Here is a 115343-nt window from a genome sequence, read left to right as displayed (position 1 = left end):
CGCCGAGACGGTGCTGTCGCCCATCACGGTCACGGAGAACGTCCTGCGCGGCGTCCTGAAGTCGGTTCGCGACTGGGCCCCGTAGGACTACGGCGACGCGAGTCGATCAGACAGCTGCCGGCGATTGGACGCCGCCCATTGCGCTTCGACGGGCTCGATCCGGCTACGCAAACTGTCGTGCAGCAGGGTGCCGCGTTCGCTGAGGAAGACCCGAACCTTACGGCGGTCGAATTGGTCGACCTCCCGGTATGCGAGTGCCTGGACGACCAGCCGGTCGACCACCCGGGTCAGGGTGGGTCCAGGGGTCGGCGTCAGCGCCTGCAGTTCTGCCATCGTGAGTCCGGCGGCGGCGGCCAGGGCGTCGAGTGCCAGCCAGTGGTCGACGCCGAGCCCGGTGTCCTGAAGTTCGGCATCCAGGCAGGCGGTCAGATTGCGGGCTGCGCGAAGCAGCGTGGCGGTGATCGACGTCGTCATGTCGTGCTGGGACACCGTGCTCGCCATGACCAACTCCTACGTGTTGCCCGCTGGGCCGGGTAGCGCAATACTTTCAATTGAAAATGATGATAGCCGGTCCGCGGACGGTGCGGCAAAGGACGTAATGGTCATGAACTCGCAGGCCACCAGCACTGTCGGCGAGGCATGGCGGGTGGCCATGGTGGTGCCCCTGCAGGGTCCGGGCGGCGTTTTCGGGCCGGCATGTGAAGCCGTCAGCGAGCTGGCGGCCCACGACCTCAACGTCGACGGCGGAGTCCTCGGCCGCGAAGTGCAGATCGAGGTGGTCGACGGCGGGGCCGACCCGCACCTGGTCGCCCGGCGCATCGATCAACTCATCACAACGGGCACGATCCACGCAGTCAGCGGATGGCACATCTCCTCCGTACGCAATGCGCTCGCTCCGGTGATCGCAGGCCGGGTGCCCTACGTGTACCCCGCCCTCTACGAAGGCGGCGAGCGTCGCCGCGACATCTATTGCTGCGGCGAGACTCCGGACCGCCAGATCGCGCCGGCGTTGCGCTGGTTGCGGGAGAACGCCGGGGTGCGGCGCTGGTTCATCGTCGGCGACGACTATGTGTGGCCGCGATCGTCGGTGGCCGCGGTCCGGGAGTATGCCCGCGATCTCGGTCTCGACCTCGTCGGGCACCGGTTCGTGGACCTGGGCCGCGCTGACATGTCGGAGGCCGTCAGGGCGGCCATGGCGTCGGAATGCGATGCGGTGTTGATGCTACTGGTGGGGCAGGACGCGGTCGAATTCAACCGCGCCTGCGCCGCCCTCGGTGCCGCCGACGCGTTCCTCCGGTTCAGCCCGTTGATGGACGAGAGCATGTTGCTGGGCAGCGGGGCGGACGGCACCCGAGGATTGTTCGTCGCCGCCTCCTTCTTTTCCTCGCTGGTGGGCGCCAACGCAATGGAGTTGACAGGCCGCTACCACGACCTGCACGGCCCCACCGCGCCACCGCTGAGCGGTATCGCCGAATCCTGTTACGAGGGACTGCAACTGCTGTCCCGGCTGATTCATCGCTCAGGGCAGTTGACCGACATCGCGACGAGCGATCGGGTCTCGTACGACGGTCCGAGGGGCACCGTGCACTACCGGGCGGACGCGACCGTGCAACCGGTGCACCTGGCCGTGGCCGACGGATACGACTTCGATGTGCTCACCACCCTGACCGCATTTTGACAGCCGGTGGTTTAGCCGGCTCGGGTTGACACCGTGCCAACGGGCATTTAATTTCAATTGAAGATATTTCATCTGAATCTTTTTTGAGGTGGCAACCGTGCCCGGCGTCGACGTGGTCCCGGCATCGCCACAGTTGTGTTCCGTCCGTATTCCGTTCGAGCCCTTACCTTTTGAGGAGAACCGCCATGCGCCATGGTGACATTTCGTCGAGCCCGGACACCGTCGGCGTAGCCGTCGTCAACTACAAGATGCCCCGGCTGCACACCAGGGAAGAAGTCCTCGACAACGCCCGCAAGATCGCGGACATGGTCGTGGGAATGAAGTCCGGGCTGCCGGGCATGGATCTCGTGGTGTTCCCCGAGTACTCGACTCAGGGCATCATGTACGACCCCGAGGAGATGTACGCCACCGCGGCTTCCATCCCCGGCGACGAAACCGACATCTTCGCCGCGGCGTGCCGGAAGGCCAAGACGTGGGGCGTCTTCTCCATCACCGGTGAGCGCCACGAAGACCATCCGAACAAGCCGCCGTACAACACCCTCGTCCTCATCGACGACACCGGTGAGATCGTGCAGAAGTACCGAAAGATCCTGCCCTGGTGTCCCATCGAGGGCTGGTACCCCGGAGACACCACCTATGTTTCCCGGGGGCCGAAGGGCATGAAGATCTCGCTGATCATCTGCGACGACGGCAACTACCCGGAAATCTGGCGGGACTGCGCCATGAAGGGTGCCGAGCTGATCGTGCGCTGCCAGGGCTACATGTATCCCGCCAAGGAGCAGCAGGTGCTCATGGCCAAGGCGATGGCGTGGGCGAACAACACCTACGTCGCCGTGGCCAACGCGGCCGGCTTCGACGGGGTGTACTCCTACTTCGGGCACTCGGCCATCGTCGGGTTCGACGGCCGCACCCTGGGCGAGACCGGCGAGGAAGAGTACGGAATCCAGTACGCGCAGCTGTCGCTGTCGGCGATTCGAGACGCCCGCCAGAACGACCAGTCGCAGAACCACCTGTTCAAACTGCTGCACCGCGGCTACTCCGGCGTGCACGCGGCCGGTGACGGCGACAGGGGTGTCGCCGATTGCCCGTTCGAGTTCTACAAGCTGTGGGTGACCGACGCGCAGAAGGCTCAGGAAGTCGTCGAATCGATCACCCGGGACACCGTCGGTGTGGCGGAGTGCCGCGTGGGAAACCTGCCCGTCGAGCGGACCGTCGAGGCGTAAGAGAGCGACGTGCCCTACCTCACCGACATGTTTCACGATCAGAACGCGACGCCGCAGCGCACCAACGACGTCGCCGTGAAATCGGTCGCCGGGTTCGATCCCGATGCCTTCGCCGACCGACTCGGGCAGCGGATACTCGGTCAACCGGAGGCCGTCAGCGCCGTCGCCCGGGCATTGTCGATCGCACATGCCGGTATCGCAGATCCCGGTCGCCCGCTGGCCAGCGTGCTGCTGGTCGGGCCGACCGGGATCGGCAAGACCGAACTGGTCCGCCAGGTCGCCGCCGAGATCCGCACCGGGCCCGACGACCTCTGCCGAATCGACATGGCCGCCCTGGCCCAGGAGCACTACGCCGCGTCGTTCTCCGGGGCACCACCGGGATACGCCGGAAGCAAGGAATCCTTCACCCTGTTCGACAAGAACAAGATCGAAGGCGATCCGTACACACCCGGCATCGTGCTCTTCGACGAGGTCGAGAAAGCGGATCCCACGGTGATCCGTGCGCTGCTGCACGTGCTCGACAGCGGCCAGCTGAGGCTCGCGAACGGGCGCGAACGCATCAGCTTCCGCAACAGTTACGTCTTCATGACGTCCAACCTGGGCTCCAAGGCCGTCGCCACGGCCCAGCGCGCACACCGCTGGTCGTCCCGGTGGCGCCGCCATCCGGCGACCCACATGCACGGTCTGGTGACCGCCGCGGTCGAGGAGTTCTTCGACCCGGAGTTCTTCAACCGGATCGACGAAACCGTCGTCATGGAACCCTTCAGCACCTCGACGGCCCGGCAGGTCACCGCGCGCGAAGTGGAGTTGTTCACCGCGCGGCTGGCCCGCGAATCTGTCGAACTCCGTGTCGACGAAACCGTGGTGCAGTTCTTGCAAGACTGTGGGTTCGACCCGATCTACGGTGCCCGTGGGTTGCGCCGAACCATCCGATCCCATCTCATCGCACCGGCCGCCGAGTGTGTACTCCGCGGCCGCACCACACCGACCGCGCGCATCGTGATCGAGGCGAAGATGATCGACGGATCCGTCGCGGTGACACTGGCCGACCGCGCAGCCTGAGTCGGCTACCCGCTGTTGCGCAGCGCGGTGGCCAACCCACTCATGGTCAAGAGGATGCCGCGCTGCACGAGTTCGGCGTCGTCGCCCGAGCGGTAGCGGCGCAGCAGCTCGACCTGGAGGTGGTTGAGCGGCTCCAGGTACGGGAACCGGTTGAACACCGACCGCGCGAGGGCCGGGTTGTCCGCGAGCAGGTCGTCGTGGCCGGTGATCAGGGCGTGCATCCGGATGGTGCGCTCATGTTCGGCGGCGATCTTGTCGAACACCCGGTGGCGCAGGGCCTCGTCGTCCACGAGCTCCGAATACCGCGCTGCCAGACCGAGATCCGACTTGGCGAGTACCTGCGCCATGTTGGACAGCACGGTCCGGAAGAACGGCCACTTCGCGTACAGGTCCTGCAGCACCTCGAGGCCGCCGTCGGTGTTGTCGATGAACTCCTCGAACGCGGTCCCCGTGCCATACCAGCCGGGCAGCATGACGCGCGACTGGCTCCAGGCCAGCACCCACGGGATGGCCCGCAGATCGGCGATCGAGGTGGTCGGCTTGCGGGACGTCGGGCGACTGCCGATGTTGAGCGCACCGATCTCGCTGACGGGAGTCGAGGCCTTGAAGTACTCGACGAATCCCGGTGTCTCGTGCACCAATTCGCTGTAGGCCCGTTGCGCGCGGGCGGCAAGGTCGTCGAGCACGTCGTAGGCGGGTGCCGCGGCGTCGCCGAGCCCTTCGACGTCGAGCAGCGTCGACTCCAGCGTCGCCGCGAGCAGGGTCTCCAGATTGCGGTGTGCGGCATGCGGTTCGGCGTACTTGGCGGCGATCACCTCACCCTGCTCGGTGATGCGCAGCGAGCCCCGGACCGCACCGGGCGGCTGGGCGAGGATCGCGTCGTAGCTCGGGCCGCCACCGCGGCCGACGGTGCCGCCGCGGCCATGGAACAGGCGTAGCCGGATTCCGGTCTTGCGGGCCGATTCCACGAGATCGAGCTCGGCGCGATAGAGCGCCCAGTTGGCGGCCAGGTAACCGCCGTCCTTGTTGGAGTCGGAGTAGCCGAGCATGACCTCCTGATGGTCGCCCCGGGCGGTGACGATCGATCGATACAGCGGAATGGCAAGGGCCGCTTCCAGAATCGCTGATCCGCGTTGCAGGTCGTCGATGGTCTCGAACAGCGGCACGATGCCGACCGGGCTGTACGGCTCGGGCCCCGCCGCATCGAGCAGGCCGGCCTCTTTGAGCAGTACCCCAGCCTCGAGGAGATCGGATACCGACTGACACATCGAGATGATGTAGTTGGGGACGGCCTCGGGCCCGAAGACCTCGACGGCCCGGGCCGCCGCCGCGACGATGTCCAGTTCCTTGCGCGCCAGTTCGGACAGTTGGGCGTCGCGCCCCACCAACGGCCGGCGCGTGGACAGCTCCGCCACCAGGACGGCGACCCGCTCATCCTCCGGCAGCGACGCGTAGTCAGGGTGCACACCGGCCCAGGCCAGCAGCTCGGCCACCACCTGCTCGTGCACTTCGGAGTTCTGCCGCAGGTCCAGGCCACACAGGTGGAAACCGAAGACGCGCACGGACTCTCGCAACCGGGCCAGCCGGTCGTCGGCCAGCACGCTGGTGCCGCCGGCGCGCAACGACGCGTCGATGACGTCGAGATCGGCCAGCAGCTCGGCCGGCGTGGTGTACGGCGGCAGGCCGAGGTCCAGCTCGTGCTCGGGCTGCCGGTCGAGGATTTCGGCGGCCGTGGCCGTCAGGCGCCCGCGGAGCACGTGCAGCGCCTGGCGGTACGGTTCGTCGGCGTGGGCCGGTTCGGGATGCTGGTCGGCCAGAGCCTGCAGCGCATCGGTGACCCGGACGAGCCGCGCCGACATCGACAATTCATGTTCCAGCGCAAGGAGTTCGGCGAAGTAGCGGTCGAACGCGGTGAAGGCCGCACTGCCGGTGGCCAGGCGCACCACGTCTGCGGTGACGTTGGGGTTGCCGTCGCGGTCACCGCCGATCCACGAACCGGGCCGCAGGATCGGTGTCGCCAGCAGCGGCTCACCCGGCCAGCGGGCCTGCAGCGCGCCGCGTACCTCCGCGTTGACGCGTGGGATGACATCGAAGAACGCGGCCGGGTAGTAACGCAGCCCGGTGGCGATCTCGTCTTGAATCTTCAACCGCGACAAGCGGATCAGCGCGGTCTGCCACAGCGTGAGAATGTGGCGGCGCAGCTCGGTCTCGATGTCGCGGCCGTCACGCGTCACGTTGTGCCCGTGCAACCGCAGCCGCATCAGGTCGGTGATCCGGTTCTGGGTGTCGAAGATGGTGCGCCGGCGGGTTTCGGTGGGGTGGGCGGTGATCACCGGCGAGACCAGCGCACCGCGCAGCGCATCGGCGACCTCCGCCGCGTCCAATCCCCCGGCCTCGTCCAGCTTGCGGTACGTCGCGGCCAGGCTGCTGTCCTGCGGCGGCTCGCCCGCTGCCACGTGCAGAGCGCGCCGCCGTTCCCGGTGGATGTCCTCGGCGACGTTGGCCAGCAGCGCGAAATGGGTGAATGCCCTGATCACCGGGATCGCCTGATGAATGTCGATGCCGGAGAACAGCGCTGCGAGCTCCGCCCTGTCGATCTCGGAACGACGCACCCGGAACGATTCGACGCGCGCCCGTTCCACCAGATCGAAGACGGCTTCACCGTTCTGCTCGCGCACCGTGTCACCGAGAATGGCGCCGAGCAGGCGGATGTCTTCGCGCATCGGTTCGGTGGCCTCGCGGCCCAGTTCGGTGCGCTGAACCGATCCGATCGGCAGCAGTGTGGTGTCGGGAGCGTTGGGAACCTCGGCCATCACTTCAGTATCGACGCCACGCGCCGTTGGCGCAGAGCACGGCGACCGACCCGGTCACGGGGCACCGACGGGGACGATCGGCGTCGACGACGTGGTGGGTGTGGCCGGGGCGCTCGTACGCGGCGTCGTGGCCGATGGTTTCTGCCCGTCGGGCAACACAATTGGGTGCGAATCGCTGCCGTCGCCGTCCCCGCCTGAGTTGTCTGCATCCACATTCGGTGGCCAGTCCACCGATGTCGGCGGCCAGGCCTTCGCCGACGAGCTCCCGCCACCCGGTGGCGCGCAGCCCGATCCGGCGCCGAAGTCTCCCGCGCCGGTGCAGTCGGCCCGAGCGACCGGTGCCAGAACCAAGAACCAGGCCGATGCCGCGACGCCGACCATTCGTACGACGCTCATAGCTGCAGGATGTCCCCGTAGGCGTTCACGCTGTCGTCGTTCTTGTCGGTATCGATGGTCACCGTCGAGAAGAACCGGATCGCCACCGCCCCGCCGCAGGCGTCGACCTTGACGTGGGCGTCGTGCACGGTGATGCCGCCGGAGCGGCCCTTGAGCGTTTTCTTGCCCAGCACCACATTGGTGATCGTGCCCGGCAGCAGGTTCACCGAGACGTTGCCTTCCAGATCGGCATAGGGGCCGATGGCATTCAGCACGTTTCCGCTGAAGCCGGGGTTGATGCCGATGTCGGCGTCGCCGCCGACGCTGGCACCCTCGCTGAGGTCGACCTGGCAGCCGAGCTGCAGACCCACGACCAACGTCCCGGTGTTGACCGCCGACGAGCCGCTGCCATCGATGGTGGCCTCGGCCCGGCCGGTGACGAAACCTTCTCGCGTGAAAGCCGTCGCGGCCATGTTGGGCACCGAGTTGACGGTCATCTGGGTGAGCGAAACCCCCAGGCGCCAACCGTCTTCGGTGTTGACGGCCTGGCGGACGTCGGCCACCGGGAGCGGATCGGCGCCGGCCACACCAGGGGCCGCACCACCGGCCACGCAGAGCAGCACCAGCGCGCCGGAGCCGATACGAAGAACATGCACCACGAGGCGAGATTAAGGGCCGGCGCTATGCGCGCCCTGTCATCGGGATAAGCGCCGGCACAGCACCAGCTGGACGATTCCTGTCAGTAGCTGGGCAAACAGAACCGGCCACGCCCGAGGGGCGTGGCCGGTTCGGAAGTCTGAGGTCAGGCGCCGTACTTGATCTGCAGCGCGATGCCGATGATCGACACCAGCCAGATGCCGGTGATGAAGTAGGTCAGCCGGTCGAGGTTCTTCTCGACCACCGTGGAGCCGGACAGGCTGGACTGCACACCGCCACCGAACAGCGTCGACAGACCGCCACCCTTGGCCCGGTGGAGCAGCACCAGCAACACAACCAACACGCTGGTGATGATCAAAGTGATCTGCAGGGCCAAAATCATGAGCCACAGCTTACCGGGTGGAGTGCCGTGGTCCGGCCACGGTCCGCCGTCGCGTCGCAGCCCGTGCCACAGCCGGTTTGCCAGATTCGCTCAGGAAGTTCGCAGTTCCCGTCCACAACGCCCGGCATCGGCGCACCATGGACTGGTCAACCACTGCTCATCGGGCCTGATTGGAGGCCACCGTGAAAGCGCTCAAGATCGCTTCTGCCGCTTTGCTGTCTGCCGCATTCGCGCTGACGACGCCGGCAATATCGCTCGCCGCTCCCAGCGACGACACCTGGGATATCGAGGCGTACGACAACTGCATGAAGAAGACCGTCCGGAATGCCGATCTGTGCTGCATCGAGTCCGGCGGCATCCCCGGCATGGATCCGGAGACCGGGTGCCACGCGCCACCGGCCAAGGCGGCGGACGCCCCGTTGACCACCACGAGCAGACCACTGCCCGGAGGGATCAACAGGGGCAACCTGCCCACGATGGTGCTGGAGCCCGCGAACTAGCCCGTCAGGGTAGGGGTCTAATTCGCCGTTTCACGGCAGCGGCCCGCCGGCGGCGATCGCCGACAGCGTCGCGAACTGCTCACCGTCGAGTGATGCGCCGCCGACCAGCGCACCGTCGATGTCGGGCTTCGCCACGAGCTCGCCGACGTTCTTGGCATTGACCGAGCCGCCGTAGAGCACGCGTACGGTCGCGGCGATCTCGGGTGACGCCAGCTCGCCCAGGGTCGAGCGGATCGCGGCGCACACCTCCTGCGCGTCGCCGGCACTGGCCACGCGGCCGGTGCCGATGGCCCAGACGGGCTCGTACGCGATGACGACGCGGCTGATCTCGTCCGCGGACAGCCCCGCCAGCGAGCCCGTCAGCTGGCCGGTGCAGTGCTCGACGTGGTTGCCGGCCTCGCGGATGTCGAGTCCCTCGCCGATGCACACGATCGGCGTCAGGCCGTGCTTGAGCGCGGCCTTGGCCTTGGCGGCGACCAGGGCATCGTCCTCGTGGTGGTAGGTCCGGCGCTCGGAATGCCCGACGACGACGAACGTGCAGCCCAACTTGGCCAGGAACGCGCCGCTGATCTCACCGGTGTAGGCGCCGGAGTCGTGCTGGGACACGTCCTGGGCGCCGTAGGTGAGCAGCAGCTTGTCGCCGTCGACCAGGGTCTGCACGCTGCGCAGGTCCGTGAACGGCGGCAGGACGGTGACGTCGACCTTGGCGAAGTACTTGTCGGGCAAGGCGAATGCGATCTTCTGCACCAGGGCGATGGCCTCGAAGTGGTTGAGGTTCATCTTCCAGTTGCCGGCGATGAGCGGCTTACGCGCCATGGTTTACGACCCCAGCACTTCGATGCCCGGGAGGGTCTTGCCCTCGAGGTACTCCAGCGACGCACCGCCGCCGGTCGAGATGTGGGAGAAGCCGTCTTCGGCGAGTTCGAGCTGGCGCACCGCGGCAGCCGAGTCGCCGCCACCGACGACGCTGAACGCGCCCTTGGACGTGGCGGTGATGATGGCCTCGGCGACGCCCCTGGTGCCGTCGGCGAAGGCCGGGAACTCGAAGACGCCCATCGGCCCGTTCCAGAACACGGTCTTGGCGTTGGACAACAGCGCGGTGAAGCGCTTGACCGACTCGGGGCCGATGTCCAGGCCCATCTTGCCGTCCGGGATGCGGTCGGAGGCCACGGTCTCCGGCGCGGCGTCGGCGGCGAACTTGTCGGCCACCACGATGTCGACGGGGAGGTGGATGACGTCGGCGTAGGTGTCCAGCAGTCGCTTACAGGTGTCGATCATCTCCTCCTGCAGCAGCGAGGTACCGACCGAAAGGCCTTGCGCGGCAAGGAAGGTGAAGCACATGCCGCCGCCGATGATGAGGCTGTCGGCCTTGGTGGCGAGGTTCTCGATGACGGCGAGCTTGTCGGACACCTTGGAGCCGCCGAGCACGACGGCGTAGGGCCGCTCGGTCGAGCTGGTCAGCTGCTCGAGCACCTTCACCTCGGCGTCCACCAGCGTGCCGGCGTAGTGCGGCAGGATGTTCGCGACGTCGTACACCGAGGCCTGCTTACGGTGCACCACACCGAAGCCGTCGGAGACGAACGCGCCGGGCGAGCCGTCGGGACCCTCGACCAGAGCCGCCAGCTCACGGGCCAGGGCCGCGCGCTCGGCGTCGTCCTTGCTGGTCTCGCGCGGGTCGAAGCGGATGTTCTCCAGCAGCAGCACGTCGCCGTCGGTCAGACCCTCGGCGCGCGCCAGCGCGTCGGTGCCGACGACGTCACCGGCCAGCTGGACGTGCCGGCCCAGCTTCTCTCCGAGCGCGGCGGCCACCGGCGCGAGCGAGAACTTGGGGTCCGGTCCGCCCTTGGGCCGGCCCAGGTGCGCGGTGATGACGACCTTGGCGCCGGCGTCGGCCAGCGCGGCCAGCGTCGGGACCGAGGCGATGATCCGGCCGGGATCGGTGATGTTGCCGTTCTCGTCGAGCGGGACGTTCAGGTCGGAGCGGACCAGGACGCCCCGCCCCTCTACGCCTTCGGCCAACAGCTCATCGAGGGTCTTGATGCTCATACCTGTCTTTCTCTCACGTGCGTCTACAGCGACTTGCCGACCAGTGCGGCGAGATCTCCGATGCGGTTGGAGTAGCCCCATTCGTTGTCATACCAGGACACGACCTTGGCTTGGTTGTCGATGACCTTGGTCAGTCCCGCATCGAACAGCGAACTGTGCGGGTCGGTGACGATATCGGACGACACGATCGGCGCGTCGTAGTACTTCAAAATCCCCTGCAGCGGACCCTCGGCCGCCGCCTGCATCGCCGCGTTGATGTCCGCCGCACTCGCTGATTTACCCAGCTCAGCGGTCAGATCGGTCACCGACCCCGTGGGCACCGGCACCCGCAACGCATACCCGTCCAACTTGCCCTTGAGCTCGGGCAGCACCAACCCGATGGCCTTGGCCGCCCCCGTCGAGGTGGGCACGATGTTGATCGCCGCCGCCCGCGCCCGCCGCAAATCCTTGTGCGGCCCGTCCTGCAGATTCTGATCCTGCGTATAGGCGTGGATCGTGGTCATCAATCCGCGCACGATCCCGAACTCATCGTTCAACACCTTGGCGATCGGGCCCAGACAATTCGTCGTGCACGACGCATTCGAGATGATGTTCTGACTACCGTCGTACTTGTCATCGTTGACACCCATCACGATCGTGATGTCCTCACCGGTCGCCGGTGCGGAGATGATCACCTTCTTGGCACCGGCCTCCAGGTGGCCGCGGGCCTTGGCGGCGTCGGTGAAAATGCCGGTGGACTCGACCACGATGTCCACGCCCAGATCGCCCCACGGCAGCGCCGCCGGACCGTCCTTGATCGCCAGCGCCTTGATCTTGGTGTCCCCGACGATCAGGGTGTCCCCGTCCGCGCGCACCTCATAGGGCAACCGGCCCAGGATCGAATCGAACTTCAACAGATGCGCCAACGCATCCGTGGAAGTCAAGTCGTTGACCGCGACGATCTCCAGATCGGCGTTCTTCCCCGCTGCCTTTTGCGCATCCAGGGCCCGGAAGAAGTTACGCCCGATACGCCCGAAACCGTTGACGCCGATCCGAATAGTCACTGCTGTGCTCCCTCGCCGGTAATCCTGGACAGGTCATGCGGTGAATCCTCAGCCAGCCTAGTGCTGTGACGAACTCCACGCCGGACTCCGACGCGCGGACAGCTAGGCGTCGTCGAGCAGGTCGGGGGTAACGGCGGACTCGGTGTCCGGGATGCCCTCCAGCTTGGCCTTGCGGTCGGCCATCGACAGCAGGCGCCGAATCCGGCCTGCCACAGCATCTTTCGTCATCGGCGGGTCGGCCAACCGGCCCAGTTCCTCGAGCGACGCCTGCCGGTGTTCGACGCGCAACCGGCCCGCGGCCGACAGGTGGTCGGGCACGGTGTCCCCGAGGATGTCGAGCGCCCGTTCGACCCGCGCCGCGGCCGCGACGGCCGCCCGTGCGGACCGGCGCAGGTTCGCGTCGTCGAAGTTGGCCAGCCGGTTGGCGGTGGCACGCACCTCGCGGCGCATCCGCCGCTCTTCCCAATTGAGCCGGGTGTCCTGGGCGCCCATGCGGGTCAGCAACGCGCCGATCGCCTCGCCGTCGCGCACCACCACGCGGTCGCTGCCGCGGACCTCGCGCGCCTTGGCACTGACCCCGAGCCGGCGGGCCGCACCGACGAGCGCCAGCGCCGCCTCCGGTCCGGGGCAACTGACTTCGAGCGCCGACGACCGCCCGGGCTCGGTCAGCGAACCGTGCGCCAGGAACGCACCGCGCCACGCCGCCTCGGCGTCGCCGACGCTGCCACCGACCACCTGGGCCGGCAGGCCACGCACGGGTCGGCCACGCAGATCGAGCAGCCCGGTCTGCCGCGCCAGCGCCTCACCGTCCTGCGCGACGCGCACCACATACCGGGTGCTCTTGCGGATGCCGCTGGCCGACAGCACGTGTACGACGGCGTTGTAGCCGTACAGGTCGTAGATGTCCTTGCGCAGCCGCCGGGCGATGCTGCCCAGGTCGACCTCGGCCTCGACGACGACGCGTCCGGCCACGATGTGCAGGCCGCCGGCGAACCGCAGCAGCGACGCCACCTCGGCCCGGCGTGCGGTCACCGAGTTGACGACCAGCCGGCTCAGCTCGTCCTTCACTTCCGAAGTCATCGCCACGAATCGTCACCTCTTGGTCCTTCAGGGGCCGGCTGCTGACGGAGTAATCCGTCGGCCGACCGAGCGGCGGGAGTAGATGGCTCGTATGCGGGCCGGGCCGGTGCGCTGCCACCACGACGCACCCGCTCCAGCGCAGCCGCAAGCCGTGCCGGGTCATGTAAAGGTGTACCAGGTCGGGATACGTCAGCAAACTCGACCTGAGCCTCGAGAAACGACGCCGCCCGGCGCAGTTGGTCGCGTTCCCGTTCGCTGGGGACGCTCGCGGCGTCGACGATGATGTCGTGGACCGTCAGGCCCGGGGCGTGCTGCGAGAGCACGTGCACATGACGCTCCGCGGAGAACCCGGCGGTCTCCCCCGGCTCGGCGGCGAGGTTGAGCACCAGGGCCCGGCGTGCCTCGGTCGCCTGCAGCGCGGCCAGCAGCTGGGGCACCAGCACATGCGGGATGACACTGCTGAACCAGGAACCCGGACCGAGCACCACGAGGTCTGCCGACATGATGGCGTCGACGGCCTGCCGGGTCGCCGGCGGATCGCCCGGCAGCAGCCGGACCCGGCGCACCTTGCCCGGTGTGGTGGCGACTGCGACCTGACCGCGGATCACGCGGCTCATCCGCGGATCGGCCTCGAGCCCCGACACGTCGGCCTCGATCTGCAATGCGATGGGGCACATCGGCAGCACGCGGCCCTTGACCCCGAGGATCCGGCCCAGCTCGTCGAGCGCGGCGACCGGGTCGGCCAGCACCTCGTTGAGGCCGGCGAGCAGGAGATTGCCGATCGGGTGACCGGCCAGCGCGCCGCTGCCGTTGAACCGGTGCTGGATGATGGTGGCCCACAGCTGCCCGTGTGGACTGTCGGATGCCAAGGCCGCCAACGCCATTCGCAGATCACCCGGGGGCACGATGTCCAGTTCGGAGCGCAGCCGGCCCGAGGAACCGCCGTCATCGGCGACGGTGACGACAGCGGTGACATGCGGCGTCAGCCGGCGCGCCGCGGACAGCGTCGCGTACAAGCCGTGCCCGCCGCCGAGCGCCACGATGCGTGCGGGAGCCCGATCTTCCGTCATTCGCGCCCCAGATCCCGGTGCAGCACGCGCACGGTCAGGTGGTCACCGCCACGCAGCCGGCCCGCCAGCGCTTCGGCGATCGCGACACTGCGATGCTTGCCGCCGGTGCAGCCGATGGCCACGGTCATGTAGCGCTTCCCCTCCCTGCGATAGCCGTCGATCACAACCCCCAGCAGCCGATGGTAGGTGTCCAGGAACTCGGCGGCGCCCTCTTGTCCCAGCACGTAGTCCCGAACCGCCGGATGCTGCCCGGTATGGGGCCGCAACTCGTCGACCCAATGCGGATTCGGCAGGAACCGGACATCCATCACGGTGTCGGCGTCCATCGGCAGACCATATTTATAGCCGAAACTCTCGACGGTCACGCTCGTGCCGGCGACAGCCTCCCCGCTGAAGGCGCGCTCGATGCTGGCGCGCAACGCCGGCACCGGCAGCGTCGACGTGTCGATGATCAGATCGGCCGTGGCGCGCACCGACTCCAGCAATCTCCGTTCGGCGGCAATGCCTTCCGCGAGCGTCTGGTTGCCCTGCAGCGGGTGACTGCGCCGGTTCTGCTCGTAGCGGCGCACCAGGATGTCGTCGGAGGCCTCCAGGAACAGCACCCGGGGGAAGACGCTGCGGGTCGCCAGTTCCCGGCGCACGAAATCCAGGTCGCCCGTGAAGCCGCGCGAACGGACGTCCATCACCACGGCCAGCTTGGTGATGCGCGAGCCGGCGGCCAGACCCAGCTCGACCATCCGGGTGATCAACTCCGGGGGCAGATTGTCGGCGACGTACCAGCCGAGATCTTCGAGCACCTTGGCGGCGGTGCCGCGGCCGGCACCGGACAGACCCGTGACCAGAACCACGTCGATCTCGCCGGCAGCACCGTCCATCTGATCGTCCGTCACGACTTCGTCCGTCCCCCGTTGCTCATCCGCTGGTGCTGCGCGCTCACTGCTCTGTCCGATCATTGCCGATAACCGTCGGCGCCGCCCCCGGTTCCGGCGGGGAATCGGGCCCCGGGGAATCCGAGCGCAGCGCATCCACGACCGCCTGCGCCGTCGCCGCCCCGATGCCCGGCACCGCCGTCAGCTCCTCGACGCCGGCCTCCTTCAACCGTGCCACCGAACCGAAGTGGGTGACCAACGCCTTGCGCCGGTGCTCACCGAGACCCGGGATCGCGTCGAGCACCGACGCCGTCATCCGCTTCGACCGTTTGCTGCGGTGATAGGTGATGGCGAACCGGTGGGCCTCGTCGCGCACCCGCTGCAACAGATACAGGCCCTCGCTGTTGCGCGGCATGATCAGCGGGTCCGGCTGCTCGGGGACCCACACCTCTTCCAGGCGCTTGGCCAGTCCGATGACCGCCACGTCGGTGACGCCCAGTTCGTCGAGCACCGCGGCCGCCGCGTTCACCTGGGGTGCGCCGCCGTCGACCACGAACAGGTTGGGCGGATAGGCGAAACGCTTTGGCCGCACCGGGGTTTCGGTGGCATCGGTCACGTCGGCGTTCTCCAGCACCTGGGTATCGGCGACGTGGCGCGCGAAGCGCCGGCGGGTGACCTCGGCGATGGACGCGACGTCGTCGGACCGGCCGCCGCCGGCGGCCTCCCGGATGGCGTAGTGCCGGTAGTCGGACTTGCGCGGCAACCCGTCCTCGAACACCACCAGCGAGGCCACCACGTCGGTGCCCTGCACGTGGCTGATGTCGACGCACTCGATGCGCAGCGGCGCGTCGTCCAACTCCAGCGAGTCCTGAATGCTCTGCAGTGCTTCCGATCTGGCGTTGAAGTCGCCGGCCCGCTTGAGCTTGTGCTGCGCCAGCGCGTCCTGCGCGTTGCGCTGCACGGTGTCGGCCAGGGCGCGCTTGTCGCCACGCTGCGCGACGCGCAACTGCACCCGCGACCCCCGCAGGCCCGACAACCAGTCGGCCAGTTCGCCGGCGTTGTCCGGAAGTACCGGCACCAGAACCTCTTTCGGTACCGGGTTGGTGGCCTCGTCGGTCGGTCCGGCGCCGCGCAGTTCGGCCTGATCGCCGTAGAACTGCGTGAGGAACTGGCTCACCAGATAGTCCTCGCCGGACTCCCCCGGCTCGCCCGACTTCTCGATGACCCAGCCGCGCTGACCGCGCACCCGGCCGCCCCGGACGTGGAACACCTGCACGGCGGCTTCCAGGTCGTCGTCGGCGAAGGCCACCACGTCGGCGTCGGTGCCGTCACCGAGCACGACGGCCTGCTTCTCGAGTGCCCGCTTGAGCGCCGAGATGTTGTCGCGCAGCCGCGCGGCGCGCTCGAACTCCAATTCCTCGGCGGCCTCGGTCATCTGCTGTTCCATGTCCCGCGCCAGCCGGTCGGTCTTGCCGGCCAGGAAGTCGCAGAAGTCCTCGACGATCTTGCGGTGCTCGGCGGCGGTCACCCCGCCGACGCACGGCGCCGAGCACTTGTCGATGTAGCCCAACAGGCAGGGCCGCCCGATCTGGTTGTGCCGCTTGAACACTCCGTTCGAACAGGTGCGCGCCGGGAACACCCGCGTGAGCAGATCCAGCGTCTCGCGGATGGCCCAGGCGTGCGAGTACGGACCGAAGTACCGGACGCCCTTGCGGCGCGGACCGCGGTAGACGAACAGCCGCGGGTACTCCTCATTGAGGGTCACCGCCAGCACGGGGTACGACTTGTCGTCGCGGTACCGGATGTTGAAGCGCGGATCGAATTCCTTGATCCAGTTGTATTCCAGCTGCAGCGCTTCGACTTCGGTCGTGACGACCGTCCACTCGACGCTGCCGGCCGTCGTCACCATCTGCCGGGTTCGCGGCGCGAGTGCCGACAGGTCGGCGAAATACGAGTTCAGCCGGCTGCGCAGGCTCTTGGCCTTGCCGACATAGATGACCCGACCGTGCGGATCCCGGAACCGGTACACCCCCGGTTCCAACGGGATGGTTCCCGGCGCAGGCCGGTACGTCGATGGATCAGGCACTGTTACAGGTTAGTTCGACGGGCTGACAGCATCGATGAGCTCGCAGAACGCCGCGGCCTTGGCCACGTAGTTCGCGTACAGGTCATAGCTCGCGGCGCCCGGCGACAGCAGCACGGCCGTCACCCCCGGCACGGCGGCCGCGACCTGCACCGCCGCCTGCAGACTGTCCACCGGGTGCACGCACGCGGGCTGCGCCGCGGCGAAGCGGCGACCGATCGCGGTGCCGTTGGTCGGTCCCTGGATGAGGTGAACGTCACGTGCGCCCGAGAGCAGATAGTCGTCGATCTGGTCGTAGTCGAGCTGACGGTCCATGCCGCCGACGATGAGCGCCACCCGGTCGTCGGGCCGCATCGAGCGCAGCGCGGCGACGACGCTCTCCCCGGTGGTGGCCAGGGTGTCGTCGATCCAGCGCACTCCCCCGGTGCGGCGCACGACCTGCAGCCGGTGCGGCAGCGCCTCGAATGTCGTTACCGCGCCGAGGAATTCGTCCTCGGTGACCGGCCGGCCGAGCACCTCGGCGGCCGCGACGGCCGCCAGTGCGCCGTTGACGACGTTGTGTTCGTAGGCCATGACGTAATCCCCCTCGGGACGCGTCACGTCCGCCGCGTCGACGGTGCGCACCACCGGTGGCGGCGCGATACCCAGTCGCTCGAGAGCCGCCAGCACCTGCGGCGTGGTGATCAGCACCTCGCCGCCGTGGCTGAAGATGTTGGCCTTCGCGCCGTGGTAGGCGTCGATGTCGCCGTGCCAGTCCAGGTGGTCCTCGAAGAGGTTGGTGATCACCGAGATCCGCGGTGACGCAGTCACCAGCGCGCACTGCTGGCTGGACAGCTCGGCGACGACGACGGCGTCCGGCGCCGGCGCCAGGTCCGACAGCGGGGTGCCGATGTTTCCCGCCACCACGGCATCGGCGCCGAGCCGCCGCAGCAGGTGCGACAGGAACGACGCCGTCGTGCTCTTGCCCTTGGTCCCGGTGACGCCGACGGTCTGTGCCGCGTAGCGGTGCAGGTACCAGTCGGCGGCGCTCGACAAGGTGGCGCCTGCGGCGCGCAGCTCGGCGAAAAACGGCTGATGCCAGGGTATCCCGGGGCTGAGGAACACCACGTCACAGTCCGCCAGTCGGGTCAGGTGTTCGGCGCCGCGCCACAGGCTCAGGTTGGCGATGTCGGTCGGCGCGTCCAGGGTGCCGCGGCCGGCGTCGTCGACGGCGTCGATCCGCGCCGCGCCCTCGGCCGCCGCGGTCCGGGCCAGCGACTGGCCCTCCTTGCCGAAGCCCCAGATGCCGACGGCGACACCGGCGAGCTGCGGACGTTGTGACGTCACGGCCGGTCGTCCAGGGCGGCGCGGTAGCGCTCGGGTACGTACTGCACTGCCGGGCTGTCGTCGTGGTCGGCGGCGACGCGCTCCAGATCGGCTCGCGCACTGCGGAACTGCTCGACCAGCGGCAGGCCGGCCCAGGCCTCGTCGTCGAGGATGGTCAGCATCGACTCGGCGGCCTCGTAGTACTCACCGACGCACTCGAACGGCTTGTGCGCGCCGACCCCGAGGATGTCCTCGAACTCGGCCCGGCTGTCGGTGTCCTCGAACAGGTTCCGCCCGAAGATCGCCTCGACCTCGTCGCGGCCCAGCCGCGGCGCCATCAGCACGAAGACGAACTGACACTTCGGGCAATGCCCGCACCACGTGGCGCCGCGGCGGCCGGCATCCAGCGCGAACGGCCGGTTACAGCTGATGAACGCGCGGAAATACTGGGGGCTGGCCGCGAACCGGTCGGCGATCTGCGACTCCGACAGACCCCGCAGCAGCGAGAAGTACCGGTCCGGGTTCAGCCCGTACGCGGCGAGGGTGTCGCGCAACAGCGTCTCGTAGGTGACGCTCTTGGACCACTGGTGGTTGATGTCCTGGCCCATCCACTCGACGTTGCCGACGTTGGACGACCGCTCGTTGGACAGCACCACCGGCCCCAGGCCGTTGGCGTCGGCCACGATCAAGCCGATGATGCTGTTGATCGCCGTCACCGGGATGTGCCCGTTGTACGCGCCCGCGGCGTTGACGTCGATGAGGGTGCGGTCGATGGTCCGCATCACGCGCACGTGCGGCAGCCCGCTGATCTCGACGCACCGGTCGATCGGATCGAACCTGTTGACGTTGAACAACACCGGCCGCAGCGGGGCGAGGGCCTCGATGGTCACCACCGAGTCCTTGCCGCCGCCGACCGGCACCAGCGGCGGCGCGTCGGCGTTCCAGGTATCCGGCTGCTGTTCGCCGATCTCGGCGCGGTCGCCGGTGAGCTCCGGGCTCAACGCGCCCGGCAGATTGTTGCGGTAGGCGTACTCGCCGAGCCCGCCCGCGAGCACCTGACGCAGGTACTCCCGCTCGAAATCGTAAGTCGGGAAAGCGATCTCGATCTGCGGCGGCGCGGCCGCCTTGTAATAACTCAGCGCGCAGGTCAGCGTCAGCAGCCGCAGCAGCCGGTCGTCGGGCCGGCCACCGCCCAGCGTGGCGCCGAAATCGACGGTCTCGGCGAAGCTGACGTCGTCGGCCGCATCGGCCCCGCACATGGTGTAGCGCCCGTGGAACACGCCGTCCTCGATGTCGTAGCCGTCGATGCGGAACGACTTGTAGGACTGTGGGACAAAAGGTTTGGTCACAGCTGCTCCAGGAACGGCGGATAGGAGGAATCAACTCCGGCGGCATGGTCGCCGAGTTGTGCGACGGGGTGCGTGCGGTACTGCGGTGAGATCCACCAGGCGCGCAGCACCTGGCCGGCGGGCACGGCGGCGCGCCGCACGACGGGTCGCACCACACCGCAGGCCTGCAATTGCTCGAGGATCGAGACGGGTTCGGTGTTCTCGACACCCACCAGTGCGGCGCCGATGTCGAGGACCAGCGCGCCGGCCACGGCGGGCGTCACGTCAGAGCCGGGCCCGATACCGTCCACGCAGCCCTGGTCGGCCAACCGGCGCAGCAACAGGTCCACCGTGCCCAGACTGGTGGTCCGGGCCGCCATCCGCAGCCACTGCGCGTCGGTCGCCGCCGGTGGGGTCCAGTCACTGTCGCGCCGGCCGATCCGGACCGGCTCGGGTTCGTACAGCCGCGAGGGTGTGCCCGTCACCGCGCACCGGCCACCGTCGGTGATCGTGACGGTCACGGCCACCAGCTGCCCCTCGAACCGCGCCACAGCGGCACCAAGATCGGCCGGGGACGGCATGATCAGCCCGAAATAGTCCGCGGGTTCGGCGAGGTGGTGCCACAGCCACGCGGTGTCGACGGTCCGGCCCTGGCAGATCGGCACGGTCACCGTCGGGTACGCACCAAGGCGGCCGACCAGTTCGGCGGGTGCGATCGCCACGACGTCCGGCGGCGGCGAAGGCATGCGAAAATCGGTCACTATCAGCAAATTCTATCCCATGGGAGGGAGCACCCAGGTGGGGGTGATCCGGCTCACCGAAGCCGACTGGCGGGTGTTCGCGGCGCTGCGGCTACGCGCGCTGGCCGATTCCGCGGGGACCGACGACGCCGAATACCGCACCGAGATGAGCTTCACCGGGACGCAGTGGCGCCGGCGGCTGCGGGCACACGCCCAGTTCGCCGTGGCTCAGGAGGACCAGCTGGTGGGCCTGATCGCGGCGCATCGGTCCAGTCCGAGCTCGGTGTACCTCTACTCGCTGTGGACCGATCCGGTCGCCCGCGGCCACGGGGTGGCGCGCACGCTGCTGACCGCCGCCATCGACTGGGGCCGCGGCCTCGGCGCGCAGATCGTGACGCTGCGGGTACATCGCGACAACACCGCCGCGCTCGGGGTCTACCGCGCCTTCGGGTTCGTCGCCACCGCCGACCCGGCCGAGGGTTCCCAAAGCTCCGGCCCGGCAGACGAACTCACGATGTCTTTGACGCTGAGCTGAGATCCGGGCGGTATTTCGCGACCAGCTCCCGCAGGCGGTCCATCGCGTCGACGGCCCGGGCCTTGTCGACGGTCTGGATGGCCATGATCGGGACGTACTCATCGTCGGGCAGATCAACCCGGGCCCAGCGCGCGCCCAGAGGGAACGACACCCCGACGATGTCCGACCAGGCAATGGTCTTGTCGCTCAAGACGTTACGGACGACGATGCCGGCCGGTCCGACCCGCAGCCGGGACCGCGTCGGCAGCAGCACCGCACCGGCCAGGATGATGCCGAGCAGCGCCATCGACACCTGGTCTGCGGTCTGGAAGATCACCCCGGTGGCACCGATTTTCAGCAGCGCACCGACCGTGACGTGCACGGCGATGATGACGGCGGCCGCGGCGTAGGCGACGTACTTCACGCGCTGCGGCCGGACCTCGAGGTCCCAGCTGCCGGTTCCCTTCGTCATCGACGCAGGTCGCGCAGCGTGATCGCGGTGGCAAGCGCGGCCGAGGCGGCCTGTTCGCCCTTGTCCTCCGCCGAGCCCGGCAAGCCGGCGCGGTCGATGGCCTGCTCCTCGGTGTTGACCGTCAGCACGCCGTTGGCGACCGGTGTCGACTCGTCGAGCGACACCCGCGTCAAACCCTGCGTGACGGCGTCACATACATAGTCGAAATGCGGCGTGCCACCCCGGATCACCACACCGAGCGCGATCACGGCATCGTGGTTCTTGGCCAATTCCTGTGCCACGACCGGGATTTCGATGGCACCGAGCACGCGGACCACGGTCGGTTCGGCGATACCCGATGCGGTGGCCACCCGGCGGGCGCCGTCGAGCAGCGCGTCACAGATGGTGGTGTGCCAGGTGCTGGCGACGATGGCCAGCTTGATTCCGGACGCGTCGAGCGCCGGCATGTCCGGAACACCGACACCGCTCATTTGCCTTCTCCGTCTGTTGCGTCACCGGCGAAATCGTCGAGGCCGATGAGGTCGTGGCCCATCCGGTCCCGCTTGGTCATCAGGTACCGGATGTTGTCGGCGTTGGGGCCGATGGGCAGCGGCACACGCTCGATGATGTGCAGGCCGTAGCCGTCCAGGCCGACGCGCTTGGCCGGGTTGTTGGTCAGCAGCCGCATGGAGCGGATACCGAGGTCGACCAGGATCTGCGCGCCGATGCCGTAGTCGCGGGCATCGGCGGGCAGGCCGAGCTCTAGGTTGGCGTCGACGGTGTCGGCACCGGCGTCCTGCAGCTGGTAGGCCTGCAGCTTGTGCAGCAGCCCGATGCCGCGGCCTTCATGTCCGCGCATGTACAGCACCACGCCGCGGCCCTCGTTGGCCACCATTTCCATGGCAGCGTCGAGCTGGGGGCCGCAATCGCAGCGCCGCGAGCCGAACACGTCACCGGTGAGGCACTCGGAGTGCACCCGCACCAGCACGTCGTCACCGTTCTCCGGCGAGACGTCGCCGCGCACCAGGGCCACGTGCTCGACGTCCTCGTACATGCTGGTGTAGCCGACGGCCCGGAACTCACCGTGCCGGGTCGGAATCCGGGCTTCGGCGACGCGCTCGATGTGCTTCTCGTGCTTGCGGCGCCACTCGATCAGATCGGCGATCGAGATAAGCGCCAGGTCGTGGTCATCGGCGAAGACACGCAGCTCGTCGGTCTGGGCCATGGAGCCCTCGTCCTTCTGGCTGACGATCTCGCAGATCGCGCCGGCGGGCTGCAGTCCGGCCAGCCGGGCCAGGTCGACAGCGGCCTCGGTGTGACCGGGACGGCGCAGCACGCCACCGTCCTTGGCGCGCAACGGAACTACGTGTCCGGGCTTGGTGAAATCGTCCGCGACGGCATCCGGGTCAGCCAGGGCCTGCATGGTCTTGGCCCGGTCGGAAGCCGAAATACCGGTTCCCACACCCTTTTTCGCATCGACCGTGACGGTGTACGCGGTGCCGTGCTTGTCCTGGTTCACCGCGTACATCGGCAGCAGGCCCAGCTTGTCGCAGATCGCGCCGTCGAGCGGCACACACAGGTAGCCGGAGGTGTAGCGGACCATGAAGGCCACCAGTTCCGGCGTCGCCTTCTCCGCGGCGAAGATCAGATCGCCCTCGTTCTCGCGATCTTCGTCGTCAATGACGACGACAGCCTTGCCCGCCGCGATATCGGCAATCGCCCGCTCGACGGAATCAAGCCTCGTCATCTCCACCACCCTTGCCGTGGCCACATCAGGGCCATGTTGATCACCTACCAGTATGAACCACTGGTACCGGCCGACTTACTCCCGCTCGTCCGCTCAGCGGACGCAGCGTGACCGGGACTACTGCGCCGGGGTGAGCAGCCGCTCGACGTATTTGGCGATGACGTCGACTTCCAGGTTCACGGTGGTCCCCACCGGGGCACGGCCCAGCGTCGTCAGCTGCAACGTGGTTGGAATCAGAGAGATCTCGAACCAGTCGCCCTGCTCGTCACGGCCCAGGCCGGACACCGTCAGCGACACCCCGTCGACGGTGATCGAGCCCTTCTCGACCACATACCGGGCCAGCTGCGGCGGCAGCGCGATGCGCACGACCTCCCAGTGCTCGGACGGTGTGCGCGACAACACAGTGCCGGTGCCGTCCACGTGACCCTGCACGATGTGCCCGCCCAGCCGGCTGTTGAGCGCCGCGGCGCGCTCCAGATTGACCCGGCCGCCGACCTCGACGCCGGCGAGGCTGGACCGGTTCAGGGTCTCGGCCATCACGTCGGCGGAGAACGCGCCGTCGGGCAGCACGTCCACAACCGTCAGACAAACGCCGTTCACCGCGATCGAGTCACCGTGCCCGGCATCAGTGGTGACCAACGGGCCGCGGATGACGAACCGCGCCGCGTCGGCCAGTTGGTCCTTGCTGACGATCTCGCCGAGCTCTTCGACAATGCCGGTGAACATGGACCTCAGCCTAGCCATCGGCGTCCGGCAGGCCGATCGAGGCAACTTGTTAGTCGGGCGCACCTATTACGATGCAGGACATGCAGACGCGCAAACGCTCCGCCATGCTTGTTTCCCTACTCTCCACCGTGATGGCCGGGGTGCTCCTGGTCTCCGGATGCTCGAAGTCCGAGGCCCCGTCGGCGCCGCTGCCGGACGCCGCGGCGCTGCTCAAGCAGTCCGCCGACACCACCCGCGGCCAGCAGAGCGTGCACCTGGTCCTGACCGTCAACGGCAAGATCGCCAAGCTGACGGTCACCAAGCTGACCGGCGACATGACGCTGACCCCGGCCGTCGCCGGCCAGGGCAAGGCCAACCTGTCGGTGGGCGGCATGGGCGTCCAGGACGCGCCGTTCGTCGTCTACGACAACCACCTGTACGCCTCGCTGTCGTCCGGTGGCCCGCTGTCCGACTTCGGCCCCGCCGACGCCATCTACGACATCTCGGCGATCCTGCGCCCGGAGACCGGCCTGGCCAACATCCTGGACAACTTCACCGACGCCAAGGCCGTGGGCCGCGAGGACATCAACGGCGTCAAGACCGTCAAGGTCACCGGCACCGTCAGCGCCGAGGCGGTCAACAAGATCGCCCCGCAGCTGAAGGTCACCACCGCGCTGCCGGGCACCGCCTGGATCGAAGAAGGTGGCAACCACCAGTTGGCGCAGGCGCAGCTGGAGACCAGCCCGGGCAACAACCTGCAGATGACGCTGACGGACTGGGGTAAGCCGGTCACCGTCAACAAGCCCGACGTTCAGTAATGGCCGGGGGTAGCAACCGCCACGTCGCCATAGCCGCAGGCAGTCTCGCGGTCCTGCTCGGCGCGCTCGACACCTATGTCGTCGTGACGATCATGACCGACATGATGAAGGACCCGCCGGACGGGATCGGCATCCCGATCAACAAGATCCAGCAGGTCACGCCCGTGGTCACGTGGTACCTGCTGGGCTACATCGCGGCGATGCCGCTGCTGGGCCGGGCCTCCGACCGGTTCGGCCGCAAGCTCGTGCTCCAGGCGAGCCTCGCGCTGTTCGCGGTCGGCTCGATCGTCACGGCGATTGCCGGCATGTTCGCCCCGGCGAACGAGATGGTCGAGCCGCTGATCCAGCTGATCGTCGGCCGGACCATCCAGGGCGTCGCCAGTGGCGCGCTGCTGCCGGTGACGCTCGCGCTGGCCGCCGATCTGTGGGCCGCGCGCAACCGCGCCGGTGTGCTGGGCGGTATCGGTGCCGCGCAGGAGCTGGGCAGCGTGCTCGGCCCGCTGTACGGCGTCGCCGTGGTGTGGCTGCTGCACGACTGGCGGGATGTCTTCTGGATCAACGTGCCGCTGACCCTCGCGGCCATCGTGATGATCCACTTCAGCCTGCCGTCACGCATCGAGACCGAGAAGCCCGAGAAGATCGACGTCCTGGGCGGCGTGCTGCTCGCCGTCGCCCTGGGATTGGCGACGTGGGGGCTGTACAACCCCAACCCCGACGGCAAGCAGGTGCTCCCGGAAAACGGCCCGCCGTTGCTGATCGCCGCCGCGGTCGTCGCGGTCGCGTTCTTCGTGTGGGAGAAGATGGCCCGCACCAAGCTGATCGATCCGGTGGGCGTGCACTTCCGGCCGTTCCTGGCGGGCCTGGCGTCGTCGCTGTGCGCGGGCGCGGCGCTCATGGTCACGCTGGTGAACGTCGAGTTGTTCAGCCGCGGTGTGCTCGGCATCGACCAGGCGCATGCGATCTTCAAGCTCGCGTGGTTCCTGGGTGCGCTGCCGGTAGGCGCGCTGGTCGGCGGGTGGATCGCCACCCGGATCGGCGACCGGATCGTCGCGTTCGTCGGTCTGCTCATCGCAGCCGCCGCGTATCTGCTGGTCTCGCACTGGGACATGAACGTGCTGGAAGCCACCCACGACCTCGCGATCGTGAAGCTCCCGACACTGCCGACCGATCTGATCATCGCCGGCCTGGGCTTGGGTCTGGTCATCGGACCGCTGACATCGGCGACGCTGCGCGTGGTCCCGACGGCACAGCACGGCATCGCCTCGGCGGCGGTCGTGGTGTCCCGCATGATCGGCATGCTGATCGGTATGGCGGCGCTGTCCGCGTGGGGTCTGTACAAGTTCAACCAGAACCTGGCCGCCCTGCCGCCGGCCAAGGGCGGCAGCCTTGCCGACGCTGCGGAGCAGATCGCCAAGAACGTGAAGACCGCCTACACCATGCAGTACAGCTCGATCTTCCTGATCACCGCGATCGTGTGTGTGGTGGGTGCGCTGGCCGGTCTGCTGATCGCCGGTCGCCACGAGCAGGCCGAGGAGCCGGAGACCGCTCCCGAGGTCGATCCCGCGCCGGTGGCGTAGGCCGTAACGACAACGGAGCCGCAGAGTCGATCGACTCTGCGGCTCCGTTATATCTGGCCTGTTGTCCGGGCTAGCAGCGCTCGATGCCCGGGCGCATCAGCACCACGTTGTCCGGGATGTACGCCGGGGTCGGCGCGGGCGCCGGATCCGGGTGGGACCCGTTCGCGTGGGCCGCGAGGCGTTCCAGCGCGACGTCCACGGCTTCGTCGAACTCTTCGACGACACTCAGCACCGCCCGTAGGGGCCGGCGGAACATCATGTCCCGGATGCCATCTTCACTCGGACGGAAGCTGAGCCAGTCCTGCAGTGCAGTCATGCTCTTATCCTTTGCTCGTGATCACCTTCGCTCTAACGACATCGGTGAGCGCGATATTTCAGCCGGATCCAGATGATCCGGTGTCTGCCCTCAATTTTACGGATGCGAAATCGCGGCCTCCTGCGCGAATGTCGCGGCGTTGATCTCGAAGTGGTAACGATTAGCAAAACTAAAGATGGGCCGCGGTGAGCCCACTCACATTGAGCGTCACGGTGAATCGCACATCTCAGCCACGATCGGGAATCAGTTCAGGCCTTCAGACCCGCCCGTACTCCCGCGCCGAACCGCCGCGCACGGCGCGAAAAGTTCGCTGGAAGCGCCCGAGCAATCAGTTCGGCACGAGACTGAGCCGCACGTCGGCCCCGACGGTCTCGACGCCGTCGAAACGCCAGCGGCGGGCCTGCGAGATGGTCGACACCCCGGCGTCGTCGATCGCCGTGATGGGTCCGCCCAGCAGCGTCGGCGCCAGATACGCCAGAATCCGGTCCACGAGTCCCGCCCGGACGAATGCCCCGGCCAGCGTCGGCCCGCCTTCGAGGATCACATCGGTGCGGTCCGACAGCGCCTGCAGCACCTCGAGCGGATCGTGCGTCCGGATCACCATGGTCCGGGAATCGTCGTTCAGGACGTTGGCCTCCGACGAGATTTCGCGTTCCCCGACCACCACCCGCAGCGGCTGACGGGGCGCCGGGGTGCCGTCGGACAGGCGGGCGGTCAGTGTCGGGTCGTCGGCCAGCACCGTCCCCGTGCCGACGACGATGGCGTCGGCTGCCGCGCGGTGCCGGTGCACGTCGGCCCGGGCGGCGGGGCCCGTGATCCACTGGCTGGTGCCGTCGGCAGCGGCGCTGCGCCCGTCGAGGCTGGCCGCGAACTTCCACGTCACATGGGGTCGGCCGGTGCGCTGACGGTGCAGCCACTCCCGCAGCGGTCCACCGCTGACCTCGTCGGCGAGAACACCCGAGGACACCGTCACACCGGCATCGGTCAGCCGCTGGGCGCCGCCCGCGGCCACCGGATTGGGGTCGGCCACGGCGAACACCACGGCCGCCACCCCGGCGTCCAGCAGTGCGTCCACGCACGGGCCGGTGCGGCCCTGGTGGTTGCACGGCTCGAGCGTCACCACGGCGGTGCCGCCCGCGGCCCGGGTACCGGCCCGCCGCAGCGCCATGACCTCGGCGTGCGCCTCCCCCGGCGGCTGGGTCCCGCCGACACCGGCCACTTCGCCGTCACGGTCCAGGATCACCGCGCCGACCGGAGGGTTCGGGTACGTCGTGCCTTTGACCGCGTCGGCCTGGCCGATGGCCAGCCGCATGGCCGCTTCGATGGCCTCCGGCGTCACAGCACCAGATGCGGTGACGCGGCCGCGGCCTGACGCCGCAGGGATTCCACCGCGGCACCCGGATCCGCCGCGTTGTACACCGCGGAGCCGGCGACGAAGCAGTCCACGCCGGCCGCGGCGGCGGCTTCGATGGTGTCGTCGTTGATGCCGCCGTCGATCTCGACGACCAGGGTGAGCTCACCGGAGTCGACGAGGTTGCGGACCAGCGCCACCTTCGGCAGCACCTCGGCGATGAACTTCTGGCCACCGAAGCCCGGCTCGACCGACATCACCAGCAGGGTGTCGAAGTCACGCAGGATTTCCAGGTAGGGCTCGATCGGGGTGCCGGGCTTGACGCTCAGGCCCGCCTTGGCGCCGGCCGCCCGGATGTCGCGGGCGACGGAGATCGGGTCGTCGGTGGCCTCGGCGTGGAAGGTCACGTTGTAGGCGCCGGCCTCGGCGTACGACGGAGCCCAGCGCTTGGGGTCCTCGATCATCAGATGGCAGTCCATCGGGATGTCGGTGACCTTCAGCAGGCTCTCGACGACCGGCAGACCCAGCGTCAGGTTGGGGACGAAGTGGTTGTCCATGACGTCGACGTGCAGCCAGTCGGCGCCCTCGACCGCCGCGGTCTCGTCGGCGAGCCGGGCGAAGTCGGCCGAAAGGATGGACGGGGCGATCAGTGGTCCTGCCATGGCGGTCAGACTACTTTGAGCGCGGCCGCGAACATCGCATCGGTGCCATGCCGATGTGGCCATAACTGCACATGTGGTCCGGGTCCCAGCCGGTCCGCCGGCGCGAACAGCGGGCGGGTGTCGATCTGTTCGACCGGCTGACGGCGCACCGCGTCGGCGATCACCCCGACGGTCTCGGCCAGGTGCGGCGAACAGGTCGCGTACAGCACCACGCCGCCCGGGCGGGTGAGTTTGATTGCGGCAGCAAGCAATTCGCGCTGCAGCCGGGCGAGGCCGGGCACGTCCGACGGCTGCCGGCGCCACCGCGCCTCGGGCCGGCGACGCAGCGCGCCCAGACCGGTGCACGGGGCGTCGACCAGGACGCGGTCGAAGGATCCGGGCGCCAGGCCAGACTCGCGGCCGTCGACCCGGAGGACCTCGACCCCCATGCCGGCGGTGTTGCGCTCCACCAGATCGGCACGGTGTTCCGTCGGCTCGACGGCGGTCACCGTGGCGCCGCACTGCGCGGCGATGGCCGCCAGCATCGCGGTCTTGCCGCCGGGACCCGAACACAGGTCCAGCCACCGGCTGTCGTTGCCCTCCACCGGCACCTCGGTCAGTGCGCGGGCCACCAGCTGGCTGCCTTCGTCCTGCACCTGCGCCAGGCCGTCGCGGATCGGGTCCAGCTGGCCGGGGTCGCCGCCGGGCAGGTACACCGCGTACGGCGAGAAGTGGCCGACGTCGCCGCCGATCGCCGCGGCCAGCTCCTCGGCACTGATCTCCCCGGGACGGGCCGCGAGGTGCACGACGGGGCGTTCGTCGTCGCTGGTGAGCATCGCGTCGAGTTCCCCCGCGTCGGCGCCGAGGGCGTCGGCGAAGGACTGCGCCACCCACCGCGGGTGCGCGTGGGTGAACGCGGTGTGGCCGATCGGGTCGGCGGCGGCCGACGGCGCGAGCTCGGCGACCCAGGCGGCCTCGTCCTTGCTCGCGATGGCGCGCAGCACGCCGTTGACGAAACCCGCACGCACCGAATCGAATTCGATGCCGGCCTGCTCGACGGTCGTGTCCACCGCGGCGTGGGCGTCGACGCGGGTGCGGAGCAGCTGATAGGCGCCGAGCCGCAGCAGATCCAGCAGAACCGGGTCGATCCGGTCGGTGGGCCGCCCGGCGGCACTCTCGATCACCGCGTCCAGCAGCCCGACGCAGCGGCAGGTGCCGTAGGTCAGTTCGGTGGCGAAGGCCGCGTCGCGGCCGGTGATGTCGCGCTCGCGCAGGATGGCCGGCAGCGCGAGGTTGGCGTAGGCGTCGCGCTGCGATACGGCGCGCAGCACGTCGAACGCGGCGCGGCGGGCCGGATCGAGCGGCTTGCGGCGCGGGCCGCGGGGGGCCTGTGCCCGGGCCGCCGGCTGCCGGTGGCCGCCGGTACGTCCCTGGTTGTTCGGCCGGCCCTGCCGTCCGCCTCGTCCGCTCCGTTCGGTCACCGGGCCACCACACCTTCGTCCAGCCGGGCACCGCGCGCCCAGTCCGCCGCATTCATCAGTTTCTTCCCCGGCGGTTGCACCAGGCCCAGGCGCACCGGAGTGCTGCCGGTGCCGACCAGCACGCCGGATTTCTGCACGCGAATTACGCCGGGCGCCAACGGTTCTGCTTCGACCGGGACCACCGGTCCGAGTTTCACCCGCAGGTGGCCGATCTCGGTCCAGGCACCCGGATTCGGCGTGACCGCGCGGATGCGGCGGTCGACGACGTGCGCGGGCAGCTCCCAGCGCACGCGCGCGTCCTCAACGGTCACCTTGGGTGCGATCGTCACGCCGTCGGTGGGCTGCGGCACCGCGGTCAGCTCGCCGTCCTCGACACCGTCGAGCGTCGTCTCTAGCAGACCGGCGCCGGCGTCGGCCAGGCGGGCCAGCAGGTCGCCCGCGGTGTCGATGGGCCGCACCGCCTCGGTAAGCACGCCGTACACGGGCCCGGAGTCCAGGGCCCGTTCGATCTGGAACGTGGTGGCACCGGTCACCTCGTCGCCCGCGGCGATGGCGGCCTGCACCGGGGCGGCGCCGCGCCACGCCGGCAGCACCGAGAAGTGCAGGTTGATCCAGCCCAGCCGGGGCACCGCCAGCAGCTCGTCGCGCAGCAGCGCACCGTAGGCGACGACGGCGCAGCAGTCGGGGGCCAGCGCGGCGAGTTCGGCGACGAACTCGGGCTCGTTGGGCTTGGCCGGACGCAGCACCGGAATGCCTTCGGCCAGAGCAAGTTCCGCGACGGGAGACGGCGCGGGCTTGCCGCGGCGACCGGAGGCCGCGTCAGGACGGGTCAGCACCGCGACCACCTCGTGGCGGGGCGACGCGATGAGCCGACGCAACGACGGCAGCGCGGGTTCCGGGGTTCCGGCGAAGACGATACGCACGATCCACCAGGCTACTTGTGCAGCGGCCGAACCTACTCATCCGATGTGCAGCGGATCGATCTGCACCCGCACCGGCGTCTGATCGTGGCGGGCGCAGAGCACGCCGGTCGCCCGGCGCAAGGCCGCCGCCAGGACCAGCCCGCGATCACGCGAGACCCGCACCAGCATGCGGTGCACGGGAGCGTCCGGGTCCACTCCGGGCGGACGACGGGCACCGAACGGCAGGTCGACCGGACCCAGCACCTCGGCATCGGGCGGCAGGGCGGCGGCCTCCAGCAGCGCGTCCGCCGCCTCCGGGACGCCGTCGACGGCCGCGAGATGCACCGCGGGGGGCAGCCCGACCTCGGTACGGCCGTCGAGCTCGGACTCCGCGTGCCCGACGGGGTCCCAGCGCACCAGCGCCTGCACCGTCGGGATCGACGATTCGGCCACCACCGCGACGGTGCCCCCGGCCGCGCGGTCGAGCACCATGGCCGCTGCCGACATCCACCGGCGCAGCGTGTCCTCGGCCGCACGCAGATCCTGGCGGCCCAGCAGCGCCCAGCCGTCCAGCAACAGCGCCGCGCCGTAACCGCCGTCGGCCCGCGGTTCGGCGCCCGGGGTCGCCACCACGACGGCGGCGCGCGCGGGCACCTCGGTCACGACGGCGTCCCCGCCGGAGGTGACGACGGGAACGCCCGGGAAGGCCCGGCCCAGCTCCTCGGCGGTGCGCCGGGCCCCGACCACAACCGCGCGTACCGCGTCCGAACCGCACCGGCCGCAGCGCAGCGCGACGTCCTGACGGCCACACCAGCGGCACACCGCGCCGACGGTGTCGCGGTCCGGCAGCGACAGCGGACCGGTGCAGTGGCGGCACCGCGCGATGGTCCGGCATTTACCGCAGGCCAGCGCGGGCACGTAGCCGCGGCGCGGCACCTGGACCAACACGGGCCGGCCGGCACTCAGCGCCGCCCGGGCCGCGCCGAGGGCCATCGACGGCAACCGCGCGGTGCGGGCGGCGGCGTCGCGTTCGTGGGTGTGGGCATCGTCGTCGAGCGCGACGACGCGTGGCGCCCGGGCGCGCACCACGCTGCGGCCCGCCACCAGGTCGTGCGCCCACTTGCTGCGGACCAGGGCCTGCGCCTCGGCAGTGCGCGCGAAGCCGCCGATGATTGCGCCGCAACGCAATTGGTGCGCCCGCAGCATGGCGACCTCGCGGGCGTGCGGATACGGCGCACGCGGTTCGGCGAGCGAGTCGTCGCCGTCGTCCCATACGACGACGAGCCCGAGGTCGGCGACGGGGGCGAACACCGCGCTGCGGGTGCCGATCACGAGCCGGGCCTGACCACGCAGCACCGACAGCCAGCGCCGGTAGCGCTGCGACGGGCCGAGGCCGGCGGACAACGCCACGACCCGGGACTCGTCGACGAGCGTCAGCGCCGCGGCGTGGACGGCGTCGACGTCGCGCTGGTCCGGCACGATCAGCAGTGCCGCGCGGCCGGCGTTGACGACGACAGCCGCCGCCTCGCACAGCCGCCGGGCCCAGTCCTCCCCCGGCAGCGCCTGCCACACCGCGCGCGCGGCCCGGCCCTCGGCAAGCGCTTCGAGGAACTGCTCGCCGCGGCCGTACTGCTGCCAGGCGCCGGCGTCGACGTCGCGCGCAACGAACGGCGGAAGCTCCGGCGGCGGTTGCTTCTCCACGGTGGCATGCCGCGGCGGGATGGCCAGGCGCAGCACATCGGGCCGGCTGCCGGCGTACCGGGCGGCCACCGCCTCGGCGAGGCGCTGCACGTCCGGGGTCAGCACCCGTTCGGCCGAGACCACCCGGTCCAGCCAGCCCAGCTTGCCCGAATGGTCGGTGTCCGAACGCCTTTCGAGGATGAAGGCGTCGACGAGGCGGCCGTTGAACCGGACCTTGGCCCGCACGCCCGGCTGGGCGTCGTCGGACAGGTCGGCCGGCACCAGATAGTCGAACTCGCGGTCCAGATGCGGCACCGACAGCATGGGCAGCACCCGAGCCACGGGCTCGTGCTCGGCCTGCTGTCTGGTGACGGTCACGCAGCCGGTGTAGCAGACGCGGCCGACACCGTCCTGCCGGCGAAGAATCCAGCGGTGATCAGGAGCAACGACGCGGCGTAGGCCCACCAGATCGGGACCGCCAGCGTCTCGTCACCGAGCACGAACTTACTGATGCCGATCATGCCGTCGCTCACCGCGAAGCACAGCGCGCCGAGGGCGGTCCAGCGGGTCGGCAGGTCGGCGAACAGTGCCGTGCACACCATGGCCACCAGCACCGCCATGTACACGGTGACGGGGATGGTCATCTGCTGCGCGACGAGGCTCGGCCAGAACCAGACGATGAGCCCGATGCAGATGACGACCAGGACCGCGGCGCCGGCGGTGGCCGCCGGCGTGCGGCGGGCCAACGGCAGCAGGGCGGCCAGGAAGCACAGGTGCGCGATCAGGAACGAGCCGAGCCCGAAGACGAATCCCATGGGCCAGCCCGGCACGGCCAGCAGGAAGTCACCACCGGCCGAGAACACCAGTGCGGCGACCAGCCAGTTGCGTTCGCGGACGATCGGATGGCTCGCCGCGGCCGCCGCCAGCAGCAGCGCGGGCAGTGCCTTGACCGCGGGCTGCAGGGCGAATTGGCCGATCAGGTCGGCGCCCGACGGCAACCGCAGCGCCGTCGCGATGAGGAAGATGCCATAGCCGGCGGCGATCACGGCGGCCGCCAGCCACAGCCGCCGGCGCGGTGCGTACGGTGAACTCATGTCGGACACTGCGCGTCCCCCGCTCGATCCCATTCTGCAAAAGGTACTGGAAGCGGTTCCGTTCCAATTGACCATGGACGGTGGCGTCGAAGCCGCCCGGGCCCGGTTCCGTGAGCTGCCCCGCAAGGCGGTGTTCCCGGAGGTCCGCGCCGAGGACCGCGTCATCGACGGCGTGCCGGTGCGCGTCTACTGGCCCGCGGACGTCGAACCGTCGGCGCCGGTGGTGCTGTTCTTCCACGGCGGCGGCTGGGTGGTCGGCGATCTGGACACCTACGACGGCACCGCCCGCCTGCACGCCGCCGGTGCCGGCGCCGTGGTGGTGTCGGTGGACTACCGGCTCGCTCCCGAGCACCCCTTCCCCGCCGCCGTCGACGACGTCTGGGCCGTGACGCAGTGGGTGGCCGCCCACGCCGACGAGATCGGCGGTGACCCGAATCGTCTTGCGGTGGCTGGTGATTCGGCCGGCGGCAATCTCGCCGCGGTGGTCGCGCAGCTGGCCCGCGATGCCGGCATCGCGCTGCGCGCCCAGCTGCTGTGGTACCCCGCGACCACCTGGGACACGTCGCTGCCGTCCTTCACCGAGAACGCCGACGCCCCGGTCCTGGGCCGCGACGCCGTCGGCGGTTTCTCGTTGCTGTATGCCACGGGCGTCGACCTGCGGAACCCACCGGCCGCCCTGGTCCCGGCGCGTGCCGAGTCGCTGGCCGGGCTGGCCCCGGCCTACATCGCCGTCGCCGGATACGACCCACTGCGCGACGACGGCATCCGGTACGGCGAGATGCTCACCGCGGCCGGGGTTTCCGTCGAGGTGCACAACGCCGAGACCCTGGTGCACGGCTACCTCGGGTACCACGGCGTGGTGCCGGCGACGACCGAGGCGGCCGACCGCGGAATCGCCGCGCTGAAGGCAGCGTTAGCCTGAGGCATGACATCAGATGTGACGCCGGACACTCGGCCTGGTATCGACCCGATCCTCAAAGCCCTCCTGGACGCCGTGCCACTGGAGTTCACCATCGACGACGGTGTCGAAGTGGCGCGCGCCAAGATCGCCGCGATGCGGCCGCCCGCGGCGATGCTGCCGGACCTGCGGATCGAGAACCGTACGCTCGACTGCGGTGCGGCAGGCCAGATTCCGGTCCGCATCTACTGGCCGCCCATCGACGGCGAGACCCGACCGCTGCCCGTCGTGGTCTTCTATCACGGCGGCGGCTGGGCCATCGGCGACCTGGACACCCATGACCATGTGGCGCGCGCCCACGCCGTCGGCGCCCGCGCCATCGTCGTGTCGGTCGAGTACCGGCTGGCGCCCGAGCACCCGTTCCCGGCCGCCATCGAGGATTCCTGGGCGGCGCTGCAGTGGGTCGGCGCGCATGCCGCCGAACTGGGTGGCGACCCGGCGCGCCTCGCGGTGGCGGGCGACTCGGCCGGCGGCAACATCTCCGCGGTGATGGCGCTGCGGGCGCGTGACGCCGGCGGCCCGAAGCTGGCGTTCCAGCTGCTCTGGTACCCCGTGGTGACGGGTGATGTCACGCTGCCGTCGTTCACCGAGAACGCCGACGCCCCCATGCTCAACAGCAATGTGACGGCGGCCTTCCTGACCTGGTACCTGCCGGGCATGGACCTCAGCGACGCCTCGGCGCTGCCGACCGACCTGGCCCCGGCGAACGCCGAGTCGCTGGCAGGTCTGCCGCCGGCGTACATCGGGACCGCCGAGCACGACCCGCTGCGCGACGACGGCGCCGAGTACGCCAAACTGCTTGCCGCAGCAGGTGTTCCGGTCGAGTTGAGCAACGAGCCGACCATGGTGCACGGGTTCGTCAGCCTCGCCCTGGCTTCGCCGGTGGCGACCGAGGCCACCAACCGTGGACTCGCGGCCCTGAAAGCCGCCCTCTACGCCTGAATTTCCGCAAGTATGGACCCATGACAACGCCTGATGTCCAAACGGTGATCGTCGGCGCCGGGTTCTCCGGGATCGGGGCCGGCATCCTGCTCGACCGGGCCGGGCTCGGTCACTACCGAATCCTCGAAGCCGGCTCCGGCCCCGGCGGCACCTGGTTCTGGAACACCTATCCCGGTGTCGCCGTGGATATTCCGTCGTTCTCCTACCAGTTCTCGTTCGAGCAGAGCGCCGACTGGTCGCGCACCTACGCCAAAGGCCACGAACTCAAGGCCTACGCCGAGCACTGCGTCGACAAGTACGGGCTGCGGGACCGCATCCGGTTCGGCACCGAGGTCACCGGCGCCGAGTACGACGACGACGCCGCCCTGTGGCGCGTGCACACCAGCAGCGGCACCGTCACCGCACGGTTCCTGATCAACGGCAGCGGCGTCCTGACGGTGCCCAAGCCACCGGACATCGACGGCGTCGAGGACTTCGCCGGCATCACGCTGCACACCGCCCGCTGGGACAGCAACATCGACCTGACTGGCAAGCGGGTCGCGATCATCGGCACCGGCGCCTCGGCAGTCCAGGTGATCCCCGAGATCGCCCCGATCGTGGCGCACCTCACGGTGTTTCAGCGCACGCCGATCTGGTGCTTCCCGAAACTCGACCTGCCGCTGCCGGCCCCGGCCCGCTGGGCCATGCGCATTCCCGGCGGCAAGACGCTGCAGCGGCTGGCCAGCCAGGCCTACGTCGAGCTGACCTTCCCGCTGTCGGCGCAGTACTACAGCGTCTTCCCGTTGGCGGACGGCGCGGCCCGGATGGGGCGGTCGTTCCTGCGCCGCGAGGTCCACGACCCGGTGGTGCGTGACAAGCTCACGCCCCGCTACGCGGTCGGCTGCAAACGACCGGGTTTCCACAACAGCTACCTCGCGACGTACAACCGCGAAAACGTCAGCCTGGTAACCGAATCCATCGAGCGCATCACGCCGACCGGGGTACGTACCGCCGACGGACAGGAGCACGAGGTGGACGTGCTGATCCTGGCCACCGGGTTCAAGGTGATGGACGTCGACAGCGTGCCGACGTTCCCCGTCACGGGCGCGGGCGGCCACACCCTCGGCGAGTTCTGGGAGACGCAGCGACTGCAGGCCTATGAGGGCGTCAGCATCCCCGGTTTCCCGAACTTCTTCACCGTCATGGGGCCGTACGGCTACGTGGGTTCGTCGTATTTCGCGCTGATCGAAGCGCAGACGCACCACATCGTGCGGTGTCTGCAGCGCGCGGAAAAGCTTGGCGCGCACCGGGTGGAGGTCTCGCAGGAGGCCAACGACCGCTACTTCGACGAAATGATGCGCAAGCGCCACCGCCAGGTGTTCTGGCAGGACAGTTGCCAGTCGGCCAACAGCTACTACTTCGACAAGAACGGCGACGTGCCGCTACGGCCCGCCACCACCGTGGAGGCCTACGTCCGCAGCCGCCGCTTCGATCTCGACGACTACGAGTTCAGCGCCTGAGTCTCCGGCCGATGCGGATATGAAAGTGATTTGAACCCGGTAACTTTTCCGCATGCGCCGGCATCGGCACGGCTATAGGCGCTGAAACGTCGGTACAGTCGCGAAGGTGACGACCAGGCCGATGCGATGGCGGGCGGCGATCCTGCTGCTCGTCGCGCTGCTGGGCCTCGGGATCGGCACGCAGCTGGGCATCAAGCCCGCTGCCGCGACGCATCCCCATGCGGCCCCCGTCCTCGTGGCACCGGGCCACACGCTGCCGTCGGTGACCGCCGAACATCCACACCTGCGCGACAATTCGATCCCGTCGGCCCCGGATCTGATGATCGGCCTTCCCCGGTCCACCTCCACCCTCCTGGCTCTCGGCCTCGCGCTGGCCGTCTGCGTCGCGATGGTGTGCTGGTGCGCACTGACGCCGGTGACCAGCCGGGGACCGCCCCGTCAGGTGGCGGCGATCCACACCGGCCGGGCGGTCCTGACCCGGCTCTGCATCTCCCGACGCTGATCGGTCAGCGCAGATCGGCCGCGTTTCGTGGCTGGTCGGTGTCTGCTGCCCGATCCCGCTGCCGCGCCGCGGCATGACGCGAAAAGTGATGCACCCATGAACAATTCGACCAATCTCACCCTGCCCAGAAAAACCGCTCGACCGGCTTCGGGTCCGTGCCGGCTGGCCCGCTACGACCGGCCCGGCACCATGGTCGGCGGCACCCCGGTGCTGCGGATCACCGCCCCGTTCACCACCGATGACCGCGGCTTCTGGGCCAAGCTCGAAGGCGTCAACCCCGGCGGCATGAAAGACCGGCCCGCCCTGTACATGGTCGAACGCGGCCGGGCCCGCGGCGACCTGCTGCCCGGCGCCCGGATCGTCGAATCCACGAGCGGCACACTCGGACTCGGCCTGGCCCTGGCCGGCACCGTGTACGGGCACCCGGTCACGCTGGTGACCGATCCGGGCATGGAACCGATGATGCTGCGCATGCTGGCCGCATATGGCGCCGACATCGACCTGGTCACCGAGCCGCACCCGACCGGCGGCTGGCAGCAGGCCCGGCGCGACCGGGTGGCCCAGATCCTGGCCGGCGACCCCACCGCCTGGTACCCCGACCAGTACAACAACCCCGACAACGTCGACGCGTACCGCGATCTCGCCCTCGAATTGCAGTCGCAACTGGGCTCCGTCGACGTCCTGGTGTGCTCGGTCGGCACCGGCGGGCATTCGGCCGGGGTGGCAAAAGTGTTGCGCGAGTTCAATCCGGACCTGTTGCTGATCGGCGTCGACACCATCGGGTCGACGATCTTCGGCCAGCCCGCGCAGAGCCGGCTGATGCGCGGCCTGGGGTCGAGCATCTACCCGGACAACGTCGACTACGACGCGTTCTCGGAGGTGCACTGGGTGGCACCCGCCGAGGCGGTGTGGGCGTGCCGGGCGCTGGCCTCGACCAGCTACGCCAGCAGCGGCTGGAGCGGCGGCGCGGTGGCACTGGTCGCCGGTTGGGCGGCACGCCACCACGACGCGGACACCACGATCGCCGCGATCTTTCCCGATGGGCCGCAACGGTATTTCGACACCATCTACAACGACGACTACTGCCGCCAGCACGGCCTGCTCGGCATCGAGCCACCCGCCGAGCCCGCCGTGATCGCCGACCACACCGAGCGCGTGGTGCATTCGTGGACCCGGTGCACCACGGTGCGCAGGCCCGACGCGGCGGCACTGTGATGCAGGTGCTCACCCAGTTCCGCAGCTTCGGCTGGCCCAGCCGGGTGCTGATGCTCAACCAGTTCGGCATCAACCTCGGCTTCTACATGCTGATGCCGTACCTGGCCGGGTACCTGGCCGGCCCGCTCGGCCTGGCCGGCTGGGCCGTCGGGCTGGTGCTCGGGGTACGGAACTTCTCACAGCAGGGCATGTTCATCGTCGGTGGGACGCTGGCCGACCGGCTCGGCTACAAGCCGCTGATCGTGGCGGGGTGCCTGTTGCGGACAGCCGCATTCGGCTTGCTGGCGGTCGCACAGTCCCTCCCGGTGCTGCTGATCGCCTCGGCGGCAACCGGTTTCGCGGGGGCACTGTTCAACCCGGCGGTGCGGGCCTACCTGGCCGCGGACTCCGGCGACCGGCGGGTGGCGGCGTTCACGGTGTTCAACGTCTTCTATCAGGGCGGCATCCTCGCCGGCCCGCTGGTGGGCCTGGCCCTGATGGCGCTGGACTTCCGGGTGACGGCGGGCATGGCGGCCGTGGTGTTCGCGGTGCTGACCATCGCGCAGCTGTTCGCGCTGCCGAAAGACCACGCCGATCACGCTGCCGCCGAACGGGTCTCGGTCCTGCACGACTGGCGCACCGTGCTCGCCAACCGTCCCTTCCTGTTGTTCGCGGCGTCGATGGTGGGCACCTACGTGGTGACGTTCCAGGTGTACCTGGCGTTGCCGCTGCACGCCGCCGTGCTGTCGCCGCACCACGAATCGGCCATCGTAGCGGCAGTTTTCGCGGTGTCGGGCCTGGTGGCCATCGGCGGCCAGATCCGCATCACGGCCTGGTTCACGGCACGCTACGGCCGCGTCCAGTCGCTGACCATCGGCGTGCTGGTGCTCGCGGCGGCGTTCGTCCCGCTGATCGTGGTGCCCGATGACCGATGGGGTCTGCCGGCCGCGGTGGCGGCGCTGTTGCTGACGGCCGCGCTGCTGGCCGTCGGCTCGGCCGCGGTCTATCCGTTCGAGATGGACACCGTGGTGTCCCTGGCCGGCGAGCGGCTGGTGGCGACGTACTACGGCTTCTACAACACCATCGTCGGCATCGGCATCCTGGTGGGCAATCTCGCCACAGGTGCGCTGATGGAGACGGCGCGTCATGCCGGCCGGCCGGAGCTGATCTGGCTGTCGCTCACGGTGATCAGCCTGCTGGTCGCCGTGGCGCTGTACCGAAGCCGTCGACTGGAGCCACAGCCGGTCGCCTGATCAAACACAAATGCCCCCGCAGTGCGGGGGCATTTGTCTTCGTGACGGGTTTAGACCGAAGCCTGATTGTCTGACTCCTCAACGCGGCTCGTTCCTCGCCGCTTGATCGTCGTCAGACGGAAGCCTTCAGGTCGTCGACCTTGTCCAGCTGCTCCCACGGCAGTTCGATGTCGGTGCGGCCGAAGTGGCCGTAGGCGGCGGTCGGCGCGTAGATCGGGCGCAGCAGGTCCAGGTCGCGGATGATCGCGCCGGGACGCAGGTCGAAGACCGAGGTGATGGCCTTCTCGATGCGGGCCGGGTCGAAGTGCTCGGTGCCGAAGGTCTCGACGAACAGGCCCACCGGGGCGGCCTTGCCGATGGCGTAGGCGACCTGGACCTCGACGCGGTCGGCCAGGCCGGCGGCGACGACGTTCTTGGCCACCCAGCGCATCGCGTACGCCGCGCTGCGGTCCACCTTTGACGGGTCCTTGCCCGAGAAGGCGCCGCCGCCGTGGCGGGCCCAGCCGCCGTAGGTGTCGACGATGATCTTGCGGCCGGTCAGACCGGCGTCACCCATCGGGCCGCCGACGACGAAGTTGCCGGTCGGGTTGACCAGCAGCCGGAAGTCGGAGGTGTCCATGGTGTCGTGGGCCAGGTCGGCCAGCACGGTCTCGACGACGTGGCGGCGGATGTCCGGCGCCAGGGTCTTGTCCAGGTCGACGCCCTCGGCGTGCTGGGTCGACAGCACCACGGTGTCCAGGCGGACCGGGACGTTGTCGCGGTACTCGATGGTGACCTGGGTCTTGCCGTCGGGCCGCAGGTAGTCGACGGTGTTGTTCTTGCGGACCTCGGTGAGGCGCCGCGACAGCCGGTGCGCCAGCGCGATGGGCAGCGGCATCAGCTCGGGGGTGTCGTTGATGGCGTAGCCGAACATCAGGCCCTGGTCGCCGGCGCCCTGGGCGTCCAGCGGGTCGCCGGCACCCTCGACGCGCGCCTCGTGGGCGGTGTCGACGCCCGCGGCGATGTCCGGGGACTGCGCGCCGATGCCGATGTTCACGCCACAGGTGGCGTAGTCGAAGCCCTTGTCGGAGTGGTCGTAACCGATCTGGCGGATCCGGTCCCGGACGATCAGCGGGATGTCGGCAAACGCCTCCTTGGCGCTGGTGGTCACCTCGCCCACGACGTGCACCTGACCCGTGGTCACCAGGGTCTCCACCGCAACCCGCGACTTGGGATCCTGCGCGAGCAGCGCGTCCAGCACCGAATCGCTGATGGCGTCGCAGATCTTGTCCGGATGTCCTTCGGTCACTGACTCGCTGGTAAACAGCCGACCTTCACTCACGTCGCAAATCCCTTCCAAAACTTTAGTCCGCGCATAATATCCACGCCCGGCCAACAACTGTCGTGTACCCCTGCACAGCAAACCCGTCCCGCGGCGCGGTCAGGCGATGTTCATTCGTCCTTGCCGCGCAGGAAAGCCGTGATCGCATCGGCGATGCGACTGGCCATCAAGGTCTTGGACCCGTGCTCCAGCGCCGACTCGGCTCCGTCCGCCGCCAGCAACCAACCGTCGTTGACGTCGACCTCGAAGGCCCTGCCGTTCCCCACCGCATTGACAACCAGCAGGTCACAGCCCTTGCGCTGCAGCTTCGCCCGGGCGTGGAACAGCACGTCGCCGTTGGCGTCGCCGGTCTCGGCGGCGAATCCGACGATGGCGCGCAGGTTCGGCAGCTGACCGTCGGTGCGGGCGCGCACCGCGCCGGCGAGGATGTCGTCGGTCCGGGTCAGTTCGATGACGGGGGCGCCGTCGGTTTCGCCGGGGCCGTGCGTCTTTTTGATCTTGGTGGTCGCTACCTCGGTGGGACGGAAGTCCGCGACCGCGGCGGCCATCACGAGGACGTGCGCGTCGGACACGTACTTGAACACCGCGTCCCGCAGCTGGGCTGCCGAGCTGATGTGCACGACGTCGACGCCCGCCGGGTCGGCCAGGCCGACGGTGTTGCCGGCGATCAGGGTGACCTCGGCGCCGCGCTGGGCCATCACGCGTGCGACGGCGTAGCCCTGCTTGCCGGAGCTGCGGTTGCCGATGAAGCGCACCGGATCGATGGCCTCGCGGGTTCCGCCGGCGGTGACGACGACCTTGACGCCGGCCAGGTCGCGGGGCAGCGCGTCGCCGCGCTCCAGGAGCAGCTGGGCGAACGTGGTGATTTCTTCGGCCTCAGGCAGCCGTCCGGCACCGCTGTCGGCGCCGGTGAGACGCCCGGAGGCCGGGTCCAGCACGACGACGCCCCGACGCCGCAATGTCGCGACGTTGTCGACGGTGGCCGGGTGCATCCACATCTCGGTGTGCATCGCCGGGGCGAACAGCACCGGACAGCGCGCGGTGAGCAGCGTGGCCGTGAGCAGATCGTCGCCGCGCCCCGCCACCGCGCGCGCCATCAGGTCGGCGGTCGCCGGTGCGACCACGACCAGGTCGGCCTGCTGGCCGAACCGGACGTGCGGCACCTCGGAGACGTCCTCGAACACTCCCGTGTGCACGGGATTGCCGGACAGTGCTTCAAACGTGGCGGCGCCGACGAACTTGAGCGCCGACTCGGTCGGCACGACACGGACCGAATGCCCGGCCTCGCTCAGCTGACGAACCAGGGTGCACGCCTTGTAGGCGGCGATACCTCCGGCGACTCCGACGACGATGCGTTTGCGGTCGGCCATGTCCGGCGCCTACGCGGCCTTACTCGCCCTCGGTGTGCTCGAGCAGGTCGCCGTGGATCTCGCGCATGGCGATCGACAGCGGCTTCTCCTGCAGGCCCGGCTCGACCAGCGGGCCGACGTACTCGAGGATGCCGTCACCGAGCTGGTTGTAGTAGTCGTTGATCTGGCGCGCCCGCTTCGCGGCGTAGATGACCAGCGCGTACTTGCTCGACACCCGATCCAGCAGCTCGTCGATCGGCGGGTTGGTGATACCCAGCGGCGTGTCGTAGGCGATGGCGGCGTCGGAGTCGATGCTCTCGACAGTGGTGCTCACGAAGGATTCTCCCGGCGTTCGGTGTGAAGATTGGTGTCGCTATCAGCGATATCTGTGCGGTAAGGCGCAGACCGCTCAGCGGCCCACCAGCAAGGATACCAATTCTGCACAGGCGGATTCCAACTGACTGTTCACAACAGTCACATCGAAACTGTCCTGAGCGGCCAGTTCGGCCCGCGCGGTATCCAGGCGACGGGCCTGCACCTCGGCACTCTCGGTGCCGCGGCCGATGAGCCGGCTCTCCAGCGCCTCCCAGCTGGGTGGCGCGAGGAACACCGTCAGCACCTCGGGCATGGCTTCTTTGACGGCCCGGGCACCGGCCAGATCGACCTCGATGAGGACGGGCCGACCTGCGGCGATGGCTTCCCGCACCGGGCGGGCGGGGGTGCCGGAGCGCTGCAGTCCCCCGTGGATTTCGGCCCATTCGAGCAGCTCGCCGTCATCGATGAGGCGCTGGAACTCGTCGGCCGAGACGAATGTGTAGTCAACACCGTCGACCTCGCCCGGACGCGGTGCACGCGTCGTGGCGGAGACACTGAAATGCAGGTCGGGCACCCGCTCACGCAGGCAGCGCACGACCGTGGATTTGCCCACGGCAGAGGGGCCGGACAGCACAACAACACGGTTCATCGCCGTCCGGCCCCTACTGCTCGTCAGTCTTGCGTCAGATCAGGAAAAGTCGAACTTTTCCAGCAGGGCCTTGCGCTGACGGTCGCCCAGGCCGCGCAGACGGCGGGTCGGAGCGATCTCCAGCTCGGTCATGATCTCCTGAGCCTTGACCTTGCCGACCTTGGGCAGAGCTTCCAGCAGAGCGGAAACCTTCATCTTGCCGAGGACCTCGTCGGTCTCGGCGTCCGTCAGGACCTGCTTGAGGTTGGTGCCGCCGCGCTTGAGCCGGTCTTTCAACTCGGCACGTGCTCGACGTGCGGCAGCAGCCTTCTCCAACGCTGCCGCGCGCTGTTCGTCGGTCAACTGGGGAAGGGCCACGGGGTTCCTCCGATTCTCCGTCAAATAATTTCTGTCACGGCTGGGGTGAACCAGCCAGCGACGACGACCGTACCCACGCTTCCCGACAAGCGCTAACCCCACCCCCCGGGTAACGAAGCTAAAACCCCAGCGTGTAGTGCGAACGGCGGCTCCGGGTGGCCGCGAAGTGCAAGCTCGGCAAGACCCGTTTCGGGGCACCTTCGCCACAGATCTGCCTGCGTATCAAGGGTTTTGAGCACTCAGTGGGATGACCGCCGCGCGGCCGGTACCGCGCCCGGCCGATTTTCGGGCCGCCATCCGGGGTTTGTCAGGAAAATTTTCGCAGGTCACGGCGTGTCGGGCGTGTCGGTGGCGGGCCGAACCGGTCGGTGCACCGCCCGCGCGCCCGGAGGCCGATTTGGGCGGTTGAACCGCCCAAATCGAGGGCTTTTTGCCGGTTGGACGGCCGCTTCAGCACCCTCCGGCGCGGCCGGTGAAACACGGATGAGCGCCACCACGCAGCCTCCGCAAACTCAGGCGCGGCGCGGACAACCGACTCGACCGGCCCGCCACACAACGCCCCGACGGTCGGTTTGCGACGAAACCGTTTCCCGCCCAACGTCTTCCCAGATGGACGCCTTCCCCACAGCCAACGATCAGCGCCGGGTGACCGAACCGTTGCGGCATACACAGCACACACCTAACGACGCCAAAGTGAGCGCACATTAGGCGGTCCTAACTTCAATGGCGAACCCATCACGAGGAGGACTGAGCAGCGATGAACCTCAAACGAGCGTTGACCGCATCCACCCTGGCAGCCGGCATCGGCGTCGCCGGGCTGTTCGGCGTCGGCCTGGCCGGCGCGAACGCCGACCCGGGCTGCCCGCCGAACGCGCCGTGCGGCCAGCACGACAACCGCGGACCGGGTGACAACCGGGGCCCGGGTGACAACCGTGGCCCGGCGGCGCCGGTCGGCCGTGACGACAACTGGCACGACAACCAGGGCCGCGACTGGCAGCACCGCGGCATCGACGACGCTCGCTTCGACCACCAGCCATTCGACTACAACGGCCAGTGGGTGAACCCGGTGTGGGACAACGGCCACAACGCGTGGGGCTTCTGGCTCGGCCCGATCTGGATTCCGCTGTGATCGCCACCCGCTGATCGTGACGACCACGAGACGGCCCGCCACATCCCGTGGTGGGCCGTCTCGTCGTCTTCCAGGCAGCGCGCGAAACCGGCTCCCACGCACGCACAGCAAACACCTAAGTACAGCTAATTGCACGCCCATCGAACCGCCATAGCGTCAGCGGTATGAAGATCAAGCAGGCAGTTACCGCATCCACCCTGGCAGCCGGCATCGGCGCCGCCGGACTGTTCGGCATCGGGCTGGCGACAGCGAGTGCGGACCCGTGGTGCGGGCCGGGCGCACCATGCTGGGGCCACGATGACCACCGCGACGACCGTGGCGGCTGGCAGCGCGGCGTCGACTGGCACCAGGACCGGGACGGCTGGCGCGACGACCGCGGCCGGGACTGGCGTGGCCGCGGCATCGATGACGGCCGGTTCGACCACCAGCCGTTCAGCTACAACGGTCAATGGGTGAACCCGGTGTTCGAGCCGCGATTCAGTGCGTGGGGCTTCTGGCTCGGCCCGATCTGGATTCCGCTGTGACCTGAGGTGCACGGCCGGTACGTTCATGCCGATGGCTGTCGCGTACCGGTTCCTGTGCGTCCTGATCCTGATGTTCGCCACCCTGACGGCGAACATCGCGGCGCCGGCATGGGCCTGCGGTTGCGGTGCCTACATTCCGGACCGCGCCGGCGCCGCCGTCGTCGACGAGCGGGCCCTGATCGCCTGGGATGGCAGCACCGAGGACATCCTGATGTCGTTCGGCGTGCGCGGCGCCTCGGAACGGGCCGCGTGGGTGATGCCCGTGCCGTCGGCCGCGCACGTGACGTTGGGCGACGCGGGAGTGTTCACCGAGCTGGCGCGTATCACCGCGCCCCGGGTCGAATACCGCGACAGCTGGTGGCCCACCTTCGACTGGCTCACCGAGGGTTCACGAGGCGCGCTCGAGAGTGCGGGTGCGCGACCCGGTGGCGTCAGCGTGCTGGGCAATCAGCGGATCGGACCGTTCGACGTCACACGCCTGGCCGGCGACGACCCCGCGGCCCTGGCCGGGTGGCTGACAGCCAAGGGCTTCCCTCACCCCGACGGCCTCGATGCCAACCTGGCCCCGTACGTCGCGGACCGCTGGGAGATCGTCGCGATCCAGCTCGCCCCCGATGCCGCCGGCGCGACATTGTCGGGGAACTTGCAGCCCCTGCGGCTGTCGTTCGCCTCGGACACCGCCGTCTACCCGATGCGGCTGTCCCGGTCGGCGACGGCGCCGCAGCGGGTCGATCTGTACGTGCTGGCCGACCACCGGATGGATCCCCGCGCGGTGCCGGTGCCCGGCAACGCGCCGACGCTGCAGTACGCCGGACGCGTCGACACACCGGCGCTCGCCGAGTATCGGGGCCGCTATCTGACCAGGTGGACCGACTACCTCGATGAGCCGAAGCGCATCGACGGCGACTACACGTTCACGCGTGCGACGACCGATGCCGACTACACACAGGTCATCTACCGGACCCGCAACCACGGCGGCGTCACGGGCATGGCGCTGATCGCCGCCGCACTCGGCGCCGCGGCGCTGGTCGCGGTGCTCTGGTGGCGCCGGCGTCAGGCCAGATAGGCCACAGCGTCGCGGAGCTTCTCCCCCGCGGCCCGCACGGCCGCGACGTCCGGCCCGGCCCGCAGCACCTCACGCGACACCGCCGGCAGCAGGGTGCCCGGCTGAGCGCCGCCGAGACCGGCAAGCGCGTCGGGGCGACCGCCCTGCGCGCCGACGCCGGGCATCAGCACCGGTCCGCCGAGCTGCGACAGATCCGGAACCTCGGACAGCGTGGCGCCGACGACGACACCGACCGAGCCGTCGCCCGCGGCATTCACCGCGGCGACATCGTCGACGATCGTCTGCGCCACGGTGCGCTCGCCCGCCACCGCGCGCTGCACCGACGCACCCTCCGGGTTCGACGTGGCGGCCAGCACGAAAACCCCGCGGCCGTGGACGGCCGCGACATCGAGCAGCGGCTGCAGCGAGCCGAAGCCGAGGTACGGCGACGCCGTCACCGCGTCGGCGGCCAGCGGCGAATCGCCCGCCCACGCCTGCGCGTAGGCGGCCATGGTCGAGCCGATGTCACCGCGCTTGGCGTCGGCCAGCACCAGGACGCCGGCCTCCTGCAGCCGGGCGATGGTGCGTTCCAGCACGACGAAGCCCGCCGAACCGTAGGCCTCGAAGAACGCGACCTGCGGCTTGACGATCGCGAAGCCCGCGAACGCCTCGACGCAGATGTCGCTGAACGCCGCGACACCGTCGGCCGACACCGGCAGACCCCAGGCGCTCAGGAGCTCGGGGTGCGGGTCGATGCCCAGGCACAGCGGACCCCGCTGTGCCATGGCGGCCCGCAACCGCGAGCCGAAGCTCACTTCGCGCCCAACTGGCTGTGCAGCTCCTGCAGCGACCGCACGCCGATGTCGCCGCGGATACCGGCCTCAATGCCCTGCACCGCGGCCGACGCGCCCTGCACCGTCGTCACACACGGGATGCTGGCCGACACCGCGGCCGAGCGAATCTCGTAGCCGTCGATGCGCGGACCCGAGTTGCCGTACGGCGTGTTGATCACCATGTCGACCTCGCCGGCCTTGATGGCGTCGACCGCCGACATCGCCGGACGGTCCGGGCTGGGCTCTTCGAAGTTCTTGCGCACGACCTCGCACGGAATGCCATTGCGGCGCAGCATCTCCGCGGTGCCCTCGGTGGCCAGCACCCGGAAGCCGAGGTCGGCCAGACGCTTGACCGGGAACACCAGCGAGCGCTTGTCGCGGTTGGCCACCGACACGAACACCGTGCCGCCCGAAGGCAGCGAGCCGTAGGCCGCGGTCTGGCTCTTGGCGAACGCGGTACCGAAATCGCTGTCGATACCCATGACCTCGCCGGTCGACTTCATCTCCGGCCCGAGCAGCGAATCCACCTGCGAGCCATCGGCTTTGCGGAACCGGTGGAACGGCAGGACGGCTTCCTTGACCGCGATCGGCGCATTGGGCGCGACGCTGGCGCCGTCGCCCTCGGCGGCCAGGATGCCCTCGGCCCGCAGCTCGGCGATGGTGGCGCCCAGCATGACCCGGGCGCAGGCCTTGGCCAGCGGCACCGCGGTGGCCTTCGACACGAAGGGCACCGTGCGGCTGGCGCGCGGGTTGGCCTCGAGGACGTAGAGCACGTCGTCCTTGAGCGCGTACTGCACGTTGAGCAGACCGACCACGCCGATGCCGTGGGCGATGGCCTCGGTGGCCTTGCGCACGGCCGCGATGTCGGTGCGGCCCAACGTGACCGGCGGCAGCGCACAGGCCGAGTCGCCGGAGTGGATGCCGGCTTCCTCGATGTGCTCCATCACGCCGCCGATGTAGACCTCGGTGCCGTCGCACAACGCGTCGACGTCGATCTCGATGGCGTCTTCCAGGAACCGGTCGACCAGCACGGGGTGTTCGGGCGAGAGCTCAGTGGCGCGCTCGATGTAGCCCTGCAGGGTCTGCTCGTCGTAGACGATCTCCATGCCGCGGCCGCCCAGCACGTACGACGGGCGCACCAGCACCGGGTAGCCGATGTCGGAGGCGATCCGGCGGGCCTGCTCGAAACTCGTTGCGGTGCCGAAGCGCGGAGCCGGCAACCCGGCCGCGCGCAGCACTTCACCGAACTCGCCGCGGTCCTCGGCCAGGTCGATGGCCTTGGGGCTGGTGCCGACGACGGGCACCCCGGCCTTCTCCAGCCGGTCGGCCAGGCCCAGCGGGGTCTGGCCACCGAGCTGCACGATCACGCCGACCACACCCGGGCCGCCGGCGCCGGAGGCCTGCTCGGCGTGGTACACCTCCAGCACGTCCTCGAAGGTGAGCGGCTCGAAGTACAGCCGGTCCGCGGTGTCGTAGTCGGTCGAGACCGTCTCCGGGTTGCAGTTCACCATGACGGTCTCGAAACCGGCCTGGCTCAACGTGGTTGCCGCGTGCACGCAGCTGTAGTCGAACTCGATGCCCTGCCCGATGCGGTTGGGGCCCGAGCCCAGGATCAGCACCTTGGGCTTCTCGGTCTGCGGCGCCACCTCGGTCTCGGCCGCCGGGTCCAGCTCGTAGCTGCTGTAGTGGTACGGCGTCTTGGCGTCGAACTCGGCCGCGCAGGTGTCGACGGTCTTGTACACCGGCCGGATGCCGAGCCGCTCACGCAGCGCGCGCACACCGGCCTCGCCCGCCAATTCCGGCCGCAGCGCGGCGATCTGGCGGTCGGACAGGCCGCTGTGCTTGGCGCGGCGAAGGAGGCGCTCGTTGAGCACGGGCGCGTCGACGAGTTCGCCGCGCAGCGCCACCAGCGTGGCGATCTGGTCGACGAACCACGGGTCCACACCCGAGGCCTCGGCGACGACCTCGACCGAACCACCAAGGCGCAGCGCCTGTTCGATGTCGTACAGCCGGCCGTCGGTCGCGGTCCGCAGTCCGGTGAGCAGTTCGTCGAGCGTCTTGTCGGGATCGGTTCCGGTCCAGAACCCGGCGCGCTTGGTCTCCAGCGACCGCATCACCTTGCCGAGCGCCTCGATGAAGTTGCGGCCCAACGACATCGCCTCACCCACCGACTTCATGGTGGTGGTCAGCGTCTGGTCGGCGCCGGGGAACTTCTCGAACGCGAACCGCGGTGCCTTGACGACGACGTAGTCCAGGGTCGGCTCGAAACAGGCCGGGGTTTCCTTGGTGATGTCGTTGACGATCTCGTCCAGCGTGTAGCCGATGGCCAGCTTCGCGGCGATCTTGGCGATCGGGAAACCCGTTGCCTTGGAGGCCAATGCGCTCGACCGCGATACACGCGGGTTCATCTCGATGACGATGAGGCGGCCGTCGGCCGGGTTGATGGCGAACTGGATGTTGCAGCCACCGGTGTCGACGCCGACCTCGCGCAGGATGGCGATGCCGAGGTCGCGCATGATCTGGTACTCGCGGTCGGTCAGGGTCATGGCCGGCGCGACGGTCACCGAGTCGCCGGTGTGCACGCCCATCGGATCGAAGTTCTCGATCGAGCACACGATCACGACGTTGTCGTGGTGATCGCGCATCAGCTCGAGCTCGTATTCCTTCCAGCCGTAGATCGATTCCTCGATCAGCACGTTGGCGGAAGGCGATGCGGCCAGGCCGTCGCCGGCCATCCGCTCGACGTCCTCGTTGGTGTAGGCCATGCCCGAACCCAGACCGCCCATGGTGAAGGACGGCCGGACCACTACCGGCAGGCCGAGGTCGGCGACGGTCTCGCGGACCTCGTCCATGGTGAAACAGACGCGGCTGCGGGCGGATTCGCCACCGACCTTGGCGACGATGTCCTTGAACTTCTGCCGGTCCTCGCCGCGCTGGATGGCGTCGAAGTCCGCGCCGATCATCTCGACGCCGTACTTCTCGAGGACGCCGTTCTCGTGCAGCGCGACCGCGGTGTTGAGCGCGGTCTGCCCGCCGAGGGTGGCCAGCACCGCGTCGATCTTGTTTCCACGCTCGGCCTGCTGCGCAAAAATCTTCTCGACGAATGCCGGGGTGATGGGCTCGACGTAGGTGTTGTCGGCGTACTCCGGGTCGGTCATGATCGTCGCCGGGTTGGAGTTGATCAGGCTGACCTGCAGCCCCTCGGCGCGCAGCACGCGACAGGCCTGGGTGCCCGAGTAGTCGAACTCGCAGGCCTGGCCGATGACGATCGGGCCGGACCCGATCACCAGGACGTGGTTGAGGTCTGAGCGGCGTGGCATTACTTCTCCCCTGCCATGAGATCGGCGAACTTGTCGAACAGGTACTCGGCGTCGTGCGGACCGGCCGCTGCCTCCGGGTGGTACTGCACCGAGAAGGCGCGCCCGTCGAGCAGCGAAACACCTTCCACCACACCGTCGTTGGCGCAGGTGTGGCTGACCACGGCGCGGCCGAACGGGGTGTCGAACTCTTCCCCGGCCTCGCCTTCCAGTGCGAAGCCGTGGTTCTGCGCGGTGATCGCGATGCGTCCGGTGGCCTGCTCCACCACCGGGATGTTGATACCGCGGTGGCCGAAGGTCATCTTGTAGGTCGAGCGACCGAGCGCACGGCCCAGAATCTGGTTGCCGAAGCAGATGCCGAACAACGGGATTCCGGCCGAGAGCACCTGCTGGGTGAACTCGACCATGTGGTCGGCGGTGGCCGGGTCACCCGGGCCGTTGGACAGGAACACGCCGTCGACCTTGAGGGCGGCGACCTCGTCGAACGTCACCGATGACGGCAGCACATGGCTGCGGATGCCGCGGGCCGCGAAATTGCGCGGGGTGTTGGTCTTGATCCCGAGGTCGATGGCCGCGATCGAGAAGCGCTCCGCACCAACGGGTTCGACGACGTAGCGGTCGCCAGTACTGACCTCGCCGGCCAGGTCGGCACCCAGCATCGACGGCTGGTTGCGGACGCGGTCCACCAGGGTGTCGATGTCGGCCAGGGCCGGGCCGGAGAAGACACCGGCCTTCATCGACCCGAAGTTGCGCAGGTGCCGCACGATGGCGCGGGTGTCGACGCCCGCCACACCGACGATGCCCTGGCGCACCAGTTCGTCGTCCAGGGTGCCGGTGGCGCGCCAGTTGGACGCCCGCGGCGACGGGTCGCGGACGACGTAGCCGGCGACCCAGATCTTGTCGTCGCGGCTCTCGTTGTCCTCGCCGTTCCAGCCGGTGTTGCCGATCTGCGGCGCGGTGGCCACCACGATCTGCCGGTGGTAGCTCGGGTCGGTCAGCGTCTCCTGGTAGCCGGACATGCCGGTGGAGAACACCGCCTCACCCAGTGTCTGGCCCACGGCGCCGAACGGTGTCCCGGTGAACACCCGGCCGTCCTCCAGCACCAGTACGGCGGTCTGGTCACTCGTCACTTACTGTCCTCCTCAACCCATTTGGCCAGTTCGCGACGGTCGTCGCTGCGGAATCCGGTATCGATTTCGGTACCCGACGGCAGCCGCCACCGGATGGCGAGAATCCCGTCGTACGTGAGCACCTTGCCGGCGATGGCCCGCTCGGTGCGGATCGCGGTGATGGATTCGTCGGGAATCCAGATCGGGCTGCCGCCCGTGAGTTGCAGCATGATGCCCTCGGGGTAGCGCGTCAGCACGGCCTTGCTGCGAAACCCGAGTGAGCCCACCGCAATTCGGTCCTGCCAGCTCGGCGCGAACGTGCTGCCGATGTACATGCCCTTGGTGGCCGGCACGATCGCCGGTCCCACGGTGTCGGGCAGCGCGGGCAGCAGGCCGACGGCGCCGGCCTGCCGCTGCACCCGGTGCACCCAGCCCTTGAGCATCTGCCGGATCGCGAAGCCCAGCAGCACCACCACGACGGCGGCCAGCACCAGGTAGGTGATCAGAGTCCCTGTGTTCATGCAGGCGACTGCCCATCCCGCGCGGTCACCTTGCCGCGCAGCATCGTCAGCGTGACGGTGGCGGGCAGCGTCATCGACTCGTACGGCGTGTTGTCCGAGCGGCTGGCCAGGCCGGTGCCCTGCACCGTCCAGGTCGCGTCGGGGTCCACCACGGTCAGGTTGGCGGGTTCGCCGACCGCCAGCGGGCGGCCCTGGTCGGGCAGACCGACGATGGCGGCCGGCGCCTCGCTCATCACACGGGCGACGTCGCGCCAGCTGAGCAGTCCGGGCGCCACCATGGTCTCGACCACCACCGACAGCGCGGTCTGCAGGCCGAGCATGCCGGGACGGGCGTGGGCGAACTCGCACATCTTCTCGTGCTCGGCGTGCGGCGCGTGATCGGTTGCGACGCAGTCGATCACGCCATCGGCCAGCGCCTGGCGCAGCGCCTCGGCGTCACTGGCCTCGCGCAGCGGCGGGTTGACGCGGTTGCGGCCGTCGTAGTCCGCGAGCCGGCTGTCGTCGAGCAGCAGGTGGTGCGGGGTGACCTCGGCGGTGATCGAAATACCCTGCGCCTTGGCCCATTTGATCAGCTCGACGGTGCCCGCGGTGGAGGCGTGGCAGATGTGCACCCGGGCCCCGGCATCGCGGGCCAGGATCGCGTCGCGGGCCACGATAGACTCCTCGGCCGAGCGCGGCCAGCCGGCCAGTCCCAGCCGGGCGGCGTTCGGGCCCTCGTGGGCGACGGCGCCCACGGTCAGGCGCGGCTCCTCGGCGTGCTGCGCGATCAGAACCCCAAGTCCCGCAGCGTATTCCAATGCCCGGCGCATCACCAGCGGGTCATCGACGCAGATGCCGTCGTCGGAGAACATCCGGACCTGCCCGGCACCGGCGGCCATGAGGCCCATCTCGGTGAGCTGCTTACCCTCGAGCCCGACGGTGACGGCGCCGACCGGGTGTACGTCGACCAGGCCGACCTGCTGTCCCCGGTGCCAGACGTGGTCGGTGACCACGACGGTGTCGGCGACCGGATCGGTGTTGGCCATGGCGAACACCGCGGTGTAACCGCCGAGTGCGGCTGCCGCCGAGCCGGTTTCGATGTCCTCGGCGTACTCGCGGCCGGGCTCGCGCAGGTGGGTGTGCAGGTCGACGAAGCCGGGCAGCATGATCTGGCCGGCGGCGTCGATGACCTCGTCAGCGGTCAGGCCGGTACCGATCTCGACGATCTGGCCGTCCGCGATCAACACGTCGACCGGATCACCCTCGCCGTACAGCCGGACCCCGCGAATCAAAACCGTCATGAGATCACCCCCACCCCTTCAGGCCCAGCACCCACGAGAAGCTGGAACAGTACTGCCATGCGAACATGCACCCCATTCGAAACCTGTTGCAGTACAGCTGATTGCGAAGAATCGGCGACCGACGAGGCGATCTCCATGCCGCGCAGCATCGGACCGGGGTGCAGCACCACCGTGTCCTCGCTCAACCCGGCCAGGCGCTTCTCCGACAGCCCGTAGCGCACCGAGTACTCGCGCGCCGACGGGAAGAACGCGCCGTTCATCCGCTCGGCCTGCACCCGCAGCATCAGGACCGCGTCGGCGGCCGGCAGTTCGGCGTCCAGGTCGTGCGAGACCGTCACCGGCCAGTCCCCGACCCCGACCGGCAGCAGCGTCGGCGGCGCCACCAGCACGACCTCGGCGCCCAGCGTCGACAGCAGCGAGACGTTGGAGCGCGCCACCCGGCTGTGCAGGATGTCGCCGACGATCACCACGCGCCGGCCCTCGAGACCGCCCAGGCGCTGGCGGATGGTCAACGCGTCGAGCAGCGCCTGCGTCGGATGCTCGTGGGTGCCGTCACCCGCGTTGATCACCGAGGGCCCGCCGTGTTCGTCGCGGGTCCACGCCGCAAGTTGTTGTGCCGCACCGGAAGCCGGGTGCCGGATGATGAGCGCATCGGCGCCCGCGGCGCGCAGGGTCAGCGCGGTGTCCCGCAGCGACTCCCCCTTGGCGACCGACGAGCCGGAGGCGCTGACGTTGATGACGTCGGCGCTCATCCACTTGCCGGCCACCTCGAACGACACCCGGGTACGGGTGGAGTTCTCGTAGAACATCGTGATGACGGTGCGGCCGCGCAACGTCGGGAGCTTCTTGACGTCGCGGCCCAGCAGCGCCTCGCGGAACTTGTCGGCGTCATCGAGGATGGCCGTCGCCGCATCGCGGCTCAGGTCCGAGGCGGACAGCAGATGCTTCACCTGGTGGGTCCTCCGTAGGGGGCAATCGACACGGACTCGGTCCCGTCTGTTTCGGCGAGCCGCACCTTGACGTTCTCACTGCGCGACGTCGGGACGTTCTTGCCGACGTAGTCGGCGCGGATGGGCAGCTCGCGGTGGCCGCGGTCGACGAGGACGGCCAGCTGCACCATGCGGGGGCGGCCGATGTCACGCAGCGCGTCCAGAGCCGAGCGCACCGAGCGGCCGGAGTACAGCACGTCGTCGACGAGGATCACCGTCGCGTCGTCGATGCCGCCCTCCGGAATCGAGGTCGAAGCCAGTGCCCGCGGCGGTTTGAAGTTCAGGTCGTCGCGGTAGAGCGTGATGTCGAGCGCACCGGCCGGCAGCTCGACACCGGAGAATTCCTTGACCTTCTCGGCGATGCGGGCGGCGAGGGTGACGCCGCGCGTCGGAATGCCGAGCAACACCACGCGCGGGGCGTCGGGCGCGTCGAGCGCGGTCTTTTCGATGATCTGGTGCGCGATGCGCGAGATGGTCCGGCCGACGTCGGCAGCGGACAGCAATTCCCGGTCGGTGGAGTCACCCACGAGACACCGGACCTCCTTCTCCGCCTCTCTGGACGGATCGTTAAAGGACGTCTAACTAGCCGCGTAGCTTAGCAGGCCGCCACGGCGTCACCGTCACGCATGTCATCCTGCGCATCGTCGAGCTCGGTGCCCCGAGTTTCCGGCAACACCAGCGTGCAGACGATGCTGACCAGCACGAAGACGGCGATCAGCAGCCCAACGGCCCAGCTCCCGAGGGCGGCGACGAGCGGCCCGGCGACCAGCGGCGGCAGCGCGCCGCCGACGATCCCGGCGAGATTGAAGGCCATGCCCGCGCCGGTGTAGCGGTATCGGGTGGCGAACGTCTCAGGCAGGAACGCCCCGATGGGCCCGTAGGCGAGCCCGAAGATGCAGAAGATGCCGGCGATCGCCACCGCGAAGGCCACCGGCGACCCGGAGTCGATGAGCGGCATGACGAGGAACGCCCACGGCAGCGCCAGCCCGAAACCGACCAGGATGACGCGGCGCCGCCCGTACCGGTCACACAGCACCGCCGAGATCGCCGAGAACACCATGAGCGACACCCCGGCCAGGACCCCGACCGACAGGATCAGCGTCCGCGGATGGTGGATGCGGGTGCTGGCGTAACTCATCAGGTAGGTGCCGCCGAGGAAGCTCATGGTGAAGATGCCGACCATGCAGCCGGCACCGAGCAGCACCTGCTTGCTCTGCCGGCGCAGCAGCTCTCCGAACGGGGCGCGGGGCACGGTGCCGCGCTTCTGCTCGGCGACGAACACCGGCGTCTCGTCGATGGTCAGCCGCACGTACAGCGCCACGGCCAGCAGCACGGCGCTGAACAGGAACGGCAGCCGCCAGCCCCAGTCCAGGAACACCGGGCTCTTCTCCCCGATCGTCACGTTGGCGATCAGCACCACCAGGTTGCTGACGGCCAGACCCGCGCCGGCGCCCAACTGCGTGAACATGCCGTACATACCGCGTTTTCCGGCCGGGGCGTACTCGGCACTGAGCAGTGCCGAGCCGGCCCACTCCCCGCCGACTGCGAAGCCCTGGAACACCCGCAGCGTCAGCAGGATGATCGGCGCGGCCAGGCCGATCGACGCCGTGCTGGGCACCAGGCCGACACCGACGGTCGACAACCCCATGATGAGCAGCGTCGCGACCAGAGTCTTCTTGCGGCCCAGCCGATCTCCGAAATGGCCGAAGACCGCCGCGCCGATCGGGCGGGCCAGGAACGCGACCGCGAACGTGGCCAGCGACGAGATGGTCGCCATGGCGGGCGGCAGGTTCGGGAAGAACACCTGCGGGAAGATCAGCGCCGCGGCCGTCCCGTAGATGTAGAAGTCGTAGAACTCGATCGCGGTGCCGATGAAACTGGCGAACGCCACCTTGTTCATCGGTGTGCTCGGGGTCGACACGTCAGCAGCCACGTCAGGCAGTATCGCCTACCTTCCCGATGGTTCGGACCGTACCGCGACCATCCCACCCCCACCGGTTAACGTGACGGGGTGAATCTCGACGCGAACACCGAATCGGTCAGCGCGGCGATCGACACCGGCCTGCTGGCCGGCGCGGTCACGCTGGTGTGGCAGGACGGCGCGGTGCGGCAGGTCAACACGCTCGGCCACCGCGACGTGGAAGCCAAGCTGCCGATGGAGCGCGACACCGTCTTCCGTATCGCGTCGATGTCCAAGCCGATCACGGTCGCGGCGGCCATGACGCTGGTCGACGAGGGCCGGCTCGCTCTGACCGACCCCATCGCGAACTGGATTCCCGAACTCGCCAACCCGCGCGTGATGACGAGCCTCGACGGACCCTTGGACCGGTCCGTGCCCGCCCGGCGGCCCATCACCGTCGAGGATCTGATGACCCACCGCGGCGGTCTGGCCTACGGATTCACGGTGCCGCCGCCATTGGGCCGCGCCTACAACAAGCTGCAGTCGCTGCAGGATCCCGACCGCTGGCTGGCAGAGCTGGGACAGCTGCCGCTGGCGCACCAGCCCGGCGACGCGCTGACCTACAGCCAGTCGACCGATGTGCTGGGCTTCCTGCTGTCGCGCGTCGAGGGCAAACCGCTGCCAGATGTGTTGGCGGAGCGCATCTTCAAACCGCTGAACATGGTCGACACCGGTTTTGCGGTGACGCATTCGGGCCGGCGGCGCGCGGCGACCATGTACCAGCTGGCCGCCGACGGGGACGCCCTGCGCCTGCAGCCCGGGAAGATGGGGCCACCGCAGGTGATGCCGCCGACGTTCTGCGCCGGCGGCGGCGGACTCTGGTCGACCGTCGACGACTATCTGACGTTCGCGCGGATGCTGCTGGCCGGCGGCGAGGTCGACGGCGTTCGGCTCCTGTCGGAGGAATCCGTGCGGTCCATGCGGACCGACCGGTTGACCGCCGAGCAGAAGTCGCAGAACTTCCTGGGTGCACCGTTCTGGATCGGCCGCGGCTTCGGGCTGAACCTGTCGCTGGTCACCGACGAGGCCAAGGCGGCGCCGTTCTTCGGTCCCGGCGGCCCCGGAACGTTCAGTTGGCCGGGCGCCTTCGGCACGTGGTGGCAGGCCGACCCGAACCCGAACCTGATCCTGATCTACCTGATCCAGAATCAGCCGGAGCTCAGCGTGGATGCCGCGGCAGCTGTCGCCGGCAATGCCTCGCAGGCCAAACTCCGTTCGGCGCGACCGAAATTCGTGAAGCGGACGTACCAGGCGCTGGGGCTGTAACTAGCCGGCCCGCGCGGCGGTGAGCCGCTGCATGTCGGCCATGCCCTGCTCCTGAGCGTCGTGCATCCAGGCCGGCAGCGGGGCCCGCAGCTCGGGCACCACCTCGTTTTCGAGCAACCCCTGCAGCGTGGCCTGCTTGCTGCTGCGGCCCGCCTGGTTGTCGAGTTCCTGTGCGCCCGAGGGCGATTCGTAGTCGTATAGCTCGTAGTCGATCTTGCGGCTGTGGTCGGCTTCCATGCCGCCGGGCTGCCAGTATGAGTAGCGGCCGAGCTTCGCGTCGGGCGTCCGCACGGCGACGATGTGGCTGGGCGCCGATGTCGGTATCTCGGTGGGCACCGCGCCGCCGCCGAACATCTTCTGCACCGCAGGCGATTTCATCAGCGTCGCCATCTCTTCGACCGACATGTCGTCGGTCGCGTGGGCCACCCACCGGCGGCCCGCTGCACCGGAATCGGCCGCGATGGCGGCGATGTCGCCGCGCGCCTGCAGGTAGGCGTAGCGGCTGTCGGAGCGCCAGCCGTTGCCGCCGGCCGCGATGGTGAGCAGCAGCGGTGCGATGTCGACGCTCGAGGTGAGCTGCCGCCGGCGCTCACCGGGTTTGGGGGTCAGGTGACCGGCCGGGTCGTGGATGTACAGCGGCACCCGGATCGACTCCTCATAGATGGCCGCGCCCTTGCCGCGCAGGCCGTGCGAGCCGGCGTACTCGCCGTGGTCGGACGTGAACACCACGACGGTGTCGCGCTCGATGTCGGGGCGGGACGCGAGGGTGTTCAGGACGCGGCCGATCTGGACGTCCACCTGCTGATGCAGCCACAGGTAGTTGTCGAGGCACCGGGCCCACTGCGCTGCCATGTCGGGACCCGAATACGGCACCGGGCCGGTCATCAGCGGCGACATGAAGTTCATGTAGTCGATCTGCAGCTGCGGCTTGCCCCGCCGCCGCAGGTCGTCGGCGTTCTCGAAGTTGACGGGTGTCCCGGAGAACACCCGCGGAACATCGTCCGGCAGTGGGTTTCTCGGCCACCAACAGATGTCGTGCGGGTTCACCAGCGACACCGTGGTGCACCACGGGCCACTGCCCGCGTGGTCGGCGAACCAGCCGTCGAACTGGTCGGCGATGGTGTGGTCGACCTTGAGCCCCTGGTTCGGGCCACCGTTGGGCGACGGGTACGTGCCGCCGGAGAAACCGTGGGCGTCAAGGCCGTCGGGGGTGGTGTCGGAGATGTGGCCCAGGTGCCACTTCCCCCACCACCAGGTCCGGTAGCCCTGGTCGCGGAGCATGGTGCCCCACGTCGGGAAGCGTGGCGCCAGGGTGGATTCGGTGGGGCCTTCCCCGGTGTACAGGCAACCCGTTTGATGCGAGTAGAGCCCGGTGGTCAGGACGCCGCGCGACGGCGTGCACATGTTGGATGCCGAGTAGTGGGACTCGAAGGACACGCTGCGCTGTCGCAGCCGGTCCAGGTTGGGTAGCAGTTCGCCGAGTTGTCTGGCATCGGGAAACCATTGGGGCGCCCGCATCTGGTCGACGATGATCACCAGGATGTTGGGTCTGCTTGCCGAGTGCTCGCGGCCGCCCCGCGACAGTAGCTGGTAGCCACCGACCCCCGCCGCAGCCGCCCCCGCTACCGCCGCCGTGCCTTTGAGAACTGTGCGCCGGTCGATGTCCGCCATGGGGCCAGCCTAGGGGCGAATGCTGTCAGTGCGCATAGGCTTTCGCCATGGTGCAACCGACCGTGTTGATCAGCGGCGCCGGGGTCGCCGGCCCCGCCTTGACGCATTGGCTGGCACGTAACGGCTACCGGGTGGTGATCGTCGAGGCGGCGCCGAGCATCCGCCCGGGCGGGCAGACGGTCGACCTCCGTGGCGCGGGCCGCGAGGTGGTCACGCGAATGGGTCTGCTGCCTGCGATGACCGAGCGGTGCCTGTTTCAGCGCGGCATCGCCTGGGTGCGCGCCGACGGTACTCGGCGTGCCGAGATGCCGGTCGAGGCGTTCGGCGGCAACGGGATTGTCTCCGCGCTCGAGATTCTGCGCGGTGACCTGACCGATGTGCTCTACCAGGCGACCCGCGACGTGGCCGAATACCGCTTCGGCACGCGGGTTTCCGTGCTCGAGGAAGACGAGTCGGGGGTGCGGGCCACGCTGACCGACGGCTCCGTGGTCGAGGCCGACCTGGTCGTCGGTGCCGACGGTCCGCATTCCGCGGTCCGGCAGTTGGCTTTCGGCCCGGAGGAGCGGTTCATCCGCCGACTCGGCGGATACAACGCCTGGTTCACCGCACCGGACATGATCGGCCTGGACGGCTGGTTCCTGATGTTCCAGGCCGCCGGCGGGCTCAACGCCTCGCTGCGGCCGTCGCACGATGAGTCGACCGCCAAGGCCGGGCTGGCCTTCCGTTCCGGGCCGATCGACTACGACCGCCGCGACATGGATGCGCAGCTGACGCTGCTGGCCGAGCGGTTCCGCGACGCCGGCTGGTACTGCGATGAATTGCTGAGTGCCGCAGCACAATCCGACGATTTCTATTTCGACGATTTTGTGCAGGTTCACATGGACACCTGGTCGGCCGGCCGCGTCACCCTGTGTGGGGATGCCGGGTACTGCGCGTCGCCGCTGTCCGGCATGGGCACCAGCCTGGCGCTGGTCGGGGCGTACGTGCTGGCCGGTGAACTCGGCCCGGCCGCGGCATTCGACGCCGCCCGGGTCCCGGCCGCTCTGCGCCGCTACGAGACGGTCATGCGGCCCTACGTCGACCGGTGTCAGGACCTGCCCGCCGGCCTCGACGGCTACGCGCCGCAGTCCGAACGTGACATCGCCATCGGGGCGGCGGTCATGAAGTGGGTGCGGCGGTGGCCGCTGCGGCCATGGGCCGCGCGCAAATGGTTCTCGACCGCCGAGTCGATCGACCTGCCGGACTATCGGTCGTGAGTCGGGGCGTGCCCGGTCCATTTGATGTAGGCGCGACGGAACTCCCGCGGGTCGGTGAACCCGACCTCGGCGGCGATGGCGTGGATGGGCATCGTGGTCTCACGGACCAGGTATCGCGCGCGTTCACTGCGCACCTTGTCGCGCAACGCGATGAACTGCTGCCCATCGGCGCTGAGGCGCCGCCGCAGGGTGCGTTCTGTGATGTTGAGCCGCTTGGCGACCTGGGCCATGGTCAGTGGATCGCGCACGCTCTCGCGCAGCATCGTCTCGACGGTCTGCACCAGGTCGGTCGGCTGGTCGCCCTGGGTCACCATGTCGCGGCAGGCGGCGACGGCGACCGCGTGCGTCGTCGGATCGGCGCGCGGTAGCCGCTGCGACCACAGCGGGTCCGGGAACGCCAGCCGGTTGGCGTCCGCATTGAACAAGACCGGGCAGCCGAAGAACTCGCGGTACCGCTGCGCGTACACCGGCGGCGGGTAACTGACCTGGACGTACTCCGGCGTCTGCTGCGGCAGCTCGAGCACGGTCCGGACGGTGACGAGCACGCTGCAGAACAGCTCTTCACACAGGAACGGCAGCAGCTCGGGTTCCGGGGAACGCTCGTAGGCGCGCAGCGCGAAGGTGTCGCCGATCAGCTCGGCGCCGACGTCCATCAAGCTACCCGCGCTCTGGTGCAGTTCCAGGCCCACTTGCATTGCCGCGCCGAGGTTTTCGGCCGATCGGATGGCCAATCCGAGCACGCCGAAGGACACGAACATGTCGCGGGCCCCGACGTCGATGCCGAGGCCCCGGTCCGGCATGGCGCGTACCGCATGCCGCAGCACGAGCGCCGCCTGCCGGAACGACACCCGCGTTTCGGGCGAATTGAGCGTCGCGGCCGTCAGGCCGGCCGCGGCCAGCCACCGCTCCGTGGGCAGACCCGCGCGATCGGCGACGTCGACGACGTTGACGAGCACCGACGTCGGGATCAACGCCGCGCTGTGCCTGTCCACCCCACCTCCCACACATGTCCGGATTTCCCCCCATTGTGGTCACCGATGCCCTCGTGCGCACCCATCGACATGCGATTAGCTCCCGATCCATGGTGTGGTCAATGCCGGTCGATCTGTCGAAGCCGCCTTCCGTCGAGGGGTCGTGGGCACGTCCGGAGATCTACTGGCCGGCATTGACCGCCGCCACCGCGCATCTGGAGACGCCGCTCGCGGCGATCGATCTCGCAGCGCTGCACCACAACGCGCACGACCTGCGCCGCCGCGCGGCAGGAACGCCGATCCGGGTGGCGTCCAAATCGGTCCGGTCACGCACGATCCTGGACGCCGTCACGGCGCTCGACGGCTACGCGGGGGTGCTGGCGTTCACATTGCCCGAAGCCCTGTGGCTGGCCGCAGGCGACGGCGAGCACCCACCGCACGACGACGTCGTCGTCGGCTACCCGACGGCCGACCGCGCCGCGATCGCCCGGCTGGCGTCGGCACCGGAGCTGGCGGCGCGGGTGACGCTCATGGTCGACTCCCTCGCCCAGCTCGACCTGGTGGACAGCGTCGCCGCGCCGTCGACGCGTCCGGCACTGCGCGTCTGCCTGGACCTGGACGCCTCGTGGCAGGCGCCGGTGCTCGGCCACGTCGGGGTGCGCCGCTCCCCCGTGCACACCGCGGCGCAGGCCCGCGCCCTTGCCGCTGCGATCGCCGGCCGCCCCGGCTTCACGCTGGTGGGCCTGATGTCCTACGAGGCCCAGATCGCCGGGGTCGGTGACGATGTCCGCGGCCAGGCCGCACGGTCCCAACTGATCCGCTGGATGCAGCGGCGCTCCAAGGATGAACTGCTCGAACGCCGCGGCCTCGCGGTGGCCGCAGTCCGGCAGGTGGCCGACCTCGAGTTCGTCAACGGCGGCGGAACCGGGTCCATGGAATCCACCGCCTCGGATCCGGCGGTCACCGAGATCGCGGCGGGCAGTGGCCTTTTCGGCCCGCACCTGTTCGACACCTACCAGGGCTTCACGCCGGCTCCGGCCGCGGCATTCGCGCTGTCCGTGGTGCGCAAACCCACGCCGCAGATCGCGACAGTGCTGGGCGGCGGCTGGATCGCCTCCGGACCACCGGCCCGGGACCGGGTGCCGCTACCGGTCTGGCCGCCGGGGCTGAGTCTGCTGTCCGCCGAGATGGCCGGCGAAGTGCAGACGCCCGTGACCGGAAAGGCTGCTGCCGCAATGAAAGTCGGTGACCGCGTGTGGTTCCGGCACTGCAAGGCCGGCGAGCTCAGCGAGCACGTCGACGCGTTCGCCATTGTCGATGCCGGCACGACCGTCGGCACGGCACTCACCTACCGAGGCGAAGGGAAGACGTTCCTGTGACCTGGACCAACTGGGGACGCTGCGAGACCGCCAACCCGACGGAAGTCCTGCGGCCCAACACGGTCGAGGCAGTGTGTGACGCCGTCACCCGCGCGACGGCGACCGGCCGGCTGATCAAGGTCGTCGGGTCCGGGCACAGCTTCACCGGCATCGCCGTCGCTCCCGACATCCAGCTGGATCTGGGCGCGCTGACCGGCGTCATCAGCGTCGACCGGGAGCGCAGGCAGGTCACCGTCGGCGGCGGCACTCCGCTGTGGCAACTGACGCAGCTACTGGCGCGGCACGGACTCGCGCTCGAGAACATGGGTGACATCGACCGCCAGACCATCTCGGGCGCCATCTCGACCGGCACCCATGGCACCGGTCTGGCCTTCGGCGGCCTGGCGACCCAGGTCGTCGGGCTGACCCTGGTGTCGGGCACCGGCGAACTGGTCCGCATCGACGAGGAGCAGAGCAGCGAGTTGCTGCCGGCGGCGCGCGTCGGCCTGGGCGCACTGGGCATCATCGTCGAGGTGACGCTGCAGTGCGTCCCGAGCTTCGCGATCCACGCCATCGAACGCGTCGAACCGGTCGACGATGTGGTCGCTACATTCGACGAACGTTGCACGCACACAGACCATTTCGAGTTCTACTGGTTCCCGCACACCGATACCGCGTTCACCAAGGCCAATATCCGGCTGCCCGCCTACACCCCGCTGGAGTCCACCAACCGGGTGTCGCAATGGGTCGAGGAGGAACTGATCGAGAACGGCGTGCTGGGAGCGATCTGCGCCGTCGGCAGCGCGCTGCCGTCCACCGTGCCCACACTGAACCGCACCGTCACCCGGTTCCTGTCCGACCGTGAGCACACCCAGCGCTCCGACCGGGTCTTCACCTCGCCACGAAGGGTGCGGTTCCGCGAGATGGAGTACGCCGTCCCTTACGAGTCGGTGGGCGCCGCATTCGACGAGGTGCGCAGCCTGATCGCCGAACGGGGTTGGCACATCGGCTTTCCCATCGAGGTCCGCGCCGCCGACGACGACGAGAACTGGCTGTCCACCGCGTACGGCCGCCGCAGCGCGTACATCGCGGTGCACCGCTATGTGCGCGACGACCCGACCGAGTACTTCCGCGCGGTCGAGCAGATCATGCGCCGCTACGACGGGCGTCCGCACTGGGGCAAGATGCATGGCCGCACCGCGGCGGACCTGCGCGACACCTACCCGCGGTTCGACGACTTCCTCGCGGTGCGCGAAAAGCTCGACCCCAGAAGAACATTCACAAATGACTACCTGCACCGAGTACTCGGAGAATGAGGGCACGCATGACGACGATCCACGCCTTCGGCGATGACGCGCTCGGTGACCACGACGCCGTCGGCCTGGCCCGGTTGGTGCGGGACCGGCAGGTCAGCCCGGACGAACTGACTGCCGCCGCGCACGCCCGGGCGCAGCTGGCCGACCCCGAGCTGCGGGCGGTGGCATGCGAGCTGCCGCCGCGGCACGGCACCGACCCGCGTGCCGAGTTCTTCGGTGTGCCAACCTTCATCAAGGACAACACCGACGTCGCCGGGCTGCCGACCACGCACGGTTCGGAGGCGTTCACGGCCCGGCCCGCGAAGCGAGACGGCGCGTATGCGACGCAGTTGCTCAGTACCGGGCTGACGCTGCTGGGCAAGACCCGGATGCCCGAATTCGGTTTCAACGCCACCACGGAGTACATGACGGAGCCGCCGGTGCGGAACCCCTGGAACACCGAACACTCCGTCGGCGCCTCGTCGGGCGGATCGGCCGCCCTGGTCGCCGCAGGCGTCGTGCCCATCGCCCACGCCAACGACGGCGGCGGCTCCATCCGCATTCCCGCCGCCTGCGCGGGCCTGGTCGGGCTCAAGCCGAGCCGGGGCCGGCACCGCGACGGCGAGCAGGCCCGTCATCTGCCAATCAACATGATCTCCGAAGGCGTCCTGACCCGCAGCGTCCGCGACACCGCCGCGTTCGTCGCCGCGTGCGAGAACCATTGGCGTAATCCGAAACTCGCACCCATCGGCCGGGTGAGCGGGCCGGCGCAACGGACCCTGCGCGTCGGTGTGCTGTTCGACAGCGTCACCGGCGAGCCGGTCGACGACGCCACCCGCGCGGCCGTCGAAGACACCGCGGCGGTGCTGGAGGCCGCCGGTCATATCGTCGAGCCGATCACGCTGCCGGTCACCGCTCAGTTCGCCGACGACTTCGTCCAGTACTGGGCGCTGCTGGCCGATCTCGCGGTCGGCACCGGCCGCTTGATCCTCGACCGGTCGTTCGATGCGGCCAAGGCCGACGGCCTGAGCCTGGGGCTGCGCGCGTACCACCGGCGCAACCTGCACCGCACCCCCGGCGCGCTGCTGCGCCTACGGCGCGTCGCCGACCAGTACGCGCAGATGTTCGCTCGGCACGAAGTCGTGCTGTCGCCGGTGCTTTCGCACACCACGCCGCGGCTCGGCTACATCGCACCGACCGTCGACTTCCCCGAGTTGATCGACCGTCTGCGCCGGTATGTCGCCTACACGCCGCTCAACAACATCGCGGGTACGCCGGCGATCTCGTTGCCTTTGCACCAGTCTCCCGACGGCCTACCGGTCGGCGTGCAACTGTCCGGCGCCTACGGCGACGAACGCACGCTGCTCGAACTGGCCTTCCTTATGGAAGCCGAGCGGCCGTTCCCCCGGATTCAGGGACCCGCCAGCACGTGCCGCGCGGCGTCACCGAGCGCGTGGCGGGCGTAGGCCCGCACGTCGGCGTCACCGTCTTCCAGCGCGATACCGAGCGCGGTCCGCGCGGCCTCCTCGGAGTCGGCCCACCGCGTCAGGCTCAGCACCGCGGCCTTGCGCACGTCCAGGTGCGGGTCGTGCAGCGCCTGCGACAAGGGTTCGACGGCAACCTCCGGCGCCGCGCCCGACAGCGCCCGCACCGCACCCTGACGAATCTGCCACGCTGGCTCCCGAAGGGCGCGTTGCACTTCCGGCACGTCCTGCTCGGCGCAGCCGACGGCGGCCAGCGCGGCGAGCGCTGCCGCCCGCACCAGCGGGTCACGGTCGGCCACCAGCTGCCGCACGGTGTCGGCACCCGACCGGAGCGTGGCCAGGCCGTTCCCGGCGGCGATCCGTACCTCGCGGTTGTCGTCGGCGGCGGCCGCGGCCACCCCGTCGACGTCGTCGACGGAGACCAGCGCACGCACGGCCTCGATCCGCACGCGGTGATCGGAATCCGTCACGGCGGCACGGTAATCCGGTGCCGCACCGACCCGGCGCGAGCTCAGGACGTACAGCGTCACGGCCCGCACGACGGGGTCGGCAGAGGTCAGGTACGGCGCGACCGCCGCGGGGTCGGGCAGCACCTCGACGAGTTCGCGCAGGGCATGGGCACTCTCCGCGCGCACCGCGCCGTCGGCGTCACCGAGCGCTGCGACCAGGTCCGGCTGGTAGCCGTCCGGCAGGTTCTCCACCAGCACGGCGACGGCAGCTCGCCGGACACCCGCGTCGGCGTCCTGCAGGTATTCGGTGAGGTCGGAGAGCACCGGCTCTTCCAGCGCCACCACGGCAGCGATGCGCGGGGACGGCGGCGTCGCCGGTTCGGCCGGGCGCAGCCGCGAGCCTGCGGTCGCCGGTGCCTTGCCGCCGACCAGATCCGGCTGGTGCACATGCTGCACTGCATGGTCCGACGGCAGGTGGTCCAGGTCGGGCACCGGCACGAAATACGGTGCCACCGGCCGTTTCAGGAACTCCATCTCACCGTCGTCGCCCTTGCGCAGGTTCAGGTGATAGCGCCACTGCTCGTCGTCGCGCTCGGGGATGTCGGCACGATCGTGGTACAGACCCCACCGTGATTCGGTCCGGGTGAGCGACGACCGGGCCGCCATCTCGGCGCAGTCCCGGATGAACGACACCTCGACCGTCCGCATCAGTTCATGCGGGGTGCGGGCACCCATCTGCTCGATCTCCTCGGCCATCCGCTCGAACGTGCGGACCGCGATCGACAGCTTGGTGGCCGTCTTGGGCGGGGCCACATAGTCGTTGACGAAGCGGCGCAGCTTGTATTCGACCTGCGGCTGCGGCGGCCCGTCCGGATGCCGCAGGGGGCGGTAGATCAGCTCGTGCGCCTCGGCCAGCTGGTCCTGCGGAAGATCCACGGGCGCTTCGACATCGGCGAGCGTGGACGCGGCGTGCTCGCCGGCGAGGTCCCCGTAGACGAACGCGCCGATCATGTAGTTGTGCGGGACGCACGCCATGTCGCCGGCTGCGTACAGCCCGGGCACGGTGGTGCGGGCATGCTCGTCGACCCAGACGCCGGACGCCGAATGCCCACTGCACAAACCGATCTCGGAGATGTGCATCTCGATGTCGTGAGTGCGGTAATCGTGGCCGCGGTTCGCGTGGAAGGTGCCGCGCGTCGGTCGCTCGGTGGTGTGCAGGATGTTCTCCATCGCGGTGATGGTCTCGTCCGGCAGGTGGGTGACCTTGAGGTAGATGGGGCCGCGGGCCGATTCGATCTCGCTCTTGACCTCGGCCATCATCTGGCCCGACCAGTAGTCCGAATCGACGAACCGCTCCCCCAGCGCGTTCACCTGGTATCCGCCAAAGGGATTGGCGACGTAGGCGCACGCGGGACCGTTGTAATCCTTGATCAACGGGTTCACCTGGAAGCACTCGATGCCCGAGAGTTCGGCCCCCGCGTGGTACGCCATGGAGTAGCCGTCGCCGGCGTTGGTCGGGTTCTCGTAGGTGCCGTAGAGGTACCCGGAGGCCGGCAGGCCCAGCCGGCCGCTGGCCCCCGTCGCCAGGATGACGGCCTTGGCTGCCACCGTGACGAATTCGCCTGTGCGCGTGTTGAACGCGGCCGCGCCCACCGCCCGCCCGTTCGCGGTCAGGACACGCACCGGCATCAGCCGGTTCTCGATGCGCAGCTTCTCCCGGATCGACTTCTGCCGCATCACGCGGTACAGCGCCTTCTTGACGTCCTTGCCCTCGGGCATCGGCAGCACGTACGAGCCGGAGCGGTGCACTCGACGCACCGCGTACTCGCCGTGCTCGTCCTTCTCGAACTTCACGCCGTAGCGCTCAAGACGCTGCACCATGGCGAAACCGCGCGTCGCGGTCTGATAGATGGTGCGCTGGTTGACGATTCCGTCGTTGGCCCGGGTGATCTCGGCGACGTAGTCCTCCGGGGTGGCCTTGCCCGGGACGACGGCGTTGTTGACGCCGTCCATACCCATGGCCAGAGCACCGGAATGGCGCACGTGCGCCTTCTCGAGCAGCAGGACCTGGGCGCCGTTCTCGGCGGCGGTCAGGGCCGCCATGGTGCCGGCGGTGCCGCCGCCGATCACCAGGACGTCACAGTCGAGGCGGACGGCATCGGCGAGGTCTGGAATCTCCAGCGTGCTCATTGGTCTAGTGCTCCAAGGATTTCGGCCCGCAGTTCGGTGCGGGAGATTTCGGCGTCGCGGGGGCTGGGGACGTCCAGCAGCGCACGTAGCGGCTGGCCGGCGCGGCCGAGGACCGCCACCCGGTCACCCAGGACGAGGGCTTCGTCGACGTCATGCGTGACGAACACGATGGTGGTCGGATGGGCCTGCCAGGTGTCGATCAGCAACGCCTGCATGGCATGTCGGGTCTTGGCGTCCAGGGCACCGAAGGGCTCGTCCATCAGAACGGCCCGCGGTGCACCGGCCAGACCACGCGCCAACTGGACCCGCTGGCGCATACCGCCGGACAGGCTCTTCGGCAGGAAATCGGCGAACCCGGTGAGCCCGACCTCGTCGATCCAGCGTTCGGCCCGTTCGCGGCGCCCAGCGCGCGGCACGCCGCGCAGCTGCAGCGCCAGCTCGATGTTGGATCGCACTGTGCGCCACGGCAACAACGCGCTGTCCTGGAACACCATGCCGCGGTCCCGCGACGTGGTGGTCACCAGCTCACCGTCCGCCAGCACCCGCCCGGCGTCGGGCTTCAGCAGCCCGGCCAGCGCCCGCAGCACCGTCGACTTGCCGCAGCCCGACGGGCCGGTCAGCACCAGGATCTCCCCCGGCTGGACCGTCAGGCTCAACCCGTCCACCACAGGCTCGCCGGTGTAGGACAGCCGAATCCGATCCAACTCCAGCCGGAGACCCGCAGTGAGTACCGCAGTCATCGCGCATTCTCCTCACCGCGCGGCAGCCAGCGGGTCAGTCGCCGGCCGATCAGTTCCACCGCGGCCGCCGTGCCGAAGCCCAGCGCGCCGATCGTGATGATTCCGACGAAGACGCTCGGGTAGTCCAGCACCGTGTACGCCTGCCAGGTGCGGTACCCGACGCCGAGCCGGCCGGAGATCATCTCCGCGGACACCACACAGATCCAGGCCACACCCATACCGACCGACAGGCCGCCGAACAGCCCGGGCAGGACACCCGGAAACACGACCTGCCGCAACACATCCCAGCGCCTGCCGCCGAGCGTCCGCACCGAGTCCTCCCACAGCGTCGGCAGCGCCCGCACGGCGTGCCGGGTGCTGACCATGATCGGGAAGAACGCCGCCAGGAACGTGATGAACACAATGCCGGCCTCGTCGGTCGGGAACAGCAGGATGGCGACCGGCACCAGCGCGATGGCCGGGATCGGGCGCGCCAACTCGGTCAGCGGCCCCACGATGTCGGCGAACAGCCGCGACCGGCCCAGCGCGATACCGACGGCGGCACCGATCACCGCCGCCAGCCCGAAGCCGCTGACGATCCGGATCACCGACTGCGTCAGGTCCAGCCAGTACTGCGTGGCACCGAGGCGGTCGACGAACTTCGCGGCGATCTGCGTCACCGTCGGCAGGTTGTCGAAACGCAGCCAGAACCGGACGTGATTGGCCGTCAGCAGCTGCCAGATGCCCACGGCCGCAACGACCGACAGCGCCTTGACGAGGTAACTGCGCCACTTTGCGGATCCGCGCTGCCGCGGCGCGTCAGCCTCGACCGGCAGCACCGGTGCCGCCGACACCGCGGCTATCGCCGTCATGCCACACCCACCAGAGCCTGCTGGTAGGTCACCACCGACGAACCGGGATGGGCCGCCTGGTAGCGGCGGGCACCGGCGTCGGTGTCGAACGGCACGAAGTCCGCGCCCTGCTGCACCCACACGGATTTGTCCGCCAGCCAACGGGTTCCGAGCTCGGCGTCCGGCACGTACGCGGCGCGGACCTTGGTGCCCTTGGCCTCCGCGGCCCGGATCGCCTTCAGCAGGCACGTCGGGTTGGCCGCCGGCTGTGTGCTGTCCGAACCGTCGAGCCACAGCTCACCGGCCAGCGCGGGGTTGTCGACCGGGATGTTGCACACCGGGTCGGTACCGTGCACGACCGACGGATTCGCGGTGCGGGCGACCTCGGCGTTGTAGTCGCGCCCGCGCTCCGACAGCGCCTTGCGCAGCGGTCCGTCCTCGACGAACTTGGTGACGTCGAGGTCGGCGAAGTCACCGATCGACTTCAGGTACGGCACATCACCTTTCAGCGCGTCCACGAGCGACGGCTTGAGCGTGGTGTCGAACCGCGTGCCGCCCGGGCCGTTGTACAGGTACACAACTTCCTGCGGCAGGCCGCTGCCCTGCGCGACGATCTTTGCCGCCTCCAGCGGCTTGGTGTTGAGGAAATCGGTGGCATCGAGCTGTGCCTGCAGGAACGCATCGAGCACCTCGGGATGTGCTGCGGCGTAGGCCCGTCGCACGACGACGCCGTGCCAGGTCGGGTAGTTCAGCTCGGCGCCGTCGTACAGCAGCCGGGCCTTGTTCTGGAAGACCAGCAACCCCGGCCAGGCGACGAACTGCGAAAGCGCCTTGACCTGACCGGATTCCAGCGCCGACGCGCCGATCTGCGGCTGCTGGTTGAGTACCTCGACGCCGGTCTTCGGGTCGATGCCGATCTTCGACAGCGCCCGGACCAGAGTGCCGTGACCGGCCGAGCCGACGCTGGCGGAGACCTTCTGGCCCGCCAGCTCGTTCAGTGACTGAACCGGTGAATCCGGGGACACCACAACCATGTTGAGCGCCCCGGTCGGGCTGGACCCGGTGGCCGCCACCAGCTCGGTCTTGGCGCGTTCGTTGCTCTGGGTCTTCGATCCGTTGATCAGCATCGGGTAGTCACCCATCGAGCCGATGTCGATCTTCTCGGCGACCATCTGCGCGGTGATCGGCGCACCGGTGTCGTAGTCCTGCCATTCGACGTGGTACTTCTTGCCGGTCTTGGCGCCGATGTCATCGAGCCGATGCTCCAGGTAGCCGTGGGCGCGCAGCAGCGTTCCGGCGGTGACGGTGTTGATGGTCTTGGACTGGTAGCCGACAACCACGTTGACGGTGTTGTCGTCCTTGCCGGCCGAATCGACCGAGCAGCCGGTGGCGGCGAGGACGACGGAGGCGGCCAGGGCGGTGAAGCGTTTCATGGTGTTCCTTAACGGATGAGGTAGGGCATGTTGACGGATACGGCGCCGGTTGGGCAGCGCGCAGCACACGGACCGCAGTACCAGCACTCGTCAACGTGCATGTACGCCTTGCCGTTGTCGGGGTTGATGGCCAGCGAGTCGAGCGGACAGACGTCGACGCACAGGGTGCAGCCCTCGATACACAGCGACTCGTCGATCGTGACCGGGACATCGGCTCGTTGGTTGTTGACCAGCGTCATGATTCACTCCGTAACAGGTTGCCGCGCATGGTGATTCGGTCACCACGCAGTCGGATGTATTCGAGGTCGACGGGACGCCCGTCGTCGAGGGTCGTGAGCCGTTCGAGCATCAGGATCGCGCCGCCCGCCGGGATGTCCAGCGTGGCCGCGGTGTGTGGGTCGGCCGAAACCGCTTCCAGCGCAATGTCGGCGGAGCCCAGCCGCTGTTCGGTGACCTGCTCGATCAACGCGAACACGTCGTTGGTCTCCAGCGAGTGATCGAGGACCGCGGCACCGATGTCGGGCACCAGGTACGTCAGATCCAGGCTCAGCGGCAGGTCGCCCAGATAGCGCAGCCGTTCGATGAACACGACGGGCTCACCGGGAGTCAGCTGTAGGCGGCGCGCGACCGCAGCGGGCGCCGGCAACTGCGTGGCGGCGCGGACCTCGTTGCGGACCTCGCCGTAGTCCTTGAAGGTCTCCTTCAGCCCGACCAGCGCGTGCAGGCCGTGATCGTATTTGCGCTGCGCCACGTGAGTGCCGACGCGTGGACCCCGGTCGATGAGGCCCTCGGCCTTGAGGATCGCCAGCGCCTCGCGCACGGTGTTGCGGGATACCGAGAACTCGGCCACCAGTTCGGCCTCACCGGGCAGGCCCGCCGCGTAGACGCCGTCGCGCACCTGATGGCGCAGCACGTCGGCCACCTGGCGGGCGCGGTCGGCGCGCCGGCGCAGTGGGGTCGGATCGGTCGCCTGGGGCGAGCGAAGCGACGGGGAGGACTCGGGCATGCGCTTGAACCTAGGGACCCGCGGCGATCAGGTCTGCACCCCCGAATCGGGTGGTTCGACGGTACCCGTATTCCGCCGCCTCAATCCACACCTGACCTGCGGAAACCCTGAGTTCGCGGGCTATTGCGCCACCTTGAGAACGGCCGATAGTTCGAATCTCGATGAATTCAACAGCGTTCACCCGCGGCCACAACCTTCGACTCCGCGAAAGTGCGTGAGTTCAATCCTGATGACAATCCGCCGTGGTGATTGAACTCAGGGACCGCTGACCCCCCTTGGATTCAGGCGGTGGCTGCAACGAATGTGGACGGGTCTGAGAGTAGTCGGTCGAGTTCTTCGGCTGGTGTGCGCCATCCGTGGCGTTTGCGGGGCCGTGCGTTGAGTTCAGCGGCGACCTGATCGAGCCACCCGGGTCCGTAGAACGACAGGTCGGTGCCTTTCGGAAAGTACTGCCGCAGGAGACCATTGGTGTTCTCGTTGGTGCCACGCTGCCAGGGGCTGTGCGGGTCGCAGAAGTAGATGGGCAGGCCGAGGGCTTTGGTGATGTCGGCGTGTTTGGCCATTTCCTTGCCCTGGTCCCAGGTCAAGGAGCGGCGCAGGATCTCGGGGATCTCGGGAACCTTGGCGGTCATTGCCGCAGCCAGCGTGGCCGCGGTGCGATCGCCGGGCAGGTGCAGCAGCACCACGAACCCGGTGGTCCGCTCGACCAGGGTGCCGATCGCCGAGCCTGATGCGGTGCTACCCAGGATCAAATCGCCTTCCCAATGCCCAGGGATCGCGCGGTCATCAGCTTCCTTCGGGCGGTCACTGATGTTGAGCATGTCCTTGATCTGCCCGGGGCCAGAACTAGTTTCATTGCGGCCTTGAGGTTTTCGTTGCGTCTTGCCCGACCGCAACGCCTGTTTGACCAGCCGGGCCAACTCGCCGCGGGGCTGCACGTACAGGGCCTGGTAGATCGTTTCGTGCGACACCCACATCTCCGGATCGTCGGGAAAATCCAGGCGCAACCGGCCCGCGATCTGCTCGGGGCTGTCGTGCCGTTTCAAGCGTGCCACCACCTCGTCCAACAACGCAGGGTTGGTCTCAAGCTTGCGCGTCTTGGGTCGTTGGCGATTGGTCTGAGATACATCCTGGCCAACCGTGGCCCGGTATCCAGCGCGGGTCATCCCTCGATCAATTTCACGGCCCACCGTATCGGGGTGGCGCATCAACACTTTGGCTGCTTGGCCCGGCGTGCAACCTGCCTCGAGGAGCTCCTCGAGGCGATACCGCTCGATGAACGTCAGCGGAGCCCGGGGCCGGCGCGGTGCAGAGGCTAGTTCCGGGGCAGGAGCGAGAGTCCTTGGCACCCAACCAGCCTTTTGCACCCACAGGGCGGCAGCCGATTGCGACACACCGACAGCGACTGCCGCGTCCAACACCGCAGACCCCGAGCGCACCGCAGCCCAGAACGCCTCGTGCACCTCCCGCGGATATCGAACCGACCGATGCTTGATGACTACTGCAATACCAGCGTCCGCAGCCCACTTGTTACCGGTTGTATGAGACACGCCCGCGACCGTGGCCGCTGCCGAGCGGGACAACCCCGACTCCAACGCCTCAAGGAAAACCTCACGACATCCCGCCGACACATCTTTGCTGCCCTGCTGACGAAACCCCACTGAACAACACCCCTCAACCAATCAGGTGTTGCAGCGACCGCTTGAGTCTGAGCCCCGAAGAAGTACCTGGCTTCAATCAGAACGTTCAACAGTGTCTTGCGATTGAAACCAAGGACCTCTCCGCGCACTCGACGGGCCGCACAGTCAACACGCAGAACGCGGCCGCTAACTCCCCGCCGCCGACACCGTCACCGGAATCCCGTTGAGCGCGCCGTTGCCGGACGGCTCGTCGAGGAAGTCCGGCAGCGACAGGACGTTGGTGTTCACCCCGGGCGACGCGTTGGCGATCCCCAGCCGGGTGCCGGGCTGCCCGTGTCCCCAGCCGTGCGGCATGGACACCACGCCGGGCTTGATCGCGTCGGTCACCTCGACGGGTACGACGATCTTGCCTGCGCCAGAAGCGACTTCGGCGTTGTCGCCGTCCGCGATGCCCCGCGCGGCGGCGTCGCGGGCGTGCATGAGCAGCGTGCAGCGGTCGCGGCCCTTCATCAGCGCGCCGACGTTGTGCAGCCAGGAGTTGTTGGACCGCAGGTGCCGCCGGCTCACCAGCACCAGCTCGTCGGCCGGGCGCTCCAGCCGCGCGGCGAGCCGTGGCAGGTCGTCGAGCAGGTACTGCGGGGCCACGCGGATCTTCTTGTCGGCGGTACCCAGCACCTCGGGCACGCGCGGCACCATGGGGCCGTAGTTGATGCCGTCGGGGTGGGCCTTGAGCTTCTCGAGCGTCAGCCCGTCGGGGTTCTCGCCGTACCGGTCGCCGAACGCGGCGGTCCGCAGCGTCAGGTCGAGCATGCGCTCGGGGCCGCCGTGGTCGTACTTCTTGCGGATCTCGGCGCCGTCGAGTCCCTGCGTGAAGCACAGGTAGTCGAACCAGCCGTCGTCGAGCGCGGCGACGTCGACGTCTTCGGCCGGGGTGCCGGTGCACAGCCCGGTGAGCCGGATCAGGATCTCCCACTCCTCCGGCGCGTCGGGGTCCGCGCGGTGAAATACCGGCGGCGAGTACCGGGCGAAGCTGTTGATCGCCGCACCCAGCAGCAGGTCCGCGGAGTGCGCCTGCTCGAGGGCCGAGGGGCCGGGCAGGATGACGTCGGCGTGCCGGGTGGTCTCGTTGAGCCACAGGTCCACCGAGATCATCGCGTCCAGCTGCGGCAGCGCCTCGTCGAGTTTGTCGCCGCCCGGCGTCGACAGCACGGGGTTGCCCGCGACGGTGATGAGGGCCTTGAGCTGGCCCTCGCCCGGGGTGGTGATCTCTTCGAGCATGCACGAGACCGGGACCTGGCCCAGCACTTCCTTGGCGCCACGGACCCGGGTCTGATAGCGGCCGAAGTTGGGCGCCCCGTCCTCGAGTCCCGGGATGGTCTGGCTGGTGACGGTCCATGCGGTCGGCGTGGCGAACATCGCGCCGCCGGGGACGTCGAAGTGGCCGGTGACGATGTTGACGACGTCGATGAGCCAACTGGCGAGACTGCCGAATTCCTGGTTGCAGGTGCCGATGCGCCCGTAGACGACGGCACGTGGGGTCCCGGCCAGTTCCCGCGCCAGTACCCTGATCCGCTCCGCGTCGATACCCGTTGCCGCACAGACCCTTTCAGGCGACCAGTCGGCGACGGCCCGGCACAGCTCGGCCACCCCGTCGAGGTGCTGCTCGAGCTCGCCGAGGTTCACCAGATCTTCGTCGAACACGGTGTGGATGACGCCGAGCAGCAGCGCCGCATCGGTGCCCGGCGTGATGGGCAGCCACTCGTCCGCCTTGGCCGCGGTCTGGGTGCGCACCGGGTCGATCACGATCACCTTGCCGCGCTTACGGATTCCGCCGATGAGGCCCATGATGTCTGGGGCGGCCAGCAGCGAGCCCTGCGACGCCGCGGGGTTGGCGCCCATCACCACGAGCAGGTCGGTGCGTTCCAGGTCCGGGGTCGGGAACGCCCACCAGCTGCCGTACATCAGGTGCGACGACAGGTTCTTGGGCCATTGATCGATGGTGCCCGGCGAGTACGTGATCGGCATGCCGGACAAGCCGAGCAGGATCGCCGCGTACCGCGACAGCGAAAACGAGTGCGCCAGTGGGTTTCCGGTGTACGCGGAGACCGCCCCGATGCCGTGCTTTGCGATCACTGGCGCCAGCAGTTCGGTGCAGCGGCGGAACGCGGTGTCCCAGTCGACCTCGTGCCACTGCCCGTCGACCTTGATCATCGGGCGGCGGATCCGGTCGGGGTCTTCGTGCAACGCGCCGAGGGAAGCGCCCTTGGGGCAGATATGGCCCGCGCTCCACGCGTCGGCCTTGTTGGGCCGGACGCCGGCGACCTTGCCGTCCGACACCTGAATCTCCAAGCCGCACATGGCTTCGCACAGGCAGCAGGCGTGCAGGTGCAGACCGTCTTCGCCGACTCCGGCGATCATTCGTGGCTGGGTTCCCATCGTCCGACTGTAACGGCGTTACTGAGACGTGGGTCACGATTGCTCCCGATATCCGGGAGACGGGCTACAACGCGTGCGAAAGCTCCCGGCCGAACTGCAGCAGCCGCTGCATCTGGGCCAGGCCACCGTCATCGACGGACTTGGTGTACCGGAACGACTCGCAGAAGAAGTCGGTGTCGATGGCCGACTTCTGCCGGCTGCGGGTGATCAGCTGGGTGTACATCCGCAGTCGTACCTCGGCCAGGCGCCGCGTACCGTCGCCCAGCACCTCGAACTGCGTGGTCAGGATGTGGTCGGTGATGGTCGACAACAGGATGGTCCGCACCGAGGTGTCCAGCGTCCGGCGCAGGTGCTCGTCGTCGCCGCTCGCGTCGTCGTCGGCCCGCCACATGATGAGTCGCTCACCGTCGGTGAGGACGACCTCCTGCCACACGGCGTCGCCCCAGGACTCCTCGGACGCGCCGCGCGACATGATGAAGGACTTGATGGACCGGAAATCGACCACCGACCGCAGCTGCTCGAGCGCCAGCTCCGGATCGCGCAGATAGACCTTCGCCGCATCGTCGACACTCGAGTACGGCGCCCAGTCCTGCGGCTCGTCCATGACTACTCGCCCCGGACCGCCGCGGCCGCTGCCCGAATCTGCGGCGTCACCAGCATCACCTGGCCGAGAACGCCGTTGACGAAGCCGGGCGATTCATCCGTGGAGAGCGACTTCGCCAGCTCGACCGCCTCGTCGACGGCGACCGGCTCCGGCACGTCCGTCGCGTGCAGCAGCTCCCACACCGCGACGCGCAGGATCGCGCGGTCCACCGCGGGCAGCCGCTCCAGCGTCCAGCCCTGCAGGTGCGCCGAAATCAGGTCGTCGATGTGGGCGGCGTGCTCGGTGACGCCGTTGGCGACGGTCACCGTGTACGGGTTCAGCGCCGACACCTCGGGGTCGCTGTCGGCCAGGGTGTTGCGCAGCTTCGCGCCCTCGGCCGCGGTGATTCCGCGGGCCTCGGCCTCGAACAGCAGGTCGACGGCGCGCTTGCGCGCCTGGTGCCGGCCCTTGTCGGAGCGACGGTCAGGCATTGACCCGACTGATGTAGCTGCTGTCGCGGGTGTCCACCTTGAGCTTGTCACCGACGTTGATGAACAGTGGCACCTGGATCTCGGCGCCGGTCTCCAGGGTGGCCGGCTTGGTGCCGGCGTTCGAGCGGTCGCCCTGCAGGCCCGGCTCGGTGTGTGCGACGACGACCTCGATGCTGACGGGCAGTTCCAGGTAGAGCGGCGCGCCGTTGTGGAACGCGATCTGCACCTGCAGGTTCTCCAGCAGGAAGCCGGCGGCGTCGCCGACGAGGGCCTCCGACAGCGGGTGCTGCTCGAAGTCCTCGGCATCCATGAAGACGAAGTCCGCGCCGTCGCGGTACAGGTAGGTGGCGTCACGACGGTCGACGGTCGCGGTCTCCACCTTCACACCGGCGTTGAAGGTCTTGTCGACGACCTTGCCCGACAGCACATTCTTGAGCTTGGTGCGCACGAAGGCCGGGCCCTTGCCGGGCTTGACGTGCTGGAACTCGATGATCTGCCACAGCTGGCCCTCGATGTTGAGGACGAGACCGTTCTTGAAGTCGGCGGTAGATGCCACGGTGGGTACTGCTCCTAGCTCTCTGTCATCAGAGGATGGCCAGTTCCTTGGGGAACCGGGTAAGCAACTCAGGTGTGTGTGTCGTATCGCCGCTGACGACGAGCGTGTCCTCGATCCGGACACCGCCCCGGCCGGGCAGGTAGACACCGGGCTCCACGGTGACCACGGAGCCAGCAAGCAGTGTACCGGCGGCGGCGGAGTTGATTCCCGGCGCTTCGTGAATCTGCAGACCGACGCCGTGCCCGAGCCCGTGGGAGAACTGCTCGCCGTACCCGGCATCGACGATGACCTGCCGTGATGCCCGGTCGACGGCCGACAGCGTCGTGCCCGGCGCCAGCGCTTCCCGGCCGGCCCGCTGCGACGTCGCGACCAGGTCGTAGATGTCGCGCTGCCACTGCGCCACCGGCGACAGCACGAAGGTGCGCGTCATGTCGGAGTGGTAGCCCTCGACCAGCGCGCCGAAATCGATCTTGACGAAGTCACCGGCCGCCAGCACGGCGTCGGTGGGCCGGTGGTGCGGTATCGCCGAGTTGGCACCCGTCGCGACGATGGTCTCGAACGACGGGCCGTCGGCGCCGTGGTCGAGCATCCGCGCCTCCAGTTCGCGGCCGACCTCCTTCTCGGTGCGGCCGGCACGCAGCCCACCCGATTCGACCAGGTCTTTCAGTGCCGCGTCGGCGGCCTCACAGGCCAGCCGCAGGATCGCGATCTCACCGGCGTCCTTGACCTCGCGCAGTACCTCGACCATGCCGGGCGCCCGGACCAGTTCGAGGTCGTCGCCGCTGACCCGCTGCAGCGCCGCGTGGGCGTCGACGGTCATGACGTGGCTCTCGAAGCCCAGCCGCCTGATGCCGGTCGCCGCCGCGGCGCGCACGAGCTGAGGCGCACACGCCCGCTCGATGAGGATCTGTGCGTCGGGGGCCTGCTGCGCCGCCTGCGTCCGGTACCGCCCGTCGGTGGCGAGGATGGGCGTCTCCCCTTCAGTGGGAATCAGCAGTGCTGCGTTCGAGCCGGTGAATCCGGACAGATAACGCACGTTGACCAGGTCGGTTATCAGGATCGCATCCAGCTCGGCGGCCGCCAGGTGGCGACGCAGAATGTGGCGCCGGTGGGAAATTGTCACGATATGTGACGCTACTCGCTACGCTGTCTGCTCATGAGTAAGTGGTTGCTGCGCGGAATCGTCTTTGCGGCGTTGATGGTGATCGTCCGATTGCTGCAAGGCGCAATGATCGGTGCCTGGGAAAAACAGTCGCTGATCATCAGCGTCACGCTCGTCGTGCTGTACATCCTCGCCGCCTTTGCCTGGGGCGTCCTCGACGGCCAGAGCGACGCGAAGGCGCAGCCGGACCCCGACCGCCGCGAGGACCTGGCGATGGCCTGGCTGGTCGGCGGTCTGTTCGCCGGCGTCGTCAGCGGCTTCTTCTCCTGGCTCATCGGCCAGTTCTACGACAACATCTACGTCGACGCCCTGGCCGCCGAGCTCACCACGTTCGCCGCGTTCACCGCACTGATCGTCTTCGTGGGCGGCATCTGCGGTGTGTCGCTCGGCCGCTACCTGGTCGACCGCAACGCCCCGCCGCCGCCGAAGCACGACCACGCCGGTGAGAGCGAGCGCGCCGACACCGACGTCTTCGCCGCGGTCGCTGTCGCGGTCCCCGTCGAGGGTCACGAAGGCGAGACCGAGGTCATCGAGACCAGGCCCAAGACCAACCCCGAGTCCTGAGCAGCCACGCAAAAAGGTCGCGGCCCGTCATCAGACGGGCCGCGATCTTTTTTGCCGAAAAGTTGTAAGGCTTCCGCGGCGTAACTGCTCCTACCTGTGAGAGCGGCTCAACCGGAGCCGCAAATCCCAAACAGGAGCACATCATGAACCGCACGAAGTTCGTCACCGCCGCAGCTGCCCTGGCGATGATCGCCCTCGGAACCGGAACAGGAACCGCGCAGGCCGCGTCGTCGATCGATACGACAAGCGACGCCGCGGGCGTCACGGTCCACATCAACTCGACCGGAAGTGAAGGCCTGTGCTTCTACTCCGCGGAGCCGTGGTTCGGATGGAAGTCGGTCAAGCCCCTGCCGGTGTACAAGGTGCCGTTCCAGCTGCAGGCCAACCAGAGCCACAATCTGTGGTTCCCGGGCATCCAGACCGGCACGACGTGGAAAGCCAAGGTCGAATGCCCGGTCGGCGGCACCGACTATTTCAACCCCGTCTACTGAGCGCGGCTCAGTCTTTCGCCACCACCGAGTAGGCGGCCGCCAGCAGCGAGGGGTCCGGGCCTTCGAGGCGGCCCGGCTTGGCCAGGCCGTCGAGCACCACGAAGCGCAGCACGCCGGAGCGGGTCTTCTTGTCTCCCGCCATCGATTCCAGCAGCTGTGGGAAGGCGTCGGCGTCGTAGCTGACCGGCAGGCCCAGTGCGGTGAGCACGCGGCGGTGCCGGTCCGCGGTGTCGTCGTCGAGGCGTCCGGCAAGCCGGCCGAGCTCGGCGGCGAACACCAGGCCCACCGAGACGGCGGCGCCGTGCCGCCACTGGTAGCGCTCGCGGCGCTCGATGGCATGCGCCAAAGTGTGGCCGTAGTTGAGGATTTCGCGCAGTGCCGATTCCTTCTCGTCGGCGGCGACCACTTCGGCCTTGACGGCGATGGCACGGCGGATGAGTTCGGGCAGCACGGTTCCGGCGGGGTCCAGCGCGGCCTCCGGATCGGCTTCGATGAGGTCCAGGATCACCGGGTCGGCGATGAAGCCGGCCTTCACGATCTCGGCCATGCCGGCGATGATCTCGTTGCGCGGCAACGATTCCAGCGTCGCGAGGTCGACCAGCACGGCCAGCGGCTGGTGGAATGCGCCGACGAGGTTCTTGCCGGCGTCGGTGTTGATGCCGGTCTTGCCGCCGACGGCGGCGTCGACCATGCCGAGCAGCGTCGTGGGCACGTGCACGATGTCCACGCCGCGCAGCCAGGTGGCGGCGGCGAACCCGGCGACGTCGGTGGCGGCGCCGCCGCCGAGGCTGACGATGGCGTCCTTGCGGTCGATCCCGATGCGCCCCAGCACTTCCCAGATGAAGCCGACGACGGGCAGTTCCTTGCCCGCCTCGGCGTCCGGGATTTCGATGCGGTGCGCGTCGATTCCGCCCGCCGCCAAGTAATTACGGATCGCCTCGGCGGTCTCGTTCAGCACCGGCTGGTGCAGGATGGCGACGCGGTGCCGGCCCTGCAGGACGCGGCCGAGGTCGCCGAGCAGACCGGTCCCGATGATCACCGGGTACGGCCGGTCGACGTTCACATTCACAACTACGGGGTCGACGACAGCGTCAGTCACACTGCGAGCCTTTCAATCGTTTCGCCAGTGCCGCAGGGCTCGGCGGGGCCTCGGTGGTCGGTCCGGGGTTCAGGACCGTCGGCAGCCGGCGCCACGCCGAGCGGCGGCGGCGCCGGGAGTGTTCGTCGCAGCGCGGCTGCTCGAGCCGGTGCACGATGTGGCGGACCACCGCACCGGGATTGCGCCGGTTGGTGTTCACGCGGAGCGTGGCGACCTGCCGGAACAGCGGCACGCGCTGCGCCATCAGCTCGCGGTATTTGGCGCCCGGGTCGTCGCCGGCGAGCAGCGGGCGTCCGCCGCCCGCGGTGCGCCGAACACCTTCTGCCGCACTGATTTCCAGGTAGACGACGGTGTGACCGACGAGCGCTTCCCGCACCTCCGGGGTCGTCACCGCGCCACCGCCGAGCGACACGACGCCGTCGTGTTCGGCGAGCGCGTCGCGGATCACGTCGGCTTCGATCTTGCGGAACACCGGTTCGCCTTCGGCGAAGATGTCGGCGATGCTGCGACCGGTGGTCTCGACGATCTTGGCGTCGGTGTCGAGCATCGGCACCTGCAGCGCCTTCGCCAACCGTCGACCGATCGTCGACTTGCCCGAACCGGGCATGCCGACCAGTACAGCCTTGGGCGCCATCGGGTTATCCGGACATCTGCGGTTCGCGCTCATGCACCGCACGCAGGTAGTTCTCGACGTTGGCGCGGGTCTCGGCCAGCGAGTCGCCGCCGAACTTGTCCAGCGCGGCCCGGGCCAGCACCAGTGCCACCATGGCCTCGACGACCACACCGGCCGCAGGCACGGCGCACACGTCGGAACGCTGGTGGATGGCGACGGCCTCTTCGCCGGTGGCCATGTCGACAGTCGCAAGCGCGCGCGGCACGGTCGAGATCGGCTTCATCGCGGCGCGGACCCGCAGCGGCTGGCCGTTGGTCATACCGCCTTCCAGACCACCGGCGCGGTTGGTGGAGCGCGTGATGCCGTCGGCGCCCGGGTAGATCTCATCGTGTGCGACGCTGCCGCGGCGCCGCGCGGTCTCGAAGCCGTCACCGATCTCGACGCCCTTGATGGCCTGGATGCCCATGACGGCGGCGGCCAGCTGGCTGTCCAGCCGGTTGTCACCGCTGATGAACGAGCCGAGGCCGACGGGCAGTCCGCTGACCACCACCTCGACGACACCGCCGAGGGTGTCGCCGTCCTTCTTGGCGGCCTCGATCTCGGCGATCATGGCTTCCTCGGCGGTCTTGTCGAAGGCACGCACCGGGCTGTCGTCGATGGCCTCCAGATCCTCGGGCTGCGGGACCGGGCCGTCGTAGGGCTTCGATGCGCCGATGGAGATGACGTGCGAGACGACGTCCACGCCGAGAGCCTGCTTGAGGAACGCGCGGGCGACGGTGCCGGCCGCGACGCGGGCCGCGGTCTCGCGGGCGCTGGCGCGCTCGAGCACCGGGCGGGCGTCGTCGAAGCCGTACTTCAGCATGCCGGCGTAGTCGGCGTGCCCGGGCCGGGGCCGGGTGAGCGGTTCATTGCGCGCGGTGTTGGCCAGCGCCTCGGGGTCGACCGGGTCGGAGGCCATGACGGTCTCCCACTTGGGCCATTCGGTATTGCCGATCTGGATGGCGATCGGGCCGCCGAGCGTCTGGCCGTGCCGAACGCCGCCGAGCAGCGTGACTTCGTCCTTTTCGAACTTCATCCGGGCACCGCGGCCATAGCCGAGACGACGCCGCTGCAACTGCGTGGCGATGTCGTCCGAGGTCACCGAGAGACCGGCCACCATGCCTTCGAGCATGGCCACCAGGGCACGACCATGGGATTCACCTGCTGTGGTCCATCGCAACACGTGTCCCATTGTCCCATGAGGGGGTTTACCGGCTGAAATCCGTCAGCCCAGGCTGCATTGCAGCAGCACGGTGTCGATGTCGCGGCCGTGTTTGTGCCCGACCTGCCGCAGCCGGCCGGCCTCGTCGAAACCCAGTTTCTTGTGCAGTGCGACGGACGACGGGTCGCCGCTGTCGGCGATCACCGCGATGACCTCACGCACGCCGGCGGCGCGGGCGGCGTCCAGCAGCGCGCCGAGGAGTTCCTTGCCGGCGCCCTGTCCGGTGGCCCACGGCGCCAGGTAGATCGAGTCCTCCACCGTGCCCTGATAGGCCGGCCGGGATTTCCAGGGCAGGCAGTACGCGTACCCCGCGACCTTGCCCTCGCGCTCGACGACGAGGAACGGCAGTCCGGCGGCGAAGACCTTGGCGAACCGCGCCTGCCACTCCTCGGCCGTGGGCGGCTCGAGCTCGAACGACGCCACGCTGTTGCGTACGTAATGCGCGTAGATGTCGGCGATCGCGGGCAGGTCGGCGGTGGTGGCGGTGCGGGTGGTCATGGTGAGGCAAAGGTACCGAGCGCGACGGCCGCGGCGCTCGCCAGGCACATCGACGGTCCGTGCGGCACGGTGCGTCCGGCTCGCCGCACGAGGATCAGCGCCGCGTACCCCGCGGTCAGCAGCGGCGCCCCGATCGCGGCGAGCACCCACACGTCGGCGCCGCACATGCCGGTCAGTGCGCCCAGCCCGAGTGCGAGCTTGACGTCGCCGCCGCCCATCGCCCGTGGGCTGAGCAGGTGGATCAGGAGGTAGAGCGCGAACAGCGCAGCCGCGCCGGCCAGCGCGGCGGGGCCCCGGCCGAGAATGACCGCCGCTCCCAGGATCACCGCGGCGCCCGGCAGCGTCAGCCAGTTCGGCAGCCGTCGCTCGCGTAGGTCATAGGCACACAACGCGATCATCCAGGCACCAATAATCAAGCCCGCCCCCATGTTTCGAGGCTAAGTGCGGAACGCAGGGCGTCCCGACACGAATGTTTCGGCTCTACCAGCCGAGCCGCGGGTCGCGACTGTGCAACCAGAGCGCCTCACACGCGGATCTGACGATCTGTACGCACCCTCGACACAAAACTGGATTCAGCTCGCCGCGAGCGCGGCCGCCATCACCTCACGGGGCGCGGGCATCCCGGTGAACTGCTCCACCTGGGCGTAGGCCTGGTTCAGCAGCATCTGCAGGCCGCTCACCACCCGGCCACCGGCCGCGGCAACCGCGGCGGCCAGCGGCGTCGGCCACGGGTCGTAGATCGCGTCGAGCAGCACGGCCGTGTCCGCGACGGTCCCGGAGATCTCTCCCGCAACCGCGGCGGGCAGCGTATTGACCACCACGCCAAGGGAATTCAGCTTCTCACCGAGGGCTACCCAGCGCGTCGCGACGCCCAGCCGCTCCCCCAGCTCCACGAGTGCCCCGGCCTTGTCGGCATTGCGGGCGACGATCGCCAGGTCCCGCACACCGAGTTCGGCCAAGGCCACGACGGCCGCGGGCGCGGTGCCGCCGGAGCCCAGCACCGCCGCCGCTCCGGACACCTCGCCCAGCGCGCCGACGACGCCGTCGACGTCGGTGTTGTCGGCGCGCCAGCCGCCGTCGATCCGTACCAGGGTGTTGGCCGAGCCGACGAGCTCAGCGCGCGGCGTGCGTTCGGTCGCGAAGCGCAGCGCCGCGAACTTGCCGGGCATCGTGACCGAGACCCCGACCCATTCCGGGCCGAAACCGCTCACCAGGCCGGGCAATTGCTCCTCGGTGCACTCGATGCGGTCGTAGGTCCAGTCGGTCAGCCCGAGCTCCCGGTAGGCCGCCAGGTGCAGCTGCGGGGACCGCGAATGCGCGATGGGCGAACCCAGAACCGCGGCTCTCATCGCGCACTGTCGAGCACGCCGTTGCGTTTGGCGAGCTCGATGCTGGCGAGGTGCTGCTGGTAGTCGCGGGTGAACACCGTCGTGCCCTGCAGGTCGATGGTCACGAAGTACAGCCAGTCCCCCGGCGCCGGGTCCTGCGCCGCGACGACGGCGGGCTGGCCGGGCGAACAGATCGGTGTGACCGGAAGTCCTTCGCGTGCATAGGTGTTCCATGGCGTCGGCTGTTCGCGGTCGGCGTCGGTGGTGGCCACTTCCTGCCGGTCCAGCGGGTAGTTCACCGTCGAGTCGAACTGCAGCCTGCGATGGTCTGGGGTCGCCAGCCGGTTGTAGATGACGCGGGCCACCTTGGCGAAGTCCTGCGGGTTGGACTCGCGCTGCACCAGCGATGCCACGATGAGGATCTGGTACGGGTTCAGGTTGGCGGCGGCGCCGGCATCGAGCAGGCCACCCTTTTCGTACTGGTGACCGCTTGCGCTGATCAGGCTCGCCAGAATCGACGTCGGCGTGCCGGCCGGGTCGACGTTCCAGGTGCCGGGCGCGATGAGGCCCTCGAGCCTGCGGTGGTCGGGGCCCAGCGACTTCACCGGTCCGGCCGCCCAGCTCGGCACGAGCAACGCCGAGATGTCGGCGGCACCGGCGGCCTTCTTCAGCTCGTCGGCGGACACGCACTTGCGCTTGCCGTCCAGGTCGACGCAGGAAGCCGCCGAGATCAGGCTGAAGATGCCCTGGTTGATCTTGTTGGTCTTGACGTCCGTGGTGTCGTCGAGTTGGCGGCCCTCCGGGATCACCAGGCGGCCCACCCGATTGTTCTTCTCGGTGAGCCGGGACACCGCGTTGGCGGCCGAGATCTCGGTCCGCAACTTGTAGAACCCGGGCTGAATCTCCGTCATCGCCTTGTTGCCCTCGGCGGCCAGGACGAACGTCTTCACGTTCGCCACGACGCCGTGATCGAACAGGGTCTGTCCGATCGCGGTGGTCGAGTCGCCCTGATGCACCTCGACGACGAGGTCGTTGTTGCCGTCGCCGGAGTAGTCGTTGCCCGAGCCGAAGATGCCGTGCCACAGGCGCGAACCCAGGAACACCGCGCTGACCACGACGACGATGAACACCGTCAACGCCACCATGCTGCGGCGCCGGCGGCGCTTGCGGTTGCGCTCGGCGCGGACCCGCTCGGCCCGGCTCATGCCGCGGCGCGGCCGGCCCACCGATTCGGGCTTGATGCGGGTGCTGCTGCCCCACTCGTCGTCGTCGCCCGGGGCGTCCGGGCGCATGTCCTCGGCCGGAGTCATTCGCCGACCTCGCGCTCTGCGGCGGCCAGCACCGAGCGGCGCATGTCCAGCCAGTTCTGCAGGATGCCGACGGCGGCCACCTGATCGATCATCTGACGTTGCCCCTTCGCACGCACCCCGGCCTCCCGCAGCGAGCGCTGCGCGGTGACCGTCGTCAGCCGTTCGTCGGCCATCCGTACCGGAGTCGGGGCCACCCGCACCGCCAGGGCGTCGGCCACCTCGATCGCGTCCCGCGCCGAGCTGCTCGCCCGGTCCTTCAGTGTGCGCGGCAGCCCGACGACGATCTCGACCGCCTCCTGCTCACCGGCCAGCTTCACCAGCCGGGCCAGGTGCTTGTCGGTCTTGTCGCGACGCACCGTCTCGAGCGGCGTCGCGAGGATGCCGTCGGGGTCGCACACCGCGACACCGATCCGCACCGTGCCGACGTCGATGCCCAGCCGGCGGCCGCGACCGGGGTCGTCGGCACCGGGGCGGTCGGGCATGCGGTCGGTATCAGCCAAAGCTAGCTCCGGCCCAGTTCAGCGCGTAGCGCGGCCAGACCCGCGTCGATACCCGCTGCCCCCTTACCGGAACCCTGTGCCAGATCGGCCTTTCCACCACCACGGCCACCGACGGCGGCGCCCAGCTGCTGCACCAGTTCGTTGGCCTTGAACCCGAGGTCCTGCGCGGCGGCGTTGACGGCCACCACGTACGGCACCGACTCGCCCGAGTCGGCGATCAGCGCGATCACCGCGGGCTCCGAGCCGAGCTTACCCTTGATGTCGCCGACCAGGGTGCGCAGGTCACCACCGGAGATGCCGCCGGCCATCCGCTGGGCGACGACGCGGACCTTGCCGATGACCTCGGCACCGGCCGCGGCGTCGGCGGCGGCCGCCTTGGCACCGGCCAGGCGGACCTTGTCGAGTTCCTTCTCGGCGGCCTTGAGCTTCTCGACCAGGGTGGCGACGCGGGCGGGCACCTCTTCCGAGGGCACCTTCAGCGACGCGGCCAGGCCGGCCATCAGCGCACGTTCCTTGGCGAGGTGCCGGAACGACTCGAGCCCGACGTAGGCCTCGACACGACGCACACCCGAACCCACCGACGACTCACCGAGGATCGTCACCGGGCCGATCTGCGCCGAGCGCTCGACGTGCGTACCACCGCACAGCTCCAGCGAGAACGGGCCGCCGATCTCGACGACGCGGACCTCGTCCGGGTAGGACTCGCCGAACATCGCCATGGCGCCCATCGCCTTGGCCTTCTCCAGCTTCTCGTGGAAGGTGTGCACCTCGAAGTCGGCCTGCACGGCCTCGTTGGTGACTTCCTCCACTTCGGTGCGCTGTGCGTCGGTCAGCGCGCCCTGGTAGTTGAAGTCGAAGCGTAGGTAGCCCGGCCGGTTCAGCGAGCCGGCCTGAACGGCGTTGGGGCCCAGCACCTGCCGCAGTGCGGCGTGCACCATGTGCGTGCCGGAGTGGCCCTGCGTGGCACCGCGGCGCCAGGTCGGGTCGACGGCGGCGGTGACGGTGTCGCCCTCGACGAACTCGCCGGACTCGACGTTGACGGTGTGCACCCACAGCGTTTTGGCGATCTTCTGCACATCGGTGACAGCGGCCTTGGCGGTGGCCGACGACCCGGTGCCGGTGATCGTTCCGGTGTCGGCGATCTGGCCACCCGATTCGGCGTACAGCGGCGTGCGGTCCAGCACGAGCTCGACGCGATCCGAGCCCTCACTGCCGTGCGTCACCACCGGCACCCGCTTGCCGTCCACGAAGATGCCGAGAATCCGTGCCTCGGAGGTCAATTCGTCGAAACCGGTGAACTCGGTGGGGCCGGCGTCGACCAGGTCGCGGTAGGCGGACAGGTCGGCGTGCGCGTGCTTGCGGGCGGCGGCGTCGGCCTTGGCGCGGGCGCGCTGCTCGGCCATCAGGCCCCGGAAGCCCTCTTCGTCGACGGTCAGGCCGGCTTCGGCCGCCATCTCCAGTGTCAGCTCGACCGGGAAACCGTAGGTGTCGTGCAGCGTGAAGGCGTCACTACCGGAGACGACGGTCTTGCCGGCGGCCTTGGTGGCCGCCGCCGCGTCCTCGAACAGCCGCGAACCCGACGCGAGGGTGCGGTTGAAGGCGGTCTCCTCGGCGACCGCGATGCGGTTGATGCGCTCGAAGTCGGTGACCAGCTCCGGGTACGACGGACCCATCGTGTCGCGCACGGTGGCCATCAGGTCGCTCATGATCGGCTGCTCGACACCGAGCAGCTTGGCGGCGCGGATGATGCGGCGAAGCAGGCGGCGCAGCACGTAGCCGCGGCCCTCGTTACCCGGGGTGACGCCGTCGCCGATGATGATCGCGGCGGTGCGGCTGTGGTCGGCGATGACGCGGTAGCGCACATCGTCGGCGTGGTTGCCGGCGCCGTAGTGGCGCGGGGCCACCGAGGCGACCATGTCGATCACCGGGCGGACCAGGTCGGTCTCGTAGACGTTGTCGACACCCTGCAGCAGGCAGGCGATGCGCTCGACACCCATGCCGGTGTCGATGTTCTGGCGCGGCAGCGGGCCGAGGATTTCGAAGTCGGTCTTGCTGGTGCCCTCGCCGCGCTCGTTCTCCATGAACACGAGATTCCAGATCTCGATGTAGCGGTCCTCGTTGGCCTCGGGACCACCGTCGATGCCGTACTCGGGGCCGCGGTCGTAGTAGATCTCCGAACACGGACCGCAGGGCCCCGGGATACCCATGGACCAGTAGTTGTCGGCCTTGCCGCGGCGCTGGATGCGCTCGGGCGGCAGACCGGCGATCTCCTCCCACAGCCCGATGGCCTCGTCGTCATCGAGATAGACGGTGGCCCAGAGCTTTTCGGGATCGAAGCCGTAGCCGCCCTCGGACACCGGGTTGGTCAGCAGGTCCCAGGCGAGCGCGATGGCGCCACGCTTGAAGTAGTCGCCGAACGAGAAGTTGCCGGCCATCTGGAAGAACGTGTTGTGCCGGGTGGTGATGCCGACCTCGTCGATGTCCGGTGTGCGGATGCACTTCTGGACGCTGGTCGCCTTGTCATACGACGGGGTGCGGTCGCCCAGGAAATACGGCACGAACTGCACCATGCCGGCGTTGACGAACAACAGGTTCGGATCGTCCAGGATCACCGATGCGCTCGGCACCTCGGTGTGGCCCGCTTTCACGAAATGATCGAGGAATCGTTTCCTGATCTCGTGTGTCTGCACGTGCTGTTGTCCTTCTGTTGTCCGTCTGGGGACCGGGTAGTTGCCCGGATAACAGTACCGGTCGGCCTTGTGCGCAGCGCCGCCGCGGCGGACAGTTGTGTCTATCCGGTGGCGCCACCGGAGCGCCGCCCTGAACAAAGAGGGGGTGGACCGTGTTCGCACGTTCTACCACGATGATGGCGAGCCCTGACCAGATCGATGACGGCATTGCCTATATCCGCGACGAGGTCATGCCCGTGCTGCAGGAACTTCCCGGTTCCATCGGCCTGTCCCTGCTGGTCGACCGGGAATCCGGCCGGTGCATCGCCACCAGCGCGTGGGAGTCCGAGGACGCCCTGCATTACAGCGCCGGCGAGGGCCGCCGGCTCCGCAATCTCGCCGCCGAACGCTTCGGTGGCGGCGCCCCGCTGGTCGAGGAGTGGGAGATCGCCGTTCTGCACCGTGAGCGCGGTAACGGCGCGTGTGTGCGGGCCACCTGGCTCACAGTGCCGCCGGATCTCATGGAAGCCGGCATCGACTACTACCGCGACACCGTGCTGCGGCAGATCGAGCACCTGCCGGGGTTCTGCAGCGCCAGCCTGCTCGTCGACCGCGGTTCGGGCCGTGCGGTGTCGTCGGCGTCCTTCCGCACCCGCGAGTTGATGGCGGACTACTGGCAGCAGGCCACGGCACTGAAGGTCGAATCGGTGCAGGCCGCCGGGGCGTCGGAGATCGCCGACTGCGCATTCGATCTCGCGATCGCCCACCTGCGGGTACCCGAACTGGTCTAGCGCTTGCGCCGGATGATGGCGCGCAGCTTCTCCAACCGGCCGCCGATCTCGCGTTCCGCCCCATACGCGGTGGGCCGGTAGTAGTCGACCCCGACCAGCTCATCGGGTGGATACTGTTGCGCCGCAACACCACCCGGGTGGTCGTGCGCGTATTTGTAGCCCTGGGCGTGGCCGAGGGCGGCGGCACCGGCGTAGTGCCCGTCGCGCAGATGCGCGGGCACCATGCCGGCCTTGCCGGCCTTGATGTCGGCCATCGCCGCGCCGAGGGCGACGGTCACGGCGTTGGATTTCGGCGCCGTCGCCAGGTGCACCGTCGCATGGGCGAGGGTCAGTTGAGCCTCCGGTAGCCCGATGAGCTGCACGGTCTGCGCGGCGGCGACGGCGATCGGCAGGGCCGTCGGATCGGCGATGCCGATGTCCTCGCTGGCCAGGATCATCAGCCGGCGGGCGATGAAGCGCGGGTCCTCCCCCGCGGTCAGCATCCGCGCCAGGTAGTGCAGTGCGGCGTCGACGTCCGAGCCGCGCACCGATTTGATGAACGCGCTGACGACGTCGTAGTGCTGATCCCCGTCGCGGTCGTAGCGCACGGCAGCCTTGTCGAGGGACTGCTCGATGACGTCAACCGTCACGCGTTCACCGGCCTCGGCGGCGACCTCCAGTGCCGTCAGCGCCCGCCGCGCATCACCCGCCGACAGCGTCACGAGCAGCTCGACGGCGTCGTCGTCGACCTCGACGGCACCGCCCAGACCGCGCGGATCGGTGATCGCCCGCTGCACGACGGTCCGGACGGCGTCGGCCGTGAGCGGCTGCAGCTGCAGGATCAGCGACCGCGACAGCAGCGGCGCCACCACCGAGAACGACGGATTCTCGGTGGTCGCCGCCACCAGCAGCACCACCCGGTTCTCGACGGCCGCCAGCAGGGCGTCCTGCTGCGTCTTGGAGAAGCGGTGCACCTCGTCGATGAACAGCACGGTCTGACGGCCGTGAATCGCGCCTCGACGTGCTTCTTCTATCACCGCGCGGACGTCCTTGACGCCGGCCGACAGCGCCGACAGCGCCTCGAACCGGCGGCCGGTGGCCCCGGAGATCAGCGACGCCAGGGTGGTCTTGCCGGTGCCGGGCGGCCCGTACAGGATGACGCTCGCCGCGCCCGAGCCTTCGACCAGGCGGCGCAGCGGCGAACCCGGCTTGAGCAGGTGATCCTGGCCGACGACCTCGTCGAGGCCGGCGGGCCGCATCCGCACCGCCAATGGTGCCTGGGTGGGGGCGGCGGACGATACGTCGGGTTCGCCCCCTACGTCGAACAGCCCATCAGACACGGTTCAGGCTTACCACGCCGCACCGACCGGCGGTTCAGTCGGCAGGTGCGGTCACGAAGTCGATGAGTTCCTCGACCCGTCCGATCAGCGCGGGTTCGAGGTCGTTCCAGTCCCGCACCCGGCCCCGGATGCGCTGCCACGCGTGGGCGATGTCGGCCTGGTCGGCGTGCGGCCAGCCGAGCGCGTCGCACACGCCGTGCTTCCACTCGATGCCGCGCGGGATGACGGGCCACGCCTCACGCCCGATGCGGGCGGGCTTGACGGCCTCCCAGATGTCGATGAACGGATGGCCCACGACCAGCGTGTGCTCGCCACCCGGACCACGGCGCACCTGTTCGGCGATCCGGGCCTCCTTCGAGCCCGACACCAGGTGATCGACGAGCACGCCGAGCCGGCGGCCCGGTCCCGGCTGGAACTCGCGCACGATGGCGGCCAGGTCGTCGACACCGCCGAGGTACTCGACGACCACGCCCTCGACCCGCAGATCGTGTCCCCACACCTGCTCGACCAGTTCGGCGTCGTGGCGGCCCTCCACGTAGATGCGGCTGGCCAGCGCGGTGCGGGCCCGATGTCCTTGCACCGCAACCGAACCCGAGGCCGTGCGGGTGGGCGCGGCCGGCGCGGTGCGCTTGGGCGCGGTGAGGATGACGGGATTGCCGTCGACCAGATAGCCCGGGCCGATGGGGAACGGCTTGCGGTAGCCGTCGAAATCCTCGAGGACCATGCGGCCGTACTCAACCGAGATCACGGCGCCGACGAAGCCGGTCGTGGCGCACTCCACCACGAGCCCCTTCTCGGCGGGTTGCTCGGTCGAACGCTTCCTGGCGTTCGGGTTGCGGGCCAGTACATCGGATCCGTATCGGTCGCTCACGGCACCGATCCTAGGAACGATTGCGGGCCAGATCCGGTTGCGCCACCCGTGTTTTCGTCACAGACCGGTTACGGGGCCTTCTCGACCTTGATGTCACAGGTGATGCGTTCACCGTCGACTTTCACGATCTTCATGTGGGCGACGTACTGGACCTTGCGCGGACCGGTGAAGTGGCAGTCGAACTGGGCGCCCTTGGTGGCCTCCACGTCGGACGGACACTTCACGTCGGTGGGGGTGAACTTGTTCTGATCCGACACCAGCTTGACCACCTGTTTGGCGGCGTCGTCGGCCTTGACCGTGGTTTTCGAGCTACACCCGGCCGGTGACAGGGCCACCAGACCCAATAGCACCGCCGCCCCCACCCGTACGCGCATCATGGGCGCGATCGTGCTCTATCGCCGTGACCGCGTCAACGCGCCGCGCGGGAGGCGCCCGCCTCGTCCACCGCCGTATGGATGAACCGCATCTTCTCGAGCACCGCGGCCGGCAGCACGAACGGATACAGATCCTCTTTGCCCATCGACCGGTTGACCATGTTCAACGCCCAGGCCAGCGGCAGCCAGAGCTCGATCAGGGTGTCAAATCCGCTGGGGCCCAGCACCCGCCGCTCGAAGGTGGCGCCGGCGGGCGCGAAACCGAAGGCCGCCGCGGTGTCGAGGGCGTCCCGGATGTGCAGATAGTGCGCGAACGTCTCGGCCCAGTCCTCGGCCGGATGCATCGTGGCGTACGACGACACGTACTGCTCCTCCCACCCGGCGGGCGCACCGTCGCGGTAGTGCCGGTCCAGCGCCGCCTGGTAGTCGGCGTCGGGGTCCCCGAACAATTCGGTGAACCGCGCGAGGGCATCGGGCGACGGCTCGACCAGCCGGTAGAAGTAGTAGTGCCCGATCTCGTGGCGGAAGTGGCCCAGCAGCGTCCGGTACGGCTCGGCCATGGCGATGCGCAGCTGTTCGCGGTGCACGTCGTCGCCCTCGGCGAGGTCCAGGGTGATGACGCCGTTCTGGTGCCCGGTGAACACCTGTTGCTGCTCGCTGGACAACAGGTCGAAGGCCAGGCCCTCGGTCGACAGGCCCAGCTCCGTCAGTTCGGCGATCAGCCGGCGCTTGGCCTGCTCGGCGACCGCGAAGGCCGCCAGCGCCTTGGTGTCGTCGTCATTGGGGCGCGTCCGGGTCAACGCGCAGGATGGGCACAGCTGCCGCACCGGCTCGATCCGGACCAGCCAGTTGCATTGCGCCAGATGAAGATTCGCGCACAGCTGGTAGTCGGTCGAGGCCACCGCTCCGGCGTGGTCGCTGTCGCCGGTACCGTCCGGCGGCGCGATCACCAACAGCGCCATGTCGTCCAGCGAGAACCCCAGGGCGCTGCCGCAGCCCAGGCACACCGAGTTCTCGAAGGCCAGCCGCTGGCCGCAGTTGGGGCAGTTGAAGTCACGCACGCAGTTCGCCTCCCGCAATAGGTGCGACGTCGACGGAGACGTCGATGATGCTGCTCTCTGAGTCGGTGTAGATGATGCCGCGCAGCGGCGGCACGTCGGCGTAGTCGCGCCCGAACCCGACCACGATGTAGCGTTCGTCGACCATCTGGTCGTTGGTCGGGTCCAGCCCCAGCCAGTTGTTCTGCGGCGTCCACACTGACGCCCAGGCATGGGTGGCATCGATTCCCACCATACGTTCTTTGCCCGGCGGCGGGTCGGTGGCCAGATACCCCGAAACATAGCTGGCGGCAAGACCGTTCGCGCGCAGGCAGGCGATGGCCAGGCGGGCGAAGTCCTGGCACACCCCTTCGCGGGCGGCCAGGACTTCCGCGACCCGGGTGGACACCGTCGTCGACCCGGACCGGTAGGTGAAGTCGGCGAAGATGCGCGAGTTCAGGTCGCGCAGCACCTCGATCAGCGGACGGCCCGGCACGAAACTCGGTGCGGCGTAATCCCGCACCTCGTCGGTGATCTCCGCGGGTTGCAGGTCGAGCACGAATTCGGTGGCCAGCGCACCGTCCGGCCCCGTCGGCCGGGACTGCTCCCACGGCGCCAGCGCCGCACCTGCGGCGTACCACTCGGCGGGCGGCGGGTCGACCTCCACGATGCTGCGTCCCGTCACGACGAGTTCGTGATGTGGTTGCGTCACATGGAAATACGAGCTGATGTTGCCGTACGCGTCCCGGCTCGTGGAACGGTCGGCAGGTTCGGGGTCGATGTTGAGCCGGTACGACTGGCAGCGCTGCTGACCGCTGTCGCGCGGGGTGAGGAATCCGCGGCCGTACGAGCTGGTGACGACGTCGGAGTAGCGGTACCGCGTGCGATGGGTGATCTGGTACTCGCAGCTCATGGCATCTGCCGCCGTTCGTCGGGGCCCCACAGCGGCTGCATGCCACTCGGGAGGGCCAGGTGCGCGGCCCGGATCAGCTCGGACAACTCCCGCAGATCGGTGTGCATACCGTCGAGCAGCTCGGCGAGTTCAGCGCGCCGCCCGTCGTCGGTGACGTGCTCGAGATCGGCCGGATCCTGGCGTCGCAGGCGGGCGGCGATCTCGTCGATCATCCGTTCCGGGCGGGTCGATCCCGTCGAGGACGGCAGTGCCCGCAGGTCGGTGCGCAGGCGCTCGAACTGGAAGGCCAGCGACCGCGGGTTCTCCTCGTCGAACAGCACCAGGTCGGCGATGGCTGCCACGCTCACCTGTCCCAGCATGCGCCTGCGGTACATCACCGCCGATTCACACACCACGAGCACGGACTCGCTGACGGTCCGTTCGGTCTCGGCACCGTGGGCGGTGGTGAGGGTGGCCCGCAGCAGCGCGGTCAGGCCGAGACCGCGCTCGATGCGCTTGCCGATGTCCATCATCGTCCAGCCCACGTCACGCACCATGGATTCGGCCGCCACGCCGGACAGGGCCAGCATCCCCGCCAGGGTCTGGCTGGGCGCGGTCGACAGGTACGCCTCCCCCTTGGTCTTCGAATCCGGCGGCGGCAGTGCGGTGCCCTGGCGCTGCCGAGCGCGGTCGGACGGCTGCAGCACCGCGCGTTCGACGGCGGCGAGCACCATCCAGGTGTCGTTCGACATCTGGTCGCGGACGGCGCGCGCGGCCAGGCCCAGCCGTTCGACGGACTGCGCCAGCGAGCCCGGACGGTGCCGGTCGGCGGTGAGCGCCCACAGCGTGGTCGGCGTGATGGCCAGTTGTTCGGCGTAGTCGCCGTCGGCGCCGGTGTCCGTGCCGGTGATCTGGCCCAGCGCGGTCAGCAGTACTGGCACGCAATCACTGCCGCCGAGGTCCCGCCGGTAGCGGAATTCGTGGTAGCGCTCGCGGGTGACGGTGAGCAGCCGGGCGGTGAACTCGGCACGTTCGGCGTACCGGCCCAGCCAGAACAGGTCGGAGAGCACACGCGGCGAGCTCACCGCGCGGGTCGGGCTCGCCGTCATGGCCGGCAGCTCGACGGCCTGCGTCTGCACCACCGCGGCCCGGTCGGGCGATCGCACCCAGACATCCTTGGCCGCAACGGTTTCCATGCCGTAGGCGGCGTGCCCGCGGGCCAGCACGTAGCCCAGCCCACCGATCATCGGCGCGTATCCCCCGCGCTGGGCGACGGTGAACAGCCGCATCCCGACGCTGTCGGCGGACAGTCCGCTGGGCAGCAGATCCACGGGGGCCGTGGAGAACTCGGGCAGTTCCTGGCCCATCCATTGCCACGGGGCGGCGGAGATCCGGGCCGCCAGCGCGGCCCGCTTGGCGCTGGACAGGGCGGGGCCGACGATCGCCGGTCCGCCGGTCACCGGCCGGATCAACAGGGTGGACAGTTTGCTCAACAGGTGCGAACGCTCGGCGTCGATGCCGCCCCAGAAACATCGGGCGCTCGGCAGTTCCGGGGTCTCCCCGGTGAGCAGTTCGGCCAGCTCCGGCAGGAAGCGGGCGATACCCGGGCTTTCGAGGATGCCGCTGCCGAGGGTGTTCACCACCGTCACCGCCCCGCGGCGCAGCACCTCGACGAGGCCGACGACGCCGAGCCGGGAATCCGGACGCAGGTCCAAGGGATCGGCGTACTCGGCGTCCACCCGGCGCAGCACGACGTCGACCCGCTTGAGGGTGCCGAGTGAGCGCATCCAGAGATTGCCGTCACGCACCACGAGGTCGGCGCTCTCGACCAATGGGAAACCCAACACGCCGGCGAGGTAGGCCTGGTCGAAGGCGGTCTCGGAGTGACTGCCGGGACTGAGGACGACGACCACCGGCTCGCGCGCGGCTTCCGGTGCCGCATCGATCAGCGCCAGCCGCAGGGCCTGTGCCCAGGGCGACGCCGGACGCGGCGCCATCTTCTCGTACAGCTCGGGCACCGCGTGCGCGACGACCCGCCGGTCGGCGAGCGCGTACCCGGCACCCGACGGCGCCTGCGTCCAGTCCGCGTTCACCGCGAAGCCACCGTCGCGGTGGCGGCTGACGTCGCAGCCGTGCAGGAACAGCTGGTGGCGGCCCGGCACCGTGATGCCGCGGGCCGCCCGCACGTAACCGGGATGGGCGTACAACAACTCCGGCGGCAGCACGCCGGAGGTGATGGCGCGGCGCGCGCCGTACAGGTCGGTGAGCACCGCGTCGAGCAGGCGGGAACGTTGCACCAATCCGGATTCGAGGGTGCGCCAGTCCGCCGCGGACAACACCAGGGGCAGGGCGTCGAGCTGCCACGTGTCCACCACCGGCGTGCCGTCGATGTCGGTGACGGTCTCGCCGTCCCGGTCGACCTGCACATAGCTGATGCCGTCGTTGTCGACGAGTTCCCGGACGACGCCACGCAGCTGGTCCAGGCCGGCCCGACCGCGGTCGCGGACGCAGTCGGTCAGCTCCTGCCAGGCCGGCCTGATCGCGCCCGACTCATCGACCAGCTCGTCGTAACCGACACCGGCCACGTCGCGGACGTCGAACAACGGCTCCTGGGCCCGGTCGGCCCGATATCCGGCCAGTGGGTCGCCGACGGGCGCCGCCTCCTCGGCCAGCTCTGGGGATGTGTGTGTACGGAGAACCATTACCGCAGAACGGTACGCACCCGGCGCAGATCGAGGATGCCCGACGCTCCGCCATCGGTGGATTGACGGGCCCGCTTCTCCCGGAGATCGGCCAGATCGACGGCGCCCGGGGTGAATCCGATGGCCTCGAAACGGCGGCCCCGTCGCGACTCGGCTTCGACGGCGTTGACCGGCGGGGTGTCGTATGCGCGGCCTCCCGGATGCGAGACGTGGTAGGTACAGCCGCCTTTGGAGAAACCGGTGAACCCATCCACGAGTTCGAACCGCAGCGGTCCGTCGACGGTGATGGTGGGGTGCAGCGCGCTCGGTGGTTGCCAGGCCCGGTACCGGACGCCGCCGACCTGCACGTCGGGCGAGTCGGTGGCCAGCAGCGGGATGGGGTGACCGTTCACCGTGACGAGGTACCGGTTCCGGTCGGCGCCGATGAGCCGGACCTGCAGCCGCTCCACCGAGGAGTCGACGTAGCGGGCGGTGCCGGTGCCGGTGGATTCCTCGCCGAGGGTGTTCCACGGCTCGATGGCGCCGCGCAGCTCCAACTCGGCACCGTCCAGAATGATGCTGCCGATCCGGGGGAAGCGGAACTCGGTGAACGGATCCAGCCAGCTGGTGTCGAACGGTATGCCGTGCGCCCGCAGGTCGGCGGCGACCTCGGCGATGTCTTGAATGACGAAGTGCGGCAACAGGTACCGGCCGTGCAGGTTCTCACCGTGCCGGATCAGCGGGGCCCGCAGCGGCTCGTCCCAGAACCATGCGACCAGCGACCGCACCAGCAGCGACTGCACCATGGCCATCTGGAAATGCGGCGGCATCTCGAAGCCGCGCAGTTCCAGCAGGCCGAGCCGGCCGCGGGCACTGTCGGGGCTGTAGAGCTTGTCGATGCAGAACTCGGCGCGGTGCGTGTTGCCGGTGATGTCGGTGAGGAGGTGCCGCAGGGCGCGGTCGACGGCCCACGGAGCTCCCTCGGCCACGCGCTCGATCTCGGCGAACGCGATCTCCAGCTCGTACAGCGCCTCGAGGCGGCCTTCGTCGACGCGCGGGGCCTGCGACGTGGTGCCGACGAACCGGCCGGAGAACAGGTACGACAGCGCCGGATGCCGTTGCCAGTACGTCAGCATCGACACCAGCAGGTCGGGCCGGCGCAGCAGCGGTGAGTCGGCAGGGGTGACGCCCCCGAGGGTGATGTGGTTGCCACCGCCCGTGCCGCCGTGGGTGCCGTCGACGTCGAAGGACTCCGTGCCGAGCCGGGCCTGCCGGGCCGCCTCGTACAGGGTCTCCAATTGTGCGGCCTGCTCGGCGAAGCCGGCGGTGGGCGCCACGTTGACCTCGATGACGCCCGGGTCGGGGGTGACGGTCATCTGCTGGAGCCTGGGGTCCGGCGGCGGCCCGTAGCCCTCGATCACGACGACGACGCCGAGATTGGCAGCGGCTTTCTCGATCCGGCCGACCAGATCGGCGAAATCGTCGAATGCCGTTGTGGGCGGCAGGAATACGTACAGCAGACCGTCGCGGACCTCGGCGACCAGGGCGGTGGGAGGTGCGCCGTCGGCGCTGACGACGGTCGCCGGTGTGGTGGAACCATCGGGGCGCCCGGGCGCCAGCGGGTCGGCGTCGGGCACCGGGCGCGGCGGCTGCCAGCTGATCGAGTCGAGCGGCAATCGCAGGCCCGCAGGTGAATCGCCGCCGATGAGCACCAATCGCCCGCGGCGCAGTTTCCAGTCGGCGGAGACCCATCCGGTGTCGTCCTCACGGCGATGCAGGGGCAACACGTGGGCCGCGGGTTCGGTCACCGCGGCATCGAGCTTGTCCGCCAAGGCTTTCCGCTGGGCGGCTCCGTCGTCCGTCAGGTCGTCGGTGACCGGATCCCCATCCGGCCGCCGGACGGCAGCGGCCAGCCGGGCGAGGGCGTCCTCGTACGCCGGACGCACCTGACTGTCCGGCAGCCCGAGCCCGTCGGCGATCTCGGTGAGCAACCGGCGCGCGGCATCCGGTGAAACCTCATGGGATTCACCGGACCACGGATCGGCCAGCAGCGCCGCATCGGTCCACAGTGGCGTCCCGTCGGTGCGCCACATCAGCCCGATCTGCCAGCGCGGCAACGGCTCCCCCGGATACCACTTGCCCTGGCTGCGCTGTACCAGCCCGTCCGGGGCCCAGGCGGCTTTCAGCTGGGCGGTGAGCGCCGAGGCGAGCACGCGCTTGTGCGGGCCGTCGGCGGCCGTGGTCCATTCCTCGTCGGTCTGGTTGTCGATCGAGACGAAGGTGGGTTCGCCGCCGACGGTCAGCCGCACGTCGCGCTCGGCCATCCGTTCATCGATGACGGCGCCGAGGGCCCGGATCGACTCCCATGCCTGTTCGGTGTACGGCAGGGTGACGCGCGGGTCCTCGTGCACCCGCGTCACCACGTTGACGAAGTCGAGCGTGGATTCGCAGGGCTCGACGGCGCCGGTGATCGGGGCGGCCGATTCCGGGTGCGGCGTCGCCGACAGCGGGATGTGGCCCTCCCCGGCCAGCAGACCCGAGGTCGCGTCGAGGCCGACCCAGCCGGCGCCCGGGATGTACACCTCGGCCCAGGCGTGCAGGTCGGTGAAGTCGGCGGCGGGGCCCGACGGTCCGTCGAGCGCCTCGATGTCGGCGGCCAGTTGCACCAGGTAGCCGGACACGAAGCGGGCGGCGAAGCCCATCTTCCGCAGGATCGCGACCAGCAGCCAGGCGGAGTCCCGGCACGAGCCGATGCCGGTGCGCAGGGTGTGATCCGGTGTCTGGACACCGGGTTCGAGGCGGACGCTGTAGCCGACGTCGGCATTGACCGCCCGGTTCAGCGACACCAGGAAGTCGATGGTGCCGGTGCCGGGCACCACGTCGAAGTTCCGGACCCAGGCCGCCGTCACATCGTCGGAGTCGTCGACGGGGCGCAGGTAGGGCTTGAGGTCGTCGAGCAGGTTGTCCGGGTAGGCGAACGGGACGGTTTCGGCCCATTCCTCGATGAAGAAGTCGAACGGGTTGATGACCTTGAGGTCGGCGATCAGTCCGACGGTGATGCTCAGCTTGGTGGCGCGGTTCGGAAAGACCAAGCGCCCCACGAAGTTACCGAAGGCGTCCTGTTGCCAGTTGATGAAGTGGTCGGCGGGCTCGACCTGCAGCGAATAGGCCTCGATCGGCGTCCGTGAGTGCGGCGCGGGGCGCAACCGAACCACGTGCGGGTACACCTTGACCAGCCGGTCGAACGTGTAGCTGGTGCGGTGCTCCAGCGCCACCTTGATTGCCATAGCGATCGATCCCACCACAAGAACCGGCAGGTCGCAGGGCGAGAAAACTAGCGGCGCCGGGCCCGGTTGTACCCGGCCAGGACCAGCACCCCCGCCGCCACGATGCCGACCATGTTGACGGCCAGCTGCCCCGCCGACGCCAGGGCCACATCCCAGTCGCGCGTGGTGGCCGCAACCACCGACATCCCGGCCGCGGGGACCGTCGTCACCGAGATGAACACCCCAACCAGCGCAGCCGATTTGGACGTCACCAGCGACAGCATCCCGGCGGCACCGGCCAGCAGCGCCACCACGAACGAGAACGGCCCGACCTGGAAGATGAAGTCGACGTTCTGCAGCTCGTGGATACTGCGCAACGTCACCCAGCCCAGCGCCTCGAAGCCGAGCGTGGCCACCGCTGTGACGAGCATCGCCGCCGGGAATCCGACGAGCAGGGCCAGCGCCGCGCGCTTCGCGAGATAGCCCTTGCGTCGCACCACCGCCACCGCCAGGGCGGCCAGCGGCCCGAATTCGGGGCCCACGACCATCGCGCCGACGACGGTGATCGCCGAATCGGTCAGCACGCCGACCGCGGCCAGCAGACACGCGATGCACAGGAACGCCATGTAGGAGATGCCGAGGCTGCTCTGCTCGCGGGTGCGCAGCACCAGCTCGTCCCAGACCACCGCGTCTTCGCCGTCGCCGTCGATCTCGTCCTCGGCGCGGTAGGCGGCCGTCGACAGCACGGTGTCGAGCACCTCCATCGTGATGGCGCCGTCCTGATCGATGCCGAGCGCCCGCAGCCCGCTGATCAGCCCGTCGGCGGCGTCACGGGCGATGTCGGCGGTGATGACGTCACCGCGCGGATCGATCGCCGCGCCCGGGTGGGCCACCACGTTGGCGATGCCGCCGTGGTGCCGGTAGAGCTCGAGCACCGAATCGGCGAGTTCCGGCGGGGTGATCACGCGTAGATGCAGCACGGCCGAAGATTACCGACCACGGCGGCGCGCCAGCTTCATCCCGAGTTCCTCGGGCGGGACCTCGTGTCCGTCCGCGCACCGGATCTCGACGGTGGCATCGGCGCCGCAGCCCAGGTGCGTCAGCCGCAGGCCGGTGTCGCCCAGGTGTTTGCGGCCCCACTCGAACATGGCCCACACCACCGGCATGAAGTCGGTGCCGGCCTGTGTCAGCACGTATTCGTCGCGGCTGCGCTGACCCGGCTCCTGGTACGGCCGTTTGGTCAGCAGGCCGGCCGCCACCAGTTCGGCGAGCCGCGCCGAGGTGGCCGCCTTGGTGATGCCGACCCGCTTGGCGAAGTCGTCGAAACGCGTTGTGCCGTAGTAGGCCTCACGCATGAGCAGCATGGCGGATTTGGTGCCGACCAACGACATGGTCTTCTCGATGGCGCACTGGCCGACCGCCGACCACTTGTCGCGTTCGGCGAGCACACCCTGTAGCGCTGTCATGCGAATCACTCTACCGCTGGGTTGCTCTTGCCATACTCAGGTGTTAGATCTGGGTATAGTAAGCAGTACTCAGCGTGGAGTTACAGGAGGATTCTCATGTCGGGATACACAGACCGCGATGCCGTGATCGTCGCGGCGGTACGCACGCCGGTCGGTAAGGGCAAGGCGAACGGCGCGCTGCACGACGTACTTCCCGCCGACCTGCTCGCCCACAGCCTGCGGTCCGTGGTGGAACGCACGGGCGTCGACCCGGTTCTGGTGGACGACGTCATCGCCGGCGTGGTCACGCAAGCCGGAGATCAAGCGGCAAATGCGGCCCGGAATGCCTTGCTGGGCGCCGGTTTTCCCGAGAGCGTGCCCGGCACCACGGTCGACCGCCAGTGCGGCAGTTCGCAACAGGCCATCTCGTTCGCCGCGCAGGGTGTGCTGGCCGGGTCGTACGACGCGGTGATCGCCGCGGGCGTCGAGTCGATGTCCCGCGTGCCGATGGGTGCCGCCGTCCTGCCGGGCAGCAATCCGTTCGGCATCGGCCTGGCCGAGCGGTATCCCGACGGCCTTGTCCCCCAGGGCATCAGCGCCGAACTGATCGCGGCGCGGTGGAACTTCTCCCGCACCCAGCTCGACGAGTTCTCCGCAGCCAGCCACGAGAAGGCCGCCCGCGCCGCCAAGGACGGACTGTTCGACAACGAACTCGTGCCGGTGGCGGGCCTGACCGCCGACGAGATCATCCGGCCGGGCACCTCCGTGGAGACCCTGGCCGGGCTGAAGCCCGCGTTCTACAGCGACGCCTACGCCGCGCGCTTTCCCCAGATCCGTTGGGAGATCACGCCCGGCAACTCGTCACCGCTGTCCGACGGCAGCGCGGCGGTCATGATCACCAGCGGCGCCTTCGCCCGTAGCCATGGGCTCACGCCGCTGGCCCGCATCCACACCATGACCGCGGTCGGCTCGGATCCGCTGTACATGCTGACCGGTGTCATCCCCGCGACCGAGAAGGTGCTGGCCCGCTCCGGCCTGTCACTGTCGGACATCGACCTGTTCGAGGTGAACGAGGCCTTCGCACCCGTCGTGCTGGCCTGGGCGGCCGACACCGGAGCCGACCTGGCGAAGACCAACGTCAACGGCGGCGCCATCGCCATCGGTCACCCCCTGGGCGCCAGCGGTGCCCGCATCATGAGCACGCTGGTCAATGCCCTCGACCAGCGCGGCGGCCGCTACGGTCTGCAGGTGATGTGCGAAGGCGGCGGCATGGCGAACGCCACCATCATCGAGCGGCTGTAGCGCTCAGGCGCGTACGAGCTCGAACAGCGGGATGACGCGCGACGTCTTCGCCTGGTAGTCGGCGAAGACGGGGGCCACGGCCGTGATCAGCGGATACGTGGCCTCGCGCTCGTCATCGGGCAGTTCGCGGGCGACGACGTCGTACTCCTCCAGGCCGGCGTCGGTGCCGATCTCGATATGCGCATTCGGGTTGGCGCGGAGGTTGTGCACCCAGTCCGGATGGGTCGGAGCGCCGGCCTTCGAGCCGACGATGAGGATCTTGCCGTCGACCGGCAGGTACGCCAGCGGCGACATGCGCGGCTGACCCGACTTGGCGCCCGTGGTGTGCAACAGCAGCAGATTGCCGCCCTCGAACTGGCCGCCCACCTTGCCGCCGTTGGCGCGGAACTCGTCGACGATGGCGGCGTTGAAGGCATGGAAGGACGCGGCGTCCGTGAATTCGGCCATGCCTGACCCAACCTCGCGAACCGGCCCAAATGTTCCCGTCACGGCGCGATACTTGCCTGATATTGACGGAGGTGCCGATGACGCCAGACGCGGACGCAGTTGTGGTGGGAGCCGGGTTCGCCGGCCTGTATCTGGTACACCGGCTGCGGCAACAGGGTTTCTCGGTCCGCGTCTTCGAAGCCGCCGACGACGTCGGCGGTACCTGGTACTGGAACCGGTACCCCGGCGCGCGCGTCGACATCCCCAGCCTCGACTACATGTTCAGCTTCGACCCGGACTGGCACCGCGACTGGCAATGGTCGGAGAAGTACGCCACCCAACCGGAAATCCTGCGGTACCTGAACCACGTCGCCGACAAGTTCGATCTGCGCCGCGACATCACCTTCGGTACCCGGGTCATCAGCGCGCACTGGGCCGACGGCACGTGGCGAGTGCGCACCGGCAACGGTGACGATGTCACCTGCCGTCATCTGGTGATGGCCACCGGCTGCCTGTCGATCCCCAAAGAACCCGACATCAAGGGCATCGAAACCTTCACGGGTGAAACGTTTTACACCAACCGCTGGCCGCACGAACCGGTCGACTTCACCGGCAAGCGCGTCGGGGTGATCGGCACCGGATCGTCGGGCATCCAGTCGATTCCACTGATCGCCGCGCAGGCCGCGCAGCTGACCGTCTTCCAGCGCACACCGTGTTTCTCCATCCCGGCACACAACGGGCCGGTGTCGCCGGAGAAGCAGGCGGCGCTGGCAGACGAACGCGCGTACCGGGCCGCGGCGCGGGCGTCGTTCGGCGGGGTGCCGCAGGAGCGCACGCTGATCCCGACGTTCGCGGTGCCCGAGGCCTACCGCCAGCAGCGGTACGAACGCGCCTGGCAGATCGGCGAACTCCTCGAAACCCTCAACATGTTCTCCGACTTGATGAGCAACCCGGCCGCCAACGCGTCGTTCGCCGACTTCGTCCGCGACAAGATCCGCGCGGCGGTACATGACCCGCAGACCGCGGAACTGTTGTGTCCCAATGATTATCCCGTCGGCGCGAAACGACTGTGCCTCGACACCGACTACTACGCCACGTTCAACCAGCCTCACGTGCGCCTCGTCGACCTCCGCACCCAGCCGCTGGTCGGCCTCACCGAAAGCGGAGTGCAGACCGTGGGTGAATCCTTCGACCTCGACGCGCTGGTGTTCGCGACGGGGTTCGACGCCATCACCGGTGCGGTGACGGCCGTCGACATCGTCGGGCGCAACGGACTCGCGCTGAAAGACAAATGGGCACAAGGGCCGTCGACCTACCTCGGCCTCACCACCACCGGATTCCCGAACCTGTTCCTGATTACGGGACCGGGCAGTCCGTCGGTGCTGTCCAACATGGCGGTATCCATCGAACAGCACGTCGAGCTCGTCGCCGAGACGGTGGCATATCTGCGCGAGCACGGCTTCGACACCATCGAACCGACGCCCACCGCCGAGGCCGGCTGGATGCAGCACGTCGCCGACGCCGGCGCCATCACCATGTTCCCGCAAGCCAATTCGTGGTACGTCGGCGCCAACATCCCCGGTAAGCCCCGGGCGTTCATGCCGTACGCGGCAGGTGTCGACTTCTATGCCGCCGCCTGCGCCGACGTGGTGAGCCAGGACTACCTCGGATTCGAGCTGACGGGGCCGAACGGTGCGCAGTGCCACGACGGCGTGGTCAGACGGCTGCAACCGGACGTGCAGATGGTGCTGGAGATGGTGGCGGCCATGAATCCGCCTCCGCTGGAATCACTTCCCGTCGAGGTGGCCCGCGCCGCCATGGTCGAGGCCAATGCCGCCCGACCCCCGGGTCCGGACGTCGGCGAGATCATCGACGGTGTATTCGCGGGCGAACTCGAGTACCGGCTGTACCGGCCGGCGACGCCGCGGCCGCACCCGGTGATCGTCTACTTCCACGGTGGCGGCTGGGTGCTGGGCGACGCGACGTCGGACGATCCGCTGTGTCGCGATCTGTGCGTGCGGGCCGACGCGTTGGTCTTCTCGATGAATTACCGGCACGCGCCGGAACATCCGTTCCCCGCGGCCATCGACGACGGCGTCGCCGCGCTGCGGTGGGTGGCCGACAACGCCGCGGCACTGGGCGGGCTCCCCGACCGGCTGGCGGTCGCCGGTTGGAGCGCGGGCGGCAACATCGCCGCGGCCGTGTGCCAGTGGGCCCGCGACCACGGCGGCCCGCACATCCGCGGGCAACTCCTGCTGACCCCGGTGACCGACGCGCAGCCGTACCCGTCGTATCAGGAGAACGCCGACGGCTACGGACTGACCACGCCGCTCATGCAGTGGTTCACCGAGTTGTACGACGGCCCCGCCGACGACCCGCGGCGGTCACCGTTGCGTGGCAACCTCGCGGGTCTACCCCCAGCAATGGTGGTGACCTGCGAGTTCGACCCACTGCGCGACGAAGGCAACGCCTACGCCGCCGCACTGGCCGCGGCCGGCGTGCCCACCGAGCACGTTCAGGCCCGCGGCCACACGCACCTGTCGATCACGATGGTCGACCTCGTCGTGTCCGGGGCGCCGATCCGGGCGCAGATGGCCGAAGTCTTACGCGCTTTTCTCAGGCTTGAAGTCGATCCCTGACTCCTTGCGCTGCTGCGCGGTGATCGGTGCCGGGGCGTCGGTCAGCGGGTCGACGCCGCCGCCGGACTTCGGGAACGCGATGACGTCGCGGATGGAGTCCACCCCGGCCAGCAGCGCGGTGATGCGGTCCCAGCCGAAGGCCAGGCCGCCGTGGGGCGGCGCGCCAAAGGTGAAGGCGTCCAACAGGAATCCGAACTTGTCCTGTGCCTCGGCCTCGTCGATGCCCATCATCGCGAACACCCGCTCCTGGACATCGCGGCGGTGGATACGGATCGAGCCGCCGCCGATCTCGTTGCCGTTGCAGACGATGTCGTAGGCATCGGCCATCGCGGCACCCGGGTCGGTGTCGAACGTCGCGATGGAGTCGGGCTGCGGCGCGGTGAACGCGTGGTGCACCGCGGTCCATGCGCCGGACCCGACGGCGACGTCGCCCGATGCGGTGGCCGCGTCCGCGGATTCGAACAGCGGCCAGTCGACCACCCAGGTGAACGCCCAGGCGTTCGGATCGATCAGGTCGAGGCGCTTGGCGATCTCGATGCGCGTCGCACCCAGCAGGGCACGGGCGCCCTTGGCCGGACCGGCCGCGAAGAAGATGCAGTCCCCCACCTTCGCGCCGACGTGCGCGGCCAGACCGGCCCGTTCGTCGTCGGTGAGGTTCTTGGCCACCGGGCCGCCCAGCTCGCCGTCCTCGCCGACGAGCACGTAGGCCAGCCCCTTGTGACCGCGCTGCTTGGCGAACTCCTGCCAGCCGTCCAGCGTGCGGCGCGGCTGTGAGGCCCCGCCCGGCATGACGACCGCGCCCACGTACGGCGCCTGGAACACCCGGAACGGGGTGTTCTTGAAGTAGTCGGTGCACTCGACGAGCTCGACGGCGAAGCGCAGGTCCGGTTTGTCCGAACCGAAGCGGCGCATGGCCTCCTCGTAGCTGATGCGCGGCAGCGGCAGCGTCAGCTCGACGCCGATGAGCTGCCACAGCGCGGCCAGCACCTCTTCGGCGACGCCCATGACGTCGTCGGCGTTGACGAAGCTCATCTCCAGGTCCAGCTGGGTGAACTCGGGCTGGCGGTCGGCGCGGAAATCCTCGTCGCGGTAGCAGCGCGCGATCTGGTAGTAGCGCTCCATGCCCGCCACCATGAGCAGCTGCTTGAACAGCTGCGGGCTCTGCGGCAGCGCGTAGAACGAGCCCGGCTGCAGGCGCGCTGGAATCACGAAGTCGCGGGCACCTTCGGGGGTCGACCGGGTCATGGTCGGCGTCTCGACCTCGACGAAGTCGTGCTTCTCGAGCACGGCGCGCGCGGCGGCGTTGACCTTGGAGCGCAACCGGAGCGCGTTGCCCGGGCCTTCCCGGCGCAGGTCCAGGTAGCGGTACTTCAGGCGCGCTTCCTCGCCCGGGGTCTCGTCGAGCTGGAACGGCAGCGGCGCGCTCTCGGACAGCACCTCGAGCGTCGTCGCGTTGACCTCGATATCGCCGGTGGCGATGTCCTTGTTGGCGTTGCCCTCCGGCCGCACCTCGACGGTGCCGGTGACCAGGACGCAGAATTCGGCGCGCAGCCGGTGGGCCTGCTCCAGCACGGCGGCGTCCCGGAACACCACCTGGGAGACTCCGGAGGCGTCACGCAGATCGATGAAGATGACGCCGCCGTGGTCGCGCCGACGCGCCACCCATCCGGCGAGGGTCACCGTCTGACCGGCATCGGTGGACCGCAACGAACCGGCGGCGTGGCTGCGCAACACGAATATCTCCTCTGACGTCTGAATCGACCGCTAAGTCTAAGGGGCGCCTCGACCGGTATTTTGGCGACAGTGAGCTTTGCCCTCGTGGGACCCGGTGCCATCGGATCAACGATCGCTGCGCTGCTGTACGCCGCGGGTCATGAAGTCCTGCTGTGTGGACGGACGCCGCGCGAGGCGATCGAGGTGCGGATGGACGGCAGCGCGCCCATCGTCGTACCCGGCCCGGTGCACACCGATCCCGACGCTGTCGCCGGTCCGGTCGACGTGGTGCTGCTGGCGGTCAAGGACACCCAGTACGCCGCCTCCGCGCCGTGGCTGGCCCGGTTGTGCGGACCGGACACCGTGGTCTGCGCACTGCAGAACGGTGTCGAACAGGCCGACCGGCTACGGCCCTACTGCCCCGACTCCGCCGTCGTACCTGCGGCGATCTGGATTGCCGCGGAGACCCGGCCAGAGGGCTGGGTGCAGGTGCTGAGCGCCCCGCGGCTGGTGCTGCCCGACGACGCGGCCGCGGGCCGCCTGGCGGCGGACCTGGCGGACAGCGGGATCGCAGTCGAGCTCGACCCGGATTTCCTCAGCGCGGCGTGGCGCAAACTGTTGGTCAACGCCGTGGTCGGGTTCATGGTGCTGTTCGGCCGGCGCTCCGGGATGTTCCGGCGCGACGACGTCGCGGCGGTGGCCCGCAGGTACCTGAGCGAGTGCCTCGCGGTCGCCCGGGCCGAGGGCGCGACGCTGCCCGACGGTGTCGTCGACGAGATCGCCGACATGCTCGCGCAGGCACCGACGGACATGGCGACCTCGATGCTGATCGACCGGGAAGCGCACCGTCCGTTGGAGTGGGACATCCGCAACGGCGTCATCCAGCGCAAGGGCGCCGCCCACGGCATCCCCACGCCGATCAGTGACGTGCTGGTGCCGCTGCTCGCCGCGGCCAGTGACGGACCGGGTTAGCGGCGGCCGAAGACGAGCTCGACCAACTGGTCGCGGCTGTTGACGCCGACGCGCTGGCACGCCCGGAAGATGTGGCCCTCCACGGAGCGACGGGACATCCCGAGCCGCTCCGCGATGGCGGTGTTGCTCAGCCCCTTGGCCGCCAACCCGACGATCTCGCGTTGCCGGGCGGTGATGGCCAACGGAGTCGCCGCGGCCCGCAGCGCCGGGGTGTCGGCGCCGCCGCATTCGGCCGCCAGCCGCGCCGCGGTGCTGGCCGCGCCGAGGCCCGATCCGCGCAGCCCCGCCTGTTGGTAGACGGCCGCGGCCTGCGCGGCCGCATCGGCGGCCGCCACCCGGTCGCCGAAGTATTCGTAGTGCTTGGCCGCCGCCACCAGGCCGTCGCCGTCGGCCGCGGCCAGCGCGACGGCATGCGCGGCGGCGGCCGCCGCGCGCGGCCCGCGTACCGTCAGCGCGAGCTCGGCGAGCCTGGCCGCGGTGGTGCGGTCGCCGAACTGCGTCGCGGTCTGCAGCAGCATGACCTCCCAGCCCAGCCGGCCGAGCTGACGCTCCCGCGCCGCAGCCGCCCGGGCTATCGAAATCGCTTCGGACACAGCGCCTTCGGCCGCACAGACCCAGGCATGGGCCAGCGTGCGGTCAGGATCGCGGGCGCAGGCGTCCGGGTCGGCCTGCCACCACGGCGTCGCGGCGAACTCGCGGCGCGCATCCTCGGCGCGGCCCGCCATGGCGTCGGCAGTGACGAGCCACAAGCGAGCCAGCATCTTGCGCATGCTGCCGCTGTCCCGGGCACTGAAATCGGCGAGCGATTCCAGGCACAACCGGTGTGCGTCGACCAAGGCGCCCCGGCTGACGGCCGACAGGCCCGCCACGAAGGCGTGCCACGATTCGGCGACCTGCCACGAGCCCTCGATCGGGACGTCGACGGTGTCGCGGCGGATGCGTGCGATGGTGACATCGGCCTGGTCGAGGGTCCCGGCCAGCCGATGCATGTGCAGGTGCAGAAACGCCAGCGGCAGGCGCAGGTGCGACACCTCGGCACTGGTGTCGGCCAGCCGGTAGCCGGCCTCCGCGACCGTCTCGACCTCGTCGATGCGGCCCAGCTCCCCCAGGCTGCTCACCAGCGCCCACGTAGAGAGCATCTGCGCGACGGGTTCGGCAGCCGGGTCGTCGACAACCCGCCGCGCCTGCTCGATGGCGGCCGTGGACCGGCCGCGCGCCACGTCGATCGACGCGCGCAACGCCAGGGCCGTCGCCGCGACCGTGGCGTCGCCTGCCGGTATCTCGCTGTCCAGTTCGGCCTCGGCGCGGGCCGTGTGACCGAGGATCACGGCGAAGTTCAGGGCGCGCAGGAGGGCGACCTGCACCCGCAGCGGGCCGGAGGTGTCGGCGGCGAGGCGGGCGAAGATGACCTCGGCCTCCTCGCCACGCTCCTGCCAGATCAAGGCCAGCGACAGGGCGATGTCGGCTTCCAGGCCGCCACCCGCCGCCACCGCCCGCTCGGCCAGTGACTCCGCGAGCCGCATGTCGGTCAGTTGGATCGCCGCCGACGTCGCCGCGTTCAGGATCGCCGGGTCGGGGGCCAGGTCGGAGTTCAGTGTCAGCACCGCGCGGCGGACCAGATCACGCGGATCGGTGGCGGGGCGAGCGATCAGCGCGGCGGCGATCTGACCGTGCAGGCGGCGCATCCGCAGTGAGTCGGTGCGGCGCACCTCGCCGAGCATCGGATGGGCCAGCCGCACCGACGCGGGCGTCGCGCTGCCGTCGATGCGGATCAGTCCGAGCGCTTCCGTCTCGGCGATGGCATCGGAATCCGTCACCGCCGCAAGGGTTTCGATGTCGAGTGGTTCCGTGACGGCGAGGGCGTCCAGCACATTGCGTGCGGCCGCCGGAATCTGGCCGATCCGGGTGGTGAGCAGTTCGGCGAGCGTGGGTGTCAGTCGTGGCTGCCCCTGCCACATCCACACCCCGGATTGCTGCGTCAGCCGGCCGGCGCTGACCTCGGTGTCCAACAGGTGGCGCAGATACAGGACGTTGCCCTGCGTGTACTGCCACAGCTGTTGCACACACCGTGAATGCACCGGCCCACCCAGGATGCGCTCGACCAGCTTCGCGATGGCTGCCGAGGAAAGTGGTTGCAGTTCAATGCGTTCCAGTATGTCGTCTTTCCAGATCGCGGTGATGGCGTCCGGAGCCGGTTCGCCCGATCGCAGAGTCAGCACGACGGTGGCCAGCTTCCGTGCGACGAGTTGATGCACGGCAAAGGCCGACAGATCGTCGAGCAGGTGCGCGTCATCGACACCGACGACCACCGCGCCCGTCGGCGCGGCGCCGATCACGCCGTCGATCACCTCCCGCACGCGGCGCAACGGATCGGGGCCGAAGTCGCTGGCGATGTCGGCGAACGCGCCCAACGGGATGCTGCGGGCCGACGCCGTGCCGGCGATCCATCGCGAGCGCCCCGGCGGCCGGCAGGCGGTGACGACTTCACGCGCGAGGCGCGTCTTGCCGACACCGGCAGCGCCCGACAAGACGATGCCGCGAGCCCGGTCCGGGCGACGGATAGCCGCCTCGATCGCCCGCAGTTCCTCGGCTCGTCCATGCAGGGGCCACTCGTGGATCACTATGGATCACCTCCGGCGCGTCCCAGCCCCAGCAAACTCACACCATTTGCACCAGATGCTGCCAGGTTCGCCGGGGGCAAACAATAGCTGCGCTACATGATTGGGGTAGGGCCTTACCTCAGTCCCGGGCGGTCGGCCGCCTTACCGTCCAATCACCGGCGCGATAGCCGGCGCTGGGCGGAGGCGGAAGGGGCGGATCATGGTTCATGCCAATCACATCGGGCGAATCGGGGCGCTGGCGGTGGCATTGGGCGTCGGACTGGCCGTCGCACCCGGCGTGGCCTCGGCCAAGCCGGCTCCGTCTTCGCCGACCTCGGATGGGCCGGGCACCACCTCTCCAGGCCAGAACATGGCCGTGGCGACCAACGGCGTAACGCGGGTGCAGAAGGGCGACGCCACCGCGACCTCCGACGGCAAGGGCTCGGTGGCCATCGCCCGCGGATCCGACGCGACGGCGATCTCCTCGGGCGGCCAGGGCTCACTGGCCATCGCCCGCGGCGACGGCGCCACCGCCATCATCAACACGCGCGCATGCGAAACCTGCCTGGCCGGCTCGGGCAACAAGGTCACTGCCAGCGGCACCGGAGCCACGGCCACCGCAAGCGGATCGGGGAACCGAGTCCTTGCCTCCGGCGCCGGCAGTACGGCCACCGTCACCGGAGTCGACAACACGGTCACGGCCTCCGGTTCCGGCAGCGAGGCCACCGTCAGCGGGTCCGACAACACCGTGCGCGCCTCCGGTATCGACAGCGAGGCGACCGTCACCGGCTCCCGCAACACCGTCGATGCCACGGGCCTGGACAGCACCGTCTCGTTGATCGGATCCGACAACACCGTGGCCGCGACCGGGGCCCGCAATGTCGTCGTCGTGCGGGGCTCGGACAACGACGTCACCAGCAGCGGCAGTACGAACACCGACACCGTCACCGTGCGAGTCACCGGCGACCACAACGACGTATCCACCGACGGCGTCGACAGTGGCGCCTCGGTCAGCGGCAACAGCAACGATGTGGCGACGGTTGGCCCCCACAGCTCTGCCTACGTGGTCGGCGACAGCAACACGGCAAGCGCCATCGGCGACCACACCACCGCCTGGATCGAGGGAGATCACAGCACGGCCGACGCCCTCGGCGACTTCAGCAGCGCGCAGGTCTACGGCGACGGCAGCTCCGCCAAGGCCGGCTTGGCATCGACAGATTCCGGAAACAGCGTGCAGGTGAACGGGAACAACAGCGCGGCAGAGGCCGGAAACGGTTCGTACAACGATGTCGAAGTGAACGGGAACGACAGCACCGCCGCGGCGTTCGGCACGTCCAACACGGTGAGTGCCGAAGGTCCGGACAGCCACGCCGTCGCCATCGGCTTTGGCAAAACCGTCGAGTCCGGGCCTGGCGAAACCGTCGTCAATCCTTAGCTCAGCAGTCGGCGCACCTCGTCGTCGCCGACCTGGCCGAAATCGCGGTACGACTCCCCCACCGCCGCAAAGGGCGTCGGCATATCGGCACACACCACGTCGTCCGCGATTCCCATGAGCTGACGGCACGCCGCTTCCGTACCGACGGGCACCGCGACCACCAGGGTCCGCGGCCCGCTCTCCCGCACCACTTCGGCGGCGACGCGCATGCTGGCGCCGGTGGCCATGCCGTCGTCGGCGAGGATCACGGTGCGCCCCTTGACGTTCGGCGGTGGCCGCCCCTGGCGGTAATCGGTTTCCCGCCGCTGCAGCTCGCGCCCCTCGGCTTCCGCGACCTCGGACAGCGTCTGCTGTGAAATCTGCAGCGGCCCAACCACATCCTCATTGACGACGACGTGACCGCCGACGCCGATCGCGCCCATCGCATACTCCTCATGACCGGGGACGCCCAGCTTGCGGATGATGAGCGCGTCGAGCGGCGCGTCGAGAGCACGGGCGATTTCCCGAGCGACAGGAACACCGCCGCGGGCCAGACCGAGCACGACGACATCGCGCCTGCCGCGGTACGCCGTCAGCAGACCGGCCAATGCGCGCCCCGCTTCTGAACGATCACGAAAGACGCGCCTCGATGCCTGGTTTCGCGTAGCTCCCATCCTATTCCCATCAGCACTTTTCAGTGGTAATCCGTAATTGACAGGGCCAGATAAAAACCGTTTCGAGGAGGCAGAAGTGAAGGTCACCGGAACAGCTGTTGCGGTTCTCTCGGTCATCGGTATCGCCACCGCGCCGATCGCGTCGGCCGGTTACCCGCTGGTCGGCAAGCTGGGTAGCGCCATGACGATGACGGACAGCGTCGGTCAGGTCCAGCTGAGTTGGCAGGTCTCGGACCTCAAGCCGAGCTCCGATGTCATGCCGGGCTACCGGGTCGCCGGAAAGCTGTGGGAGGCCACGGCCACCGTCCGCGCCCTGAGCGGCCCGGTGACCCCGGGCATCTCGCAGTTCAACGCTGTTGCACCGAACCAGGCGGCGTACCGGGTGCTGTGGATGGTGGCCAGCCCGGTCAACATCAGCGGCGCCACCATTCCGCAGGGCGGGCAGTCGACCGGAAAGATCCACTTCGACGTCACCGGCCCGGCCCCCACGACGGTGACGATGAACAACGGCATGGAAGACCTGATGGTCTGGACTCCGTGAACCAGTAGACACCCTGTTCTATGGTGTCTACTCATGAAGACCCACCAGTGCGAGCGCGTCGGCGTCGACTTCATCGACAGCGCACCGTTCCGCTTCGTCAGCAAGGTCGATCTGGCGGTCAAGCCGGAGCAGTTGTTCGAGGTCTTCTCGGATGAGACGTCCTGGCCGCGCTGGGCGACGCTGATCACCAACGTCGAGTGGACCAGCCCGAAACCGTACGGCGTAGGCACCACGCGCACGGTGACCATGCGCGGCCACATCGTCGGCGACGAGGAGTTCATCGCCTGGGAACCGTTCTCCTACATGGCGTTCCGGTTCAACACCAGCACCTCAAACATGCTGTCGGCGTTCGCCGAGGGTTACACCGTCGAGGAAACCGCCGATGGCTGTCACCTGACGTGGGTCATGGCGATGAAGCCCAAGGGCCTCGCCGGCGAGCTGGGCATGCGGGCCGGCGGCCCCATGATGGGCTGGCTGTTCCAGCGGTTCCTGCACAACCTGCGCCGCTACACCGACGAGCGCTACGGGGACGCGAGCTAGGGCGCGTAGAGCCCTTCCCACACTTCGCGGCGCGCCTGGTCCGGGTCATCGATGGTCTCGTCGCGCATCGAGCCGATGACCCGCGTGGCCCGACGGTCGGTGTCGTAGGTCGGCCAATT

At 69.1% G+C, this 115343-nt stretch carries 106 protein-coding genes and 1 pseudogene (2 of these 107 cut by a window edge); 31 read left to right on the top strand and 76 right to left on the bottom strand.

Annotated features, from left to right (window positions below):
* Positions 1–85: the 3' portion of an ATPase gene (locus VXD91_RS13835; protein ID WP_212811515.1), read on the top strand. It extends 284 nt beyond the left edge of the window; 85 of the gene's 369 nt are visible here — the last part of the coding sequence; the start codon falls outside the window, past its left edge; its stop codon occupies positions 83–85.
* 2 nt (positions 86–87) lie between these two features.
* Here VXD91_RS13835 and VXD91_RS13830 read toward each other — a convergent pair whose 3' ends face one another.
* Positions 88–501, bottom strand: a complete 414-nt coding sequence (locus tag VXD91_RS13830; RefSeq protein ID WP_237163006.1) for a MarR family transcriptional regulator — start codon at positions 499–501, stop codon at positions 88–90.
* 103 nt (positions 502–604) lie between these two features.
* Here VXD91_RS13830 and VXD91_RS13825 point away from each other — a divergent pair, with 103 nt between their 5' ends.
* The 3 genes from VXD91_RS13825 to VXD91_RS13815 all read left to right on the top strand — a co-directional run bounded on the left by VXD91_RS13825 (position 605) and on the right by VXD91_RS13815 (position 3963).
* Positions 605–1678: a substrate-binding domain-containing protein gene (locus VXD91_RS13825; RefSeq protein WP_346415673.1), complete on the top strand. Its 1074-nt coding sequence runs from the start codon at positions 605–607 to the stop codon at positions 1676–1678.
* Positions 1679–1863: 185 nt separating this feature from the next.
* Positions 1864–2901 carry an aliphatic amidase gene (locus VXD91_RS13820; protein ID WP_346415672.1) on the top strand — a complete coding sequence of 346 codons (1038 nt, stop codon included), beginning with the start codon at positions 1864–1866 and terminating at the stop codon, positions 2899–2901.
* 9 nt (positions 2902–2910) lie between these two features.
* On the top strand, positions 2911–3963 hold the full coding sequence (locus VXD91_RS13815; protein WP_346415670.1) for an AAA family ATPase: 1053 nt from the start codon (positions 2911–2913) through the stop codon (positions 3961–3963).
* A gap of 5 nt (positions 3964–3968) precedes the next feature.
* Here the strand turns inward: VXD91_RS13815 and ppc are convergent, their stop codons facing one another.
* The 4 genes from ppc to secG all read right to left on the bottom strand — a co-directional run bounded on the left by ppc (position 3969) and on the right by secG (position 8190).
* A complete protein-coding gene (ppc, locus tag VXD91_RS13810) occupies positions 3969–6776 on the bottom strand; it encodes a phosphoenolpyruvate carboxylase (RefSeq protein WP_346415669.1) in 2808 nt (935 codons plus the stop codon).
* Positions 6777–6830: 54 nt separating this feature from the next.
* Positions 6831–7172 (bottom strand): hypothetical protein, encoded by a 342-nt coding sequence (locus VXD91_RS13805; RefSeq protein WP_346415668.1) that lies wholly within the window; start codon positions 7170–7172, stop codon positions 6831–6833.
* Complete coding sequence (locus VXD91_RS13800; protein WP_346415699.1) at positions 7169–7774, bottom strand: MspA family porin; 606 nt, start codon at positions 7772–7774, stop codon at positions 7169–7171. The genes VXD91_RS13805 and VXD91_RS13800 overlap by 4 nt, the downstream gene beginning before the upstream one ends.
* 179 nt (positions 7775–7953) lie before the next feature.
* The gene (gene secG / locus VXD91_RS13795) at positions 7954–8190 is read right to left on the bottom strand and encodes a preprotein translocase subunit SecG (RefSeq protein WP_029105032.1); all 237 of its coding nucleotides are present in this window, start codon (positions 8188–8190) and stop codon (positions 7954–7956) included.
* A 182-nt stretch (positions 8191–8372) separates the two neighbouring features.
* On the opposite strand from secG, the gene VXD91_RS13790 reads away from it, so the two are divergent.
* Positions 8373–8690: a hypothetical protein gene (locus VXD91_RS13790; protein ID WP_318984556.1), complete on the top strand. Its 318-nt coding sequence runs from the start codon at positions 8373–8375 to the stop codon at positions 8688–8690.
* A gap of 30 nt (positions 8691–8720) precedes the next feature.
* Here VXD91_RS13790 and tpiA read toward each other — a convergent pair whose 3' ends face one another.
* From tpiA to VXD91_RS13740, 10 genes are all read right to left on the bottom strand, one after another.
* Entirely contained in the window at positions 8721–9506 is a 786-nt protein-coding gene (tpiA, locus tag VXD91_RS13785; protein WP_213020316.1) for a triose-phosphate isomerase, read from the bottom strand.
* 3 nt (positions 9507–9509) lie between these two features.
* Positions 9510–10736: a phosphoglycerate kinase gene (locus tag VXD91_RS13780; protein ID WP_318984555.1), complete on the bottom strand. Its 1227-nt coding sequence runs from the start codon at positions 10734–10736 to the stop codon at positions 9510–9512.
* Between the two features lie 23 nt (positions 10737–10759).
* The gene (gene gap, locus VXD91_RS13775) at positions 10760–11779 is read right to left on the bottom strand and encodes a type I glyceraldehyde-3-phosphate dehydrogenase (RefSeq protein WP_346415667.1); all 1020 of its coding nucleotides are present in this window, start codon (positions 11777–11779) and stop codon (positions 10760–10762) included.
* 102 nt (positions 11780–11881) lie between these two features.
* Complete coding sequence (whiA, locus tag VXD91_RS13770; RefSeq protein ID WP_029105256.1) at positions 11882–12859, bottom strand: DNA-binding protein WhiA; 978 nt, start codon at positions 12857–12859, stop codon at positions 11882–11884.
* Positions 12856–13929, bottom strand: a complete 1074-nt coding sequence (gene yvcK / locus VXD91_RS13765) for a uridine diphosphate-N-acetylglucosamine-binding protein YvcK (protein WP_135356418.1) — start codon at positions 13927–13929, stop codon at positions 12856–12858. Before yvcK ends, whiA begins: the two co-directional genes overlap by 4 nt.
* On the bottom strand, positions 13926–14804 hold the full coding sequence (gene rapZ / locus VXD91_RS13760; protein WP_135356433.1) for an RNase adapter RapZ: 879 nt from the start codon (positions 14802–14804) through the stop codon (positions 13926–13928). The genes yvcK and rapZ overlap by 4 nt, the downstream gene beginning before the upstream one ends.
* A 58-nt stretch (positions 14805–14862) precedes the next feature.
* Complete coding sequence (gene uvrC, locus VXD91_RS13755; protein WP_318984553.1) at positions 14863–16884, bottom strand: excinuclease ABC subunit UvrC; 2022 nt, start codon at positions 16882–16884, stop codon at positions 14863–14865.
* A gap of 9 nt (positions 16885–16893) precedes the next feature.
* Positions 16894–18207 (bottom strand): UDP-N-acetylmuramoyl-L-alanine--D-glutamate ligase, encoded by a 1314-nt coding sequence (murD, locus tag VXD91_RS13750; RefSeq protein WP_138249157.1) that lies wholly within the window; start codon positions 18205–18207, stop codon positions 16894–16896.
* Positions 18204–19535: a hypothetical protein gene (locus tag VXD91_RS13745; RefSeq protein ID WP_346415665.1), complete on the bottom strand. Its 1332-nt coding sequence runs from the start codon at positions 19533–19535 to the stop codon at positions 18204–18206. Before VXD91_RS13745 ends, murD begins: the two co-directional genes overlap by 4 nt.
* Positions 19532–20275 carry a hypothetical protein gene (locus VXD91_RS13740; protein WP_346415664.1) on the bottom strand — a complete coding sequence of 248 codons (744 nt, stop codon included), beginning with the start codon at positions 20273–20275 and terminating at the stop codon, positions 19532–19534. The genes VXD91_RS13745 and VXD91_RS13740 overlap by 4 nt, the downstream gene beginning before the upstream one ends.
* 19 nt (positions 20276–20294) lie before the next feature.
* Here VXD91_RS13740 and VXD91_RS13735 point away from each other — a divergent pair, with 19 nt between their 5' ends.
* The gene (locus VXD91_RS13735; RefSeq protein WP_346415662.1) at positions 20295–20789 is read left to right on the top strand and encodes a GNAT family N-acetyltransferase; all 495 of its coding nucleotides are present in this window, start codon (positions 20295–20297) and stop codon (positions 20787–20789) included.
* Here VXD91_RS13735 and VXD91_RS13730 read toward each other — a convergent pair.
* The 4 genes from VXD91_RS13730 to VXD91_RS13715 all read right to left on the bottom strand — a co-directional run bounded on the left by VXD91_RS13730 (position 20764) and on the right by VXD91_RS13715 (position 23692).
* Positions 20764–21240 (bottom strand): PH domain-containing protein, encoded by a 477-nt coding sequence (locus VXD91_RS13730; RefSeq protein ID WP_346415661.1) that lies wholly within the window; start codon positions 21238–21240, stop codon positions 20764–20766. The genes VXD91_RS13735 and VXD91_RS13730 overlap by 26 nt on opposite strands.
* The gene (gene ribH, locus VXD91_RS13725; RefSeq protein WP_346415660.1) at positions 21237–21710 is read right to left on the bottom strand and encodes a 6,7-dimethyl-8-ribityllumazine synthase; all 474 of its coding nucleotides are present in this window, start codon (positions 21708–21710) and stop codon (positions 21237–21239) included. Before ribH ends, VXD91_RS13730 begins: the two co-directional genes overlap by 4 nt.
* Positions 21707–22966, bottom strand: coding sequence for a bifunctional 3,4-dihydroxy-2-butanone-4-phosphate synthase/GTP cyclohydrolase II (locus tag VXD91_RS13720; protein WP_029105258.1), 1260 nt, complete (start codon positions 22964–22966; stop codon positions 21707–21709). The genes ribH and VXD91_RS13720 overlap by 4 nt, the downstream gene beginning before the upstream one ends.
* A gap of 117 nt (positions 22967–23083) precedes the next feature.
* Positions 23084–23692: a riboflavin synthase gene (locus VXD91_RS13715; protein ID WP_061000959.1), complete on the bottom strand. Its 609-nt coding sequence runs from the start codon at positions 23690–23692 to the stop codon at positions 23084–23086.
* Positions 23693–23772: 80 nt separating this feature from the next.
* On the opposite strand from VXD91_RS13715, the gene VXD91_RS13710 reads away from it, so the two are divergent.
* Entirely contained in the window at positions 23773–24489 is a 717-nt protein-coding gene (locus tag VXD91_RS13710) for an LppX_LprAFG lipoprotein (RefSeq protein ID WP_064985658.1), read from the top strand.
* Positions 24489–26066 (top strand): MFS transporter, encoded by a 1578-nt coding sequence (locus VXD91_RS13705; RefSeq protein WP_346415659.1) that lies wholly within the window; start codon positions 24489–24491, stop codon positions 26064–26066. The genes VXD91_RS13710 and VXD91_RS13705 overlap by 1 nt, the downstream gene beginning before the upstream one ends.
* Positions 26067–26136: 70 nt before the next feature.
* On the opposite strand, the gene VXD91_RS13700 is transcribed toward VXD91_RS13705, so the two are convergent.
* The 7 genes from VXD91_RS13700 to VXD91_RS13670 all read right to left on the bottom strand — a co-directional run bounded on the left by VXD91_RS13700 (position 26137) and on the right by VXD91_RS13670 (position 33531).
* The gene (locus VXD91_RS13700) at positions 26137–26382 is read right to left on the bottom strand and encodes a hypothetical protein (RefSeq protein ID WP_064985642.1); all 246 of its coding nucleotides are present in this window, start codon (positions 26380–26382) and stop codon (positions 26137–26139) included.
* A gap of 328 nt (positions 26383–26710) precedes the next feature.
* Positions 26711–27721 (bottom strand): bifunctional diaminohydroxyphosphoribosylaminopyrimidine deaminase/5-amino-6-(5-phosphoribosylamino)uracil reductase RibD, encoded by a 1011-nt coding sequence (gene ribD / locus VXD91_RS13695; RefSeq protein WP_346415658.1) that lies wholly within the window; start codon positions 27719–27721, stop codon positions 26711–26713.
* Positions 27718–28395, bottom strand: coding sequence for a ribulose-phosphate 3-epimerase (gene rpe, locus VXD91_RS13690; protein ID WP_212811532.1), 678 nt, complete (start codon positions 28393–28395; stop codon positions 27718–27720). The genes ribD and rpe overlap by 4 nt, the downstream gene beginning before the upstream one ends.
* Positions 28396–28400: 5 nt before the next feature.
* Positions 28401–29855 (bottom strand): transcription antitermination factor NusB, encoded by a 1455-nt coding sequence (locus tag VXD91_RS13685; protein WP_346415657.1) that lies wholly within the window; start codon positions 29853–29855, stop codon positions 28401–28403.
* The gene (gene fmt, locus VXD91_RS13680; protein WP_346415656.1) at positions 29852–30778 is read right to left on the bottom strand and encodes a methionyl-tRNA formyltransferase; all 927 of its coding nucleotides are present in this window, start codon (positions 30776–30778) and stop codon (positions 29852–29854) included. Before fmt ends, VXD91_RS13685 begins: the two co-directional genes overlap by 4 nt.
* Positions 30779–30814: 36 nt before the next feature.
* Positions 30815–32815, bottom strand: coding sequence for a primosomal protein N' (locus VXD91_RS13675; protein ID WP_346415655.1), 2001 nt, complete (start codon positions 32813–32815; stop codon positions 30815–30817).
* Complete coding sequence (locus VXD91_RS13670) at positions 32812–33531, bottom strand: lysoplasmalogenase (protein ID WP_346415654.1); 720 nt, start codon at positions 33529–33531, stop codon at positions 32812–32814. Before VXD91_RS13670 ends, VXD91_RS13675 begins: the two co-directional genes overlap by 4 nt.
* On the opposite strand from VXD91_RS13670, the gene VXD91_RS13665 reads away from it, so the two are divergent.
* From VXD91_RS13665 to VXD91_RS13640, 6 genes are all read left to right on the top strand, one after another.
* Entirely contained in the window at positions 33530–34453 is a 924-nt protein-coding gene (locus VXD91_RS13665; RefSeq protein ID WP_346415653.1) for an alpha/beta hydrolase, read from the top strand. The two genes, VXD91_RS13670 and VXD91_RS13665, sit on opposite strands and share 2 nt — an antisense overlap.
* Before the next feature lie 3 nt (positions 34454–34456).
* Positions 34457–35431: an alpha/beta hydrolase gene (locus VXD91_RS13660; RefSeq protein WP_318984549.1), complete on the top strand. Its 975-nt coding sequence runs from the start codon at positions 34457–34459 to the stop codon at positions 35429–35431.
* A gap of 20 nt (positions 35432–35451) precedes the next feature.
* Entirely contained in the window at positions 35452–36930 is a 1479-nt protein-coding gene (locus tag VXD91_RS13655; RefSeq protein WP_346415651.1) for an NAD(P)/FAD-dependent oxidoreductase, read from the top strand.
* Positions 36931–37036: 106 nt separating this feature from the next.
* Complete coding sequence (locus VXD91_RS13650; RefSeq protein ID WP_346415650.1) at positions 37037–37432, top strand: hypothetical protein; 396 nt, start codon at positions 37037–37039, stop codon at positions 37430–37432.
* Positions 37433–37621: 189 nt separating this feature from the next.
* Positions 37622–38647 (top strand): PLP-dependent cysteine synthase family protein, encoded by a 1026-nt coding sequence (locus tag VXD91_RS13645; RefSeq protein ID WP_346415698.1) that lies wholly within the window; start codon positions 37622–37624, stop codon positions 38645–38647.
* Entirely contained in the window at positions 38647–39879 is a 1233-nt protein-coding gene (locus tag VXD91_RS13640; RefSeq protein WP_346415697.1) for an MFS transporter, read from the top strand. The genes VXD91_RS13645 and VXD91_RS13640 overlap by 1 nt, the downstream gene beginning before the upstream one ends.
* A gap of 112 nt (positions 39880–39991) precedes the next feature.
* On the opposite strand, the gene metK is transcribed toward VXD91_RS13640, so the two are convergent.
* From metK to mihF, 5 genes are all read right to left on the bottom strand, one after another.
* Positions 39992–41200, bottom strand: a complete 1209-nt coding sequence (metK, locus tag VXD91_RS13635) for a methionine adenosyltransferase (RefSeq protein ID WP_212811544.1) — start codon at positions 41198–41200, stop codon at positions 39992–39994.
* Positions 41201–41310: 110 nt separating this feature from the next.
* The gene (coaBC, locus tag VXD91_RS13630) at positions 41311–42570 is read right to left on the bottom strand and encodes a bifunctional phosphopantothenoylcysteine decarboxylase/phosphopantothenate--cysteine ligase CoaBC (protein WP_212811545.1); all 1260 of its coding nucleotides are present in this window, start codon (positions 42568–42570) and stop codon (positions 41311–41313) included.
* A gap of 19 nt (positions 42571–42589) precedes the next feature.
* Complete coding sequence (rpoZ, locus tag VXD91_RS13625; RefSeq protein ID WP_020101623.1) at positions 42590–42883, bottom strand: DNA-directed RNA polymerase subunit omega; 294 nt, start codon at positions 42881–42883, stop codon at positions 42590–42592.
* 75 nt (positions 42884–42958) lie between these two features.
* A complete protein-coding gene (gene gmk, locus VXD91_RS13620) occupies positions 42959–43513 on the bottom strand; it encodes a guanylate kinase (protein ID WP_090562820.1) in 555 nt (184 codons plus the stop codon).
* A gap of 39 nt (positions 43514–43552) precedes the next feature.
* The gene (gene mihF / locus VXD91_RS13615; RefSeq protein ID WP_011894593.1) at positions 43553–43870 is read right to left on the bottom strand and encodes an integration host factor, actinobacterial type; all 318 of its coding nucleotides are present in this window, start codon (positions 43868–43870) and stop codon (positions 43553–43555) included.
* 757 nt (positions 43871–44627) lie between these two features.
* Between mihF and VXD91_RS13610 the strand changes: the two genes are divergently transcribed.
* The 3 genes from VXD91_RS13610 (at position 44628) to VXD91_RS13600 (ending at position 46589) form a co-directional block, all read left to right on the top strand.
* Positions 44628–44999: a hypothetical protein gene (locus VXD91_RS13610; protein WP_212811547.1), complete on the top strand. Its 372-nt coding sequence runs from the start codon at positions 44628–44630 to the stop codon at positions 44997–44999.
* Positions 45000–45163: 164 nt separating this feature from the next.
* A complete protein-coding gene (locus VXD91_RS13605; RefSeq protein ID WP_212811548.1) occupies positions 45164–45523 on the top strand; it encodes a hypothetical protein in 360 nt (119 codons plus the stop codon).
* 31 nt (positions 45524–45554) lie between these two features.
* Positions 45555–46589, top strand: a complete 1035-nt coding sequence (locus VXD91_RS13600; protein WP_346415649.1) for a DUF2330 domain-containing protein — start codon at positions 45555–45557, stop codon at positions 46587–46589.
* Here the strand turns inward: VXD91_RS13600 and pyrF are convergent.
* The 8 genes from pyrF to VXD91_RS13560 form a co-directional block, all read right to left on the bottom strand.
* The gene (gene pyrF, locus VXD91_RS13595; RefSeq protein WP_346415648.1) at positions 46577–47383 is read right to left on the bottom strand and encodes an orotidine-5'-phosphate decarboxylase; all 807 of its coding nucleotides are present in this window, start codon (positions 47381–47383) and stop codon (positions 46577–46579) included. The two genes, VXD91_RS13600 and pyrF, sit on opposite strands and share 13 nt — an antisense overlap.
* A complete protein-coding gene (gene carB / locus VXD91_RS13590; protein WP_212811551.1) occupies positions 47380–50721 on the bottom strand; it encodes a carbamoyl-phosphate synthase large subunit in 3342 nt (1113 codons plus the stop codon). The genes pyrF and carB overlap by 4 nt, the downstream gene beginning before the upstream one ends.
* Complete coding sequence (carA, locus tag VXD91_RS13585) at positions 50721–51848, bottom strand: glutamine-hydrolyzing carbamoyl-phosphate synthase small subunit (protein WP_212811552.1); 1128 nt, start codon at positions 51846–51848, stop codon at positions 50721–50723. Before carA ends, carB begins: the two co-directional genes overlap by 1 nt.
* Positions 51845–52348 carry a transporter gene (locus tag VXD91_RS13580; RefSeq protein WP_212811553.1) on the bottom strand — a complete coding sequence of 168 codons (504 nt, stop codon included), beginning with the start codon at positions 52346–52348 and terminating at the stop codon, positions 51845–51847. The genes carA and VXD91_RS13580 overlap by 4 nt, the downstream gene beginning before the upstream one ends.
* Entirely contained in the window at positions 52345–53628 is a 1284-nt protein-coding gene (locus tag VXD91_RS13575) for a dihydroorotase (protein ID WP_346415646.1), read from the bottom strand. Before VXD91_RS13575 ends, VXD91_RS13580 begins: the two co-directional genes overlap by 4 nt.
* Positions 53625–54578, bottom strand: a complete 954-nt coding sequence (locus VXD91_RS13570) for an aspartate carbamoyltransferase catalytic subunit (protein ID WP_133426673.1) — start codon at positions 54576–54578, stop codon at positions 53625–53627. Before VXD91_RS13570 ends, VXD91_RS13575 begins: the two co-directional genes overlap by 4 nt.
* Positions 54575–55144, bottom strand: coding sequence for a bifunctional pyr operon transcriptional regulator/uracil phosphoribosyltransferase PyrR (pyrR, locus tag VXD91_RS13565; RefSeq protein WP_318984540.1), 570 nt, complete (start codon positions 55142–55144; stop codon positions 54575–54577). The genes VXD91_RS13570 and pyrR overlap by 4 nt, the downstream gene beginning before the upstream one ends.
* 68 nt (positions 55145–55212) lie before the next feature.
* Positions 55213–56517, bottom strand: a complete 1305-nt coding sequence (locus tag VXD91_RS13560; protein ID WP_346415696.1) for an MFS transporter — start codon at positions 56515–56517, stop codon at positions 55213–55215.
* Positions 56518–56628: 111 nt separating this feature from the next.
* Here VXD91_RS13560 and VXD91_RS13555 point away from each other — a divergent pair, with 111 nt between their 5' ends.
* Entirely contained in the window at positions 56629–57843 is a 1215-nt protein-coding gene (locus VXD91_RS13555; protein WP_346415645.1) for a serine hydrolase domain-containing protein, read from the top strand.
* Here VXD91_RS13555 and VXD91_RS13550 read toward each other — a convergent pair whose 3' ends face one another.
* Positions 57844–59514: a sulfatase-like hydrolase/transferase gene (locus VXD91_RS13550; protein WP_346415644.1), complete on the bottom strand. Its 1671-nt coding sequence runs from the start codon at positions 59512–59514 to the stop codon at positions 57844–57846. It abuts the gene before it with no gap.
* A 47-nt stretch (positions 59515–59561) separates the two neighbouring features.
* Between VXD91_RS13550 and VXD91_RS13545 the strand changes: the two genes are divergently transcribed.
* Positions 59562–60770: an FAD-dependent monooxygenase gene (locus VXD91_RS13545; RefSeq protein WP_346415643.1), complete on the top strand. Its 1209-nt coding sequence runs from the start codon at positions 59562–59564 to the stop codon at positions 60768–60770.
* On the opposite strand, the gene VXD91_RS13540 is transcribed toward VXD91_RS13545, so the two are convergent.
* Positions 60758–61762 (bottom strand): AraC family transcriptional regulator ligand-binding domain-containing protein, encoded by a 1005-nt coding sequence (locus VXD91_RS13540; RefSeq protein WP_346415642.1) that lies wholly within the window; start codon positions 61760–61762, stop codon positions 60758–60760. The two genes, VXD91_RS13545 and VXD91_RS13540, sit on opposite strands and share 13 nt — an antisense overlap.
* A gap of 101 nt (positions 61763–61863) precedes the next feature.
* On the opposite strand from VXD91_RS13540, the gene VXD91_RS13535 reads away from it, so the two are divergent.
* The 3 genes from VXD91_RS13535 to VXD91_RS13525 are packed head-to-tail and all read left to right on the top strand — an operon-like array spanning position 61864 to position 65860.
* Positions 61864–63120, top strand: coding sequence for an alanine racemase (locus VXD91_RS13535; protein ID WP_346415641.1), 1257 nt, complete (start codon positions 61864–61866; stop codon positions 63118–63120).
* Positions 63117–64415 (top strand): D-arabinono-1,4-lactone oxidase, encoded by a 1299-nt coding sequence (locus VXD91_RS13530; protein ID WP_346415640.1) that lies wholly within the window; start codon positions 63117–63119, stop codon positions 64413–64415. The genes VXD91_RS13535 and VXD91_RS13530 overlap by 4 nt, the downstream gene beginning before the upstream one ends.
* Positions 64416–64423: 8 nt before the next feature.
* A complete protein-coding gene (locus VXD91_RS13525) occupies positions 64424–65860 on the top strand; it encodes an amidase (RefSeq protein WP_346415639.1) in 1437 nt (478 codons plus the stop codon).
* On the opposite strand, the gene VXD91_RS13520 is transcribed toward VXD91_RS13525, so the two are convergent.
* The 12 genes from VXD91_RS13520 to VXD91_RS13465 all read right to left on the bottom strand — a co-directional run bounded on the left by VXD91_RS13520 (position 65806) and on the right by VXD91_RS13465 (position 79355).
* Positions 65806–68517 carry a fumarate reductase/succinate dehydrogenase flavoprotein subunit gene (locus VXD91_RS13520; RefSeq protein WP_346415638.1) on the bottom strand — a complete coding sequence of 904 codons (2712 nt, stop codon included), beginning with the start codon at positions 68515–68517 and terminating at the stop codon, positions 65806–65808. The two genes, VXD91_RS13525 and VXD91_RS13520, sit on opposite strands and share 55 nt — an antisense overlap.
* Positions 68514–69257 carry an ABC transporter ATP-binding protein gene (locus VXD91_RS13515; protein ID WP_346415637.1) on the bottom strand — a complete coding sequence of 248 codons (744 nt, stop codon included), beginning with the start codon at positions 69255–69257 and terminating at the stop codon, positions 68514–68516. The genes VXD91_RS13520 and VXD91_RS13515 overlap by 4 nt, the downstream gene beginning before the upstream one ends.
* Positions 69254–70108: an ABC transporter permease gene (locus VXD91_RS13510; RefSeq protein ID WP_346415636.1), complete on the bottom strand. Its 855-nt coding sequence runs from the start codon at positions 70106–70108 to the stop codon at positions 69254–69256. Before VXD91_RS13510 ends, VXD91_RS13515 begins: the two co-directional genes overlap by 4 nt.
* Entirely contained in the window at positions 70105–71520 is a 1416-nt protein-coding gene (locus tag VXD91_RS13505; RefSeq protein WP_346415635.1) for an ABC transporter substrate-binding protein, read from the bottom strand. Before VXD91_RS13505 ends, VXD91_RS13510 begins: the two co-directional genes overlap by 4 nt.
* Before the next feature lie 8 nt (positions 71521–71528).
* Positions 71529–71759 carry a ferredoxin family protein gene (locus tag VXD91_RS13500; RefSeq protein ID WP_061006677.1) on the bottom strand — a complete coding sequence of 77 codons (231 nt, stop codon included), beginning with the start codon at positions 71757–71759 and terminating at the stop codon, positions 71529–71531.
* A complete protein-coding gene (locus tag VXD91_RS13495; protein WP_346415634.1) occupies positions 71756–72526 on the bottom strand; it encodes a GntR family transcriptional regulator in 771 nt (256 codons plus the stop codon). Before VXD91_RS13495 ends, VXD91_RS13500 begins: the two co-directional genes overlap by 4 nt.
* Before the next feature lie 281 nt (positions 72527–72807).
* Positions 72808–74187 (bottom strand): IS30 family transposase, encoded by a 1380-nt coding sequence (locus tag VXD91_RS13490; protein ID WP_346415633.1) that lies wholly within the window; start codon positions 74185–74187, stop codon positions 72808–72810.
* A 165-nt stretch (positions 74188–74352) separates the two neighbouring features.
* Positions 74353–76602, bottom strand: a complete 2250-nt coding sequence (locus VXD91_RS13485) for a molybdopterin-dependent oxidoreductase (protein WP_346415632.1) — start codon at positions 76600–76602, stop codon at positions 74353–74355.
* Positions 76603–76666: 64 nt separating this feature from the next.
* Entirely contained in the window at positions 76667–77206 is a 540-nt protein-coding gene (locus VXD91_RS13480; RefSeq protein ID WP_212811567.1) for a hypothetical protein, read from the bottom strand.
* Between the two features lie 2 nt (positions 77207–77208).
* Positions 77209–77676, bottom strand: a complete 468-nt coding sequence (nusB, locus tag VXD91_RS13475; protein ID WP_020101665.1) for a transcription antitermination factor NusB — start codon at positions 77674–77676, stop codon at positions 77209–77211.
* Positions 77669–78232: an elongation factor P gene (gene efp / locus VXD91_RS13470; protein WP_212811568.1), complete on the bottom strand. Its 564-nt coding sequence runs from the start codon at positions 78230–78232 to the stop codon at positions 77669–77671. Before efp ends, nusB begins: the two co-directional genes overlap by 8 nt.
* 28 nt (positions 78233–78260) lie before the next feature.
* Positions 78261–79355, bottom strand: coding sequence for a Xaa-Pro peptidase family protein (locus tag VXD91_RS13465; RefSeq protein WP_346415631.1), 1095 nt, complete (start codon positions 79353–79355; stop codon positions 78261–78263).
* A gap of 33 nt (positions 79356–79388) precedes the next feature.
* Here VXD91_RS13465 and VXD91_RS13460 point away from each other — a divergent pair, with 33 nt between their 5' ends.
* Both VXD91_RS13460 and VXD91_RS13455 read left to right on the top strand, forming a co-directional pair.
* Positions 79389–79958: a B-4DMT family transporter gene (locus VXD91_RS13460; protein ID WP_212811570.1), complete on the top strand. Its 570-nt coding sequence runs from the start codon at positions 79389–79391 to the stop codon at positions 79956–79958.
* A 143-nt stretch (positions 79959–80101) separates the two neighbouring features.
* Complete coding sequence (locus tag VXD91_RS13455; protein ID WP_053853629.1) at positions 80102–80449, top strand: hypothetical protein; 348 nt, start codon at positions 80102–80104, stop codon at positions 80447–80449.
* Positions 80450–80456: 7 nt separating this feature from the next.
* On the opposite strand, the gene aroB is transcribed toward VXD91_RS13455, so the two are convergent.
* The 9 genes from aroB to alaS all read right to left on the bottom strand — a co-directional run bounded on the left by aroB (position 80457) and on the right by alaS (position 89748).
* The gene (gene aroB / locus VXD91_RS13450) at positions 80457–81548 is read right to left on the bottom strand and encodes a 3-dehydroquinate synthase (RefSeq protein ID WP_346415630.1); all 1092 of its coding nucleotides are present in this window, start codon (positions 81546–81548) and stop codon (positions 80457–80459) included.
* Positions 81541–82182 (bottom strand): shikimate kinase, encoded by a 642-nt coding sequence (locus tag VXD91_RS13445; protein WP_061006688.1) that lies wholly within the window; start codon positions 82180–82182, stop codon positions 81541–81543. Before VXD91_RS13445 ends, aroB begins: the two co-directional genes overlap by 8 nt.
* 4 nt (positions 82183–82186) lie before the next feature.
* The gene (gene aroC, locus VXD91_RS13440; RefSeq protein WP_212811572.1) at positions 82187–83383 is read right to left on the bottom strand and encodes a chorismate synthase; all 1197 of its coding nucleotides are present in this window, start codon (positions 83381–83383) and stop codon (positions 82187–82189) included.
* Positions 83384–83425: 42 nt separating this feature from the next.
* Positions 83426–83920 carry an N-acetyltransferase family protein gene (locus tag VXD91_RS13435; protein WP_346415629.1) on the bottom strand — a complete coding sequence of 165 codons (495 nt, stop codon included), beginning with the start codon at positions 83918–83920 and terminating at the stop codon, positions 83426–83428.
* Positions 83917–84348 (bottom strand): A24 family peptidase, encoded by a 432-nt coding sequence (locus VXD91_RS13430; protein WP_346415628.1) that lies wholly within the window; start codon positions 84346–84348, stop codon positions 83917–83919. The genes VXD91_RS13435 and VXD91_RS13430 overlap by 4 nt, the downstream gene beginning before the upstream one ends.
* Before the next feature lie 144 nt (positions 84349–84492).
* Complete coding sequence (locus tag VXD91_RS13425) at positions 84493–85269, bottom strand: shikimate dehydrogenase (protein ID WP_346415627.1); 777 nt, start codon at positions 85267–85269, stop codon at positions 84493–84495.
* Positions 85266–86558 (bottom strand): endolytic transglycosylase MltG, encoded by a 1293-nt coding sequence (locus VXD91_RS13420; protein ID WP_244872565.1) that lies wholly within the window; start codon positions 86556–86558, stop codon positions 85266–85268. The genes VXD91_RS13425 and VXD91_RS13420 overlap by 4 nt, the downstream gene beginning before the upstream one ends.
* A complete protein-coding gene (gene ruvX, locus VXD91_RS13415; RefSeq protein ID WP_346415626.1) occupies positions 86555–87058 on the bottom strand; it encodes a Holliday junction resolvase RuvX in 504 nt (167 codons plus the stop codon). The genes VXD91_RS13420 and ruvX overlap by 4 nt, the downstream gene beginning before the upstream one ends.
* A gap of 2 nt (positions 87059–87060) precedes the next feature.
* Positions 87061–89748, bottom strand: coding sequence for an alanine--tRNA ligase (gene alaS, locus VXD91_RS13410; RefSeq protein ID WP_346415625.1), 2688 nt, complete (start codon positions 89746–89748; stop codon positions 87061–87063).
* A gap of 152 nt (positions 89749–89900) precedes the next feature.
* Between alaS and VXD91_RS13405 the strand changes: the two genes are divergently transcribed.
* Positions 89901–90518, top strand: coding sequence for a hypothetical protein (locus VXD91_RS13405; RefSeq protein ID WP_346415624.1), 618 nt, complete (start codon positions 89901–89903; stop codon positions 90516–90518).
* Here the strand turns inward: VXD91_RS13405 and VXD91_RS13400 are convergent.
* The 9 genes from VXD91_RS13400 to VXD91_RS13360 form a co-directional block, all read right to left on the bottom strand.
* Positions 90515–91837, bottom strand: coding sequence for a replication-associated recombination protein A (locus tag VXD91_RS13400; protein ID WP_346415623.1), 1323 nt, complete (start codon positions 91835–91837; stop codon positions 90515–90517). The genes VXD91_RS13405 and VXD91_RS13400 overlap by 4 nt on opposite strands.
* A 34-nt stretch (positions 91838–91871) precedes the next feature.
* Complete coding sequence (locus tag VXD91_RS13395; RefSeq protein ID WP_212811580.1) at positions 91872–92708, bottom strand: DUF3097 domain-containing protein; 837 nt, start codon at positions 92706–92708, stop codon at positions 91872–91874.
* A 68-nt stretch (positions 92709–92776) separates the two neighbouring features.
* Complete coding sequence (locus tag VXD91_RS13390; protein ID WP_346415622.1) at positions 92777–93085, bottom strand: DUF4333 domain-containing protein; 309 nt, start codon at positions 93083–93085, stop codon at positions 92777–92779.
* A 32-nt stretch (positions 93086–93117) separates the two neighbouring features.
* Positions 93118–94143, bottom strand: coding sequence for a putative zinc-binding metallopeptidase (locus tag VXD91_RS13385; RefSeq protein WP_212811581.1), 1026 nt, complete (start codon positions 94141–94143; stop codon positions 93118–93120).
* On the bottom strand, positions 94136–95032 hold the full coding sequence (locus VXD91_RS13380) for a transglutaminase family protein (RefSeq protein ID WP_346415621.1): 897 nt from the start codon (positions 95030–95032) through the stop codon (positions 94136–94138). The genes VXD91_RS13385 and VXD91_RS13380 overlap by 8 nt, the downstream gene beginning before the upstream one ends.
* The gene (locus tag VXD91_RS13375) at positions 95029–97713 is read right to left on the bottom strand and encodes a circularly permuted type 2 ATP-grasp protein (protein WP_346415620.1); all 2685 of its coding nucleotides are present in this window, start codon (positions 97711–97713) and stop codon (positions 95029–95031) included. The genes VXD91_RS13380 and VXD91_RS13375 overlap by 4 nt, the downstream gene beginning before the upstream one ends.
* A complete protein-coding gene (locus VXD91_RS13370; RefSeq protein WP_346415619.1) occupies positions 97713–100979 on the bottom strand; it encodes a transglutaminase family protein in 3267 nt (1088 codons plus the stop codon). Before VXD91_RS13370 ends, VXD91_RS13375 begins: the two co-directional genes overlap by 1 nt.
* A gap of 47 nt (positions 100980–101026) precedes the next feature.
* Positions 101027–101938, bottom strand: coding sequence for a DUF389 domain-containing protein (locus VXD91_RS13365; protein WP_346415618.1), 912 nt, complete (start codon positions 101936–101938; stop codon positions 101027–101029).
* 9 nt (positions 101939–101947) lie between these two features.
* Positions 101948–102424, bottom strand: coding sequence for a helix-turn-helix domain-containing protein (locus VXD91_RS13360; RefSeq protein WP_212811586.1), 477 nt, complete (start codon positions 102422–102424; stop codon positions 101948–101950).
* Positions 102425–102520: 96 nt separating this feature from the next.
* On the opposite strand from VXD91_RS13360, the gene VXD91_RS13355 reads away from it, so the two are divergent.
* Positions 102521–103705 (top strand): acetyl-CoA C-acyltransferase, encoded by a 1185-nt coding sequence (locus VXD91_RS13355; RefSeq protein WP_346415617.1) that lies wholly within the window; start codon positions 102521–102523, stop codon positions 103703–103705.
* Positions 103706–103708: 3 nt separating this feature from the next.
* Here the strand turns inward: VXD91_RS13355 and VXD91_RS13350 are convergent, their stop codons facing one another.
* The gene (locus tag VXD91_RS13350; protein WP_346415616.1) at positions 103709–104152 is read right to left on the bottom strand and encodes a nitroreductase family deazaflavin-dependent oxidoreductase; all 444 of its coding nucleotides are present in this window, start codon (positions 104150–104152) and stop codon (positions 103709–103711) included.
* A gap of 77 nt (positions 104153–104229) precedes the next feature.
* Between VXD91_RS13350 and VXD91_RS13345 the strand changes: the two genes are divergently transcribed.
* Positions 104230–106770: an alpha/beta hydrolase fold domain-containing protein gene (locus tag VXD91_RS13345; RefSeq protein ID WP_346415615.1), complete on the top strand. Its 2541-nt coding sequence runs from the start codon at positions 104230–104232 to the stop codon at positions 106768–106770.
* Here the strand turns inward: VXD91_RS13345 and aspS are convergent.
* The gene (gene aspS, locus VXD91_RS13340) at positions 106735–108510 is read right to left on the bottom strand and encodes an aspartate--tRNA ligase (protein ID WP_346415695.1); all 1776 of its coding nucleotides are present in this window, start codon (positions 108508–108510) and stop codon (positions 106735–106737) included. The genes VXD91_RS13345 and aspS overlap by 36 nt on opposite strands.
* Positions 108511–108573: 63 nt before the next feature.
* Here aspS and VXD91_RS13335 point away from each other — a divergent pair, with 63 nt between their 5' ends.
* On the top strand, positions 108574–109455 hold the full coding sequence (locus VXD91_RS13335) for an oxidoreductase (RefSeq protein ID WP_346415614.1): 882 nt from the start codon (positions 108574–108576) through the stop codon (positions 109453–109455).
* Here the strand turns inward: VXD91_RS13335 and VXD91_RS13330 are convergent.
* Complete coding sequence (locus tag VXD91_RS13330; protein ID WP_346415613.1) at positions 109452–112076, bottom strand: LuxR C-terminal-related transcriptional regulator; 2625 nt, start codon at positions 112074–112076, stop codon at positions 109452–109454. The genes VXD91_RS13335 and VXD91_RS13330 overlap by 4 nt on opposite strands.
* Before the next feature lie 199 nt (positions 112077–112275).
* Here VXD91_RS13330 and VXD91_RS13325 point away from each other — a divergent pair, with 199 nt between their 5' ends.
* On the top strand, positions 112276–113490 hold the full coding sequence (locus tag VXD91_RS13325) for a DUF3060 domain-containing protein (RefSeq protein WP_346415612.1): 1215 nt from the start codon (positions 112276–112278) through the stop codon (positions 113488–113490).
* Here the strand turns inward: VXD91_RS13325 and VXD91_RS13320 are convergent.
* Positions 113490–114143, bottom strand: a pseudogene (locus VXD91_RS13320) (phosphoribosyltransferase); the annotation flags it as partial. The gene VXD91_RS13325 and the pseudogene VXD91_RS13320 overlap by 1 nt on opposite strands.
* Positions 114144–114219: 76 nt before the next feature.
* Between VXD91_RS13320 and VXD91_RS13315 the strand changes: the two are divergent.
* Both VXD91_RS13315 and VXD91_RS13310 read left to right on the top strand, forming a co-directional pair.
* On the top strand, positions 114220–114684 hold the full coding sequence (locus VXD91_RS13315) for an MPT63 family protein (RefSeq protein ID WP_346415611.1): 465 nt from the start codon (positions 114220–114222) through the stop codon (positions 114682–114684).
* Between the two features lie 33 nt (positions 114685–114717).
* Entirely contained in the window at positions 114718–115224 is a 507-nt protein-coding gene (locus VXD91_RS13310; RefSeq protein ID WP_346415610.1) for an SRPBCC family protein, read from the top strand.
* On the opposite strand, the gene VXD91_RS13305 is transcribed toward VXD91_RS13310, so the two are convergent.
* Positions 115221–115343 carry the 3' portion of a carboxylesterase/lipase family protein gene (locus VXD91_RS13305; protein ID WP_346415609.1) on the bottom strand. It continues 1398 nt past the right edge of the window, so only the last 123 of its 1521 coding nucleotides appear in the window; the start codon falls outside the window, past its right edge — the gene reads right to left on this strand; it ends in the stop codon at positions 115221–115223. The two genes, VXD91_RS13310 and VXD91_RS13305, sit on opposite strands and share 4 nt — an antisense overlap.

It is taken from the genome of Mycobacterium sp. SM3041, assembly GCF_039668335.1.
Taxonomy (GTDB): domain Bacteria; phylum Actinomycetota; class Actinomycetes; order Mycobacteriales; family Mycobacteriaceae; genus Mycobacterium.
Note: the sequence above shows the minus strand (reverse complement) of the source record. Positions and strands in the feature narration are given on the sequence as shown.

Excerpts from the sequence above, each read along its gene's own strand:
- VXD91_RS13480 (WP_212811567.1), bottom strand. The coding sequence starts at position 77,206 with ATGGACGAGCCGCAGGACTGGGCGCCGTACTCGAGTGTCGACGATGCG.
- VXD91_RS13350 (WP_346415616.1), bottom strand. The coding sequence starts at position 104,152 with ATGGCCGAATTCACGGACGCCGCGTCCTTCCATGCCTTCAACGCCGCC.
- ppc (WP_346415669.1), bottom strand. The coding sequence starts at position 6,776 with ATGGCCGAGGTTCCCAACGCTCCCGACACCACACTGCTGCCGATCGGA.
- VXD91_RS13420 (WP_244872565.1), bottom strand. The coding sequence starts at position 86,558 with ATGACTCCGGCCGAGGACATGCGCCCGGACGCCCCGGGCGACGACGAC.
- VXD91_RS13500 (WP_061006677.1), bottom strand. The coding sequence starts at position 71,759 with ATGACGCTGGTCAACAACCAACGAGCCGATGTCCCGGTCACGATCGAC.
- VXD91_RS13520 (WP_346415638.1), bottom strand. The coding sequence starts at position 68,517 with ATGAGCACGCTGGAGATTCCAGACCTCGCCGATGCCGTCCGCCTCGAC.
- VXD91_RS13515 (WP_346415637.1), bottom strand. The coding sequence starts at position 69,257 with ATGACTGCGGTACTCACTGCGGGTCTCCGGCTGGAGTTGGATCGGATT.
- VXD91_RS13665 (WP_346415653.1), top strand. The coding sequence starts at position 33,530 with ATGTCGGACACTGCGCGTCCCCCGCTCGATCCCATTCTGCAAAAGGTA.
- VXD91_RS13660 (WP_318984549.1), top strand. The coding sequence starts at position 34,457 with ATGACATCAGATGTGACGCCGGACACTCGGCCTGGTATCGACCCGATC.
- VXD91_RS13460 (WP_212811570.1), top strand. The coding sequence starts at position 79,389 with ATGAGTAAGTGGTTGCTGCGCGGAATCGTCTTTGCGGCGTTGATGGTG.
- VXD91_RS13580 (WP_212811553.1), bottom strand. The coding sequence starts at position 52,348 with ATGAACACAGGGACTCTGATCACCTACCTGGTGCTGGCCGCCGTCGTG.
- VXD91_RS13310 (WP_346415610.1), top strand. The coding sequence starts at position 114,718 with ATGAAGACCCACCAGTGCGAGCGCGTCGGCGTCGACTTCATCGACAGC.
- rapZ (WP_135356433.1), bottom strand. The coding sequence starts at position 14,804 with ATGGACGGTGCTGCCGGCGAGATCGACGTGGTTCTGGTCACGGGTCTG.
- VXD91_RS13435 (WP_346415629.1), bottom strand. The coding sequence starts at position 83,920 with ATGACCACCCGCACCGCCACCACCGCCGACCTGCCCGCGATCGCCGAC.
- secG (WP_029105032.1), bottom strand. The coding sequence starts at position 8,190 with ATGATTTTGGCCCTGCAGATCACTTTGATCATCACCAGCGTGTTGGTT.
- ribH (WP_346415660.1), bottom strand. The coding sequence starts at position 21,710 with ATGAGCGGTGTCGGTGTTCCGGACATGCCGGCGCTCGACGCGTCCGGA.
- VXD91_RS13600 (WP_346415649.1), top strand. The coding sequence starts at position 45,555 with ATGGCTGTCGCGTACCGGTTCCTGTGCGTCCTGATCCTGATGTTCGCC.
- VXD91_RS13825 (WP_346415673.1), top strand. The coding sequence starts at position 605 with ATGAACTCGCAGGCCACCAGCACTGTCGGCGAGGCATGGCGGGTGGCC.
- VXD91_RS13325 (WP_346415612.1), top strand. The coding sequence starts at position 112,276 with ATGGTTCATGCCAATCACATCGGGCGAATCGGGGCGCTGGCGGTGGCA.
- rpe (WP_212811532.1), bottom strand. The coding sequence starts at position 28,395 with ATGGCAGGACCACTGATCGCCCCGTCCATCCTTTCGGCCGACTTCGCC.
- VXD91_RS13430 (WP_346415628.1), bottom strand. The coding sequence starts at position 84,348 with ATGGGGGCGGGCTTGATTATTGGTGCCTGGATGATCGCGTTGTGTGCC.
- VXD91_RS13720 (WP_029105258.1), bottom strand. The coding sequence starts at position 22,966 with ATGACGAGGCTTGATTCCGTCGAGCGGGCGATTGCCGATATCGCGGCG.
- VXD91_RS13375 (WP_346415620.1), bottom strand. The coding sequence starts at position 97,713 with ATGGTTCTCCGTACACACACATCCCCAGAGCTGGCCGAGGAGGCGGCG.
- nusB (WP_020101665.1), bottom strand. The coding sequence starts at position 77,676 with ATGCCTGACCGTCGCTCCGACAAGGGCCGGCACCAGGCGCGCAAGCGC.
- VXD91_RS13805 (WP_346415668.1), bottom strand. The coding sequence starts at position 7,172 with ATGAGCGTCGTACGAATGGTCGGCGTCGCGGCATCGGCCTGGTTCTTG.
- VXD91_RS13345 (WP_346415615.1), top strand. The coding sequence starts at position 104,230 with ATGACGCCAGACGCGGACGCAGTTGTGGTGGGAGCCGGGTTCGCCGGC.
- VXD91_RS13370 (WP_346415619.1), bottom strand. The coding sequence starts at position 100,979 with ATGGCAATCAAGGTGGCGCTGGAGCACCGCACCAGCTACACGTTCGAC.
- VXD91_RS13525 (WP_346415639.1), top strand. The coding sequence starts at position 64,424 with ATGACGACGATCCACGCCTTCGGCGATGACGCGCTCGGTGACCACGAC.
- VXD91_RS13485 (WP_346415632.1), bottom strand. The coding sequence starts at position 76,602 with ATGGGAACCCAGCCACGAATGATCGCCGGAGTCGGCGAAGACGGTCTG.
- VXD91_RS13390 (WP_346415622.1), bottom strand. The coding sequence starts at position 93,085 with ATGATGCGCGTACGGGTGGGGGCGGCGGTGCTATTGGGTCTGGTGGCC.
- VXD91_RS13425 (WP_346415627.1), bottom strand. The coding sequence starts at position 85,269 with ATGAGAGCCGCGGTTCTGGGTTCGCCCATCGCGCATTCGCGGTCCCCG.
- VXD91_RS13780 (WP_318984555.1), bottom strand. The coding sequence starts at position 10,736 with ATGAGCATCAAGACCCTCGATGAGCTGTTGGCCGAAGGCGTAGAGGGG.
- VXD91_RS13510 (WP_346415636.1), bottom strand. The coding sequence starts at position 70,108 with ATGACGGCGATAGCCGCGGTGTCGGCGGCACCGGTGCTGCCGGTCGAG.
- VXD91_RS13455 (WP_053853629.1), top strand. The coding sequence starts at position 80,102 with ATGAACCGCACGAAGTTCGTCACCGCCGCAGCTGCCCTGGCGATGATC.
- tpiA (WP_213020316.1), bottom strand. The coding sequence starts at position 9,506 with ATGGCGCGTAAGCCGCTCATCGCCGGCAACTGGAAGATGAACCTCAAC.
- VXD91_RS13700 (WP_064985642.1), bottom strand. The coding sequence starts at position 26,382 with ATGACTGCACTGCAGGACTGGCTCAGCTTCCGTCCGAGTGAAGATGGC.
- VXD91_RS13495 (WP_346415634.1), bottom strand. The coding sequence starts at position 72,526 with ATGCCCGAGTCCTCCCCGTCGCTTCGCTCGCCCCAGGCGACCGATCCG.
- VXD91_RS13655 (WP_346415651.1), top strand. The coding sequence starts at position 35,452 with ATGACAACGCCTGATGTCCAAACGGTGATCGTCGGCGCCGGGTTCTCC.
- VXD91_RS13505 (WP_346415635.1), bottom strand. The coding sequence starts at position 71,520 with ATGAAACGCTTCACCGCCCTGGCCGCCTCCGTCGTCCTCGCCGCCACC.
- VXD91_RS13715 (WP_061000959.1), bottom strand. The coding sequence starts at position 23,692 with ATGTTCACCGGCATTGTCGAAGAGCTCGGCGAGATCGTCAGCAAGGAC.
- VXD91_RS13360 (WP_212811586.1), bottom strand. The coding sequence starts at position 102,424 with ATGACAGCGCTACAGGGTGTGCTCGCCGAACGCGACAAGTGGTCGGCG.
- VXD91_RS13550 (WP_346415644.1), bottom strand. The coding sequence starts at position 59,514 with ATGGCGGACATCGACCGGCGCACAGTTCTCAAAGGCACGGCGGCGGTA.
- VXD91_RS13705 (WP_346415659.1), top strand. The coding sequence starts at position 24,489 with ATGGCCGGGGGTAGCAACCGCCACGTCGCCATAGCCGCAGGCAGTCTC.
- VXD91_RS13605 (WP_212811548.1), top strand. The coding sequence starts at position 45,164 with ATGAAGATCAAGCAGGCAGTTACCGCATCCACCCTGGCAGCCGGCATC.
- VXD91_RS13610 (WP_212811547.1), top strand. The coding sequence starts at position 44,628 with ATGAACCTCAAACGAGCGTTGACCGCATCCACCCTGGCAGCCGGCATC.
- whiA (WP_029105256.1), bottom strand. The coding sequence starts at position 12,859 with ATGACTTCGGAAGTGAAGGACGAGCTGAGCCGGCTGGTCGTCAACTCG.
- VXD91_RS13535 (WP_346415641.1), top strand. The coding sequence starts at position 61,864 with ATGCCGGTCGATCTGTCGAAGCCGCCTTCCGTCGAGGGGTCGTGGGCA.
- VXD91_RS13545 (WP_346415643.1), top strand. The coding sequence starts at position 59,562 with ATGGTGCAACCGACCGTGTTGATCAGCGGCGCCGGGGTCGCCGGCCCC.
- yvcK (WP_135356418.1), bottom strand. The coding sequence starts at position 13,929 with ATGACGGAAGATCGGGCTCCCGCACGCATCGTGGCGCTCGGCGGCGGG.
- carB (WP_212811551.1), bottom strand. The coding sequence starts at position 50,721 with ATGCCACGCCGCTCAGACCTCAACCACGTCCTGGTGATCGGGTCCGGC.
- VXD91_RS13355 (WP_346415617.1), top strand. The coding sequence starts at position 102,521 with ATGTCGGGATACACAGACCGCGATGCCGTGATCGTCGCGGCGGTACGC.
- gmk (WP_090562820.1), bottom strand. The coding sequence starts at position 43,513 with ATGAACCGTGTTGTTGTGCTGTCCGGCCCCTCTGCCGTGGGCAAATCC.
- VXD91_RS13575 (WP_346415646.1), bottom strand. The coding sequence starts at position 53,628 with ATGACGGTTTTGATTCGCGGGGTCCGGCTGTACGGCGAGGGTGATCCG.
- VXD91_RS13560 (WP_346415696.1), bottom strand. The coding sequence starts at position 56,517 with ATGAACAAGGTGGCGTTCGCCAGTTTCATCGGCACCGCGATCGAGTTC.
- coaBC (WP_212811545.1), bottom strand. The coding sequence starts at position 42,570 with ATGGCCGACCGCAAACGCATCGTCGTCGGAGTCGCCGGAGGTATCGCC.
- VXD91_RS13445 (WP_061006688.1), bottom strand. The coding sequence starts at position 82,182 with ATGGCGCCCAAGGCTGTACTGGTCGGCATGCCCGGTTCGGGCAAGTCG.
- VXD91_RS13645 (WP_346415698.1), top strand. The coding sequence starts at position 37,622 with ATGGTCGGCGGCACCCCGGTGCTGCGGATCACCGCCCCGTTCACCACC.
- VXD91_RS13730 (WP_346415661.1), bottom strand. The coding sequence starts at position 21,240 with ATGACGAAGGGAACCGGCAGCTGGGACCTCGAGGTCCGGCCGCAGCGC.
- VXD91_RS13735 (WP_346415662.1), top strand. The coding sequence starts at position 20,295 with ATGGGAGGGAGCACCCAGGTGGGGGTGATCCGGCTCACCGAAGCCGAC.
- VXD91_RS13820 (WP_346415672.1), top strand. The coding sequence starts at position 1,864 with ATGCGCCATGGTGACATTTCGTCGAGCCCGGACACCGTCGGCGTAGCC.
- VXD91_RS13640 (WP_346415697.1), top strand. The coding sequence starts at position 38,647 with ATGCAGGTGCTCACCCAGTTCCGCAGCTTCGGCTGGCCCAGCCGGGTG.
- VXD91_RS13670 (WP_346415654.1), bottom strand. The coding sequence starts at position 33,531 with ATGAGTTCACCGTACGCACCGCGCCGGCGGCTGTGGCTGGCGGCCGCC.
- VXD91_RS13830 (WP_237163006.1), bottom strand. The coding sequence starts at position 501 with ATGGCGAGCACGGTGTCCCAGCACGACATGACGACGTCGATCACCGCC.
- VXD91_RS13710 (WP_064985658.1), top strand. The coding sequence starts at position 23,773 with ATGCAGACGCGCAAACGCTCCGCCATGCTTGTTTCCCTACTCTCCACC.
- VXD91_RS13380 (WP_346415621.1), bottom strand. The coding sequence starts at position 95,032 with ATGAGCTGCGAGTACCAGATCACCCATCGCACGCGGTACCGCTACTCC.